The following is a 113065-nucleotide window of genomic DNA, read 5'->3' as shown; positions in this document are numbered from 1 at the left end:
CAGTGGGGGGTCGTCGATGTCGACGATGTCGTGGCAGCGGCCTCGGGCTTGGCCGCCCAGGGTGGCGCCGACCCCGGCCGGTTGGCCATCGAGGGCGGTTCCGCAGGCGGATGGACGGTGCTTGCTGCCCTCGTCAGCAGCGATGTCTTCGCGGCGGGTGTATCGAGGTACGGCGTCGGCGATGCGCGTGCGCTGGCCGCCGACACGCACGACTTCGAAGCCCGCTACCTCGACGGCCTGATCGGCCCGCTGCCCGAGGCTGAGCAGCTCTACGTGGAGCGCTCACCCCTCAGCCGCCCCGACGGATTCCGCGTGCCGCTGCTCATCCTGCAGGGTGCCGAGGATGCCGTCGTGCCACCGGCGCAGTCCAAGGCCATCCGCGACACCCTCGCCGCGCGCGGCATACCTCACGCCTACGTGCTGTACGACGGTGAGGGCCACGGCTTCCGGCGCCAGGAGACGATCGTCCACGCCCTGGAGACCGAACTGGCCTTCCTGGGGGTGGTCTTCGGGTTCCCCACGCCGGACGTGCCGCCGATCGACCTCCGTCCCGGAACTCGGGATGCCGGCGTTCAGACGACCGAGCCTCCGACCACAGCGGGTCAGACGAGGTAGGGAGAGAGCTCCGCGGCCAGCCGCGCATCCACGTGGGCGTGCACCGCGGTGCCACCCTCCTCGTGCGCCGTCGAGACGATGTGCCCCGACTCGTGCACCGCGTTGACGAGGTCGCCGCGGTCGTAGGGCACGAGGGCGCGCACCTCGACGGCAGGCAGCGGGAGTGCGGCTTCGACGGCCGCGCGGAGTTCGGCGATTCCCTCGCCCGTCCGTGACGACACAAAGAGCGAATCCGGTTCGAGGCCCCGCAAGACCAGCCGGGTGTCGGGGTCGATGAGGTCGGCCTTGTTGAACACCACCAGTTCGCGCACCGAACGCGCACCGACGTCGGCCATCACGTCGCGAACCGTCGCGAGCTGGGCCGCGGGGTCCGGGTGCGAGCCGTCGACGACGTGGACGATGACGTCGGCGTCGGCTACCTCCTCCAGCGTCGACCGGAAGGCCTCGACGAGCTGATGCGGGAGGTTGCGGACGAAGCCGACGGTGTCGGTGAGCGTGTAGATGCGGCCGTCGCTCGCCTGGGCGCGGCGCACCGTGGCATCCAGGGTCGCGAACAGCGCGTTCTCCACGAGGACTCCGGCGCTGGTGAGCCGGTTCAGGAGACTCGACTTTCCGGCGTTCGTGTATCCCGCGATGGCGACGGAGGGGATGGTGTGGCGCTTGCGCTCCGCACGCTTCGCCTCGCGCGCCGGCGCGAAGTCACGGATCTGACGACGAAGCTGGGCCATCCGGGTACGGATGCGGCGCCGGTCGAGCTCGATCTTCGTCTCACCCGGTCCGCGCGAGCCCATTCCCGCACCTCCCGCGCCGACCTGTCCACCGGCTTGACGCGACATCGACTCACCCCAGCCGCGCAGGCGCGGGAGAAGGTACTCGAGTTGGGCGAGTTCGACCTGCGCCTTGCCCTCACGGCTCTTGGCGTGCTGGCTGAAGATGTCGAGGATGACGGTGGTGCGATCGATGACCTTGACCTTCACGACGTCCTCGAGGGCGCGCCGCTGGCTGGATGCCAGTTCGGTGTCGGCCACGACCGTGTCGGCGCCGACGGCGGCGACGAGGTCGCGCAGCTCGGCCGCCTTGCCGCGGCCGATGTAGGTCGCAGGGTCGGGGTGGGGACGACGCTGCAGCACACCGTCGAGGACGACGGCGCCGGCCGTCTCCGCGAGGGCGGCGAGCTCGCGGAGCGAGTTCTCGGCGTCGTCCTGCGAGCCTTGGGCGTACACGCCGACCAGCACGACGTTCTCGAGTCGGAGCTGCCGATACTCGACCTCGGTGACGTCCTCGAGTTCGGTGGACAGGCCGGCGACACGGCGCAGCGCGGCACGCTCTTCGCGATCCCACTGTTCACCGTCGACATCGCCGTAGGCGACCGTCGACGCATCCTGGAGCGCCTGCGCGGCACCGAAGACGCGCACCCCGGATCGCCCGTCGGCGTGTGCGAGCACACGGTCCACCGGGTCGACCGGCGTCTCGTCGGTGCTCTGCGGGGTGGTCGTGTCGGTCATGTGGTCCTTTCGCTGTGGTCCGCCCGGACGTGCGGCCATCGTGCACTCTAGCCTCCCGCACTGGGAGGTCCTCCGCTACGCTCGGAGTCGATGTCGAGCGATCACTACTTCAGTGCGTCCCCGGCCAGTGCGGAGAATCTCCGTCGCATCCGCGTCTCGCTCGCCGGACGTGACGTCGAAGTCACCACGGCCGGCGGCGTCTTCAGTCCTGACCATGTCGACTCCGGCACGGCCGTTCTGCTGGCGAACATGCCACCCGCACCGCCGGGAGGCCACATCCTCGACCTCGGCTCCGGGTGGGGGCCGATCGCCCTCACTCTCGCGCTGGAAGCACCGCACGCGACGGTGTGGGCGGTCGATGTCAACGAACGCGCACTCGACCTCGTGCGGAGAAATGCCACCGCCCTCGGCCTCACCAATGTCAACGCTGTGCTGCCCGACGATGTTCCCGACGACGTCACCTTCCGCACGATACGGTCCAATCCGCCCATCCGTGTCGGGAAGCACGAGCTCCACGGCCTGCTGGAGCGCTGGATTCCCCGGCTGGATGAACGCAGTGACGCGTGGCTCGTCGTGCAGCGCAACCTCGGCTCCGACTCCTTGCAGCGCTGGCTGGCCGCCACGCTGGATCACGGCTACACGGTGTCTCGAGCGGCGACCGGGCGCGGCTTCCGGGTTCTCAAGGTGCGGCGGCACGGATCGCCGCCGACGGCGGCCATCCCTCTTCCGGATGGCATCGAGACCGCGTGACGGTGCTCGCCGTCAGGCCAGGGTGACCTGTCCCGAGTAGACAAGGACAGCGGGGCCGGACAGGAGGACGTGCTCGCCGTCTTCGTGGTGGGTGATCCGCACCCCCAGTCGGCCGCCGGGAACGTCGACGCGCCAGCGTTCCGGGGAACGCTCGCCCGCCCACAGCCGCACAGCGAGCGCCGTCGCGGCGACACCCGTGCCGCAGGACAGCGTCTCCCCCACGCCGCGTTCGAAGACACGCATGGTCACGGCACCGACGCCGTCGTCCACGAGGGGATCTGCGGGGACGACGAACTCGATGTTCGCCCCCGCGGGCGGCTCCGGCGTGAGCCGCGGCTGCACGGTGAGGTCGAGCCCGTCGAGCTCGTCCGCGCTCGAGAGGGCCACCACGACGTGGGGGTTGCCGACATCGATCCCTTGGCCAGGCCGCGGGATGTCGAGGCCCCGAGCCCGCACGGTGACCTCATCCGTCTCTGCGCGCCACAGGCCGAGGTCGACTTCGAAGCCGTCTTCACTCCGCGTCAGCGACTTCGTCCCGGCGCGCGTGCCCACGAGGAGCGTCGCGTCGTCGGGAAGGTCGACGAGCCCGCTGTCGACGAGGTAGCGCGCGAACACGCGGATGCCGTTGCCGCACATCTCGGCGGCGGACCCGTCGGCGTTCCGGTAGTCCATGAACCATTCCGCGTCGGGTGTCGCGGCACCTTCCGGAAGCTCTCGGGAGCGCACAACGCGCAGGATGCCATCGCCGCCGATGCCGAATCGGCGGTCGCACAGGGCCGCGACCTGCTCGTCGCTCAGCGACAGCGAGCCGTCGACATCCGGGACGATCACGAAGTCGTTGCCGGTGCCGTGGCCCTTGGTGAACGGGACGGTGAGCGCAGTGGACACCCGTCAAGTCTAGGCGCGCCGAGTGCGGGGCATCAGTCCGCGATGAGTCGCTTGCCGGTGGTCCACACCTCGAACGGCTCGAATCCGAGCGATGAGTAGAAGTCGTGCACCTCGACGTTCTCGGTGCGCACCATCAACTGCACCTTCGGGCATCCCAGGTCGATCAGGAACTCTTCCGCGCGCTCCACGAGACGGCGTCCGATGCCTTCACCGCGACGCTCGGGACTGCTGGCCAGGTAGTAGAGCCATCCGCGGTGTCCGTCGTAGCCCGCCATCACCGAGCCGACGATCTCGGACCCGTCGACCGCGACGAGGAAGAGCTCCGGCTGGACGCGGAGTTTTCGCGCGATGTCCTGGTGCGGATTGTTCCACGGGCGGGTGAGCCCTGTCTCCTGCCACAGCGAGATGACGGGCTCCGTGTCGGCGAGTTCGAATGCGCGGATGTCGAGGGTCATGCCGTCGAGTCTGCCAGCGCGCCGGGATCCGTGTCGGGGGGATACCAGGCGATCTCCGGATACCGACGAAACCAGGACACCTGGCGACGTGCATAGCGGCGGGTGAGCGACTGCGTAGCGGCGATCGCTTCCGCCTCCGTCAGCCGGCCGTCGAGCTGGTCGGCGGCTTGGGCGTATCCGATGGCACGGGAGGCGGTGGGTCCGTCGGCGAGCCCGAGCCCCTGCAGGTGGCGAACTTCGTCGAGGAGCCCGCTCGCCCACATCTGCTCCACGCGGCGGTCGAGACGGGCGACGAGCTCTGCGCGGTCGAGATGGACGCCGAGCAGCGTCGTTCGCGGATGCCACAGCACCGGCGCTTCGGGGAGGGTCGCGCCGTGCGTGCGTTCCCCCTGGGCGAGGACTTCCAGTGCCCGCACGATCCGCCGCCCGTTGCGCGGATCGACGCGCTCGGCCGTATCGGGGTCGAGCGCGCGCAGTCGGGCATGCAGGGCATCTGCCCCCTCGCGGGCGAGGTCTTCCTCCAGGCGCGAGCGGAGCGCGTCGTCGTGCGGGGGGAAGCGGAAGTCGTAGACGACGCTGGACACGTACAGGCCCGACCCGCCGACAAGAATGGCATCGGCGCCGCGGGAGAAGACCGCCTCGATGGCGTCTCGAGCCTGACTCTGGTACCACGCGACCGCTGCTTCGTCGGTGACGTCGAGGACATCGAAGAGGTGGTGCGGGATGCCGCGGCGCTGCTCGGGCGGGAGCTTGGCGGTACCGATGTCCATACCGCGGTAGAGCTGCATGGCATCCGCGTTGATGATCTCGGCCGGCCGGCCGCGTGAAGCGAGCTCCTCGCCGAGCCGTAGAGAGAGCTCTGTCTTACCGGTTCCGGTAGCGCCCACGACCCCCCACAGGCGGGGCGGGGGGATCGATTCGCCGGCGGCCCGAGCGGAAGACCCAGCCGTGGTCACGCCCCCGCGGGACGCAACACCGGCAGCCCCAACGACACGGCGCGCGGTGCCCCGTCGCTGGCGGAGGCGGGGACACCACACGACTCGGCCTGCGCCCGGTCCCAGGCGTCGCCGGCCCGCGTGCGTCGGATGCGCAGGGATCCGTCGTCGGCGCTGTCGGCGAGGAGATGGAACGGTGCGGCGTGCGTCACGGTCACGGTGACGACATCGCCCGGGCGAGGCACGGCCGATCCGGCCGGCAGCTCGAAGTGGACGAGGCGGTTGTCCTCGGCGCGTCCGGTGAGCCGGTGGGTTTCGGCATCCTTCTTGCCTTCGCCCGTGGAGACGAGCACCTGCAGTTCGCGCCCGAGCTGACGCTGGTTCTCCTCGAGCGAGATGCGCTCCTGCAGGGCGATGAGGCGCTCGTACCGGTCCTGGACGACAGCCTTCGGCACCTGATCGGGCATGGTGGCCGCAGGGGTGCCTTCGCGGATCGAGTACTGGAAGGTGAACGCGCTCGCGAAGCGTGACTCCTCGACGACCCGGAGAGTCTCCTGGAAGTCCTCCTCCGTCTCACCCGGGAATCCGACGATGATGTCGGTGGTGATCGCCGCGTGCGGCATGCGGGCCCGCACCCGATCGAGGATGCCGAGGAACCGCTCGCTGCGGTAGGAGCGGCGCATCGCCTTGAGGACGCGGTCGGACCCCGACTGGAGCGGCATGTGCAGCTGGGGCATCACCGCCGCAGTGTCGGCCATCGCGTCGATGACGTCATCGGTGAAGGCGGCGGGGTGCGGGCTGGTGAACCGGATGCGCTCGAGCCCGGGGATCTCGCCCGCTGCGCGGAGGAGCTTGCTGAAGGCCTGGCGATCGCCGAACTCCACGCCGTAGCTGTTGACGTTCTGTCCGAGCAGCGTGACTTCGATGGCGCCGTCGTCCACGAGCAGCTTGATCTCGCTGAGGATGTCACCGGGACGGCGGTCCTTCTCCTTACCGCGGAGGCTCGGGACGATGCAGAAGGTGCAGGTGTTGTTGCAGCCGACGGAGATCGACACCCAGCCGCTGTGAACGGCATCGCGCTTGGTCGGCAAGGTAGAGGGGAAGACCTCCAGCGCCTCGAGAATCTCCAGTTCGGCATCACCGTTGTGCCGCGCTCGCTCCAGCATCCCCGGGAGGGACCCCATGTTGTGGGTACCGAAGACGACATCGACCCACGGCGCCTTCTCGAGCACGGCGTCTTTGTCCATCTGGGCGAGGCACCCGCCGACGGCGATCTGCATGCCTTCGTGCCGGTCCTTGCGGCTCTTGAGGTGCCCGAGTGTGCCGTACAACTTGCCGGCGGCGTTGTCGCGGACCGCGCAGGTGTTGATCACGACGACGTCGGCCTCGGTGCCCGCCTCCGCACGGACGTAGCCCGCGCTTTCGAGGGAGCCGGAGAGCCGCTCCGAGTCGTGCACGTTCATCTGACAGCCGAACGTGCGCACCTCATAGGTGCGCGTGGTGCCGTCGGCGGCGAGAGACGCCGGCGAGTTCTCGATGATCGTCGGGGCGGAGGACGGGGAAGTCATGATGGGCTCCATTGTACGAGCCACCCTCCCCTCACCTCTCCGGTCGACCGAGGGGCACGCTCATCGTTGCGAGTCAGCGGAATCGGACACCAGACGAAGGGCCGGCCGCCTCGTCGAGCGCCTGTCGCGCCGCCGACATCGCGAGACTCCCCGCGAACCCGCGGCGCGCCAACTGGCCGTGCAGACGCCGCAGAGCCGTGTCGCGATCGAGCGAGACGAGATTGCGGGCCTTCTGCCGCGCAAACGCCAACGCGCGCTCGGCGTCGTCGTCGGGAAGCTCCGCCAGAACGGCATCGATCACCTCTCGACCGAGACCCCGGGCCGCGAGCGTCTGCGCGACCGAGTGCCGGCCCTGCGCCTTCCGATCAGTCGCGACGTGCACCAGCTGCTCTGCCAGACGAATGTCATCGAGGTAGCCGTGCCCGAGAAACGCCGCCACGATCGCATCGATCTCCTGCGGGTCGAGTTCGTGCTGCGCCAGCGCACCTCTCGCCTCGCGCTCGGACAACGAGCGTCCTCGCAGCTTCTTCAGCAAGGCGGTCTCGGCTTGCCGCCTGACCTCGGCGCGATTGCTCTCCGGCGAGACGGCATCCCCCTCCGCGGAATCGGTCTCCGCGTGATCGACGATCCAACTGCGATGCCAGTCGTCTCCCCTTGCTTGCGAAGCCGAGGCCTCGGCCGCATCCGCGCGCTCCCCCGCCCCGAAGAGCGGGATGACGGGGGCGAGCCGATCCCCCCGGTCCGGCCCACCCCCGCGCGAGTCCCCCGTCACCATGCGTGAACCCGAGTACTCGTCCGGCTCACGCGGGTCGGCGCGCGGCCAGTTCGTCGGCTGCCGGCGCCGCCGTCTTGGGCTGACCGATGCCGAGCTTCTGCTTGATCTTCGTCTCGATCTCGGCCGCCACATCGACGTTCTTGATCAAGAAGTTGCGAGCGTTCTCCTTGCCCTGCCCGAGCTGCTCACCGTCGTACGTGTACCACGCACCCGACTTCTTCACGATCGCGTGCTCGACGCCGAAGTCGATGAGACTTCCCTCGCGAGAGATGCCGACCCCGTAGAGGATGTCGAACTCTGCCTGCTTGAAGGGCGGAGCCATCTTGTTCTTGACGACCTTGACGCGCGTACGGTTGCCGACTGCGTCGGTGCCGTCCTTCAGCGTCTCGATGCGACGGATGTCGAGACGAACCGACGCGTAGAACTTCAGCGCCTTTCCTCCCGCGGTCGTCTCGGGTGATCCGAAGAACACACCGATCTTCTCGCGCAGCTGGTTGATGAAGATCATCGTGGTGTTGGTCTGGTTGAGACCACCGGTGAGCTTGCGGAGTGCCTGCGACATCAGGCGGGCCTGCAGACCGACGTGCGAGTCTCCCATCTCGCCCTCGATCTCGGCCTTCGGCACGAGCGCGGCCACCGAGTCGATGACGACGAGGTCGATCGCCCCCGACCGTACGAGCATGTCGGCGATCTCGAGAGCCTGCTCACCCGTATCGGGCTGGGAGACCAGCAGCTGATCGATGTCGACACCGAGCTTCTGCGCGTAGTCGGGGTCGAGCGCGTGCTCTGCGTCGATGAACGCGGCGATGCCGCCCGCGCGCTGGACATTGGCGATCGCGTGCAACGTCAGAGTGGTCTTACCGGAAGATTCCGGTCCATAGATCTCGATGATTCGACCACGCGGCAATCCGCCGACGCCGAGAGCGACGTCGAGCGCGATGGAACCGGTGGGGATGACCTCGACCGGGGCGCGCTCGTCGCTGCCCAGCCGCATGACCGAGCCCTTCCCGAACTGGCGGTCGATCTGGGCGAGGGCCGACTCCAGGGCCTTCTCGCGGTCTGCGGGTGATGGCATGACGTGCTCCTTCGTGCTCGCGTTCCGTCGCCTGTAGGCTGTCGCGCTCCCGCCGGTGGAGGGACGCTGCGACAAGGCGGAGGTGTCTCGATGACGCCGTCGACGCTACGCCGGGGTTCCGACATCCGTCGGGCGTCTCCGGCTCACGGGGGACGACTTCTCTGCGATACCTCTTGTGGAGGACACTACGCTCTATCGAACACCTGTTCGATGCGACACGCGGAAAGTCACTGACGAGATTCGAGGCGTCCGACGCCGTGACGACGCGCCATCGGCACATCGGCCTCGGCACACAGCGCCAGCCATACCTCCCGGGTATCCACCCCGTCGGCCAGGGCCTGCGACGCGGTGCGATACGACAGCGCGCTCAGCGCCAGATCCGAGACGAGCGCATCGCCTTGCGTACCGAACTCCGCCGTCACGGCGCGCGTGAACTCACTCAGACGCATGAACGGAACGAAACCGCGTTCAGCGCAGCGACAGCTCGGGCTGGGCGAAGTCCTCGTCGAGCGACGCGAGGTCGTCGGGCACGACATCGGGGAAGGTCTGCAAACCCTCGAGGACGGAGATGCGGTCGCCCACCTCGCGCATGATGGTCGAGATGGGCACATCGAGCGCGTCGGCCACGGCGGCCAGGATCTCGCTGGAGGCTTCCTTCTGACCGCGCTCGACCTCGCTGAGGTAGCCCAGCGCCACACTCGCGCGTCCGGCGACCTGGCGCAGCGTCTTGCCCTTCTGCAGGCGCATGTCACGAAGGACGTCACCGATCTCTTGACGAACCAGGATCATGTCAGGCCCCCTTCTGTGACGATGATTCCGCGGTCGCGGATGGACCACGGTACAGCACTTGGCTGTCACCCTAGCCCCGTAGTGCTGGAGAAAGGGTGGGAATCGCTCAGATGTAACGGAGGAGAAACACCGGCTATTCCCGGTGTCAGAGCGCGTCGAACGCGAGGCGCAGTGCGAGTGCCGCCGCCTCCGCGCGAATCTCCTGCCGATCGCCGGTCAGCACCAGCGATTCCACGCGCGAACCGAGCGGGGTCGACACGGCCAGGTGCACGGTGCCCACGGGCTGTCCGTCGGGCGACACCGGCCCCGCGATGCCCGTCGTCGCGATGCCCACGTCGGCCGCGTCGTCGCCACGCCCGAGGACGCGACGGACACCCTCGGCCATCTGGCGCGCGACACGCGGATGCACGGGGCCGTGGGCGGCGAGGAGGGTCGCATCGACTCCCAGGACCGTCTGCTTGATGTCGGTCGCGTAGGCGACGATGCCGCCGCGAAGCACGGCGGACGCGCCCGGAACCGAGACGACGGATGCCGCGACGGCACCGCCCGTCAGCGACTCCGCGACCCCGAGGGTCCAGCCAAGTTCCTTGAGGCGGTTGACGAGGCGCTCGGCATCCGAGGGGCGTCCATGCGACACGAGCGTCGCCTCGACGTCGTCCACCTCCCCCGCCTGTCGCGCGGCCCGGGCTTCACGACGCGTCGTCATGCGCTCTTCCTCCGTGTCGAGCGCGCGCCGCGGACTTCGGTGAGCACGTAGTCGAGACCGCTCGCCACCGTGAGGATCACCGCGATGGTCATGGCGACCGCGTTGACGAGGTGGATCCACTCGCCGACCACCGTCCACAACGGCAGCAGCGCGAGCGAGAGGGCGACCGCCTGAGCAACCGTCTTCAGCTTTCCCATCCACGCCGCAGCCACCACGTGGTCGCTCGCGACGACGAGTCGGTGCACCGTGATCCCTACCTCCCGAACCAGGACGAGGACCGTGATCCACCAGTCCAGTTCGCCGAGGAGGGACAGTCCCACGAACGCCGCGCCGGTCAACACCTTGTCGGCGATCGGATCGAGCAGTTTGCCGAGATCGGTGACGATGTCGTGCCTGCGCGCGAGGTAGCCGTCGATGCCGTCTGTGGCGATCGCGACGATGAACAGCGCCGCCGCGCCCCATCGAAGAGGGCCGTCCGCGCCGTCGTCGGCCAGGAGCATCCAGACGAAGACAGGGGCGCAGAGGATCCGAACGATCGTGATCGCGTTGGGGAGCTGCCGAGGGATCGTCACGTCGCCGAGCCTATCCGAGCCGATTGCCGCGCGAACCGCTCAGTCGCGTCCGGTGAGGCCCCAGGCATCCTCATCTCCCGCGTCGCCGTCGACGACCTCGTATCCGTCGAACTGGGCATCCACGGCATCCGACGATCCACCGGACGCAACCCCGACGGGCGGCTCCTCGCCGCGGAGCCGGGCGAGCACGGTCGGAAGCTGCTCGGGCGTCACCAGCACGTCGCGAGCCTTCGAACCCTCCGACGGGCCGACGATCTCGCGGGACTCGAGGAGATCCATCAGGCGGCCCGCCTTCGCGAACCCGACCCGGAGCTTGCGCTGCAGCATCGAGGTCGATCCGAACTGGGTCGAGATGATCTGCTCCGCCGCGGCCAGCAGCAGCTCGAGATCGTCGCCGATGTCGGCATCGATCTCCTTCTTCTCCGCGACGGCCTGAACGTCGGAGCGGTACTCCGGCTGCGCCTGCTTCTTGACGTGCGCGACGACCTTCTCGATCTCGCTCTCGGCGACCCACGCCCCCTGCACGCGGACCGCCTTCGATGCGCCCATCGGGAGGAAGAGTCCGTCACCCTGCCCGATCAGCCGGTCGGCGCCCGGCTGATCGAGGATGACGCGCGAGTCGGTGACGCTCGTGACGGCGAAGGCGAGGCGCGAGGGCACGTTCGCCTTGATGAGCCCCGTCACGACGTCGACCGACGGTCGCTGCGTCGCCAGGACGAGATGGATGCCGCTGGCCCGCGCGAGCTGGGTGATGCGCACGATCGAGTCTTCGACGTCGCGGGGCGCCACCATCATGAGGTCGGCGAGCTCGTCGACCACCACGAGAAGATACGGGTAGGGCTTGAGCACGCGCTCGCTGCCGGCGGGAAGGGTGATCTCCCCCGCGACGACCGCGCGATTGAAGTCGTCGATGTGACGGAAGCCGAACGACGCGAGGTCGTCGTAGCGCATGTCCATCTCCTTCACCACCCACTGCAGCGCCTCGGCCGCCTTCTTGGGGTTGGTGATGATGGGGGTGATGAGGTGCGGGACGCCCGCGTAGGAGGTCAGCTCGACCCGCTTGGGGTCGATGAGCACCATGCGGACGTCGCTCGGCTTCGCGCGCATGAGCAGGCTCGTGATCATCGAGTTCACGAAGCTGGACTTGCCCGAACCGGTCGAGCCGGCGACCAGGAGGTGCGGCATCTTCGCGAGATTCGCGACGACGTACCCGCCGCCGACGTCCTTGCCGACGCCGATGGTCATGGGGTGGGTCTGCGCGGCGGCGGCCTGAGAGCGCAGCACGTCGCCCAGGGTCACGATCTCGCGGTCGGCGTTGGGGATCTCGACGCCGATCGCGCTCTTGCCGGGGATGGGCGCGAGGATGCGGACCTCGTTGGAGGCCACCGCGTAGGCGATGTTGTTGGTGAGCGCGGTGATGCGCTCCACCTTGACGCCCGGTCCGAGCTCGATCTCGTACTGCGTGACCGTCGGCCCGCGGGAGAAGCCCGTGACACGTGCATCCACGGAGAACTGCTCGAACACGCCCATGATGGCCCGCACGACCTGGTCGTTGGCCTCCGAGCGCGCCTTGTGCGGCGTGCCGGCGGCGAGCGCCTCGACCGAGGGCAGCCGGTAGGGAAGAGCGGGCGGACGACCGTCGTGGTCGCCGCCGAGACCCGACAGCCCCGGAAGCAGACCATCGTCGTGGACCTCTTCCGCATCTTCTCGGATGCCGAGGTCCGCTCCCCGCGCGGCGCGCTGCGCACCGGCGACGACGCGCGGATCGATGATCTCCGTCGGAGCCTCCGACGGCGGCGCAGGAGGCGCGACGGCCGGAACGGCCTGGTCGAAGCCGCCCGTGGCCGACGACTCCAGCAGCGCCGTGAGGTCGTCCGAACCCAGGTGCCCGTCGGCATCCTCTTCTCGGCCCGACTTGTTGCGGCGCCACCACGGCAGTGCGTCGTCGTCCTTCTCGTCTTTGTCGGCCTTGCCGAAGGCGACGGTCGCGGCATCCGAGCCGGGCTCGCTGCGCTCTGCCCCGAACATCCAGGCGTACAGATCGCCCAGCCGCGATCCGATGCGGTTCGGCGGGGTCTTGGTGAGGATCAGGACGCTCAGCACGGCCAGCAGCGCGAGGACGATGTAGGCCGGGATGAGCGTGAGGTAGCTCAGCGGCTGCGCGATCATCCAGCCGAACAAGCCGCCCGCTGCGCTCAGCTTCAGCACACCCTGTGCGGGCTGCGGGGCGCCTCCGGCGAGGTGACAGAAGCCGGCGAGAGTCAGGACGAACAACCCGAAGCCGATCCCGATGCGTCCGTTGTCGTACACGGAGGAGGGATGCCGGAACAGCCATCCCGCCAGGAGCACGAGGAGAATCGGGAGCAGGAACGCCGCACGCCCGATGATGAGCCCGAAGGTGTAGGCGCTGACGTTCGTACCGATGTCGGTGCCGATGAAGAACCACTCGTTGACGCCGCCGGCGATGGCAAGCAGCACGAGGAAGAACGGGAAGCCGTCGCGACGCTGCTCCTTCTCGAGCGTCTCGGGGCCGAAGGCGCGGAACATACCCCCGACACCGTGGGCCAGGCCGAGCCACGCGCGCACGAGCGCGGGCGGCCGGTCGACGTCGTCGACGTACCGCTTCGGAGCCGGCTCGGGCTTCTTGGCGCGCGACGACGTCGAGCTCTTCGCGGACGTGCGCGGGCTCGTGGTCGGGTTCGTGCTCCTGGCCATTCCTCCACGGTACGACCGACACCTGACGTTCCCGCGTAGCGACGCGACCCTCCGGCGGCACGGACCCCACGGTCAGCGCAGGCGCTTGACCATCGTGTCTCGCCCGATCCCGGCGGTCGTCACCGCGAAACCCTCGCTCCGATACAGCGTGCGGGCGAAGTTCCCGCGCTCCACCGAGAGGCTCAGTCGCGCGTAGCCCTCCGCGCGCGCCTGGTCGCACAGCCGCTGCAGCAGGGCGCGCCCGACACCGTGGGCGCGCCAGATGGGCCGGACGCCGATGATCAGCTCCGGCACCCCGGTTCCCACGTACCCGAAGCCGGGTTCGGTGCGCGGCAGCATCCGGTACCACGCCGCCCCGATGGGCGTGTCCTGGGCGTCGATCGCGATGACCCCCGAGTCGCCCGGCCTCATCCAGCCGGAGAGGTAACGGGCATGGTCGGGCTGGGACAGCACCTCGTGTCGGGGTCGCGCCCCCTCCGAACGCCAGTTCGCCGCCTCGACGACCATGTCCGCGAGGAACGCACCATCGCCCTGGACGGCGGAGCGCACACGGAAGACAGCGGGCATGTGGCGATTGTAGAAGCCGCCGCACCCGGAGCCGACGCCGGAGGAGCCTGCGGTGCTTACGCTTCGATAACGAGCGGGACGATCATCGGGCGACGGCGGAGCGACTGGTTGACCCAGCGTCCGATCGTGCGGCGCACCACCTGCGACAGCGCGTGCGTGTCGCGCACCCCCGACTGGGCGGCCTCGGTGAGCGCGGCAGCGATCTTCGGCTTGACCGATTCGAACACCGCGTCGTCCTCGGCGAAGCCGCGGGCGTGGATCTCCGGCCCCGTGATGATGCGACCCGTCGACGCGTCGACGACCACGATCACGGAGATGAACCCCTCCTCGCCGAGGATGCGGCGGTCCTTGAGGTCGGCGTCGGTGATCTCTCCGACGGTCGACCCGTCGACGTAGACGAACCCGAGGTCCAACTGGCCGGCGACGCGAGCGACGCCGCCCTTCAGGTCGATGACCGTGCCGTTCTCGCCGAGGATCGTGTTCTCCGCGGGCACACCCGAGTCCTGCGCCAGCTTCGCGTTGGCCATGAGATGCCGGTACTCGCCGTGGATGGGCAGCACGTTACGCGGGGTCAGGATGTTGTAGCAGTAGAGCAGTTCCCCGGCAGCGGCGTGTCCGGAGACGTGCACCTTCGCGTTGCCCTTGTGGACGACGTTCGCACCCAGCTTGGTGAGACCGTCGATGACGCGGTAGACCGCGTTCTCGTTGCCCGGGATGAGGCTCGAGGCGAGGATGACCGTGTCTCCCGGACCGGGCTCGATGGCGTGATCGAGGTTCGCCATGCGCGAGAGCACGGCCATGGGCTCGCCCTGCGAGCCGGTCGACATGTAGACGATGCGATCGTCGGGGAGGTCCTTCGCCTTCTTGTAGTCGATCAGCACCCCCTCGGGCACCTGCAGGTAGCCCAACTCCTCGGCGATCGTCATGTTACGCACCATGCTGCGACCGAGGAAGGCCAGTCGACGTCCGTGCGCGTGCGCGGCGTCGATCACCTGCTGCACGCGATGGACATGACTGGAGAAGCTCGCGACGATGACGCGGCGCGGCGCCTTCGCGATGACCTGGTCGAGCACCGGTCCGATCGATCGCTCGAGCGGTGTGAACCCCGGCACGTCGGCGTTCGTGGAGTCGACGAGGAAGAGATCGACCCCCTCCTCGCCGAGGCGCGCGAACGCGCGCAGATCGGTGATGCGGCCGTCCAGCGGCAGCTGATCCATCTTGAAGTCGCCGGTGGCCAGCACCAGGCCGGCGGGCGTGCGGACCGCGACAGCCAGAGCGTCGGGGATCGAGTGGTTGACCGCGACGAACTCGAGGTCGAAGGGGCCGACCTGCTCTCGCTGGCCCTCCTTCACGGTCAGCGTGTACGGCTTGATCCGGTGCTCCTTGAGCTTCGCCTCGATCAGCGCCAGCGTCAGGCCCGACCCCAGCAGCGGAATGTCGTTCTTCAGCCGGAGCAGGTACGGCACGGCGCCGATGTGGTCCTCGTGACCGTGGGTGAGCACGACGCCGACGACGTCGTCGAGGCGGCCCTTGATGGGCTCGAAGTCGGGCAGGATCAGGTCGACGCCGGGCTGGTGCTCCTCGGGGAAGAGCACGCCGCAGTCGACGATCAGGAGCTTGCCGTCGTACTCGAAAACGGTCATGTTGCGGCCGACCTCGCCCAGCCCGCCGAGCGGGGTGACGCGGAGGGTGCCGGATTCGAGGGGGGCCGGTTCGGACAGGATGGTGGGCATGACACGCCTTCCCGGTGCCGTCACGGCATCCGCTGTCGGTGGTGGATGCCGTCACGGCATCCGATGTTCGGTTGTGCTGCTCTCAGCGCGTGGTGCCGTGCACCTTGGGCAGCGCGCCGCCGGCGGCGGCATTGCGATCGGGGCGGAAGTTCGAGAAGTCGGCACCCTCGACCTCCGTGACGAGGGCGAGTTCGTCCTCGATGACGGCGGCCTCCCACTCCTCCGGGCCGACGAGGGGAAGGCGCACGCGAGGGCTGGAGATGCGGCCGAGGCCGTGGAGGATGTACTTCGCGCTCACCGTGCCGGGCACGTGGGTCATCACGGCGCGGACGAGGGGCTCGAGCTTGCGGTGTGCGGCGGTCGCCGTGGCCAGATCGCCGCGGTTCACCGCGTCGACGATCGTGCGGTACGGAGCCGGGGCGATGTTGGCCGTGACGCCGATGAGCCCGGCAGCGCCGATGGCGAGATGCGGGAGGACGTTCGCGTCGTCGCCGGAGAAGTAGAGCAGATCGGTCTGGTTGAGCACGCGGCTGACCTCGCTGAAGTCGCCCTTGGCATCCTTGATCGCGAGGATGTTCGGGTGCTTGGCGAGACGGAGGATGGTCTCGTACTTGATCGGGACGCCCGTGCGGCCCGGGATGTCGTACAGGATGACCGGCAGATCGGTGGCATCGGCGACGAGACGGAAGTGCGTGAGGATGCCGGCCTGGGTCGGCTTGTTGTAGTACGGCGTGACGATCATGATGCCGTCGGCGCCGGCCTTCTCGCTCGCGCGGTACAGCTCGATCGCGTGTGCGGTCTCGTTCGACCCGCCGCCCGTGATGATCTTCGCCCTCCCGGCGGAGACGGACTTGCCGACCTCGACGAGTCGGAGCTTTTCGGGATCGGTGAGCGTGCTCGTCTCCCCCGTCGTCCCGGTGACCACGATGCCGTCGGCACCGGCGGTGATGACGTCGTCGATGTGCTTCTCCACGGCGGGCCAGTCGACTTCACCGTCGGCGGTCATCGGGGTGACCAGCGCGACGAGGACCTGTCCGAAGGGATTGCCCGAATGCGTCATGCCCCCAGGGTATCGGTTCGGCCACGGGGGACGCTTTCGTCCTCCCCAGCGGGACGACGAGTCGGCTCAGCGACCGGTGCGCGCCGGTCGGGCCGCGAGCGCGGCCGGCACGAGGCGTGTTGCCGCCACGAGGACCTTGTACCGCAGCGACGGAATCGACACGGCCTTGCCGCGGGCCGCGTCGCGCAGCCCTTCCCGGACGACGTCGTCGGCCGAGAGCCACATCCACCCCGGAACGCCCTCCTGCCCGGGCGGCAGACCCAGCCGCTCGTGGAAGTGGGTGTGGGTGAAGCCGGGACAGACCGCCGTCACCGTCACCGGCGCGTAGGCCGCGTTCGCCCAGCGACTGAACGAGACGATCCATGCCTTGACCGCCCCGTACGTGCCACGGGGAAGGAAGGCCGCGACCGAGGCGACGTTGATGATGCGCCCGCTCCCCCGCGCCGTCATCGCCCCGAGCGCCGCGTGCGACAGGCGCATCGTCGCGCGGACGTGCAGGTCGAGATGGCGCTCCTCGTCGACGATGTCGTTGGAGGCGAAGTCGAGGTCGAGCCCGAAGCCCGCGTTGTTGACGAGGATGCCGACGGGTCGGTCGGGGTCGATCAGTCGCGCGGCCACGGCATCCCGTCCGACCTCGGACGTCAGGTCAGCGGGCAGCACCTCGGCGCCCACCCCGTAGCGGTCGCGCACCTCTCGGGCCACCTCGTCGAGCGCCGCGCGGTCACGCGCGACCAGCACGACGTCGGCGCCCGAGGCCGCCAACTGCCGCGCGAACTCCGCGCCGAGGCCCGAGCTCGCGCCCGTGATCAGTGCCGTCTTCGCCATGCGCGCCAGCCTACGCGGCGACCGACGACGTCAGCGTTCGTGCGTGACGAAGCGGTAGCGGATGCCGGTGCGCGAGATCTGCCAGTCGCCGACGGCGGTGACCGGCCACCCGTCGCGAGACGGCGCACGGGTGTCGCCGTCGACGTCGAGGTCGAGCTCCGTCACCTCCAGCACGTCGATGACGTCCATCGCCTCGGCATAGAGCTGCCCGCCGCCGATGATCCACGCGTCCGCCGCGCCGTCGACGAGGGCGAGGGCCTCGGCGAGACTCCCCGCGCGATCGGCGCCCTCGGCCGCCCACTCCGGCGAGCGCGTGACGACGATGTTGCGTCGGCCCGGCAGCGGGCGGAAGCGATCCGGGAACGACTCCCACGTGCGTCGGCCCATGATCACGGGAGCCCCCATCGTGACGTCCCGGAAGTGCGCGAGGTCTTCGGGAACGTGCCAGGGCATTCCGCCGTCCGCGCCGATCACACCGCCGTGCGCCTCCGCCCAGATCGCGCCGACGCGACTCACGGTCATACCGCGACGGCTCCGCGGATCGCGGGGTGGTGCTGGTAGTCCTCCACGACGAAGTCGTCGAAGCGGTAGTCGAGGATCGAGTCGGGCGTGCGGGCGATGCGCACCGTGGGGTACGGGTACGGCGTGCGGCTGAGCTGCTCGCGCACCTGGTCGAGGTGGTTGTCGTAGATGTGGCAGTCGCCGCCGGTCCAGACGAAGTCACCGGGCTCCAGCCCGGTCTGCTGGGCGATCATGAGCGTGAGCAGGGCGTAGGAGGCGATGTTGAACGGCACGCCGAGGAACATGTCGGCGCTGCGCTGATACAGCTGGCACGAGAGCCGGCCGTCGGCGACGTAGAACTGGAAGAGCGCGTGGCACGGTGCCAACGCCATGTCGGGGATGTCGGCGGGGTTCCAGGCCGAGACGATCAGGCGGCGCGAGTCGGGGTTCGTGCGGATCTGCTCGATGACCTGCGCGATCTGGTCGATCGATGCACCGTCGGGCGTGGGCCAGGAGCGCCACTGCACCCCGTAGACGGGCCCGAGCTCACCGTCGGCGTCGGCCCACTCGTCCCAGATCGAGACGCCGTTGTCCTGCAGCCACCGGACGTTCGACTCGCCGCGCAGGAACCACAGCAGCTCGTAGGCGACCGACTTGAAGTGCACCCGCTTGGTCGTGATGAGCGGGAAGCCCTTCGAGAGATCGAAGCGGATCTGCCGGCCGAACACGCTCGTGGTGCCCGTGCCGGTGCGGTCATCCTTGTGCACACCCTCGGCCAGCACGACGCGCAGGAGGTCTTCGTACGGGGTGGGAACGGATGCCACGTCTGTCACGCCTGCCAGACTACCGGCGCCCGGCGACACCGGCTCTGTTACACGCCCGCCGTCATACCCGGCCCGACGGCGCCCACAGCATCCCGGTCCCGTTACGATGGTGGGTCGTGACCCTCGTCGGAGCTCTCATCGTCCTCGCCGCCCTGCTCGTGGCGACGGTCGCGCTGGGCATCTACCTCCGCTGGCAGCAGAACCGCCCGCGTCGACTCAACCCCGACGAGGTGGTCGACCCCGCCCGCTTCGGAGCACCCGCCCTCGGCGAACGCGCGACCCTGCTGCAGTTCAGCACCGAGCTGTGCTCCCGCTGTCCCGGAGTGCACCGCACGCTCGACGCGATCGCGTCCGCTCAGCCCGGCGTGGTCCATCTCGACGTCGATCTCACGCACCGCCCCGACATCGCCCAGCACTTCCACGTGATGCAGACGCCGACCACCTTCATCCTCGACCGGGACGGCGTCATCCGCTCCCGCTTCGGTGGCGCGCCCCACCGTGACGTCGTCGAGCTCGAGCTCGCGCGCGTGAGCGGCGACGTCCGAGTCTGACAGGTTCCCTCCGCCCGGCCCCCGGTCTACGCTCGGAACGGGCGCATCCGGCGCCGACCGACGGGAGGACACCGATGAGCGTCACGAGCGAAGCGAGCACCAGCTGGAAGGGGAGCCTCTTCGAAGGTTCCGGCGAGATCGCCCTGGAGAGCTCCAACCAGGGCCCCTTCCGCGTCGACTGGAAGGCTCGCAGCGAGGGCTCCACGTCGGTGACGACGCCCGAGGAGCTCATCGCCGCCGCCCACTCCTCGTGCTTCAGCATGGCGCTGTCCCACGCCCTGACCGAGAACGGAACACCGCCCGAGACGGTCGAGACGACGGCGTCGGTCACGTTCATCCCGGGTACCGGCATCACCGGCTCCCACCTCAACGTGAACGCCGTCGTGCCGGGCCTGTCCGCCGAGGACTTCGCGCGCATCGCGAACGAGGCGAAGGCGGGCTGCCCCGTCTCCGCCGCACTGGCGGGCATCGAGATCACGCTCGAGGCGACGCTTGGCTGATGACGCCGGGCGAGTCGTCGTCGCGGGAGCGTCGGGTCTCATCGGGAAGGCGCTGACCGCTTCCCTCGCGGCCGACGGCATCCCGGTGACGCGCCTCGTGCGGCGAGAGGCCGAGTCCCCCGACGAGGTCATGTGGGATCCGGCATCCCGCCCCCTCGACCCCGAGGTCCTGCGGGGCGCGCGCGCGGTCGTGTGCCTCAACGGCGCGAGCATCGGGCGTTTCCCGTGGACGAAGCGGTACAAGCACGAGCTGCTGTGGTCGCGTATCCAACCGACGCAGGCGATCGCGGCCGCTCTCCGAACTCTCGGCGACGATGCGCCGCATTTCGTCAGCGCGTCGGCGGTCGGGTACTACCCGTCTCTCCCCGGGATGCAGCTGACAGAGTCCTCCCCGCGCGGCGACACCTTCCTGGCGGATCTGTGCGGCGAGTGGGAGGCAGCGGCGCGCGCCGCCGGCCCTGGGGCGCGGGTGTCGATGCTCCGGACGGCTCCGCTCATCCACCCCGAGGGTGTCCTCAAGCCGCTCCTCCTCCTCACCCGGCTCGGGCTTGCGGGCCCGATCGGCTCAGGCCGCCAGGTGTGGCCGTGGATCTCGCTCGATGACGAGGTCGGCGCGATCCGCCACATCATCGACACCGGTCTCGACGGCCCCGTGAACCTCGTCGGTCCGCAACGGGCCACGGCCAACGATCTGGGATTCGCGCTCGCACGCCGCATGAACCGGCCCTATCTGTTCCGCGCCCCGGTGTGGGGCGTGAAGCTCTTGCTCGGCACCGACGCGACCGAGGCGCTGCTGACGAGCGACATGGACGTCGTGCCCGAGCGGCTCACGGCATCCGGGTACACCTTCGTGCACGCCACCGTGGAGGATGCCGTCGCGGCTGTCGTGCCGGCCGCCTGACGACGGGCGTCAGCGGTCGGAACGCTCCAACGCGATGGCGGTGCGGACCGCGTGGCGCGCTCGGCGGCGGTCGCCCGCGCCGTCGTAGGCGAGCCCCAAGCGGAACCAGGCTCGCCAATCGTCGGGGTGCGCCTCGACGTCGGCGCGGTACGCGGGGAACAGCGCGTCGGCCTGCGCCCGGTCGGGACGGCCGCTCTCGCGCACGTCGATCTCCTCGGCGGGAAGTCCGCCCTCGGCCTCGAGACGGCGCGCGAGAGTCTGCGCGCGCGAACCGAACCGCAGCTCACGCCACAGCCCCCACGCACCCAGCACGGGCAGCAGGAGCAGCGAGGCGCCCATCGCGATGGCGATCGGCTCACCACTGGCGAGCAGGAGCCAGGCCCGCTGCGCGACGAGGACGATGTACAGCGCGAGGGCGGCCGCCATCAGGACGACGCCGAGTCGCGCGGTCATGCGCCGGTGGTGCGCGCGACCTGCCCCGGCACGCCACCCTCGTCCAGCGGCGTCGGCGCATGCGTGCGCGGCGACCGGAAGCCGATGTCGAGGAAGCTGTCGAGACCCACGACCACGCCACGCTGCGCACGCGCGGCGGCGAGGGCCACGCGGATGCCGGGGCCGTAGGCGGCTGCCGGGTCGATCGTGTCGTGGGTGACGGTGAGCGATTCACCCGCTCCGGACAGGATCGTCTCCTGCCGTGCGACGACACCCGGGCGACGCAGGGAGTGGATCGGAACGCTCGCGACCTGCTGGCCGCGCGCCCGCTGATCGACGTGAGGAGACTCGACCGGACCGGCCTCTGCGCGCGCGGCCGCGATCAGTTCCGCGGTCCGCACGGCTGTGCCGCTGGGCGAATCGATCTTCGTCTCGCGGTGCGCCTCGATGATCTCGATGGAGGGGAAGAAGGGCGCGGCGGCAGCGGCGATCGCCGATCCGATCACCGATCCGAGCGAGAAGTTGGGGATGAAGACGGCACCGGTTCCGGCCGCCTCGACGAGTGGACGGACGAGCGCGATGCGTTCGGACGACCATCCGGAGGTGCCGACCAGGACGTTCAGACCACGGTCGATCGCCGCACGCACGACGTCGATCGACACCGCGGGGACGGACGCATCGACCACGAGGTCGGCGCCGTCCATCTCCCCCAGATCGCTCGAGGATCCCAGAACGGCCACGACCTCGAAGTCCTCGCTCGCGTCGATCACGTCACGGATGATCCCGCCGAGTTTGCCGGTCCCGCCCACGAGGGCGACGCGCGTCGTCGTCATGCCTCCAGCCTAGACGCGCGCCCGGCGACCGGCCGGGAGGGCGCGGCGCGCGGAGTAGCCTCGAAGGCATGGTGTCCTTGGAGCCGCTCCCCGCCGACGACCCCCGATCGCGCGCGCTGCTGACGGAGTATTTCGCCATGCGCGGTGAGTCGTTCCCGCAGGGTCAGACCTACCGGCCGGTCTTCCCCGACGCCGCGGTCTTCACCCCGCCCGCGGGCATCTTCCTGGTCGTCGTGGACGACGACGGCGTCGATGCCGGCTGCGGGGGCATCCGGCGTATCCCCGACGGGCCCGACGGCATCCGATACGAAGTGAAGCACCTCTACCTGCAGCCTCGAACGCGGGGGCGAGGGTGGGGCCGCGTGCTGCTCACCGCGCTCGAGGACCAGGCCAGGGCATGGGATGCCGCGGAGGTCGTGCTCGACACGCACCACACCCTCGAAGCCGCCGGCGCGCTCTACACCCGCGGCGGGTACACGACGATCGAGCCGTACAACGACAACCCGAACGCGACGCGCTGGTACGGCAAACCGCTCCGGTAGCGGGCGCTGTCCGGACGCTCTCTGAGCTCCCGGCGCTCCTGCGTCACTCGGCGCGGAGCTGGTCGATCGCGTGCGCGGACATGTCACGAAGCCACGCGTCGTCGGCGTCGGCGAGGAGGGTGGCGAAGGACACCGCCCAGGCACGAGCGCGCACCCACGTCGCGTCGTCGTAGCGGTCGCCCAGAGCGGCACGCAGCGCGCGCCGACCTCGAGGGCCGAACGCCGTCCAGGCGACTGCCATGTCGCACGCCGGGTCGCCCGCGCAGACGTCACCGAAGTCGATGACGGCGGCCAGGCGACCGTCACGGGAGATCAGGTTTCCCGCGTGCACATCGCCGTGCACCCAGACGTCGGGTCCCGCCCACTCGGGCGCGTGCAGCCCAGCATCCCACAGCCGCTCCAGCGCTGAGTCGCGCAGTCTCGGTCGCACGACGGCGTCGCGATTGCGCAGGGGCACTCCCCTCACCGGATTCCGCGGCGCATCGGGCGGTGCGTTCCGGTGGAGCGCCCTGAGAAGCGTGGCGACATCGCCGGCGAGGCCGTCTCGGTCGGCCACGGCGAGGTCGGCGACGCGGTCCCCCGCGAACCAGGGGACGACACTCCAGTGCCAGGGGTACGCCGCGTCGGGGATGCCGACGGCCACCGGCACCGGCACGGGCACCGGCAGCAACGGCGCGAGGTGCGGCAGCCAACGTTGCTCGTGCCGGACGAGGCGGGCGGCGGCCTCGCGACGCGGAAGGCGCACGGCGAGATCGTCACCCAGGCGGAAGACGTCGTTGTCCCAGCCGTGCGCGACGCGGCGGAGCGCACCGCCGAGCGCAGGATGCTGTGCGGCGAGGAGCCGCGCGACGTCAGCCGTCGTCAGCGAGATCTCGGCGGGCGGTTGCGGCATCCGCTCAGATGCGCGGGGTCTCGGGGAGCCCTGTGCGCAGCTCCATGGGAAGGTGCGCCAGGTCGTTGTGCGACACGAGCGTCCACGGTCGGCCGGGGCGCTGGGCCAGCACGGTGAGCCCGCAGTGAGCCTGGCTGAGCGTCAGCCATCTCCAGGCGGGCGCTTCGAGCACTTCACGCACGAACCAGGCGATCACGAAGTTGTGGGTGATGAGCAGCTCGTGAGCGTCGGGCTTGCGCGCCAGGAACTCGCCGATCGCGTCGGACATCTGCGCCGCCCCCGCTTCGATCTCGGCCTCGGTGATGCCCCCGAAGAAGGCTTCGTAGGCGGCGGGAGTGTCGGGAGTCATCCCCGTCGGCACGCAGTCGAACAGGAGCGCCGACGGCTCCGGAGCGACCGACGGCAGCCGCTGTGCGACAGCGCGCGCGGTCTCCGCGGCGCGCTCCAACGGCGAGTGCCAGACGGCCGACAGCGGCACCCCCGACAGACGATCCGCGAGGAGCTCGGCCTGTCGGCGCCCACGGGGCGACAGCGGGCCGTCTTCGAGTCCGTGCTCCGCGTCGAGGTGCTCGCCGTGGCGCACGAGGTAGAGATAGTGCGTCACAGGCGTCTCGATTCGCAGCGATGGGGGGTCATTCCCACCCTACGTCAGGGAGTCGGGGATCACTCCGATGCGCGCGCGATCTCGGCCAGTTGGGTGCGGCTGAGGCGCACTCCCACGCCCTGGAGGATCTCCTCGACGTGAGCTGCGGCGTAGACGTTGACGATCGGCGCGGCGACGATGCGCTGGGCGAGCAGCCACGCGATCGCGACCGCGGCCGCGGGCACCGAGAGCTCCGCGCCGATGCGGTCGAGCGCGCGCAGCGTGCGCGTGCCACGCCGGTTCATCGACGCGGCGAGCTGGACTCCCCGCACCGTCGAGGCGACGCGTTCGCGCGACCGGTGCGCACCCGCGAGGAAGCCGTGCTCCAGCGCCTGCGACGACGTGACGGCGATGTTCTGCGCCCCGGCGACGAGCCGCAGGTCTCCGTCGAGGTCACCCCGCCGCAGGATGTTGTACGGCACGTCGAGCACGGTCAGCCGGGGATAGCCCGCGGATGCCAGGATGCGCGCTTCGACCAGCTGCGCGGCGGTGTGACCGTACGCACCGAGGGCACGCACCTTGCCTGCCTCGACGAGCCACTCCGCGGTCGCCAAGGTGTCCTCCAGCGCCGTCTTCCCGTCGGCGGTCGCATCGAGATAGAGCAGATCGATGCGGTCGGTCTGCAAGCGCGTAAGTGACGCTTCGACGGCACGGATGAGGTTCACCGGCCCGAGGCCCGGGTGGTCGGCGTTGGTACCGACGCGCACGCTCACGACGAGATCGTCGCGGCTGCCCCGCGAGCGCATCCACTGCCCGATGATGTGCTCGCTGCGCCCCGCGCTGTACCCGTCGGACGTGTGGAGCGCGTTGCCGCCCCGCGCCACATAGGTGTCGAGGATCGTCTGCGCGGCGCCGGAGTCGACATGCCAGCCGAACTCGCCGCCGCCGAGGATCAACGGAAAGGCGTGAAGCCCGCTCTCCCCCAGCGGCACGCGGAGCGCCTCGCCCACACCGTGGCCCTGCACGGGAATGGGAGCCGAAGGATGCTGTGCGGCGACGGTCGCGACGCGACCCGGTCCCTCAGAGACGGGAGGCGAGGCGTGAGGAGTCGCGGCGGCGGATCCGACTCCGAAGAACCCCATCTGCACGCACCCCCTCACGTTGTCGTGGAGATCCGTGGCGTGCACGCATACCCCGATGCGTTACCTCCGAGGGTAGGCCCTGCTCGTGTGCAGGTGCGGTATTGCGGCCAACACGGGGTAAACATTGCATAACGCTTTGCGCCGGACGGAGTCGCGCTTCGGCGGCGATCCTCTTTCCGCGGACGACCGGCCCTTTCGTGCGGGATCCGAACGAAAACGACGGATGCCCGCCGCTCCGCGTCGTGAGACGCGAGGCGACGGGCATCCGTGCGGACTCGAAGGGATCAGCCCTCGGCGGGCGCGTCTCCCGGACCCTCGCTGGCAGCAGCGGAGCCTTCCTGGTCAGCGGCTTCCTCGAGCACCGGCTCGAGCGACAGCTTGCCGCGGTCGTCGATCTTCGTGATGCGCACGAGCAGCTTCTGCCCGACGCCCAGCACGTCCTCGACGTTCTCGACGCGCTTTCCGCCGGCGAGCTTGCGGACCTCGCTGACGTGCAGCAGACCGTCCTTGCCGGGCAGGAGTGAGATGAACGCACCGAAGGTCGCGATCTTCACGACCGTGCCGAGGAACTGCTCGCCGACCTCAGGGTTGGTGGGGTTGGCGATCGCGTTCACCTGCGCACGGGCCGCCTCGGCCGACGGGCCGTCGGTTGCGCCGATGTAGACGGTGCCGTCCTCCTCGATGGAGATCTGTGCGCCGGTCTCGTCCTGGATCGCGTTGATCGTCTTGCCCTTGGGGCCGATCAGCTCGCCGATCTTGTCGACCGGGATCTGCACGCTGATGACGCGCGGAGCCGTCGGAGCCATCTCGTCCGGACCGTCGATCGCGGCGTTGAGAACGTTGAGGATCGTGAGACGCGCTTCCTTGGCCTGCGTCAGCGCGGCCGACAGCACCGACGACGGGATGCCGTCGAGCTTCGTGTCGAGCTGGATCGCCGTGACGAACTCGCTCGTGCCGGCGACCTTGAAGTCCATGTCGCCCAGCGCGTCTTCGGCACCGAGGATGTCGGTGAGCGCCGCGTAGCGGGTCTGACCGTCGACCTGGTCGGAGACGAGACCCATCGCGATACCGGCGACGGGGGCGCGCAGCGGCACACCCGCGTTCAGCAGCGACAGCGTCGACGCGCAGACCGAGCCCATCGACGTGGAGCCGTTGGAGCCGAGGGCCTCGGACACCTGACGGATCGCGTAGGGGAACTCCTCGCGGCTGGGCAGCACCGGCACGAGGGCGCGCTCGGCGAGGAAGCCGTGCCCGATCTCGCGACGCTTCGGGCTGCCGACACGGCCGGTCTCACCGGTCGAGTAGGGCGGGAAGTTGTAGTGGTGCATGTAGCGCTTGCTCGTGACGGGCGACAGCGAGTCGATCTGCTGCTCCATCTTGAGCATGTTCAGCGTCGTGACACCCAGGATCTGGGTCTCGCCGCGCTGGAAGATCGCCGAACCGTGCACGCGCGGGATCACCTGGACCTCGGCGTCGAGCGCGCGGATGTCGGCGAGGCCGCGACCGTCGATGCGGACGCCCTCGCTGAGGATCCGGCCGCGCACGATCGTCTTGGTGACCGACTTGTACGCCGCGGAGAACTCGAGCGTCGCGACGGCGGGCAGCTGCCCGGCCTCGACGGCGGCGAGCAGTTCGGCCTTCACGGCATCCTTGATCGCGTCGTCGGCGCTCTGGCGCTCCTGCTTGTCGGCGATCTGGTACACCGGCACGAGCTGGTCGTACGCGCGACCGGCGACGAAGTCGTAGACCTCCTGGCTGTACGCGGGGAAGACCGGGTACGGCTGGATCTCCTTGGCGGCGGTGTTGGCGACCGCGTTCTGCGCGGCGACGAGCTCCTTGATGAAGGGCTTGGACGCCTCGAGGCCCTGAGCGACGATCTCCTCGCTGGGCTTGACGGCCCCGGCCTTGATGAGGTTCCAGCTGTGCTCGGTGGCCTCGGCCTCGACCATCATGATCGCGACGTCGCCGTCGGGCAGCACGCGACCGGCGACGATGAGGTCGAAGACGGCCTCCTCGAGCTGCGTCACGGTCGGGAAGGCGACCCACTGGTCGGCGTGCTCGCCGTGGCCCGGGATGAGCGCGAGGCGGACACCGGCGATGGGGCCCGAGAACGGCAGACCCGAGATCTGGGTCGACAGCGATGCGGCGTTGATCGCGAGCGCGTCGTAGAACTCGCCGGGAGCGATGGACAGCACGGTGACGACGATCTGCACCTCGTTGCGGAGACCGTCGACGAACGACGGGCGCAGCGGGCGGTCGATGAGACGGCAGACGAGGATCGCCTCGGTGGAGGGGCGGCCCTCGCGGCGGAAGAACGAGCCGGGGATCTTGCCGGCGGCGTAGGAGCGCTCCTCGACGTCGACGGTGAGCGGGAAGAAGTCGAACCCTTCGCGCGGGTTCTTGCCGGCGCTCGTCGCCGACAGGAGCATCGTCTCCTCGTCGAGGTAGGCGGCGACAGCGCCCTGGGCCTGCTGCGCGAGGCGGCCGGTCTCGAAGCGGATGGTGCGGGTGCCGAAACGTCCGTTGTCCAGGACGGCCTCGGCGGCGGTGATTTCAGGACCTTCCAAGAGGTCTCTCCTTCTTTGTTTAGACTCGCACGCGCGTTTCGCGCACGAGGTCGTTCGAAGGAGCAGGAACAGGCAGATCTCGACGCGCCACGCGGTCGCGGGACTCGTCAGCACTGGCCACCAGTAGAAAGTCACCGTGCGAGACGGGAACCCACCACAGGGGACCAGCTTCCTGCCGGCCTGCTCCAGGTTCTCAATGTGTCATTGAGAGCTCAGTGTGTAGTTGAGCGGATGCCAGACGGCAACCTGACCAAGCCTACCAGTCGGCTCCTCGCCTGCGTATCGTGGGGGTATGAGTAGTAGTGACGAGACCGCCCCCGGGGCGTCCGAGGACATGAAGCGCAAGTTCAAGGAGGCGCTCGACAAGAAGAACGCGCAGCACCGCGAAGGCGAGTCGCACCTGGACGGCGACTCCGCCGTGCACGGCACGCACAACGCGATGACCAGGCGCGAGTTCCGCCGCAAGAGCGGCTGACCCGCACACGCACGACGACGGCCCGGCGCTCGAAGGAGCGACCGGGCCGTCGTCGTGTGCTCACACCGTCAGCGCACCTCGACGACCTCGCGCTCGGGCAGCGCCGCGGGCTGGCCGCCGTGGTCGTGGTCGCCGGAGAGGGTCGACTCGTCGAACGGGAGACGACCGGCGAGCACCTCCTGGGCCCGCGTGCGGTCGAACTGCTTGGTCCAGGTCCCGATGAGGAGCGTCGCGACCGCGTTGCCGGTGAAGTTCGTCAGCGCACGCCCCTCGGACATGAACCGGTCGATCCCGACGATCACGCCGACGCCGTTGACGAGGTCGGGGCGGTAGGCCTGCAGGCCGCCGGCGAGGGTGGCGAGGCCTGCGCCGGTCACGCCGGCCGCCCCCTTGCTGGCGATGATCATGAACACCAGCAGACCGATCTGCTCCGGAATGGACATCGGGGCCCCCATACCCGCCGCGATGAACAGCGACGCCATCGTCAGGTAGATCGCCGTGCCGTCGAGGTTGAAGGAGTACCCGGTGGGGACGGTGATGCCGACGACGGGCTTCGAGACGCCGACGTGCTCCATCTTGGCGATGAGGCGCGGCAGGGCGGACTCGCTCGACGACGTGCCGACGATGAGCAGGTACTCGCGCCCGAGGTACTTCATCAGCCGGAAGATGTTGATCCGCGACACCGCCCACAGGAGGGTGCCGAGGACCCCGACGATGAAAAGGATGCAGGTGATGTAGAAGGCGATCATCAGGATGCCGAGGCTCACGATCGCGGCGGCACCGGTCTTTCCCACGACGGCGGCGATCGCACCGAAGGCGCCGACGGGAGCGAGCCAGAGGATCATGCCGAGGATGCGGAAGACGAGCGTCTGGAGCTGCTTCACGGCGAACATGATCGGCTCGCCCTTCTGACCGAGGCCCTGCAGCGCGAATCCGACGAGCAACGCGATGAACAGCACCTGCAGCACGCTCTCCCCCGTGAAGGCGGAGAAGAACGTCGTGGGGATGATGCCGAGGAGGAACTCGGTCGTCGTCTTGGCCTCGGGGAGGTCGCTCGTGTCGTAGACGGCGGACTGCATGTTCAGCCCCTCGCCCGGGTGGATGAGGTTGCCCACGACCAGTCCGATGCCGAGCGCGAACGTCGACATCAGCATGAAGTAGCCGAGGGCGAGGCCGCCGATCTTGCCGACCGTCGCGGCCTTGGCGATGGAGCCGACCCCGACGACGATCGTGCAGAAGATGATCGGCGCGATCATCATCTTGATGAGGCCGACGAACGCCTTGCCGAGCGGCTCGAGGGAGATGCCGACCTCCGGCCAGACCAGACCGATCGTCGCCCCCAGGACGACCGCGGCGATCACGGAGACATAGAGCCAGGTGTGCTTGTCCCAGGACTTTCCGGGGCGCCGGATGAAGTCCGGGATGCGGATGGATGTCGTCGAGAGGGCCATGTCTTCCTCCAGGGTGAACGGTCGTTGTTCGAAGACGCCGACGGTGGCGATGTCTTCAGATTCGGCGGCATTCCCGTCCCCGTCGATTTGTGGTCGTATTGGTCGCGAGGTTTCGGAAAGGACCGCGATGAGACGGAGCGAAGGACGCAGCGCCGCGTCGCGCGTGTTCCTCGCCCTCTCGGCGGCGGTCGTCGTCACCGCGCTCCTCACCTCCGGACTCCTGCTCCTGGAGAGCCAGCGCAGCGCCCGCGCGGAGGCCGAGCGCGTCACGCACGCCGTCGCCCAGACGCTCGCCGACTCCCCCGACGTCCGCGAAGCGCTGACGGACGCCGGCGACGGGGTGGATGCGACAGCCCTGCTCCAGCCGGTGGCGACCGCGGTCGTCGCCGACGCGCCGGTCGACTTCGTCACGATCATGGATGCCGACGGCATCCGGGTCACCCACCCCGATCCCGACGAGATCGGACGCCCGTATCTCGGGACCGTCCCCGACTCCCCGCGCCTGCTCACGGAGGAATTCACCGGGACACTCGGCCCGTCGCTGCGGACGATCGTGCCGGTGGAGTCCGCGGGCCGTCTCGTGGGCTGGGTCGCTGTCGGCGTCACCGTCGAGACGGTGTCGGCCGCGCTGGTTCCCCGGCTCCTGGCCACGCTCGGTATCGGCGCCGCGCTCGTCGTCGCCGGTGTCGCCGGGGCGCTGTTCGCGCGCCGCTTCACGCGTCGGGTCGCCGGGGACCTGCCCGCCGGTCAGATCCGCGACACGCTTGCCGCGGCCGAGTCGATGCGCACGCTCGGCGAGGCCCTGCGCGCGCAGACGCACGAGCACGGCAATCGCCTGCACGCGGCCGTCGCCCTGCTGGAGCTCGGACGTACCGACGAGGCGATCGAACTGCTGTCGGAGTCGGCACAGCGCAGTCAGACGCTCGTGGACCAGGTGACGGCGCGCACCGACGGCGACCCGACGGTGGCGGCGCTGCTGCTGGGCAAGACCTCGCAAGCGGCCGAGCGCGGCGTCGAGCTGATCGTCGACCTCGATCCGGGCGCCCCCTCGTCCCTCCTGTCCCCCATCGACCAGGTCGCCCTCGTCGGCAACCTCCTCGACAACGCCCTCGATGCCGCCGCCGGGGGCGAGGAGCCGCGGTGGGTGCGGGTGCGGGTGTCGCGCACGTCGGAGTCCGAACTGCTGCTGGAAGTCGCCGACAGCGGCCCCGGCATCCCCTCCCCGCTGCGCGAGCGCGTCTTCGAGCGGGGCTTCTCGACCAAGCCCGCCGGCGCGGAAGGCCGTGGCGTGGGTCTGTCCCTGGCGCGATCGGTCGTGGACGACATCGGCGGGTCGTTGACGCTCTCGGACGGCTCGCCCACCACCTTCCGCATCGTGCTCCCGACGGAGGCGTCATGATCTCGGTGCTGCTCGTGGACGACGAGGCTCTGACCCTCGAACTGCATCGCGACTACATCGCCCGGCTCGACGGCTTCACGGTCGTCGCGGAGTGCACGGGCGCCCACGCGGCCATCGAGGCCGTGCTGTCGCGTCCCGACATCGACCTCGTGCTCCTGGACATGACGATGCCCGACGGCAGCGGCGTCGATGTGCTCCGCCACGTGCGGGCGCGAGGCAGCGCCGTCGACGTCATCGCCGTGACGGGGGTGCGGGATGCCGAGGCCGTGCGTCAGACCGTGGGGCTCGGCGTCGTGCAGTATCTGGTCAAACCGGTGACGTTCGCCGTGTTCGCCGACCGCATGGCGCAGTATCGCGACTTCCACCGGCGCACGCAGGAGTCGTCCGGTCCGTCGACACAGGAGGAGATCGACGCGTTGCTCTCATCGTCACGAGCGACCGGAGCCGTTCGGGTCCCGTCGCTGCCCAAGGGGCTCGCCGCGCACACGCTCGAGCGGGTGACGGCCGCCGTCCGCGAGGCGCGCGCCGTCTCTGCCAAGGAGCTCGCGGAGCGCCTCGGGATGTCGCGCGTCGCTGCGCGTCGGTATCTGGAGCATTTGGTGACGGTCGAGCGCCTCGACCGGGTCGCGCGGTACGGCGGCCAGGGCCGGCCGGAGACCGAGTACCGCTGGCGGTCCTGAGCCTTCGAAACGGCGGGCCTCATGCGTCGGGCCAGTCCGCGGGACCGTGCGAACCCGCGGCATACTCCTCCAGCGGGACGGCCCCCGTGCGCCACGCCTCCTGCACGGGTGCGATGATGCGCCAGCACTCGACGGCGGCGTCTCCGCGCACGGACAGCGTCGCATCGCCGTCGAGGATCGCGCCGAGCACTTCCGTGTAGCTACGCTCCGCACCCGACCCGAGCTCGGCGGCCAGCGTCGCCCGATGGAGGCGGAAGGGGTCGCCCTCACCGTTCACATTGAGGACGCACTCCATGCGGTCGGGGCCCAGCCAGAAGCGCAGCAGGCCGCCCGCCTCGTCACCGGTGAATCCTCGCGGGAGGTGCCGCACCGGCCGGAAGTGAAGATCGATCCGCATCTGCGCGTCGCCCAGCGCCTTGCCCGATCGCAGCGTGAAAGGCACTCCGCTCCACCGTGCGGTGTCGACGGCGCACACGATCTCCGCGAGAGTCTCGGTCTCACGGTGAGGGTCCACGCCCTTCTCGTCCGCGTAGTCCGGCACCTGGCGCCCGGATATCGTCCCCGCGGTGTAGCGGGCGCGGCGGGAAGATGTGACAGGGTCGTCGCCCCACACCCTCGTCGCACGGAGCGCCGCCGCCGTCGCGGACCGGAAGTCGGCTTCATCGAGGGTTGCGGGAGGCTCCATAGCAACGACGGCGAGCACCTGGAGCAGGTGGCTCTGGATCATGTCCTCCAGCGCGCCGGCGCGGTCGTAGTAGCCGGCGCGGCCCTCCAGCGCCAGGGTCTCGTCGAAGACGATCGAGACCGCGGCGACGTTGTCGGCCGACCACAGCGGCTCGATGATCCGGTTGGCGAAGCGCACCCCGAGGACGTTCAGAACAGTCGACCTGCCGAGGAAGTGGTCCACGCGGAAGATCTGCTCCTCCGGCACCAGACCGCGCAGCACCGCGTTCAGCTCGCCGGCGCTGTGAGCATCCGAGCCGAAGGGCTTCTCGAGGGCGAGGATGCAGCCGGCCGGCAGGTCCTCGGGGTGGAGGGCGCGGCATGCGGCCGCGGTCACCGCTGGCGGAACCGCGAAGTAGAGCACCACAGGTCCGGCACCGGCGGCCGCGATGATCGCCTGCATGCCGTCACGGTCGGTCGCGTCGGCCGTGACGAAAGGACCCACCTGGAACCGGTCCGCGGGCAGCTCCCGCCCGACCGCCGCATGCACCGCCGTGGCCCACCGCGTGTCGTCCCAGGGCGACTGCCCCGCCCCCACGACGCGAACCCGACGGTCCTCCTGCGCGGCGATGAGGTCGCCCAGTGCGGGAAGGAGCAGGCGCGAGGCGAGATCGCCGCCGCCTCCGATGATGACGAGAGTGGTGTCCGAGGCCATGTTCGCCACCCTAGACGCGCGATCCGACGCCGACGCTGGGAGACTCGTATGATGAGCTCCCCCATCGAGGACTACGCCCTGCTGAGCAACTGCCGCACCGCCGCCCTGGTCGCGCGCGACGGCTCGATCGATTGGCTGTGCCTGCCGCGGTTCGATGCGGCGTCGGTGTTCGGGGCGCTTCTGGGTGACGACGACCACGGGAGCTGGCGGTTACGACCCAGCGATCCCGCCGCGGTCGCGGAACGCCGCTACGAAGGCGACACCTTCACGCTCGTCACTCGGTGGACGACCGCCTCGGGGGTCGCGGAGGTCCGCGACATCCTCCCGGTGGACACCCGCCGCCTCGACACGGTCCATCGGATGGACCTCGTGCGCCGCGTTGTGGGCGTCGAGGGGTCCGTGGAGTTCTCCCAGCAGTTGCGACTGAGGTTGGACTACGCCCGCGCGCTACCGTGGGTCCGCCGGGTCGGAGCCGGCGATGAGATCCGCGCCATCGCTGGGCCTGACGCGCTGCGCTTCACCGGCGCACCGGTCACCGCGACCGACCACGCCCACACCGGCGAGTTCACCGTCGACGCCGGCGACCGCCGGGACCTCGTGCTCACGTGGCATCCGTCGCACCACGAGCCGCCCGCGGTGCTCGACGTCGATGAAGCGATCTCCCACACCGAGGACTGGTGGCAGCGCTGGTCCGACCGTATCGAGGCCGACGGCGTCCATCGCGACGCCGTCGTGCGCTCGCTGCTGCTGCTGCGCGCCCTGACCCACCGCGACACCGGCGGCATCGTGGCGGCCGCCACGACCTCGCTGCCGGAGGACTTCGGCGGGGAGCGGAACTGGGACTACCGCTACGTGTGGCTGCGCGACGCCGCCCTCACCCTCGAGGCCCTCATCGCTCACGGCTTCCTCGGGGTCGTGGAGCATTGGCGGGCGTGGCTGCTGCGCGCGATCGCGGGCGATCCCGAGCAGATGCAGATCATGTACGGGATCGCCGGCGAGCGCGATCTCGCCGAGCGCACCCTCACGAGCCTGCCCGGCTACGCGGACTCCCGACCCGTCAGGATCGGCAATGAGGCAGCCGGGCAATATCAGGCGGACGTCATCGGCGAGGTCATGGTCGCCCTCCACGCCGGCCGCGAGGCGGGGCTCGAAGAGTCCGCCTTCTCGTGGTCGCTCGAGCGCGCGCTGCTACGCAATGTCGAAGCGCACCTGCCCGAGCCCGACCACGGCATCTGGGAGATCCGCGGTGAACCGCGGATGTTCACCCACTCCCGCGTCATGATCTGGGCGGCCTTCGACCGAGGCGTCCGCGCCGTCCGCTCGTTCGGCCTGGATGGGCCCGTGGAGCACTGGGAACGCCTTCGAGATCGCATCCGGGAGGAGATCGAGTCGCAGGGCATCGGCACCCACGGCGGCTTCACGCAGTCGTACGGAACCGACGACGTCGACGCCGCGCTGCTGCAGCTTCCTATGGTCGGCTTCTGTGCGGCGGACGATCCGCGGATGCTCGCCACGGTCGCCGTCATCGAGGAGACCCTGGTCCACGAGGGACTCGTGCACCGCTACCGCACGGCGACCGGGGTGGACGGGCTGAGCGGCGACGAGCATCCGTTCCTCGCCTGCAGCTTCTGGCTCGCCGAACAATACGCCGCGTCGGGACGACTCGCCGATGCGGAGCGTCTGCTCGACAGGCTGTGCGCGCTGCGCAACGACGTCGGCATGCTCAGCGAGGAGTACGACCCGGTGGGAGAGCGTCACGTCGGCAACACCCCGCAGGCGCTGTCTCATCTGGCGCTGGTGCGCACCGTCGATGCGATCACCCGTGCACGCGAGGAGGCCTCGATCCGCCCCTCCGCAGACGAGTGATCCGCCGCGTGCCCGACAATGGAGGCATGACCCTTCCGCGCATCGCGATGCCCGCCCGCCTGTCCGACGCCGAGGGCGCCGATGCGCGCGTCGGCCTGGCCAACGCGATCTTCGACGACGTCGCTGAGCTCGTGCGCGCGGAAGACCTCGACGTGGTCGTCGTGCGGACGGCCGACCTCACCGGGTTCGACGGCCTCGTGCTCCCCGGTGGGGGCGATGTCGACCCGACGCGCTACGGCGGCGACTCGGCGGCGCCGGTCTACGACGTCAACCCCGCTCAGGACGCCCTCGACCTCGATATCCTGGCGGCGGCGGTGGAGCGCGGCATCCCCGTGCTCGGCGTCTGCCGAGGGCTCCAGGTCGTGAACGTAGCGTTCGGCGGCACCCTGATCGAAGACCTTCCCGCCTCCGACGTGGGCCACGCCGCCGCTTCCGACGGGTGCGGCGGACTCGAGTGGGCATGGCACGACGTCGACGTCGCGGCGGACAGCCGGTTGCGCGACGTCGTCGGCGCGACGCGGATCCGCGTCGCGTCGGGCCACCACCAGGCGATCGACCGACTCGGGACCGGGCTCGTCGCCACCGCGGTGGCCGACGACGGCATCGTGGAAGCCGTCGAGCACAGCGATGCCCCCGTCCTCGCGGTGCAGTGGCATCCCGAGGCCGAGGGCACGCCGGCGGCTCTGGCGGCCGCGCCGTTCGCGGCGTTCGCCGATCTCGTGCACGCGCGCCTGGCGGCACCCGCGATCGGCTGAGCCGGCGTCCGGCTACTCGCCCGCGAGGCCGCCGAGCAGGTGGCCGAACGAGCGGCCCTCACCGAGGTAGCTGTCCGGATCGAAGGGATCGGATGCCGTCGCCGGCTCGCGGCGCGCGACCGCGTCGGCGAGTTCGCGCGCGCCGCGTTCGACGCGCGCGCTCAAGGGTGCGACCTCGTCGGCTGCCGCTCCCCAGTCGCTCGACGCTGCGAAGACCCCGGTGGAGACGGGCTCGGCGTGCAGGTAGGTGAACAGGGGGCGGATGGCGTAGTCGATGGCGAGCGAGTGCCGCGCGGTCCCCGCGTTGGCCCCGATGAGCACGGGCGTACCGGTCAGCGCGTCGGGGTCGAGCACGTCGATGAACGACTTGAACAATCCGGAGTAGCTCGTCGAGAAGATCGGCGTGACGGCGATCACGGCGTCTGCCGAGACCACCGCGTTGATGGCCGACTCCAGCGCCGCCGGCGCGAACCCCGTCAGCAGGTTGTTCGCGATGTCGTGTGCGTAGTCTCTCAGCTCGATCGTGTCGACCGTCGCATCGATGCCCCGCGCGGCGAGTTCGGCGACGGTCGCGGCGGCGAGCCGGTCGGCGAGCATGCGGGTCGAGGAGGGATTCGACAGCCCTGCCGAGATGACGGAGATCCTGCGGGCGCTCATCGTCCCACCCCCAGGCCGAAGGCGGCACCGGCCGGAGCCGGGGTGTCCTGGTAGGGCGAGGGGCCGCTGAGGTTGTCGCCGCGGTTGGCGCGCGGGCGTGCCTCGCGCACGGGGCCGTCACCGTACTCGGCGAGCACGCGCGCGGCGTGGGTCGGAGCGTCGGGCACGGTGGCCGGGCGGTTCTCCGCGAACTCGCGGCGAAGGACGGGGACGACCTCGCCGCCGAGGAAGTCGAGCTGCTCGAGCACGGTCTTCAGCGGCAGGCCTGCGTGGTCGACCAGGAACAGCTGACGCTGGTAGTCGCCGAACAGCTCACGCATGCCCGCGTAGCGGTCGATGACCTGCTGCGGCGAACCCACGGTAAGCGGGGTCATCTCGGAGAAGTCCTCCAGCGAGGGCCCGTGGCCGTAGACCGGTGCGTTGTCGAAGTAGGGACGGAACTGCGACACGGCATCCTGCGAGTTCTTCGCCATGAACGCCTGGCCGCCGAGGCCGACGATGGCCGTCTCGGGACCGCCGTGGCCGTAGTGCTCCCAACGCTGCCGGTAGAGGGCGATGAGGCGCTGGTAGTGCTCCGCCGGCCAGAAGATGTTGTTGGCGAAGAAGCCGTCGCCGTAGTAGGCCGCCTGCTCGGCGATCTCGGGCGTGCGGATCGATCCGTGCCAGACGAAGGGCGCGATGCCGTCGAGGGGCCGCGGGGTGGACGTGAAGCCCTGCAGCGAGGAGCGGAACTTGCCTTCCCAGTCGACGACGTCCTCGCGCCAGAGCTTGTGCAGCAGCGCGTAGTTCTCGATCGACAGCGGGAGTCCTTGGCGGATGTCCTTGCCGAACCACGGGTAGACCGGGCCGGTGTTGCCGCGCCCGAGCATGAGGTCCATACGACCGCCCGAGAGGTGCTGCAGCATGGCGTAGTCTTCAGCGATCTTGACCGGGTCGTTCGTCGTGATGAGCGTCGTCGCGGTCGACAGCACGAGACGCTCGGTCTGTGCGGCGATGTAGGCGAGCGTCGTGGTGGGAGAACTCGACCAGAACGGCGGGTTGTGGTGCTCGCCGAGCGCGAAGACGTCCAGTCCCACCTCTTCGGCGTGCTTCGCGATCTCCACCGTCGCGGCGATCCGCTCGCCCTCGCTCGGTGTGTGGCCCGTCGTGGGGTCCTGGGTGATGTCGCTGACGGTGAAGATGCCGAACTGCATCCCCGGCCAGGTGGTGGTGGTCTCGCTCACGGTTTCTTCCGCTTCCTGGATGCTCGCGGCATCCGATCCATGCAAGTGAATGTATCTCGTACAACGTGGCCACGTCCAGGTTATTCCCGGTCGTGTGGTGCGGTAACGAACGGCAACAACCGCGTCGCCCGAATACTCGACTGCCTATCCTCGGGGGATGCCGGAGCTGAACCTGCCTGTCCTCGACCTGTCCCTCCTGACGCAGGGGCCGGAGGCCGCCGCCCGCTTCCGCGACGAACTGCGTCGCGCCACCCACGACGTCGGGTTCTTCTACCTCGTCGGCACCGACATTCCCGCCGGGCTCGAAAGCCGGCTGCACGAGACCGCGCGCGCCTTCTTCGCGCTGCCCGAGGCGGACAAGCTCGCCATCGAGAACGTCGGCAGCCCTCACTTCCGCGGCTACACCCGCATCGGCGGCGAGCGCACGCACGGGGCGATCGACTGGCGCGAGCAGATCGACATCGGACCCGAACGGGATGCCGTGGCCGACCTCGCCGCGCCCGACTTCGCCCGACTCATCGGGCCCAACCTGTGGCCGTCGGCCCTTCCCGAGCTGCGCGACGTCACCGACCGGTGGCAGACCCACCTCACCGGCGTCGCACGCCGGCTGCTACGTGCGTGGGCGCTCGCGCTCGGCGCCGAGGAGAGCTACTTCGACGAGCACTTCGGAGAGCCGTCGACACTGCTCAAGATCGTCCGATACCCCGGCACCGACGCTCCCAAACCACAGCAGGGAGTGGGTGCGCATAAGGACTCGGGGGTCCTCACTCTGCTGTGGGTGGAGCCGGGCAAGGGCGGCCTTCAGGTCGAGCGCGACGGGGCGTGGGTCGACGCGCCGCCTGTTCCGGGGGCCTTCGTCGTCAATATCGGGGAGATGCTCGAATACGCCACACAGGGCTACCTGCTGGCCACGAACCACCGCGTCGTCTCGCCGCGGCTTCCCGACGACCGGATCTCGGTGCCGTTCTTCTTCAACCCGGCCCTCGACAGCCGCCTCCCTCTCCTCGACCTGCCCGCCGAGCTCGCGGCTCAGGCGCGCGGGATCACTCAAGACCCGACCAACCCGATCCACGCGCTCTACGGCGAGAACGCGCTCAAGTCGCGCCTGCGCGCCCACCCCGACGTCGCGGAGCGGTGGCACGCCGATCTCCTCGCCGCGCGGGCCTGACCGGCATCCGCTCGGTGCGGCAATGACGAAGGCCGCCCCACACCTGGGGCGGCCTTCTCAAGAATGTTCTGCGCGATTGAACGCTGCTCGCAATGCTTAGCGGCGGAGTCCGAGACGCTCGATCAGCGAACGGTATCGCGTGATGTCGATGTCCTGGAGGTAGCCGAGCAGACGACGGCGCTGACCGACGAGCAGGAACAGCCCACGACGCGAGTGGTGGTCGTGCTTGTGCTCCTTGAGGTGCTCGGTGAGGTCCTTGATGCGCTGCGTCAGCATCGCGACCTGCACCTCGGGGGATCCGGTGTCACCGGGGTGCGTCGCGTACTCTTCGATGATCGCCTTCTTGACGTCTGCTTCCAGTGCCATAGGTGATCCCCTCTCTCTTCGTTGCGCGGCGCCCGACGCCTGATGCGTGGGCTCTCTTTATCCGCGGCCGATCGAACGGCAACCTGACGAGTCTACCAGCGATTAGGCTCGATCCGTGCCGTCCCTCCGCCCTTCTGCGACCGACCGCTCCCCCGTCGACGCGCGGCGATGATGGCCCGATTGACCCGGGACTCCTTCCTCGACCTGCGACCGTTCCGCCACAGTCCCGCGTTCGCTCGGATGTGGATCGGCTCGACCCTCGCGGGACTCGGCGGACAGCTCACCGTGGTCGCCGTCATGCTGCACATGTTCGCCCTCACGGGCTCGACCTTCGCGGTCGCGATGATCGCGGTCGCCGGACTGCTCCCGATGGTCGTGGCGGGACTGTACGGCGGCATGCTCGCCGACGCGTTCGACCGGCGCCGCGTCGCGCTGATCGCCGCGTCGGTGACGTTCGCCTCCACGCTCGTGCTCGCCGTCCTCGCCTGGACCGCGCAGGAGACCGTCTGGTGGCTCTACGCGCTCAGCATCATCAACTCGGCGGCGAACTCCATCGTGATGGCGGCGCGGCAGTCGATCGTGCCGCGGCTGCTCCCCCGCGAGCTGCTTCCGGCAGCATCGGCGCTGGGCGGCATCACCATGGGGATCATGGTCATGGGCGGGCCGGCCCTGGCGGGGGTGCTCGTCGCCTTCACCGGCTACGCCTGGACCTATTCGATCGACGTCGTGCTCATGCTGGCCAACTTCCTCGGCCTGTGGACGCTGCCGGCGATCCTCCCCGAGGGCACGGTCGTGCGCCCGGGGTGGGCGTCACTCAAGGACGGCTGGCGGTTCCTGCGTCGAGCCTCGAACATCCGGCTGCAGTTCCTGCTCGATGTCATCGCGATGACGTTCGGGCAGCCGATCGCGCTCTTTCCCGCACTGGGCACGGTCGTGCTCGGCGGCGGGGCGATCACGACGGGGATGCTCACCGCGTCGATCGCCGCGGGCGCATTCCTCTCCAGCGTGTTCTCCGGGCCGGTGGGACGCGTGCGGCATCAAGGCCTCGGCATCCAGCGAGCGATCACCGCTTACGGGGTATCGATCGCCCTGTTCGGAATCGCCGTCCTCGCCGGGTCGCTGGGGCTGTTCGCGCCGGCACCCGTCGACGCCTCGCACGCCAACATCGCGGTGATCGCCGTCGCGATGGTCGCTCTGGCGGGCGCGGGCGCGGCGGACAACGTGAGCTCGATCTTCCGGAACACGATGGTGCAGGCGGCCGTTCCGGATGCCATCCGCGGCCGGCTCCAGGGGATCTTCATCGTCGTCGTCGCCGGCGGACCTCGACTCGGATCGCTGTACGCGGGATCGCTCGCGACGATCGCGGCACTGTGGTTCCCGCCACTGCTGGGCGGCATCCTCATCGTCGTGCTCGTGGGCGTGCTCGTGCGACTCAGCCCTCGGTTCCGCGCCTACGACGCGCTGGAACCGGCACCCTGACGCGGACCGCGCCAGCCGTCAGTACTTCGACGGGACGCCCAGGTACTCGTCGAGCGTGAGCGCGTTCTTGTAGAGGTGCGTCGCGACCTCGAGTCCGACGTGGCGCAGATGCCACGGTTCGTACGAGTATCCCGTGACGGACGTCTTGCCCTTCGGGTAGCGCACGATGAAGCCGTAGCGATGCGCGTTCTTGGCGACCCACCGACCTGCGCGCGAGTCGCCCCACGCCTGCGAGATGGAGTTGACATCGATGGCGAGCCCGGTCTGGTGCTCGCTGTGACCCGGACGCGCCGAGCGCTTCTCCGCCATCTCGAATCCGTACTGACGGATCTTCGAGGCGTAGACCGACTTCTGCGACGCGTAGGAACGGAACCCGGAGATGATCCAGAGGGAGACGCCGTCTCGAGCCGCCGCCGCGCGCATCTTCGAGAACGCGGAGGTGAGTTCGGGTCGCAGCCCGTTGCCGAAGGTCGACGGCAACGGGAGCGACTTGTTCACGATCAGGATGTCGCGGATGTACATCGGTTTGTTCGGGGAGACGGTGCGCACGGTCGGAGAGCCGGCCGCCTTCCACTGCGTGCGAGTGACCGGCGTGAGGTAGCCCTTCGAGCGGTGGTAGATCGTAGTCCCGATGGAGAGACGCACGAAGGAGTCACCCGGGACACGGGGGCGCACCTCCGCCTTCGGCTTGCCGATCTTGGCGTACTGGGCGGACGTCAGACGCACGACCTGATCGACGGAGCGGTCGCCCTTCTTGTGCGGCCAGGTGATGAGCGCGTGCACCGGACTGTACGACGTCTTGACGTAGACGGTGGGTGCGATCGCGACGCGCGGCCGACCGGCCGCAGCGTACTGCGTCGACGACACCGCGCGCTTGGTCCCGCTCGACGAGACGAAGTAGATGTTCGACGACCACTTCGCGCGGTAGTACCCGCCGTAGACGATCTTCAGCGCGGGAGACCCTGCGGCACGGTACTGCGAGGCAGTGAGTTTGTGTCGAATCCCGTCGGGAGTGCGAACGTAGCGGTCGGTGGAACTCGATGCGTATCGCGAGTACGTCGAGGTCGGTACGTGCGGGACCGTCGACACACGCGGCGTGCCGGCCGCGCGATACTGCGTCGCGGTGAGCGTGCGCACGCGATCGACCGCCGTGTCGCCGGCGCGCTGCGGAAACACGATGAGCGCGTACCGCGAGTCGGACCACGAGGTCTTGACGAACCGCACCGGGGCGGCCTTCTTGGCGGCACCGGTGGCTTTCCACGCGGCCTGCGAGATCTCCTTGACCGTGCCGTTGGTCCACGACTGGTAGACGGTCGTCGTCCACGGGAGCGAGTAGTAGCCGTACACGGTCGGCGCGGGAGCGGGCGTCGGGCTCGGGCTCGCCGTGGGACTGGGCGTGGGCGTCGGCGAGCCCGTCGGGGCCGGGCTCTCGTCGGGGGCAATGGTCTCCGTGACGCTCGGCGACGGAACGGGCTCGCCGTCGTCGGCGGCGGCGGGCGGGACGAGCGAGAGCGCGACGATCAACGCCGTGCCGACGGCGAGAAGGCGCCCGCGAACGGTCATCGTCATGATCGTGCTCCCCAGACTGTGGCGCCAGACTACACGATGCCCTGGTCGGCGAAGGAAAACGGGGTGGATGCCGGTCGGCATCCACCCCGTCTCAGGTCTGATGTCAGGCCTGGAGCGACCCCTGCAGGTCGAGCGTGATGGTGACGTCCTTGCCCACGAGGACGCCGCCGGTCTCGAGCGCTGCGTTCCAGGTCAGGCCGAAGTCCTCGCGGTCGATGACCGTCTTCGCGGTCGCGCCCGCCTTGTAGTTGCCCCACGGGTCGGTGCCGAAGCCGCCGAACTCGAGCTCGAACGTCGCGGGCTTCGTGGTGCCGCGGATCGTGAGGTCGCCGTCGACGAGGAAGTCGCCGCCCTCGTAGCGCACACCGGTGGAGACGAAGTCGAGCGTCGGGTAGTTCTCCGTGTCGAAGAAGTCGCCGGAGCGGAGGTGGTTGTCACGCCCCTCGTCCTTCGTGTCGATGGACGCGACGTCCACCGAAGCCTCGACGCGAGCCTCGAGCGGGTTCTCGGGAGCGACGATCGTGGCGTTCTTCAGGCCGAAGGAGCCGCGCACCTTCGAGATCATCATGTGGCGAACGCTGAACGAGACCTCGCTGTGGGCGGGGTCGAGCACCCAGGTGCCCGTCTTGTATCCGGGAATCTCGATCGTGGCGGTGGAGTCGGTCATGTCATTCCTTCGTGTCGGTCGCCGCTCTGTGCGGCAGGCATGACTGGTCCAACAGCAGGCGTGAGCGAATCTATTCCCGCGCATGCAAAACTTTGTGGCGCGTTCCCCGCGGGGGCGCCTGAGCGGCACGCGTTCGCGGTCCCGCGTGCACGAATCGCGGAGATGTACCCGATCGCGGATGCCGCAAGTCCGAGGCATCCGCGATTGTGCACATCTCCGCGATTCTGCGCGCCCACGATCCGCGCGGGCGGGAAAAGCAGGAGGGGCGGATGCCGTGGCATCCACCCCTCCGCGGGTACGCGTGACTCAGCCGACCGCGAGGAGGTCGATGATGAAGACGAGCGTCTTGCCGCCGAGGAAGTGGCCGCCCGCGGGACCGTAGGCCAGGTGCGGCGGGATGACGAGCTCGCGGCGTCCGCCGACCTTCATGCCCGGGATGCCGTCCTGCCAGCCCTGGATGAGTCCACGCAGCGGGAACTGGATGCTCTCGCCGCGACCCCACGAAGAGTCGAACTCCTCGCCGGAGTCGTACTCGACACCGGCGTAGTGGACGGTCACGGTGTCGCCGGGCTTCGCCTCGGCACCCTCGCCCACGATGAGGTCGCGGATGACGAGGTCAGAGGGAGCGGGCCCTTCGGGCGCGTCGAACTCGGGCTTGGTGCGGTCGTCAGTCATGCGTCCATCCAAGCACGTCGTCGTGCGTCGCGGTGCCCCACCGGCCTCGCCAGCGGGTCCCTTGACAGCGCCGCGAGGGCATGGGGACAATGGGAGAAGACCAACTCAGCGCTCGGTAGACACGCAGGCATCGCCGCGGCACCGGGCGCTGAGTCTGTGCGGGGCACCCCGCGGTGGCTCGTCGAAGCGACGCAGCCGAGGGTCCGCTCAGGGCGTGAGGAGCCGGGACCGCGCGGCGATCGTGCGAGCCAGGTACACCCGCTCGTCGTCGGCAGCGGCAGCATCCCTTCCCGTGAGCGCCCGCTGGCGCGCGGCGGCGAGCGCTGTCGCCTCGGTGATGAAGTCCGACATGAGCGCACGGCGGTCTCCCGCAAGGGTCCTCGCCCAGGCCAGCGCGTGACGACGCCCCCGACGCGTCGCGAGCATCTCCACCTCTCCCGAGCTGAACCACCCCGCGGCCGCGTACTCGCCCAGGCGCGCGCGGGTGAGGCGCGCCTCTTCTCGCCGCAGCAGGAGCACGCCCGCGACGAAGGCGAGGAAGAGCGGGATCTGAAGCGTCACGTACAGCGCGAAGAAGTCGGCGAAGACGGCCGAGCCGTTCCAGATCGCGTGGAGGACGATCGCTCCGATGAGCCCCAATGCCCACGGACCGAGGGCTGCGGCCGTCGTCGCGCCGTCACGTGCGGCCCGTCCGAGGGCGTAACCGGTGACGGCGGTGAACATGACGTGCGCGAAGGGCGAGAGGATGCCGCGGAGCACGAACGTGAAGGTGACCTCCGTCACGCCGCCCTCGATGAGGCTGGTGGCGAAGTAGAGGATGTTCTCGGTGAAGGCGAACCCTGCCCCGACGAGCGCGCCGTAGACGACGCCGTCGACGGGACCGTCGAAGGCACGTCGGCCGAAGATGAAGATGAGGAGCACGCCGATGCCCTTGGCGACCTCCTCGACGACGGGCGCCTGCACGACCGACGAGAACGCATCGCCCACGTCGGGATCGACGATCACCATCGCCGGTGCCAGCGCGAGGTCGACGAGAAGCGAGAGCGCAACGGCCGCGACAGCTCCCCACGCGACGGCGGCGATCACGAGACCCCGCGGTTCGGGTTCCCACCGGTCGACGATGCGGACGGCCAGGAGTACGCCCGCCAGCGGGATCAGCGCGAGCACGCCGCCGATCGCCGGCGCGGCGACCCCGAGGAAGGAGACCACGTAGGCGACGAGGCCGAGAGCGAGCACGACCAGCAGCGCGAAGAGCCACACCGGCGCCGTGCGTCCCCGGCGAACCGGCACCGGAAGGGCCGCGGCGGATGCCGTCGAGGCGACGACTGCGGGCGTTCCGTGCGGAGGCTGGGCGAACGGCGACGGGTAGGCCATGCCCTCAGCCTAGAGTCGGCTGCCGGTGCGCGAACGAACCGGATCGGACGACGGGCCGGAGCGCCCCTCCCCCCGGTCGGAAGAACCGCCGGGTAGCCTGGGGGGATGCGCTTCGCCCACGTGACCTCGGCCGCGTCCGACGATCCGCGGCTGGCCGTCGTCGATGACGGTCGTGCCCTGCCCGTCGCGGCACTCTTCGACGGTGCACCCGACGACCTCCAGACCCTCATCGAGGGCGGCTCCGACCTGCTCCAGCGCGTGCGCGACGCCGCCGCCGGAGCGACGGAATGGATGCCGCTGGACGGCCTCGGGTTCGCCACGGCGGTCAATCGGCCGCCCGTCGTCCTCGCGGTGGGACTGAACTACGCGGCGCACTCCAGCGAGCTGGGTCTGAAGGCCGACAAGGCCCCCACGGTGTTCGTCCTGTGGCCGGGCTCGCTCACCGGCCACGACGCGACCACCAGCTGGCCTCGATCCCTCAGCGAATCGGTCGACTACGAGGCGGAGCTGGGCGTCGTCATCGGCTCCCCCGCGAAAGACGTCGCCGAAGCCGACGCGCTCTCGTACGTGTGGGGCTACACGGTGGTCAACGACATCACCGCGCGTGACATCCAGTTCTCGGAGGCGCAGTGGTCGCGCTGCAAGTCGTTCGACGGCTTCACGCCCACGGGTCCTGTCGTCGTGACCGCCGACGAGATCGACGATCCGCAGGACCTCCACATCTGGGCGGTGGTCGACGGACAGACGGTGCAGGATGCCACGACGGGTCAGATGATCCGGTCTGTGGCGACGCTGGTCTCGCATCTGTCGCAGTCCGCGACGCTCCTGCCGGGCACCCTCATCTCGACGGGGAGTCCCGGCGGAGCGGGATACTCGCGGGACCCTCAGATCTTCCTCCGCGACCGCTCGACGGTCACGGTCGGCATCGACGGCATCGGTTCCCTGACCACCCACTGTCGAATTCTCGGCTGAACGGCGGACGAACGACGACGGGGGCGGTGCCACACGGCACCGCCCCCGTCGCATAGCGGCTCAGTAGTCGGTCGTGACCTGGCTGCAGGGCACCTCGACGCCCCAGAGCGTGACGACCGCCGACGGATCGGCCGCGCACGTCGCCGCCGCCGAGAACGTAGGCAGCAGGAAGGCGAAGAACAGGATCGCGCCGACGATCATCAGCACGACGCTGATGATGATGGCGGCCAGGGCGAAGCCGTTGCTGCGGCCCGCCTTGCGGCTCTGGACGAGCGCGACGATGCCGAGGATCAGTGCGAGCAGCTGGAAGAAGAACGACAGCACGAAGGCGATGATGCCCATCGTCTTGCCGGGAACGGGTCCTGCCGGTGCGACTGCCGGTCCGCCGGCGTTGTACGCGGGCGCTGCCGGCGGCGCGGCCGGGTAGGCAGGGGTCTCGTAGGCCGGCGGCTGCTGCGGGTTCTGCGGGTCGGTCATGCGGATCTCCTCACGTGGCCGGACGTCCCGGCATGGTGACGTTATCGGCATCCGCCCGTCGGAGCAAAGGGCCGCGCCGTCAGCCGCCCACCACGTTCTCTGCCGGCTGGATGACCGGGATGGCCTGCGTGATCGCCTCGAGACCCGACAGACGCGCCGGGGAGAGCTGCTTGTCGACCTCTTCCCGAGACATCAGTCCGGCCTCCACCACGAGGTCGCCCACGTTGCGGTGCGTCAGCAGCGCCGTCTTGGCCAGGGCTGCGGAGGCCGCGTATCCGATGAACGGCGTCAGCGCGGTGACGACACCCACCGACGCCCCCACCATGGCTCCGAGGCGGTCACGATTGGCGGTGATGCCGTCGACGCAGTTGATGCGCAGCGTGCGCATGGCGCGACGCATCCAGGTGATCGACTGGAAGATCGAGTGCGCGATGACCGGCTCGAACGCATTGAGCTGCAGCTGCCCGCCCTCGACGGCCATCGTGACCGTGAGGTCGGCACCGGCTACGGCGAAGGCCACCTGGTTGACGACCTCCGGGACGACCGGATTCACCTTTCCGGGCATGATGCTCGACCCTGCCTGGCGTGCGGGGAGGTTGATCTCCCCGAGACCGGCCTGCGGGCCGGACGAGAGCAGCCGCAGGTCGTTGCAGATCTTCGAGAGCTTGATCGCGTTGCGCTTGAGCGACGAGGAGAACGACATGAACGAGCCGGTGTCGCTCGTGGCCTCCACGAGATCGTCCGCGGTGGCCAGGTCGAGACCCGTGATCTCGCGCAGGTGCCGCAGGACGGCGGATGCATAGCCCGGGTGGGTCGTGATCCCCGTCCCGATGGCCGTGGCGCCCATGTTGATCTCGTACAGCAGATAGGCGTTCTCGGTGAGTCGCTGGTGGTCGTAGCCGAGCGTCGTCGCGAACCCGTGGAACTCCTGCCCCAGCGTCATCGGCACGGCATCCTGCAGCTGGGTGCGGCCGATCTTGAGGATGTCGTGGAACTCGACCGCCTTCGCGAGGAAGGACTCCCGGAGGAGGTCCAGTTCCTCGAGGAGGGTGAGGAGATCGAGGCTCAGGCCGATCTTCACCGCGGTGGGGTACACGTCGTTGGTGGACTGGCTGCGGTTGGTGTGGTCGATCGGCGACAGGTAGGCGTAATCACCCTTCTCGCGTCCCGCCATCTCGAGGGCAACGTTGGTGATGACCTCGTTCGCGTTCATGTTTGTCGACGTGCCGGCGCCGCCCTGGATGACGCCCACGACGAACTGATCGTGGAACTCGCCGTCGATGACGCGTTGCGCCGCACGGTCGATGAGGTCGGCGCGCTCCGGATCGAGCACCCCGATCTCGAGGTTGGCCCGTGCGGATGCCTGCTTGACCATCGCGAGGGCCTTCACCAGGTCTTTGTAGACCGAGATGGGGCGCTGGGAGATCGGGAAGTTCTCGAGGGCCCTCGCGGTGTGGATGCCCCAGTAGGCATCTGCGGGGATCTCGAGAGATCCGAGGGAATCGGATTCGGTGCGCGTCGTTGCGTCCAGAGCCATGTGTGGAGTCCTTGTGGGTCTCGGTGGGGGTTGGCGGATCGCCATCGAGCCTAGCCCGACGAGCGGAAGGCGACGATGTACGTGGTGTACATCGTCGCCTCCCACATGTACGACGCGGCGCTCAGCGGTTGAGCGGCGACATGTCGGCGTAGCGGTCGCCCACCGGCTCTTCCAAGGCTCCGAGCCGCTCAAGCTGCTCCGGCGACAGCACGAGCGCGTCCGCTCCGACGTTCTCCTCGAGTCTCTCCACACGGCGGGTGCCGGGAATCGGAGCAATGTCGTCGCCCTGCGCGAGCAGCCACGCCAGGGCTACCTGCGCGGGCGTCGCATCCACCTCCGCCGCGACGGCCTCCACGTCGGCGACGAGTCGGAGATTCTGCGCGAGAGCGTCGGCGGCGAACCTCGGGTTCGAGCGGCGGAAGTCGCCTTCGGCGAGCTGGTCGGCGGAGCGGATCGTCCCCGTGAGGAACCCGCGCCCGAGCGGCGAGTAAGGGACGAAGGTGATGCCGAGCTCACGCAGGGCCGGCAGGAGCTCCGTCTCGGGGTCGCGACTCCACAGGGAGTACTCGGTCTGCACGGCCGTCACGGGGTGCACGGCGTGCGCGCGACGAATCGTCGATACTGCCGCCTCCGACAACCCGTAGCCGCGGATCTTCCCCTCCTGCACGAGCTCGGCGAGCGCACCCACCGTGTCTTCGATGGGAGTCGCGGGGTCCATCCGGTGCTGGTAGTACAGGTCGATGTGGTCCGTGCCGAGACGGCGCAGCGAACCCTCGACGGAGAGCCGGACATTGGCGGGCGAACCGTCGAGCCCGTTCACGTCACCGGCCGTGTGACGGATCGTTCCGAACTTCGTCGCGATGACCGCGTCGTCCCGCCGCCCGGCGAGCGCACGCCCCAGCAGTTCCTCGTTCGCGTACGGGCCGTAGATCTCCGCCGTGTCGAGGAAGTTGACGCCGAGTTCCAGCGCGCGGTGGATGGTCCGCACGCCACCCTCGTCGTCTTCGCCGGCTCCCGCGTAGAAGGCGCTGATGCCCATCAGTCCGAGGCCCAACCGACCGATGTGGGGACCGTCCTGTCCCAACCGGATCTTCTTCATGCGTTCTTCTCCTTCTGCCGATACACGGCGATCTTGTAGTCGATGGCGGCGAGGCTCGCCGTGATCTCTTCGAGCTGCGCGAGCACCCCGATGCGGTGGCGCAGCAGGAGCTCCAGCCGTTCGTCGACGGTGTCCTCCCCCGCACGCACGAGCTCGGTGTAAGCCCGCACGGTGGCGATCGGCATCCCGGTCGAGCGCAGTCGCGTGAGGAACTGCACCCACGCGATGTCCGCGTCGCTGTAGCGGCGGTGGGTCGAGGATGCGCGGTCGACGGGTGAGAGCATGAGTCCGGCCCGCTCGTAGTAGCGCAGGGTGTGCGTCGACAGTCCCGTTGCGGCGGCGGCATCCGAGATCGAGAGTCCTTCGCGGAGCATGGTCATGACGCCACGGTAGAACTTCGAGCGCACTCGAAGTCAACCCCACCCCCTTGCGACCCGGCTAGCGTGGAAGGATGCCGCTCGCCTCGCGTACCGCCGCCCGCCCGCCCCGCCCCGTCCTCACGCTCGAGGTCGTGGCCGCGCACCGGCTGACGCCTCACCTCGCGCGAGTGACCCTCGGTGGAGACGGCTTCTCGCAGTTCGAGGACCGCACCGAGACCGACAAGTACGTCAAGCTCCGCTTCACCTCCCCCGACGGGATGCCGGTGACGCGCACGTACACGGTGCGACGCGTGGATCACGCCACCCGCACGCTCGACATCGACTTCGTCCTCCACGGTGACGAGGGACTCGCCGGACCGTGGGCCGCGCGGGCCGTTCCCGGCCAGACGATCGATCTGATCGGCCCCGGTGGCGGCTACGCGCCGCGAGCGGATGCCGATGCCCACCTGTTGCTCGGCGACCTGGCCGCCGTCCCGGCGATCGCCGCGGCGCTGGAGGCCCTCCCCGCGGACGCCATCGGGCATGTCCTCATCGAGATCGACGCGGCAGACGCCGAGTTCCCGCTGTCGGCGCCCGCCGGTGTGACGGTCACGTGGGTCGTCGACCCCACGCACGACGTCGAACTGCTGGCATCCCGCCTGCGCGCCCTGGACTGGCCGGAAGGCGACGTGCAGGTCTTCGCGCACGGCGAGCGGGAGTCGATGAAGGCGCTGCGCCGCGTGCTGTTCGACGAGCGCGGCCTCGACCGCGCGCAGGTGTCGCTGTCGGGCTATTGGGCGCGGGGGCGCACGGAGGACCGCTTCCAGGCGGAGAAGCGCGAGCCGATCGGTCGGATTCTCTGAAGCACCTCTCGCCCCAGCCCTTCACGCGCTGGGGAACTCACGCCGCGGGAACGCCGACCATCTCGGCGCTGCGATCCCACAGGGTGGACGCGAGGTGCGCGTCGGCGGCTCGCGGGTGGGGCTTCGCCGGGCGGTTCCGCTCGTAGTAGGCACCCGGCGTCCAGTCCCGACCGGGCACGCCGAGAGCCAGCCACGTCAGGCGCGCCCCTCCGACATCGACCGATGTGAGCAGGCGACGTGAGAGGGGGTTCGTGTACAGCCAGCGCCACGGCCCTCGGGAGTCCGCGGCGAAACCGCTCGCGATCACCCCCGGATGGAACGCGACGGCCGATACCCCCGGACGGGTCGCCGATGCGCCATGCCGACGCTGCAGCTCCACCGTGAAGAGGATGTTCGCGAGCTTCGCGTTGCCGTATGCCGTCGTCCGCGAGAACCGACGGGCGCCGTCGAAGTCGTCGACGTCGAACCGCGAGAAGCGCTGCGCGGCCGCACTGGAGGTCTGGATGACCGACGCTCCGCTCTCGGTCAGGAGATCCTGCAGCAGCGCGGTCAGGAGGAAGGGGGCGAGGTGGTTCACCTGGAACGTGCGCTCATGCCCGTCGATCGTGAGCGTGCGTTCGCCGAAGATCCCGCCCGCGTTGTTCGCGAGCACGTCGATCCGCGGGTGGTGGGTCCGCACGTCGGCGGCGAGAGCGCGCACCTGGTCGAGGTCGGCGAAGTCCGCGACGTATCGCGGCGCTTCGAGCGCATCGGCGACGCGCGCGGTCTTGACGGGATCGCGCCCGACGATGATGACCTGCTCCCCCGCGTCGTGCAGCTGACGCGCGGCGGCGGCACCGATACCGTCACTCGCACCGGTGAGGAGGATCGTGCGACTCACGGGCCCACCGTCCGCCGCGCGCGGAGCGTTCTCACCGCAGCCGCAAGGAGGCGCCAGCCCACCACGAAGAGCAGCAGCGTCAGGGTGGCGACGACGATGAACGCGAACGCCGTGCCCTGACCACTCGCGGCGCGCAGGAGCATGCCGCCGGTCACCGTCACCAGCCAGACGACGGTGCCCGTCCGCCACGGCGCGAGGGGGTCACGCCACGCGCGCGCCAGCAGCCAGCCGAGGCCGAGCGCCACCAGGAACGGCCATGCCGTCTGCGCGAGACCCGGGAGCACTGCCGACTCGTGGCTCGCACGGCCGACGGCGGCGAACGTCGTCACGAGCACGGCATCCGCCACGAGCGCGACCGCCGCGCGGCCCTTCACGCGCCCGCCTTCCGTGAGAACGCGTCGAGGCGCTCCTCCGGGGTGAGCGCGGCCATCGCCGCCACCCATTCCGGCGAGAAGTACTCTCCCGTGGGCGCCTCGACGACCGGCACCACCGTGTGGGTCACGGCGTCGTCGTACACGTGGACGAGGTGGAACGACTGACCGGCATCCATCCCGTTCACCGACGCGGGAGGCCGCTGCAGGTTCATCGTGTAGCAGGTGGCAGCCGCGACACTCACCGGGATACCTCCGAAGGTGCCGCTCATCGAATAGTGCAGGTGGCCCGCGAGGATCGTGCGGACGTCGGAGCCGGCGAGCACCTCGGCGAACTCGGCCTGATGACGCAACTCGAGGATGTCGAAGAACGGGATGTGACTGGGAAGCGGAGGGTGATGCATCGCGAGGATCGTCCCGAGCGGTGCAGGCTCGGCCAGCACGTCGCGCAGCCACGCCAGCTGGGCCTCGTCGAGGTCGCCGTGGTGCCATCCCGGCACCGTGGAGTCGAGCACGACGAGGCGGAGCCCGTCGAGATCGAGGACCTGGGTGATGGGCTCCTCGGTCGCCGGCGATCCGAACAGGCCCGCCCGCATCGCGGGACGCTCGTCGTGGTTTCCGGCCACCCATACGACGGGCGCGTCGAGACGGGCGGCGAACGGCTCGACGGCGTCTCGCAGTGCGCGGTACGCGTCGGGCTCACCCAGGTCGGTGAGATCGCCCGTGAAGACGATCGCGTCGGGACGGACGCCACTGCGCTCCACGGCGGCGAGGGTCGCGTCGAGGTTCGCCGCGGTGTCGTAGCTGCCGCCGAGCGGACGGTTGCCCGCCAACAGGTGGGTGTCGCTCAGGTGCACGACGGTGCGACGGGCGGGCGGGTGCAGACCGAACTGCACGGGGGCGACATCCATGTCCGTCAGCCTACGCGGCGGCGCCGACGGTCCCGGCCGAGCTCACCGAGCCATCGGTTACCGCGAGCGGCGACGCGAAGTCAGTGGAGGACGAGCAGGAGGAGTCCGCCGAGGACGGCGAGCGCCGACACCGCGAAGGAGGCGTAGGCCGCGACCAGCGCGAGCGTCTTCTGCCCCTCCGTCAGCGGACTCTTCTTCGCGGCCTTCGCGGCAGCCTTGGCCGCACGGTGGGCTTCCTTCTCCGTGATGATCGTGATCGCGTCGGTGAACTCTGCGGGGGCGACGACCGGCGCGCGACCGGCGCGCACGAGCAGTCGCAGGCCGAGCGCATAGAAGCCGACGACGAGTGCCGCGCCGGCCAGCGCGGCCGCGAACACCTCGAGGAAGGCGAACCAGTCGATCGCGACGCTCACTTGTTCTTCCCCTTGGACTTCGTTCCGGCCTGACGTGCACGATCGGCCGCGCGCCGTTCATCGGCGGCCTTCTTGGCATCCGCCTTCGCCTTGGCCTTGCGGGCCGCCTTGTCCCGCGCCTCCTGCTCGGCCCTCAGCCGCGCCTGCTCACGCAGGATCGCGCGCTGACGACGCGTGGGCGGCGGGTTGCGCTTGACCTTGACGGCGTGCCCGGAGTCGGCGACCTCGCTCATCGCGTTGCCCGCGTGAACGGCGTCGAGGCGGGAACGCCAGAAGATCGCGAAGATGATGACCACGGCGATCACCGCCCCCACCAGCACGCCCCAGATCGGGCCCAGCCACACGACGATGAGGGCTGCGAGCGCCCCGACGGCGCCCGCGGCCGGCAGCGTGAGGAGCCAGCCGATGGCGATGCGGCCCACCGTGCGCCAGCGCACCGTGGACCCGCGGCGACCGAGACCCGAGCCGATGACGGACCCGGACGCGACCTGCGTGGTCGAGAGCGCGAAGCCGAAGAAGCTCGACGCCAGGATCGTCGAGGCGGTCGACGACTCGGCGGAGAAGCCCTGAGCGGGCTTGACGTCGGTGAGGCCCTTGCCGAGCGTGCGGATGATGCGCCACCCGCCCATGTACGTGCCGAGGGCGATCGTGAACGCACACGCGAAGATCACCCAGAACTGCGGGTCGGCGTGCTCGCGGTCCTGCAGGCCGGCCGTGATGAGGGCGAGGGTAATGACGCCCATCGTCTTCTGCGCGTCGTTGGTGCCGTGCGCGAGGGCCACGAGGGACGACGTGAAGATCTGCCCCCAGCGGAAGCCGTCGCGACCGTCGGGCTTGTTGTCGTAGCGACGCGTCGCGGCGTAGGCGACCTTCGTCACGACGAAGGCGATCACGCCCGCCGTGAAGGGCGCGATGACGGCGGGGAGGACGACCTTGCTCAGCACGACACCGAAGTCGATCGCGGCGGCGCTGGCACCGACGAGGGTCGCGCCGATGAGACCGCCGAACAGCGCGTGCGACGAGCTCGACGGCAGGCCGAGGAGCCACGTGAGCATGTTCCACGTGATGGCGCCGATGAGGCCCGCGAAGATGATGGGCAGGAACGTGCCGGGATCGATGCCCGACTCGTTGATCATGCCGTGCGAGATCGTCTTGGACACCTCGGTCGACAGGAACGCACCCACCAGGTTCAGCACGGCAGCAAGAAGCACCGCGACCTTGGGCTTGAGAGCCCCCGTCGCGATCGGCGTCGCCATGGCGTTGGCCGTGTCGTGGAATCCGTTGGTGAAGTCGAAGAACAGGGCCAGTGCGATCACCAGCACCACGATGAATACTGCGGCTTCCACAGTTCGCTTTCCGTAGGAGATTGTGTGGGGATGCCGACAGAGCGTCGGCAGTGCGAACGAAGAGTTCACCGTGTGTTCGTGATCCGGCAACCGGACGACAGAAATCTTCGCACATCCGGAAGGGAACGGAGAACCCGGGGCGCCCGTTCATATCGGGTCCATTAGCGTGGAACCGTGAGCACGTCGCAGCCTCCTGTCGCCCCGGCCCGCCCCACGACCCGCAGCCATCATGGCGACGACGTCGTCGATCCCTACGAATGGCTTCGCGCGAAGGATGATGCGGAGGTGATCGCTCATCTCGAAGCGGAGAACGCCTACACCGACGAGCGCACCGCCCACCTCGAAGGCCTTCGCGGGAGGATCTTCGACGAGATCAAGGGCCGCACACTCGAAACCGACCTGTCCGTGCCGTCGCGCAGGGGGCAGTGGTGGTACTACGGGCGCACCGTCGAGGGGAAGCAGTACGGCATCCACTGCCGCGCCCCGCTCGCCTCGCCGGACGACTGGACGCCGCCCGAGCTCTCCCCCGACGCGCCCGTCCCGGGCGAGGAGATCCTGCTCGACGGCAACGTGGAAGCCGCGGGGCACGAGTTCTTCTCGCTCGGCAGCCTCGAGGTGTCCGCCGACGGCACCCGCCTGCTCTACGGCGTCGACGTCGAGGGCGATGAACGCTACACGCTGCGCATCCGCGACCTCGCGTCGGGGACCGATCTCGGCGACGTCGTCGAGAACACCTCCGCGGGCGCGTCCTTCTCCCCCGACGGTCGATTCGTCGTCTACACGACCGTCGACGACGCGTGGCGGCCCGACACCGTCTGGCTCCACGAGGTCGGCACCGCGGCCGATGCCGACGCCCGGCTGTTCCACGAGCCCGACGAGCGCTACTGGGTGGGTGCGGGCTTCACCCGCAGCGACCGCTTCCTCGTCATCGACGTGGGATCGTCCATCACCTCTGAGGAGTACCTCGTCCCCGCCGACGACCTGCGCGCGGAGCCTCGCGTCGTCTGGCCACGCGTGGAAGGCGTCGAGTACTCGTCCACCCACGCCGTCGTCGACGGGCAGGACGTGCTGTACGTGCTGCACAACCGGGACGCGCTCGACTTCGAGCTCGTACGGGTGCCGGCATCCGACCCCCACGCGGCCCCCGAGGTCGTCGTCCCTCACCTGCCGGGCCGGCGACTGCTCGACGTGTCGGCCTTCCGCGACTGGGGCGTCGTCGCGTACCGCCGGGAGGGCCTTCCTCGTCTCGGCGTGCTGGACTACGCGGCATCCACCGTCGCCGAGATCCCTTTCGACGAGCCGCTGTATGCGGTCGGGACCGCCGGCAACCCCGAGTGGGCGCCTCCGGTGCTGCGGCTGGGCTACGGGTCGTTCACGACCCCCGGCACCGTCTACGACTACGTCGTGGCGACCGGCGAACTCCTGCTGCGCAAGCGGCAGCCCGTGCTCGGCGGGTACGACCCGGGCGACTACGGCCAGCAGCGTGTCTGGGCGACGGCCAACGACGGCACGCAGGTTCCGATCTCGCTCGTGTGGAAGCGGTCGTTCGGCGAGCCGGGATCGAGCCCGCGCCCCGTGCACCTCTACGGGTACGGCTCGTATGAGCACTCGATCGAGCCCGGGTTCTCGGTCGCCCGTTTGTCGCTGCTCGACCGCGGCGTCGTGTTCGCTGTCGCCCACGTGCGCGGCGGCGGAGAGCTCGGTCGGCAGTGGTACGAAGACGGCAAGCTCCTCGCGAAGCGCAACACCTTCACCGACTTCGTCGCGTGCGCCCGCCATCTCGTCGATGAGGGATGGACGACGCCCGATCGGCTGGTCGCCGAGGGCGGCTCGGCCGGCGGACTGTTGATGGGCGCCGTCGCGAACCTCGCGCCCGAGCTCTTCGCCGGCATCCTCGCCGATGTGCCGTTCGTCGACGCGCTGACGACGATCCTCGACCCCTCGCTTCCGCTGACGGTGATCGAGTGGGATGAATGGGGCGATCCGCTCCACGACGCCGATGTGTACGCGTACATGAAGTCGTATACGCCGTACGAGAACGTCCGGGACGGCGTCACGTATCCGCGCATCCTGGCGACCACGTCGCTCAATGACACGCGCGTGCTGTACGTCGAGCCGGCCAAGTGGGTCGCGCGACTGCGCGAGGTCGGCGCCGACGCCCTGCTGCGCTGCGAGATGGTCGCCGGCCACGGCGGCGTCAGCGGACGCTACAACGCGTGGCGCCAGCGCGCCTTCGAGCTCGCGTGGCTGCTCGACGTCCTGGATCTCGCAGACTGACACCCGAGCATGTCCCACTTCGGGTGACCATGTCCCACTTCGGGTGGAGCATGTCCCACTTCGGGTGGACCATGTCCCACTTTCGGTCGTTCCCGACGCTCTCAATCGACCGAAAGTGGGACATGACCGGCCTGGGCTAGGTCAGTGGAGCGGTCGAGCGCCGGCGCGGGCCAGCGCAGCGCGAACCTTCTCCACCGCGGCGACCCCATCGCCATCGAGATGGTGCGACAGGATACGGACGAGGTCCACCCCCAGCGCCCGGACGGCATCCCACCGGTCCGCGTCGCGCGCGAACTGTCGGGCGTCCTGCGCGTGGACGCGGCCGTCGTACTCGATCCCCACCCCGAACTCGGGGTACCCGAGGTCGAGCTCCGCGATGAACGTGCCGCGCTCGTCATAGAGATTCCATGCCGTCTGCGGCTCGGGCAGCCCGGCATCCCGCAGAAGGAGACGCAACCGGGTCTCCCGCGCCGAGCGCACTCCGGCCCGCACGTCGTCGAGTGCACGAGACAGGATGCCGTTGCGCACATCGCCCATCCGCTCCACCTCGCCGCGCAGCTCTGCGACGGTCACCGGCGGCCGGGAGCCGGTGAGGAGGAAGTCGGCGGCCGCTACGAGGTCTCCGACTTGCCACAGCGACCCGCACTGCCGCCACGCCCGCACCGGGTCCTCGACGGGGAGTCCCGCCAGGTTTTGCATGGCGGAGCCGCGTCCTTGCAGCCGGTGGCCGGCGACGCCACGCGTACGGGGCTCGCGCAGCGGGCGATGCGCCGACACATGGAGGGCAGGCATGTAGGGCCACTCGGGCATCGGCGCCCCGTGCAGCAGGAGGGCGGTCTCGTGGCTGAAGAACTGGCCGTCGCGGAGGCGAGGGGCGTACGCGTGACACAGCGCCACGAGGCCCGCGGACTCACCGATCCGCCGCGACCGGACGCCGTGGAACGGCCGATCGAGCGTCCGTGTGCGAAGACGCCCGCGGGGAACGCCGGCAGCTGTCGCCTGGGCCACACTGAACGAGGTCGGCAGGGAGGAAGTCAGCGGCGTGCGGGGCGTCATGTCGCCCACCCTGCCCGGTCATCAACAGCCAGCGGGACTGAACTGCGGGGTCGGGGAGATGAGGCGACATCGGCGCGCTGTGGAGGAGCACGTGACGCAGCCGTGTCCCACTATCGGCTGTTCTGGACCTGCGAGAACGACCGAAAATGGGACATGCCCCACCCGAACTGGGACATGACCAACCGAAAGTGGGACATGCACCGCCCGAACCGGGACATGACCAACCGAAGTGGGACACGCAGCCGATGTGAGCCCGCGCCCCGCGGGGCGGCTCAGCCGAAGAGGGCGGCGGCCTCTTCGTAGCGGTAGTGGGGCACGGTGTTCAGCTCGCCGAGCGCCTCCTCGAACGGAACCCGCACGATGTCGGTGCCCTTCATGGAGACCATCTGACCCCACGCGGCTTCGACGACCGCGTCCGCGGCGTGCAGGCCGAGGCGCGTGGCCAGCACGCGGTCGAAGGCCGACGGCGATCCGCCGCGCTGGATGTGGCCGAGCACGGTCGCCCGTGTCTCGATGCCCGTGATGCGCTCGATCTCGGGGGCGAGCACCTCGCTGATTCCGCCGAGACGCGGGCGGTTGAAGGCGTCGAGCCCCTTGTCGGAGTAGGCCTCGTCCTGCCCGAGGAGCTTGAAGCCCTCGGAGACGACCACGAGCGGCGCGCGACCGCGGTCGTGCGCCTTCTGCACCTGGGCGGCGATGTCGTCGAGCGACATGGGCACCTCGGGGATGCAGATCACGTGAGCACCCGCGGCGATGCCCGAATGCAGGGCGATCCACCCGACGTGACGACCCATGACCTCCGCCACCATGCAGCGCTGGTGGGAGTCGCCGGTGGTGCGCAGCCGGTCCATCGCCTCGGTGGCGATGTTGACGGCCGTGTCGAAACCGAACGAGTAGTCGGTGGCCCGGAGATCGTTGTCGATTGTCTTCGGGACGCCGAGGACATTGATGCCGTCGCCGTAGAGACGGTTGGCGGCGGCGAGCGTGCCCTCACCGCCGATCGCGACGATGCCGTCGATGCGGTGGCCGTAGAGGGTCTTGGCGATGTTCTCGGCTCCGCCCCGCGGTCCCTCGTAGGGGTTCGTGCGGCTCGTGCCGAGGATCGTGCCGCCGACCTTGGAGAGGCCCTTGACCTCGTGTCGCGTGAGCGGGAAGAAGTCGCCGTCGACGACACCTCGCCAGCCGTCGCGGATGCCGACGAACTCGATGTTGTAGGTGGTCGTGCCCTTGAGCACGAGACCGCGGATGACGGCGTTCAGCCCGGGGCAGTCGCCGCCGCTGGTCAGGATGCCGATCTTCATGAGAGATCCTTCAGGTGTTCGGGATGGAGCTGGTGGCGACGCTGCCTCCCTGACACTATCGTCGCTGGACTGCCCGTGCCACCACGCCCGCCGTCGATAACCCGCGGGACGGCAGACGCGGATGCCACGCGGTCAGAACGCGCCGAGTGCCTCGCGGAGGAGGTGCATGAGCGCCGACAGCTGCACCGAGTCGCTCGAGCTCGGGTCGACCTGGTCGCCGTCGAGCGCGCGCTGGGCGAGGCCCTGCTTCGAATCGATGAGCTCGGCGATCTTCGTGTCGATCGTGTGGGCGGCGATGATGCGCCACGCCGTGACGGGCTCGTCCTGCCCGATGCGGTGGACGCGGTCGATCGCCTGCGTCTGCTCGGCAGCCGTCCACGACAGCTCCGCGAGCACGACGTTCGAGGCCGCCTGCATGTTGAGGCCGACGCCGGCGGCGGTCAGCGAACAGACCGCGATCGCGACGTCGTCGTCGCCGTTGAAGGCGTCGATGGCCTGCTGGCGTGCGGGCGTCGTCTGGTCGCCTCGGATCGACACGGTGCGCAGCCCTGCGGCGGCGAAGTGCGCCTCCGCGGCATCCATCACGTCGATGTGCTTCGCGAAGAAGACGACCTTGCCCACCGAACGCTGCAGCTGCACGGCGTAGTCCGCCGCCAGCAGCGCCTTGGCCTGACCGATCTTGCGGACCATCGTGAAGACGTTGTCGGCGCCGGTACCGGCGGCCTTGGACTCTTCGAGCTCGCCGTGGGCGACGAGGCGCACGATGTCCTCGTCGATGTCGTCGAGGACGACCCGATCGCCGCGCGCTTCGACGATGCGCCGGTACTTGGCGGCCAGGCGCTGTCCGAGCTCCTGCTCGGCGGCGCGGATCGACCGTCCGAACTCGTCGTCCAGCTCCACGGGCAGGTCGGCGACGAGCTTGTCGGGAAGGTCGGCGGCCACGTCCTTCTTCTTGCGTCGCACGATCCCGAGCGAGATCACCGCGTCGCGGGCTTCCGGATAGAACGCCTTGTCGGCCGGCGTCAGCCCCGTCGCGTCGAGACGCTGCATGAGGATCGGGCCGGGCTTCTCGCCGTTGGTCCAGCCGAGGAAACGCCAGATGGCGTCGAAGTCCTCGACATCGTTGATGAGGGGCGTGCCCGTGAGGGCGAGCATGAGCGGATCGCGCACCTGGCCGCGGATGCGTCCCGCCAGGGCGAGGACGTTCTGCGAGCGCTGCGACGTGAGGTTCTTGATGAAGTGCGCCTCGTCGACGACCATTCCGCGCAGCCCGATCTCGCCGAGCCAGGACAGATGCCGATCGAGCACCTCGTAGTTCACGATGAACACGTCGGCGAAGGCGTCGACCGTGTCGCCGTCGCCGTGGATGACGGTGGCGCGACGCTGCGGCGTCCACCGCTCGACCTCGCGGGCCCAGTTCATCTTGACGACGTTGGGGACCACCGCCAGCAGCGGGTAGGCGTCGGCGACGGATGCCGCGAGCACTGACTGCGCGGTCTTGCCGAGGCCCGGCTCGTCGGCGAGCAGGAAGCTGCGGTGGCCGAGGCGCACCGCCTCGAGGAATCGCGACTGGTGCGCCATGATCTCGAGGCCGCGCGGCGAGAGCCGGTCGAACTCGGGGACCGGCGGGAGCTCCATCGATGCGGCACCGCCTCCGGCGCCCATCTCGAACGCCTTGTAGAGCGGGCCCATGAGCTCCCAGCCGTCCAGCCGGCGGCGCACGTTCTCGACCGGCGCTCGCAGCGCGAGATCGGGGGCGAGGAACGGGTTCGCCTCGCGACGCGCCTCGATCTGCGGCGGCACGACCTGCCGCTCAGCGAGAGCGGCGGGCACGACGGGCGCCTGGACCGGCGCGGCGTCGGTGATGATGAGTTCGTCCTCGGCGAGCTCGGCACCCGACTCGAGGAGCCAGTCCCGACGCATGCGTCGAGCGACGGGCGACGCCGCCTGATCGACCTCGAGGAGCTGGATGAGCGAGGTGTCGCGCGCGGCGGTCTTGGCGAGGATCGTCGCGACGCCGTCGAGCCGCTTGAGCAGCTCGGCGCGTGTCGCAGCGGGGATCTCCGCCTCCGCTTTCACCCGCGCGCGCTCCTCGCGCACGAGGAAGGCGATGACCTGGAACTTGACGCGGTTGGTCGGGCCGAGCTTGCCGCGCTGGGCTTTGGCCTCGACCTCGCGCACCTTCCGGGCGAGGATCGGAATCAGGGGCGCGTCGTCTTCGCGACGCGCCGAAGAGCCGCGGCGACGACGGTTCGACGACGTGGGTGCGGCGGGTGCCGTAGTCGGCATGCTCCTCCTGAGCGTGTGGACCGGCGGAGGCCGGTGCTGCCCGCTCGTACCGTGAACGGGCGGTCGTGTCGCGGCGCGATGCCGCGGTGTGAGTTGCGGGTCTTCATACGCCGGCTGCGGGTACTCGCTTCTGCGAGCTGCGGCGACGACGGACCAAGGTCCCAGCGCTCATTGTAGCGCGATCGGTCATCCCGCCGTGCGAAGTCGCAGACTGTTGAGCACGACGAAGACGCTCGAGAAGGCCATCGCGGCGCCCGCGATCATCGGGTTGAGCAGCCCCAGCGCCGCGAGAGGCAGCGCGGCGACGTTGTAGGCGAAAGCCCAGAACAGGTTGCCGCGGATGACGCGCATCGTGCGACGGCTGAGTCGGATCGCCGTGACGACCGGAGCAAGACCGCTCCCGGCCAGGGAGATGTCGCTCGCGTGGAGGGCCGCGTCGGTTCCCCCGCCCATGGCGATGCCGAGGTCGGCGGTCGCGAGCGCGGCTGCGTCGTTGACGCCGTCGCCGACCATCGCGACACGGCGGCCCTCGGCCTGGAGGCGACGCACCTCGGCGACCTTCTGCTCGGGAAGCACCCCGGCGATCACGGTGTCGATGCCTGTCGCGCTCGCGACCGCGCGCGCTGCCCCGGGGTTGTCGCCCGTGAGCAGGACGACCTGAAGCCCGTGTTCGCGGAGGCGCGCAACAGTGGCGGCGCTGTCGGACCGGACGGTGTCGGAGACGGCGATGACGGCGCGCACGCGGCCGTCCCACCCCGCCACGACCGCCGTGGCACCCGAATCCTCCGCGTCGGCCACGGCCGCTTCCACCTCGTCGGTGAGGGCGTTTCCGAGCAGCTCTGCCGCGAACGACGCGCGACCGGCGAACACGGCGCGCCCGTCCACGGTCCCCGTCACGCCGCGTCCGGCGAGTCCCGCGAACCCGTCGACGGGCGCGGGAACCTCTGCGAGAGCGCCGAGCGCCCGGGCGACCGGGTGCTCTGAGGCGGACTCGAGCGAGCCGACCAGGTGGGCGACGGTGGCGGCATCCGCGTCTTCGACGGTGACGACCGAGGCGACGGTCATGCGCCCCTCCGTGACGGTGCCGGTCTTGTCGAGCACGACCGTGTCGATCTTCTCGGCACCTTCGAGCGCCTCGGGGCCGGTGATGAGGATGCCGAGCTGCGCGCCGCGTCCCGTACCGACGAGGATCGCGATCGGTGTCGCAAGACCCAGCGCGCAGGGGCACGCGATGATGAGCACCGCAACGGCGGCCGTGAACCCGAGGGAGACCGGCTGGCCCGTCACGATCCACACGAGGAGCGTGAGGACGGCGAGTCCGATGACGATCGGGACGAAGACGGCGGAGATGCGGTCGGCGAGGCGCTGCACGCGGCTCTTGCCCGCCTGCGCCTCCTCGACGAGCCGCGCCATGTGCGCCAGCCGGGTGTCTTCGCCGACAGACGTCGCCGCCACGACCAGGCGACCGTCGACGGAGATGGTACCGCCGGTGACGTCGTCGCCCGCGGCCACCTCGACGGGGACCGACTCCCCCGTGATCATGCTCTGATCGACCGACGCGCCTCCGCTGCGGACGCGACCGTCGGTGGCGATCTTCTCCCCCGGGCGTACGACGAAGACGTCACCCGGCCGGAGCGCGTCGACGGGCACGCGGCGCCCGTCCTCGAGCTCGACGTCCTTCGCGCCCAGTTCCATGAGGGCGCGCAGCGCCGCGCCCGCACGACGCTTCGAGCGCTGCTCGACGAAGCGGCCGAGGAGGAGGAACACGGTGACGGCGGCTGCCACCTCGAAGTAGATGAGGGAGGTCGCGTCGTGCGGAACGCCGAAGAGCGTCACCTCGTGCATCATCCCGATGCGTCCCGCCGAGCCGAAGAGCAGTGCCCACACGCTCCAGAGGTAGGCAGCGGCGGTGCCGAGCGTGATCAGCGTGTCCATCGTCATCGCGCCGTGCCGGGCGTTGGCGAAAGTCGCCCGATGGAAGGGCCACCCGCCCCATACGACGATGGGGGTGGTCAGCACCAGGGAGACCCACTGCCAGGCGGGGAACTGCCAGGCGGGCACCATCCCGAGGGCCACGACCGGCACCGCGAGCGCGGCGCTCACGAGCAGCCGGGTGCGCAGCGTCACGGCCCCGGGCCGGTCCTCGACGTCATGGTCGTGACCCCCGCCCGCGTTGTGGCCGTGATGGTCGTCGCCGTGGCGATCGTCGTCGTGCTCCGGACCACCCGCCGCCCGACGCGGCGAGCGCACGCGGCCGTCGTAGCCCGCCTCACGGACGGCCTCGACGAGGCGCTGCGGGTCGAGGTCAGCGGGATAAGTGACACGCGCCGACTCCGTGGCGAGATTGACGGATGCCGTGACGCCCGCCACGGTGGACAGCCGCTTCTCGACGCGGGCGACGCAGCTCGCGCACGTCATGCCCTCGATGTCGAGGACGGCGTCTCGCTGGTCGGGACCGGTGGTCTGCGACATCCGTGGCCTCCTAGATGGTGCGTGTCGTTAATGGGGTGACGGTCAGGCGCGACCGACGAGCGTGTAGCCCGCTTCGGTCACGGCCGCCGAGACGGCCTCGTCGCTGGGCACCGACGCAGCGGTCACGGTGAGGGTGCCGGCGGCGACGTCGACGGCGGTGTCGGTGACGCCCTCGAGGGCCGACACCTCACGGCTCACGGCGGCGGCGCAGTGTCCGCAGGTCATGCCTTCGACGCTGTAGGTCTGAACGTTCATGCGTGCTCCTCACGTTTCTCGAACGACAACCATAATACCCCCCTGGGGTATTCCCAGGCGTACGCTGGCGGTATGCCCCACATCTCTGAGCGCGCGCTGGCAGCCACCCTCGACCACGCGATCCTCAAGCCCGAACTCACGCGCGCCGACGTCGACGCCGAACTCGACATCGCCGCCGAGTGGGGCGTCTTCAGCGTCTGCGTGCGTCCGAGCGATATCCCGCACGCGGTCTCCCGGCTCGCCGAGACGGACGTCGCGGTCGGCACCGTCATCGGCTTCCCGCACGGCACCACCTCCACCGCCGCGAAGGTCGCCGAAGTGCAGCAGGCTCTCGCCGATGGCGCTGTCGAGTTCGACATGGTGATCAACATCGGGGCGCTCCGATCCGGGTTCGACCACGCCGTGATCGCCGACATCCGCGCCGTCGTGGCCGCGGCCGAGGGCCACGTGACGAAGGTGATCCTCGAGACCGCGCTGCTCGACGACGAGCAGATCGCCCGCGGCAGCCGCCTCACGGAGGCCGGAGGCGCCCACTTCGTGAAGACGTCGACCGGCTTCGCCGGCGGCGGCGCCACCGTCGCCCACGTCGCCCTCATGCGAGAGAACGTCGGCCCCGACGTGCAGGTCAAGGCATCCGGCGGTGTCCGCAGCTACGCCGACGCGCTGGCGATGCTCGAAGCGGGCGCGACGCGGCTGGGTACCAGCGGGAGCGCCGTGATCCTCGGTGAGGCACGTCGCATCGACGAGGGCGGCGAAGCCACGGGCGCCGTCGACGCGTCGTCGTACTGACCTTCCGTCAGCCCGCGAGGGCCTTCCGCACGCGGTCGACATCGTCGGCCATCTGCACGCGGAGGGGCTCGATCCCCTCGAAGGCGACCATGCCGCGGACGCGGTGCGTGAACTGCACCTCGACGCGGTGGCCGTAGAGATCGAGGCTCGTCTCGTCGAGCACGTACGCCTCGACCTGACGGACGGGCACGTCGTCGAAGGTCGGGTTGGTCCCCACCGAGATCGCTGCGGGGTACTTCGTCACGGCGCGCGACGGCGCATCGACGGGGCCCTGGTCGACCAGCCAGCCCGCGTAGACGCCGTCGGCGGGTATGAACCCCTCGGCATCCGTGGAGAGATTCGCCGTCGGGAACCCGAGTTCCCTGCCGCGCTTGAGCCCGTGGACGACCTCGCCGCGCATCGTGTGGGGTCGACCGAGCAGTCGGCCCGCACCCTCGACGTCGCCGGCCTCCAGAAGCGACCGCACCCAGGTGGAGGACACGCGACGCCCGGCACCCTGCACGTCGCCCACGACGTCGACCGAGAATCCCCGCTCGCGCCCCAGTTCGCGCAGCAGGTCGGGATCGCCCTCGCCGCCGCGTCCGAAGCGGAAATCATCGCCGACCATGACCGTGGTCGCTCCGAGCGCCTCGACGAGGAAGCGCTCCACGAAGGCACGAGCCGGTACCGCCGCCAGGTCGGCGTCGAAAGCGAGGACGAGGACGGCATCCACGCCTTCCCCCGCCAGCAGATCGATCTTCTGGTCCAGGCTCGACAGCGGCTGCGGGCACAGCTCGGGCCGGAGGAAGCTCAACGGATTGCGATCGAAGGTCACCGCCACGACACGCGCCCCCGTGCCCTCGGCCTCGATCCGGGCGCGCGCCACGACGGCTCGGTGCCCGGAGTGGACCCCGTCGAACTTGCCGATGGCGACGACGCTCGGCCCGAAGCCGGTCGGCACCTCGGACGGGTCGTGAAACACGATCACCACGACGATCCCTCCTCGACCAGCGCGGGCGGCGCTTCGGCGCTCTCCCGACCTCCCTTGACCAGCCACCACAGACCGAGCATCGGGAGCACCAGGGGCACCCAGAAGTACCCGTAGCCGTATCCCGACCACACGGTCGCGTCGTGCGCGAAGAGCTCCGGCGCCGCGAAGCTGAGCGTGCCCACGATCAGCACGCCCGCGAGCTCGAAGCAGATCGCGATCCACGCGACGAGGTACCAGCCGGGCGAGCCTGCCTTCACGAGCGCGACGGTGGCGACGATGTAGACGACGGCGGCAGCCGCCGAGAGGCTATAGGCGACGGGCGCCGCCTCGAAGTCCTCGACGATCTGCACGAACGAGCGGCCGGTGGCGGCGAGCGCCATGATCGCGTAGACGATGACGAGCACACGACCGATTCCGGTCATCCGGGGACGAGGCGAAGACATGACTCGTCAATGATAGGCGGGGCCGGAGGGAGGTCGATTCGGATCAACCGACCTGGACCGTCCAGATCACGTACATGCGCCACACCATGACGGCGACGGACAGCGCCGCGATCCCCATGATGACCGTGCTCCACCGGCTGCGTTCCACGAGCGCCCAGCCCACCGCGAGCGGCGGGAGCAGCACGGCGGAGACCAGGTAGACCCAGAACTCCAGGGGGCTTCCGCTCGGGGAGTTCCCGGCGAACGGCGCCGCGACGGCCACGACGACCTGTGCGATGAGCGCGAGCAGCAGCAGCGCGAGACTCCCGACGGTCACATCCCCCGGTCGCCGTCCCGCAAGTCCGGCGACGATGCACAGCACGCCGGCGCCCACGGCCACCGCAATCTGCGCGATCGTGAACCACAGGATCATTCGCCGGCCTCCTCGGGCATGTTCATGATGCTCTTGACGTCGTCACCGCGAACGCCGACGATCCCCACGAGGCGGCCGTCAGGATCGAGCGCGGCGGGCGTTCCGGCGGCGATGCGTGCCGCCGCGCCGACGAGACGCTTGCCGTGACGGAGGTCGCGCGCCTCGTCCGCCGAGACCGCCAGGATGCCGAGCACAGAACCGGCGACCTCCGCCCCTGCCCGGAGCGGCATCTCCGGCACGATCTCGGCCGCGGCATCGGAGACCTCGAACGGACCGATGCGCGTGCGCCGCAGGGCTGTGAGGTGTCCGCCGACACCGAGACCGGCGCCGAGGTCGCGGGCGAGCGCGCGAATGTAGGTGCCGCTGGAGCAGTCGACGACGACGTCCAGGTCGAGGATGCCGGTGCTCCGGCGCACGGCGAGCACCTCGAAGCGCGAAACGGTGACCTCGCGGGCCCGCAGCTCGACCTGCTCCCCCGCGCGTGCCAGGTCGTAGGCCCGGCGTCCGCCGACCTTGATGGCCGACACGGTGCTCGGCACCTGCGAGATGCGTCCGGTGAGCGCACGGATGCCGTCGGCCACCTGCGCGTCGGTCACGGCATCCACCCGTGCGGGGTCGGCGCGTGCCGTCTCCACACCGTCGGCGTCGTCGGAGTCGGTGGTCACGCCCAGGCGGATCGTCGCGACGTAGGTCTTGTCGAGCCCGACCAGGTAGGTGAGGAGGCGGGTCGCGCCGCCCACTCCGAGCACGAGGAGACCCGTGGCCATCGGGTCCAGCGTGCCCGCATGGCCGATCTTGCGTGTCGCGAGAGCACGACGGGCGCGAGCGACGACGTCGTGACTGGTCATGCCCCCGGGCTTGTCGACGAGGAGAATGCCCTGCGGGGCGGGTACAGCCGCCATCAGCAGAAGTCCTGGAAGGTGCGCCGGGGTGCGGCCGGGTCGGTGTTGTCGACGATCGCCGAGGCAGCGGCGCGCGGATTCGCCTCCCGCAGGTACAGCTCCTGCCCGACGCGGTAGCGCCGGTTGCGCTCGGATGCCGGGTCGGGATCGCAACCGTCGCGGGCCGCCATGCGTTCGTATCGCACGTCGAGCGGCGCATCGAGCCACACGGACCAGTGCCAGATTCCCCGCAGTTCCGGCCGGTGGAGGAAGATGCCGTCCACGATGAGGACGGCATCGCGCGGGGCGGTGACCCACTCGGAGGCGACCGCTTCGTCGCGCGTCACGTCGAAGGCGGCGAGCTGGAAGCCCGTGTCGGCCACGGCTCCCGATCGGAACGGGTCGATGAGCACGCGGCGGAAGGTGGCGTAGTCGTAGGAGTCGGCGTAAAACCCCTCGGGCGAGGTGCGCCCGCGTGCGTAGCGCTCCTGCCGCGGACGGTGGAAGCCGTCGATCGACGCGCGGAAGACCGCACCGCCGTCTTCGGCGAACACGGTGGCGAGGTTGTCGGCGAAACGGGTCTTGCCCGCGCCGTCTTCCCCGTCGACGGCGACCATCACCCGCCCTCGCGGGTAGTCGCGACGCACCTCGTCACGCAACGAACGCCAGAGCGTGGAGGCGGGGCTGACCGGCAGACGCATGCATCCAGCCTACGGCGCGGAGCCGGACGCCCTGAGCGACGTAGGCTGAGCGGGTGCCCGACCTCGCGACCCCGCTGCTGGCGTGGTATCGCGCCCACGCGAGGGAGCTGCCGTGGCGCCAGCCCGACTTCGGAGCGTGGGGCATTCTGGTCAGCGAGTTCATGCTTCAGCAGACGCCCGTCGCCCGGGTGATCCCGCACCTGGAGGCCTGGCTCGCGCGCTGGCCCACGGCCGCGCATCTCGCCGCCGCCGCACCGGCCGACGCGGTGCAGCAATGGGCGAACCTCGGTTACCCCCGACGGGCGTTGTGGCTTCACCGCGCCGCCGTGGAGATCCGCGATCGTCACGACGGCGAGGTCCCGCGCGACGTCGACGCGCTTCTGGCGCTCACGGGGATCGGCGACTACACGGCACGGGCGGTGGCGGTGTTCGCCTTCGGCGACCGGCATCCTGTCGTCGACACGAACACGAGACGCGTGCTCGCGCGCGCCGTCGACGGCCGCTCCCAGCCTGGACCGCCCGCGAAGAGCGATCTCTTCGCCATGGATGCCATCCTCCCCGACGACGATGTCGCCGCCGCCGGGGTGAATGCGGCCGCGATGGAGCTCGGCGCGACCGTGTGTACCGCGCGGTCGCCGCGGTGCGAGCGCTGTCCGCTCGCCGACCGGTGCGCATGGCGGGCCGCCGGCTACCCGGACACGGGTGATACCCGGCGTCGCCAGGCGCGTTACGAAGGCAGCGATCGGCAGGCGCGCGGGGCGCTGCTGCGCGTGCTCCGCGAGGCCGCGCCGGAGTCGGTGGATCTCCAGAGTGTGCTCGCCGACTGGCCCGATGCCGCACAGCGCGACCGCGCGATCGACTCACTCGTGGCGGACGGCCTGGCCGAGGCGGTTCACGGCCGCCTCCGCCTCCCCCTCGGCGCCCGCTGAGCCCGGGCTTTTCACGGGCCGGCGGCCGGCGAGCGCACCACGCCCGCGCCTAGAGTGCGCACCATGAACAGCCTCATCGTGTTCGAGTCGCAGTATGGCAACACCGAGCGAGTGGCGCGCGCCATCGCGAGCGGTCTGGGCGAGAGCGGACCGGTCGGACTGGTGGCCGTGGACGACGCGCCCGACACCCTGCCCGACGACGTGGATCTCCTGGTCATCGGCGGGCCGACGCATGCGTTCTCGCTGTCGCGCCCCGAGACGAGGGCGTCGGCTGCGAACGACGGCGCTCCCGGAACGGGTCGCGGTGTGCGCGAATGGCTTCATGGGCTGCCAACACCTCTGCCCGTGCCGCGCGTGGTGACCTTCTCCACGCGGCAGGGACACTCGTTCGTGTCGGGGTCGGCGGCGAAGTCAGCCGCGAAAGCGCTCCGAGCTCACGACACCGTGGCGCGTGACGTCGAAGACTTCTTCGTGATAACGAAGGCCGGCCCTCTGGAGGACGGCGAGCTGGAACGCGCTCAGGAGTGGGGTCGTCGGCTGGGCCGATGACTCTCCTCAGTCTTCGTCGTCGTCGTCCTCGTCGTCTTCCTCGCGGGGCTTGACGTACGGGTCGGCGTCACCGGCGTAGTGCGCGTCGCTCGCGAGACCCGCAACGGCGGCGTCGCGCTCGCGCGCCTCACGGAGCAGGTCCTCGATGTGACCAGCGTTCTCCGGCAGGGCGTCGTGGATGAACTCCAGCGTCGGGGTGAGCCGGATGCCGAGGCGGCGCCCGACCTCGCTGCGGAGCATGCCCGTCGCCGAAGTGAGGGCTGCCGCAGAGTCGGCGCGCTCCTGGTCGCTCCCGTAAACCGTGTAGAACACGGACGCGTGCTGCAGGTCACCCGTGACGCGCACGTCGGTGATCGTCACGAACCCGAGCCGCGGGTCGCGCAGCCCCTTATCGAGACGTTCCGCGATGAGCACCCGGATGCGGTCGGCCAGTCGCGCCTGTCGTTCCGAACTCATGTCCTTCTCCTCTGCTTCCCCACCCCAGCCCGCGAGCTGGGCCGCCGCGCAGGCGGCGGAGGCTGGAGGATTCGGATGCCCGACTGAGGCAATTGGGGAAGGGGCCCCACTCTTGCCGAAGGCGGGCATCCGAATCCGGAGGCCGTAGCGAGAGCTACGACCGAGACGATCAGCCGCGCGGCTTCTCGACCATTTCGGTGGTCTCGATCTCGTCGCCGATCTGGATGTCGTTGTACTTGCCGAGCCCGATACCGGCCTCGAAGTCCGTACGCACCTCGGTGACGTCGTCCTTGAAGCGTCGCAGCGACTCGATGGCGAGGCCATCGGCGAGCACGACGCCGTCACGGATGACGCGCGCCTTGGCGTTACGCGTGATCGTGCCCGAGCGGACGATGACACCGGCGATGTTGCCGAACTTCGAGGAGCGGAACACCTCGCGGATCTCGGCCACACCCGACTGGACCTCTTCGTACTCCGGCTTGAGCATGCCGGTGAGCGACTGCTCCACGTCGTCGATCGCGTTGTAGATGACGGAGTAGAAGCGGATGTCGACACCCTCGCGAGCAGCGCGCTCACGCGCCTTCGCGTCGGGACGCACGTTGAAGCCGATGACGATCGCGTTGTCGATCGTCGCCAGGTTCACATCGGACTCGGTGATCGCACCGACGCCGCGGTGGATGATGCGCAGCTGCACCGAGTCGTCGACCTCGATCTTGAGGAGCGACTCCTCCAGCGCCTCGACGGCACCGGAGACGTCACCCTTGATGATGAGGTTGAGCGACTCGACCTTGCCCTCTTCGAGAGCACGCGTGAAGTCCTCGAGCGAGATGCGCTTGCGGGCCTTCGCCAGCTGAGCGTTGCGCTCGGCAGCTTCGCGCTTCTCGGCGATCTGTCGCGCCGTGCGGTCTTCCTCGGTGACGATGAAGGTGTCGCCGGCTCGCGGCACGGAGTTCAGACCCTGCACCTGCACGGGACGCGACGGGTAGGCCTCCTCGACCGGGTCGCCGTTCTCGTCGATCATGGCGCGCACGCGGCCGTAGGCGGTGCCCGCGACGATCGCATCGCCGACCCGGAGGGTTCCGGACTGGATGAGGACGGTCGCCACCGAACCGCGGCCCTTGTCGAGCTTCGCTTCGATCGCGACGCCTCGTGCCGCCTTGTTCGGGTTGGCCGTGAGGTCGAGACCGGCGTCGGCGGTGAGCAGCACGGCGTCCAGAAGGTCCTGGATGCCGATGCCCTGACGGGCCGAGACGTCGACGAACATGACGTCGCCGCCGTACTCCTCGGCCACCAGGCCGTACTCGGTCAGCTGCTGACGCACCTTGGCGGGGTTCGCTTCGGGCTTGTCGATCTTGTTGACCGCGACGACGATCGGCACACCTGCGGCCTGCGCGTGGTTGAGCGCCTCGACCGTCTGCGGCATGATGCCGTCGTCGGCGGCCACGACGAGGATGGCGAGGTCGGTCACCTGCGCACCGCGGGCACGCATGGCGGTGAACGCCTCGTGGCCCGGGGTGTCGATGAAGGTGATGGCGCGCTCGATGCCCTCGTGCTCGGTCCATACCTGGTACGCACCGATGTGCTGCGTGATGCCGCCCGCTTCGCCCGCCACGACGTTGGTCTGACGGATCGCATCGAGAAGGCGCGTCTTACCGTGATCGACGTGACCCATCACGGTCACGACGGGAGGCCGGATCTCGAGGTCGTCCTCGCTCTCCGCCTCCAGCTCGGCCTCGAGGTCGAGACCGAAGCCCTCGAGGAGCTCCTTGTCCTCGTCCTCGGGCGAGACCATCTGGATCTTGTAGCCGAGCTCGGCACCGAGGACCTCGAAGGTCGCCTCGTCGAGCGACTCGGTCGCCGTCGCCATCTCACCCAGGTTGAAGAGGATCGTGACGAGCGTGCCGGGCTGAACGGTGTAGCCGTTCAGGGCCTCGAGCTTGTCGGCGAAGTCGGCGATCGACGCGCCGCGGCGCAGCCGGATGATCTCGCCGTTGCCGCGGGAGACGTTGACGCCGCCGACGACAGGCGCCGACCGCATCTCGAACTCCTGCCGCTTCGCCCGACGCGACTTACGCTGCTTGGACTTGCCGCCACCCTTGCCGAAGGCACCAGCCGTGCCGCCGCCGGGTCCACGGCCGCGACCACCGCCGCCACCGGGACGACCGGCGAAACCGCCGCCGGGCGCGCCGGCACCGGGAGCACCCGGACGCTGGAAGCCGCCGCCACCACCGGGGCGACCGGGACCACCGGGACGCTGCTGGAAGGGAGCACCCGGACGACCGCCGCCGCCGGGGCGACCGGCACCGCCGGGACGCGGGGCACCGGGACGCGGGGCTCCGGGACGCGGAGCCTGCGGACGCGGGATGTTGCCGGGCGTCGGGCGCTGCCCCATACCCTGCGCCGAGGCGAACGGGTTGTTACCGGGACGCGGGCCGGCGGGACGCTGTCCCATGCCCTGCGACGACGCGAACGGGTTGTTGCCGGGGCGTGCGCCGCCGGGACGCGGTGCCGCCGGGCCGGGCGTGGCCGGGCCGGGCGTCGCCTCCGCCGGAGCGGACGGAGCCGCCGGAGCAGGCGTCGGAGCGGAGGCGGCGGGCGTCTCCGCAGCCGGAGCAGCGGGCGCGGCGGGAGCCGGAGCGGACGGGGCGGGCTTCGCCGACGGTGCCGCGGGACGCGCGGGACCGGGCTTGGCGCCGGTGGATGCCGGGCTCGCCGACGGACGCGCGGGCGCAGCGGCGGGCTTGGCCGCGCCCTCTGCTTCGAGCGCCGCGCGGAGCTTGCGAGCCACGGGGGGCTCGATGGTGGACGAGGGGCTCTTGACGAACTCGCCGAGCTCCTTCAGCTTCGCGAGGGCGACTTTACTGTCGACGCCGAGTTCGGAAGCGATCTCGTGTACGCGTGGTTTTGCCACAATTCTCCTGTCTGGGGCCTACCCCGGACAGGGCAGACCGTTACGTGCGGACGGGTCTCATTTCGAGCCGTTCACTTTGAGTCCATAGCCGTTCAGCCGTTTCGCTGGTGGGTGGTTTGAAAGGTCTGCGTGTCAAGCGGGCCTGACACACGCAATGCTCGTCCGAAGGCGCGGCGCCGGATGGCGGTGTCCACGCACGCATCCGTGTCATGCACCCACGCGCCCCGACCCGGTTGAACGGCCTTCTCGTCTGCGACGAGCTCGCCGTTCCGGGCGACGACCCTCAGGAGCGAGGATCGGGGGGCACGCGCGCGGCATCCCACGCACGTTCGAACAGGTTCCATCCTACCCCCGTTGCCGGTCGTCGCCGTCACGACTCCAGGATGCTGTCAGGCTGGATGTCGATCTTCGCGCCGGTGAGCTTGGCCGCCAGGCGGGCGTTCTGCCCCTCCTTGCCGATGGCCAGCGACAGCTGGTAGTCGGGAACGAGAGCGCGTACGGCCTTGGTGTTCGCGTCGAGGATGAAGCTCGACGTGACCTTCGCGGGCGAGAGCGCGTTGGCGACGAACTTCGCCAGCTCCGCGTCGTAGTCGACGATGTCGATCTTTTCCCCGCCGAGCTCCTCGGTGACGGCCCGGACGCGGCGCCCGAGTTCACCGATGCACGCGCCCTTGGCGTTGATGGCAGGGTCGTTGGCCTTGACCGCGATCTTGGTGCGGTGACCGGCTTCGCGAGCGAGCGACACGATCTCGACGAGTCCCGACGCGATCTCGGGCACCTCGAGGGCGAACAGCTTGCGCACCAGGCCCGGGTGGGTGCGGGAGACCGTGATGGCCGGCCCCTTCATGCCCTTGGCGACCGAGGTCACATAGACGCGCACGCGCGAACCGTGGGAGTAGTCCTCGCCGGGAACCTGCTCCTCGGGCGGAAGGATCGCCTCGATCGTGCCGAGGTCGACGTGCACCATGCGGGGATTGGGTCCCTGCTGGATCACACCGGCGACGATGTCGCCCTCCTTGCCGCGGAACTCCCCGAGGATCGCGTCGTCGGCGATGTCGCGCAGCCGCTGGCTGATGACCTGCTTGGCGGCGAACGCGGCGATGCGGCCGAAGTCCTCCGGAGTCGACTCCTCCTCGCCGATGACGACTCCCTCGTCGTCGACCAGCGGGACGAACACGGCCACGTGGCCGGACTTGCGGTCGAGCACCGCGCGAGCGCCCTCAGGCAGCTCACCGGTCGGGGAGGTGTGCTTGGCGTAGGCCGTGAGGATGGCCTGCTCGATGATCCGCACGAGTTCCTCGAAGGGGATCTCCTTCTCGCGTTCGACCGTGCGCAGCAGTCCCAGATCGATGTCCACAGGTGCCTCCCTTTTCAGCTGTCCAGCCCCGGCGTCGCCGCCGCGGCATCCACACAACGTTACCCGATGCCCCGGGGAGCCGCGCGGGCTACCGTGAACGCATGACTTCGCCATCCGGCGCCGAAGGCGCTGCCAAACAGGCGGCCCGTGAAGCCCGCTCCTCCCCCGCACTGCGCCTGCTCGCCCGCGGCGGTTACGCCGCCAACGGCGTCGTGCACCTCCTCGTCGGGGGCATCGTGATCGCCGTGGCCGCCGGCGCCGGGGCCGACGGCGATCAGGCGGGGGCGTTCAAGGCGGTGGGTGCGGCGCCGGCGGGGTTCCTCGCTCTGTGGGCTCTCGCGCTCCTGCTCGCGGCGCTCGGCGTCTGGCACCTCGCCAACGCCGTCGTCATCACGCGGGGTTCCGACATCAAGAAGTGGGGGGTGCGGATCGGGGAGGGCGGACAGGCCCTCGTCTTCATCGCCCTCGGCGTCATCGCCGTCAGCGTCGCCCTGGGCGCCCGCCCCGACGCGGACGAGACCGCGCAGGACGCGAGCCGTGGAGTGCTGGCGATCGCGGGTGGACCGTTCCTGCTCGGCCTCGTCGGACTGGGGCTCGGCATCGGCGGGGTCGCCTTCGTCGTGATGGGGGTGCGACGCTCGTTCCGCACGAAAGTCGAGATCCCGCCCGGTGCGGCGGGGAAGGCGGTCACGATCCTCGGCGTCGTCGGGTTCCTCGCGAAGGGCGCGGCCCTGGTGGCGATCGGCATCCTGCTCATCGTCGCGGCCATCCGCGTCGAGCCGGAGGCGGCGGGAGGCCTCGACGGGGCGGTGCGTGCACTCCGGGAGATGACGGGCGGCCCGTTCCTCGTTGCGTCGATCGGCGGCGGGCTCATCGCCTACGGCCTCTTCTGCTTCCTCCGGGCCCGCTACGCCCGCCTCTGAACGGGAGGCGACGCCGGCGGCGCGCTGTCGAATGCGTTGACGGCCCGGATGAGGTGGAAGAGCTCGCCGACGCGGAACTGGTCGAAGTGCATGATGAGCCGCGGGAGGTCGACCCGATCGTCCTCCGCCACCTCGCGGCGCCGCGGCCCCGTGCGCTCGATGCGACCGTGCGTGAGCAGATGCGAGAACCTCTCGTTCAGATCGTCGATCTCGGCGTCGCTCGGGCGCGCCCGCAGCCGCAGCACGAGGCGATCCCCCATCCACCGCAGCGAGTCGTAGTTGCGCCAGAAGCCGGTGATCTCCTCGGCGGCGGCCTCGGCGGAGTCGGTGATGAGCACGCGGTCGAGGTCGTCGGGCGAGATGACCCCCGACGGAATGAGGTGGTCGTCGGCGAACCGCTGCAGGCCCTGCCAGAAGTCTCCTCCCGTCGCGTCGAGCAGCACGATCGGCGTCGGCTCGGCCTTGCCCGTCTGCTGCAAGGTCAGCAGTTCGAACATCTCGTCGAGCGTGCCGAACCCTCCGGGCATGCAGACGAACCCGCTCGATTCCTTGACGAGCATGAGCTTGCGGGTGAAGAAGTACTTCATCGCGACGTTGCGCGCGCTCGCGGCGACGATCGCGTTGGGCTTCTCTTCGAAAGGAAGCCGGATCGACACCCCCAGGGAGTTGTCGGGGCCCGCACCCTCGGCGGCGGCCTGCATGATCCCCGGTCCGGCGCCGGTCACCACCATCCAGCCGCGGCTGGCGAGTTCCCGCGCCAGCTCCACCGTCCGCACGTAGAGCGGATCGTCCGGGCGCGTGCGCGCGGAGCCGAAGACGGTCACCTTGGGGACGTCGCGGTAGGGAGCGAAGAGGCGGAAGGCGAGACGCATCTCCGAGAGCGCCGCAGAGGTGATCTTGAGGTCGAGTCGGCTGGTGGTGTCGAGCCCGAGGCCGACGCCCGTCGCCAGTATGCGGGAGATGAGCTCGACGTCCTCGGTGATGCCCGCGTCGGCCAGCAGCGAGCGGATGTCATCGGTGACCTCGGGCGGAATGGTGCTGTCCGTCATGGGCCCAGCCTGTCACGCCCGGCTACGCGACGACCAACATCCGGTGAACAGGGTCCCGAGGTGGCGTGGTTCCGGTGCCGGGACGGGCGCATCCGCGCTGTCAACCCCCTCGGCCGCCCACGGGGATCGTGCGACTCTCCCCCCATGAGTGACACCGACAACGAGCTGACCGGCCCCGATGCAATGGCGCGCGCGAAGGAGCTCGTGGAGGACATCGACTTCACGATGCTGACCACACGGGACGATCATGGGCACCTCGTGAGCCGTCCCATGAGCACGCGCGAGATGGATGCCGCGGGCGACATCTGGTTCTTCACCTCAGACGACACGAGGAAGGTCGACGAGGTCGAGGCCGACCACGACGTGGGGCTCTCCTACCTCGACGCCAAGGGCATGCGCTTCGTCTCGGTCGCCGGCACCGCCCGCATCGTCCACGACCGCGCGCGCATGGAGGAGCTCTACACGCCGTCGCTCGACGTGTGGTTCGAAGACGGGCTCGACACTCCCGGCATCGCGCTTCTGCGCGTGACACCGCGGGAGACCGAGTTCTGGGAGCCGGCCCACGGCAAGGTGGTCATGGCCGCCGGGATGCTGAAGGCCCTCGTCACCCGGGAGACGCCGGACGGGACGATGCGTCACGGCCGCATCTCCTGCTGAACACGGACTGTCGCCGGTTCCGGTGACGCGACCGCCTCGGCGGCGACTTCCGGCGCCGAGCCCCGTGCCGCTAGCGTGAAGACGTGACCGACACTCCCCCGCCGAGCATCGCGACGTCGGCGATGCGCCGCGCCGACCCCGGACTCATCGGACTCCTCGGCTTCGTCATCGCGACGCTCACGGCGCAGCTCGAGCACCTGGGCGTGCAGACCGAGAGCTCGGTCTTCTGGGTGGGTGCGGTCTTCGGCGGCGTCGTCCAGGTCATCGCGGGGATGCTGTCGTACTTCGTCGGCGACGACTTCCACTTCATCGTATACAACGCGTTCGGCTGGTACTGGATCTGCATGCCGGGGTTCCTCCTCGGCGGCGAACTCGGCTTCTTCGAAGTGACGGGCACCCCGCGCGGCGTCTTCTCGCTCATGTTCGCGATCCTCGCCGTGGGCTTCGCCGTGGCGGCAGCGACCCACAACACCGTCCTCCCGGTCACCCTCCTGTGCGTCGCGGTCGGACTGGCACTGGAGTCCGTCGGCGCGTTCGCCGGGATCGACGCGCTGGGCACAGCGGGCGCGATCGTCCTTCTCCTCGCGTCTGCGCTGGCGACATACCTGCTGATCGAGAAGTTCTATTGGCGCACCATGGGCCGCCGCGTCGTGCCGCTCGGCCCGCCGTGGCTCGCCGGGTCGACCGACCGCGAGTCCTGATCCGGACCGCGGCGCCGCCCCGCCACCGCAGGGCGGATGTGCGTCAGGCGCTCAGCCGGCGGACCGCGTCGGCGAACGGCACGACCTCGCGGTCACCGGTGCGCCGGTTCCAGAGTTCGACCTGACCGTCGGCGGCGCCCCGCCCGACGATCACGATGCGCGGCACGCCCACGAGCTCGGCGTCGGCGAACTTCACCCCCGGCGACACCTTCGGCCGATCGTCGTAGAGCACGGACTTGCCGGCGCTTTCGACCTCGGCGGCGAGCTTCTCGGCGAGGTCGAACGCGACGGCATCCTTCCCCGTCGCCACCACCTGGACGTCGAAAGGAGCCACCGATTCGGGCCACACAAGGCCCTTCTCGTCGTTGTTGAGCTCGGCGATGATCGCGAGGATGCGCGTTACGCCGATGCCGTACGAGCCCATCGTCACGGTGACCCGCTTGCCGTTCTCGTCGAGCACCTGAAGCCCGAGCGTCTCGGCGAAGAAGCGGCCGAGCTGGAACACATGGCCGATCTCCATGCCGCGTGCGAGCTCGACGGGACCCGAACCGTCGGGAGCGGGGTCGCCCGCCCGGACGGTCGCGACCTCCACGGTGCCGTCGGCGGCGAAGTCGCGCCCCGCGACGAGCGAGTGCACGTGCTTCTGGTCGATGTTCGCGCCGGTGATCCACGACGTCCCGTCGACCACGCGCGGGTCGAGCAGGTAGCGGATGCCGGTGGCCGACTCCTCGCCGAGGATCGAGCCCTGCGGCGACCACGGTCCGATGTAGCCCTTGACCAGGAGCGGGTGGCGTTCGAAGTCGTCGGGGGTGGCCGGCTCGACCGCCGCCGGGGCGAAGGCGACCTCGGCGCGCTTGTCGTCGATGTCACGGTCGCCGGGGAGCCCTACGACGACCAGCTCGCGCGTGCCGTCGAGATGCGTGAGAGCGAGGACGACGTTCTTGAGCGTGTCGGCGGCCGAGTACTCGCCGGCCAGCGTCGCGTTCGCGTGCGCGACGAGCGTGTCGATCGTCGGAGTGTCGGGCGAATCGAAGATCACCGGCTCGGCGAGCCCGTCGAACGGGATCGGGTCGGGAACGACCGTGGTGAACGCCTCGACGTTGGCGGCATAGCCGCCCGCCGACCGCACGAACGTGTCCTCCCCGACGGGCGTCGGGTGCAGGAACTCCTCCGAACGCGCACCGCCCATGAGCCCGTTGTCGGCGGCCACGATGACGTACTCGAGTCCGAGCTTCTGGAAGATGCGCTCGTACGCGTCGCGCTGCGACTGGTACGAGACGTCCTGCCCTTCGTCGGTGTAGTCGAAAGAATACGCGTCCTTCATGGTGAACTCGCGGCCGCGCAGGAGTCCGGCACGGGGACGCGCCTCGTCGCGGTACTTGTCCTGGATCTGGTAGATCGTCAGCGGCAGGTCCTTGTACGAGGAGTACAGGTCCTTCACGAGCAGCGTGAACATCTCCTCGTGCGTGGGCGCGAGCAGATAGTCGGCACCGCGACGGTCCTGCAGTCGGAAGATGCCGTCGCCGTACGACGTCCAGCGACCCGACGCCTCGTACGGGTCGCGCGGCAGCAGCGCCGGGAAGTGGACTTCGAAGGCACCGGCGTTGGCCATCTCCTCCCGGATGACGGCCTCGATCTTGGCCTTCACCCGAAGTCCGAGCGGCAGCCACGTGAAGACGCCGGGCGCGGCGCGACGGATGTAGCCGGCGCGCACGAGCAGCCGATGGCTCGTGACCTCGGCATCCGCGGGATCTTCACGGAGCGTGCGGAGGAAGAAGTTCGACAGACGTGTGACCACGAGGGTCAAGCTTACGGGGGCGCACCCGCGCCCGCTGATCGGCGCGATCTGCGCGCGGGAGCGTCTACGGCGTCGAGACGGCAGCGAGTACACGCTCCGTCGCCGCGATGAGGTCGTCGGTCTCGATCCCGTGACCGATCACCTCGACGAGGTTGGTCCCGTCCGAGACGAGCACCACGGTCCGGTACTCATTGCCCGAGACCTGCGCGTCGAATCCGGAGACAGCGAGCGCCTCCGGCGCCTCGAGACTCTCGGAGAGCTCCGGCTCCGACCACGCCCACGCCGCATCCGGGTAGACGACCAGGCCCACTTCGCGGAAGTCCTCGAGTTCTGCCCAGTCACAGCGACCCGACACGGCAACCGCTTCGGCCAGGATGCGATCGAGCGGACCGCCGCCCTCCTCGATGCGAGTGGGGAAGATCTTGCCGTCGCCGAGAAGCGACGGGACATCGATCTCGTCGGCGAGGTCGGCGCAGTCCAGCGGCAAGGCGACTGTGGTCGCGGACGGCGTCACCGGTGTGGCTGTTTCATCGCTGACGGCGACGGCGACGGCATCCGCGAGCTCGGTGAGCACCTCCGGAACCGGTGCGCCCTCCATCGACGGGGCGGACGGATTGTCCCCGTACACCCCGAGGGCGAGCACCCAGAAGTCGCCGCCGGTGCGCGTGTCCGAACACCAGACCTCGTCGTACGCACGACGGCAGCCCGGCTCCGATTCGTCGATCGACAGCGAGCCCGTCAAGGCAGAGGGGAGGACGACGACCGACCCGCCGACGGCATCCGCGGAGAAGCCGCAGGAAAGGCCGCCGGCCGTCTGCAGACCCACCCACCAGCGCTCCGTGGGGGTGCGCTGCTCGGCGGGGCCGATCGCGGCGAGTACGCCGTCTTCCTGGAAGAGAACGTCACAATCGCCACCGAACGGGGCCACCGGGATCGTCACGGCGGGATCGGCGGTCGGCGACGCGGAAGTCGTGGGCGTGACGGGCGGCACCGTCGATTCCGCCTCCGGCGATGCCGCAGGCGCGCAGCCGCTGACGCTGAGGCCCAGCAGCAGCGCGACGCACGCGGCGGCAAGGCGATGACGGTAAGCAGCAGCTCTGTCCATGACCCGAGCCTAGGGCGTGGCCCCGCCTACACTGGGGCCGTGCCCGCCCGTCGTTCCCGCCTCGTCCCCACCGAGGTGCGCGCCGAGCTCGCCGCCTCGCTCGCCGAGCTGCGTCGGAGTCTCGACGTGCCGGAGTCCTTTCCTGCCGCCGTCGCCGCCGAGGCGGAAGAGGCCGCCCGACGGGTGCCGACGACGCCGAGCGGCGACCTCGCCGACCTTCGCGAGATCCCGTTCCTGACGATCGACCCCGCCGGCTCCACCGATCTCGACCAGGCGCTGCATCTCGTGCGCACGGATGACGGCGGCGCGATCCTCCACTATGCGATCGCCGATGTGCCGGCGTTCGTCGCTCCGGGGGGCGAGGTCGACGCCGAGGCCCGCCGCCGCGGACAGACGATGTACGCACCCGACGGACGCGTGCCGCTGCATCCGGAGATCCTGAGCGAGGATGCCGCCTCGCTCCTCCCCGACCGTGATCGACGGGCCTTCGTGTGGCGGTTCGTGCTCGACAGCGAGGCCCGGCCGGTCGAGACCAGCCTCACGCGCGCCGTGGTGCGTTCGCGCCGGCAGTGGAGCTACGAGGAGGGTCAGCGCGCCATCGACGACGGGTCTGCTCCCGAGTCGCTCGCGCTGATGCCGTGGTTCGGCCAGCAGCGCGCCGAGCGCGAGCGCGAGCGCGGCGGCGCGAGCCTGAACCTCCCCGAGACGCGCATCGTCGCCGAGGGCGACGGCTATCGCCTCGAGCGGAGCGAGGGCGTCCCGCTGGAGGACCACAACGCGCACGTCTCGCTGCTGACGGGCATGGCGGCCGCCGACATCATGGTGCGCGGACGGATCGGCATCCTTCGCACCATGCCACCCGCCGACGCCGACGACATCGCCGACTTCCGCCGACAGACGGTGGCGCTCGGCATCCCCTGGCGAACCGATACGCCCTACGGCGACTATCTGCGTGGGCTGGACCGCTCCCCCGCCGCGCGAGCGGTGAAGGAGTACGCCGCGGGACTCTTCCGAGGAGCGGGCTACGCGGCGTTCGATGGCGAACTCCCCGAAGAGACCACGCAGGCGGCGATCGGGGCGCCCTACGCGCACGCGACAGCGCCGCTCCGCCGGCTCGTCGACCGCTGGGTGCTCGTGGTGTGCGAAGCGCTCGTACAGGGGCGCGAGGTACCGGACTGGGCCCGGGAGAGCCTCCCCGACCTGCCGTCGCTCATGAACGCGAGCGGGCAGCGCGTATCGCAGCTGACGGCGGGAGCACTCGATCGCGTCGAAGCCGCGGTGCTCCACGGGCACGAGGGCACGGAGTTCGAGGCGGTCGTGCTGAGCGTGCGCGCCGACGTGGCGCGCGTGCAGCTGCAGAGTCCACCCGTCGACGCGAAGGTGCACGGGCTGGATGCCACGCCCGGCAGCACCGTCCGGCTCCGCCTCGTTCAGGCCGACGTCTCCGCGGGGACGGTGGTCTTCGAGCCGGTCGACCGCACTGTAGGCAGGGGGGCGAGATGACGACCGTGCTGCTCACCGGCTTCGAGCCCTTCGGCGGTGACCGCGCCAATCCCAGCGGCGATGCCATCCGAGAGGTGGCGGCGACGTGGAGCGGACCGGAGGAGCTTGTCGTCGAGGTGCTGCCGGTGACTTTCGCCGGCGCCGCCGGCCGGCTCCGCGAGCTCATCGGCATCCATCGTCCGGACGTCGTCCTCGCGACCGGGCTCGCCGGGGGCCGCGCGGCCGTCGGCGTGGAACGGATCGCGGTCAACCTCGTCGACGCCCGCATCCCCGACAACGAGGGCGACCAGCCGATCGACGAGCCGAGCATCGTGGGGGCGCCGCCAGCCGCGTTCGCGACCGTCCCGGTCAAGGCGATCGCGGCGCGCATCCGCGACGCCGGCATTCCGGCGGAGGTCTCGCACACGGCGGGCACCTTCGTGTGCAACCACGTCTTCTTCACCGCGTTGGATGCCGTTCCCGAGGGCGCCGTCGCAGGATTCGTCCACGTGCCGTGGGCGACGGGGCAGGCGCCTGCTGCCGAGCCTGATCGTCCCGGCTCCCCCGAACTGCCGCTCGCCGACATCGTCGAGGCGTTGCGCATCGCCGTCCGCACGACGCTCGACGGCGCCGCGAACCCCGCGAGCGAGACGGTGACGGGCGATCTCCCGGGCGGCACCCTCCACTGAACGCTGCTGACGGCCTCCGCAGCGCTCGCTCCGTGCGATATATTGCATATCGTGCCGATCCCCTCACAGCAGCTACCGCCACGTCCGCTGTTGCGCGACGATGTGCTGAGCCGCCTGCGCGAGGCGATCGTCGACGGCACGCTCGCGCCCGACGAACAGCTGCGCGACTCCGAGATCGCCGCGTGGCTGGGCGTGAGCCGCACGCCGGTCCGGGAGGCGCTCCTCGAACTGGCCCGCGCCGGGCTCGTGCGCGCGACTCCGGGGCGGTCGACGGTGGTCGCTCCGCTCGATTCGTCGAGCGTCCGCGACGCACAGGCGGTCGTCGCGGCGATGCACGCGCTCGTCGTCCGGGATGCCGTCGCGCGGCTCACCGCGGAAGACCTCGCGGCGATGCGCTCCGCCAACGCCGCGTTCGCCGACGCGCAACGCCGCGGCGATGTCGACGCGGCGCTGGAGGCCGATGAGCGCTTCCACGCGATCGCCGTCGACGCCGGGGGCAACGCCGCCGCCCGCGCGGTGCTCGCGCAGTACGAGCCGGTGCTGCGGCGCGCGGAACGGCTCCGTTTCGCCTCGGTCGAGGGCGCCGAGTCGATCGCACGCCACGACCGACTGATCGAACTGTGCGAAGCGGGCGACGCCGACGGCGCAGCGCGCCTCGCCGAACAGACCTGGCAGACCCTCACCCTCGAGACCACCCCACGCCCCACCGACGAAGGGATCACCCCATGAAGCTCGCCGAGTTCCCCCGCTACCCGCTCACCTTCGGCCCGAGCCCGCTGCAGCATCTGAAGCGACTGACGCAGCACCTGGGCGGGGCGCAGGTGTGGGCCAAGCGCGAGGACGTCTCCAGCGGACTGGCCTACGGCGGGAACAAGGTGCGGAAGCTGGAGTACATCGTGCCGGACGTCCTCGCCTCCGGCGCCGACACGCTCGTCTCCATCGGCGGCTATCAGTCCAACCACACCCGCCAAGTCGCCGCCGTCGCGGCCCACCTGGGCTTGAAGGCACGCCTCGTCCAGGAAAAGTGGGTGCCGTGGGATGACCCCACCAACGACAAGGTCGGCAACATCCTGCTGTCGCGCATGATGGGTGCCGACTCGCGGCTCGACGACGCGGGGTTCGACATCGGCATCCGCGACTCGTGGAAGGACGCTCTGGCAGAGGTGGAAGCCGCCGGTGGCACCCCCTACCCGATCCCCGCGGGCGCCTCGGAGCACCGACTGGGCGGGCTCGGATTCGCGAACTGGGCGTTCGAAGTGGCGGAGCAGGAGAAGGCGCTCGGCGTTTTCTTCGACACGATCGTCGTGTGCACGGTGACCGGCTCCACCCACGCCGGCATGATTGCGGGGTTCGCGGCTCTCGAGGACCTCACCGGCGTGAAGCGTCGCGTCATCGGCATCGACGCGTCGGCGACCCTGGAGAAGACCCGCGCCCAGGTCGCCCGCATCGCGCGGAACACGGCGGAGCTGATCGAGCTCGGCCGCGACCTGCGCGACGACGAGATCCAGGTGCTCGAGGGCTGGGCGGGCGAGCTCTACGGTCTCCCCGTCGAATCGACGATGGATGCCATGGCCCTCGGAGCCCAGCTGGAGGCGATGATCACCGACCCCGTCTACGAGGGGAAGTCGCTCGCGGGTCTCATCGATCTCGTGGGCTCAGGCGACATCCCGAAGGACTCGACCGTGCTCTACGCGCATCTCGGCGGACAGCCGGCGATCAACGCGTATCACTCGCTCTGGAGCTGACCTTCTGCACCGCGCACGCGCCGGCAGCGGCGTGTGCGCGCTCGTGCTCCCGGGCTCACCCCATCTCGGCAAGCACGCGCTCCGCGATGCGGACGTCGACGTGCCCTCCCTCGACACCGACCTGCAGGACGTTGATGCCGTCGGTGGCCCACGTTGTGCCGCTCGCGATGCGATCCGTCTCTGCCGTGCTGAATCGGATCGCGTCCTTCGCGCCGCGCACGTCGGCGGGAAGACGATTGTCGGCTGCGAGGTCCGTCCACCGCCAGTGGCCGCCCGGCTCGAGGGTGAGCGACACGATGTAGTGCTCTTCACCTTCCGGGATCGCGGAGGAATCGCTCGACCACTGACAGAACTGGCCGACGCCGGCGGCCTCGAGGAGGAAGTTCTCGTGCTGCGGCGATCCCTCCCAATAGCCGCTGCGATAATCCGGACCGAGGAAGTCGGCGAGATCGATGGCTTCGCCGAGTTCGTCGCAATCCCGGATAGCCCACCACGATGCCTCGCGCGTCGCGGCGACAGGAGCGGGGTACTCCGCGAGGTTCGCCTCGGCCGCGTCCAGCGCGGCGACGAGCAGTTCGTCCGGCGGTGTCTCGATGTAGGCTCCGACCCTGGCCATGACCCATGTGGCGCCGCTGGTCCGGCCCAGACGACAGTTGGTGGCGTCGTACTGCGGGTCGCATCGTGCGTCTGCCAGGAGTGCGACCTCCTCTCCCCCCGCTGCGTCGGTCGGCATCGCGAGGATGCCGATCTGCGTCACTCCCTCCGGCAGCCCTTCGGCGTCGTCGGCCGCCATCCACCGGCAGTCGATGCCGCCGGCTCGCTCGAGCGGGCTGCTCGCCGGTGCGCGGTAGTCGGGATCGTAGTTCGCCATCCATTCCGAGAAGGGCAAGGCGCCGGCCCCGAGGATCTCCTCCACCTGCTCCTCCGTGAGGACATTCGCACAGTCGCCTCCGAACGCGACGACACCCGCCGCGGGAGCGGGCGGCGTGGGTGTCGGCGTCGTCGTCGCAGACGGGGTGGCCGTAGGTGTGGCGACGGGATCGGCCGCGGGAGCCGACGTGCAACCGCTGAGCAGGAGGACGGCGGCGATCACCAGACCGGCGGGGCGTCTCATAGAAAGGGCGGGGGGTCTCATGGAGAGATTGTGTCATTCGGCGAGACGCGGGCGAGCGGACCGACGCCGTCCCGGCGTTCGAAGACGAGGTTGGTCTCCGTCGTCCGGACGATCGGATGCACGGTGATGTGCTGGAGTACGACGTCGCGGAGGGCCGCGGCATCCTCCACTGCGACATGTACGAGGAAGTCGTCCTCGCCGGCGACATGGAACACCTCGATCGCTCCGGGCGTGCCCACGAGCGCATCGAAGAGGCTCTCCACACCTTCCCGCGTGTGACGTCCGAGTCGCACCCGGATGACAGCCTGCAGCGGCAGTCCGACGCTCGGAGCGTCGACCTCGACGCGCAGACCGCCCAGCACGCCGCGCGAGCGCAGCATGCGCAGACGGTACGCCGCGGTGGATTCCGGGATGCCGAGGTCGTCGGCCAGCGCGCGATTGGACCGCGCCGGATGGGCGACGACAGCCGCAAGCAGACGCAGATCGAGGGCGTCGAGGGCGGATGCGCGCTGTTGCGATTCGGCCAAGGGAGGACCCTCCTGATCACGGACTCTTGTCGACATCGTAATCTGACGAGCCAGGATGCCGCTTCTCAACAGGCTCTCTCGCGATCCTCGGTGATATCAGCAACACTTCGTCGCATGGCCCGCGCTCCCCACACCGACACCGTCGCCGTCCACGCCGGTCGAGACGACCTCACCGAGATCGGGGTCCACGCTCCCCCGATCGATCTGTCCACGACGTACCCGCTGCCCGACGTCGAACTCGGCGGCGACTCGTACGAGGCGCTGGCCACGGGCGGCACGCCGCTCCCCGGCGGCAGCAACGTCTACGCACGTCTGTGGAACCCGACCGTCGCGCGGTTCGAAGAGGCGCTCGCGCGCCTCGAGGGAGCGGAAGCGGCCGTGGCGTTCTCCTCGGGGATGGCCGCGATGACCGCCGCACTGCTGGCGCACACGACCTCGCGCGCCCGGCCCCACGTGCTGGCCGTCCGGCCGCTCTACGGCGGTACGGACCACCTGCTCGCGAGCGGACTCCTCGGCACCGAGGTGAGCTACTGCGAAGCCTCCGAGATCTCGTCCTCGCTCCGCCCCGACACCGGCCTGGTCGTCGTGGAGACCCCGGCCAACCCCACCCTGGACCTCGTCGACATCGCCGACGTCGTCGCGCAAGCAGGCAGCGTGCCGGTCCTCGTCGACAACACGTTCGCCACGCCCGTGCTCCAGAACCCGCTCGCACACGGAGCGGCGATGTCGCTCCACAGCGCGACCAAGTACCTGGGTGGGCATGGAGATGTCATCGGCGGGGTCATCGCCTGCGACGAGAAGACGGCGGAGTCGCTGCGACCCGTCCGCGCGATCACGGGGGCGATCCTCCATCCGCTCGCCGCCTACCTCCTGCACCGGGGCATGCCGACCCTGCCGCTGCGTGTCCGCGCGCAGCAGGCGACCGCCGCGACGATCGCCTCGTGGCTGCAGACCCATCCGGCCGTCGCCGACGTGTTCTATCCGGGGCTGTCGGGGAGCCCGCTGATCGGGTCGCAGATGCGCGGCGGTGGCGCGATGCTCGCCCTGCGGCTGCGCGGCGGGTACGACGCAGCCACGCGCGTCGCGTCGGGGCTGCGCGTGTTCTCGCACGCGGTCTCCTTGGGCGGCGTGGACTCGCTCGTCCAGCACCCCGCTGCGCTGACGCACCGCCCGGTCGCATCCGAAGCCAAGCCGGATGCCGGCATCCTGCGGTTCTCGATCGGGCTGGAGCACGTCGACGATCTCATCGACGATCTCGCCCAGGCGCTCGATGGCATCCTGTCCGGCGCTGTGCCCGAGCGGGTCGGGGCGATGCGCGTCTGATCAGGTGGTGACGACCTGCGCCGTGCCGAGCGGGGCGTCGGGGCCCATCTCGTCGGCGATGCGGTTGGCCTCCTCGATGAGGGTCGCGACGATGTCGGCCTCGGGAACGGTCTTGATGACTTCGCCCTTGACGAAGATCTGACCCTTGCCGTTGCCGCTCGCCACACCCAGGTCGGCCTCGCGCGCCTCCCCCGGACCGTTGACGACGCAGCCCATGACGGCGACGCGAAGCGGCACGGTCATGTCCTTGAGGCCTTCGGTGACATCGTTGGCCAGCGTGTAGACGTCGACCTGCGCGCGCCCGCAGGACGGGCACGAGACGATCTCGAGCTTGCGTTCGCGCAGGTTCAGCGACTGCAGGATCTGGTGACCGACCTTCACTTCTTCCGCCGGGGGTGCCGACAGGGACACCCGGATCGTGTCGCCGATGCCCTCGGACAGCAGGATGCCGAAAGCCGTCGCCGACTTGATGGTGCCCTGGAAGGCAGGACCGGCCTCGGTCACGCCGAGGTGCAGGGGCCAGTCGCCCCGCTCCGCCAGCAGACGGTAGGCCTTCACCATGACGACGGGATCGTTGTGCTTGACCGAGATCTTGAAGTCGTGGAAGTCGTGCTCCTCGAACAGCGACGCCTCCCAGACGGCGCTCTCCATGAGCGCCTCCGGTGTCGCCTTGCCGTACTTCTCGAGCAGCCGCCGGTCGAGTGAACCGGCATTCACGCCGATGCGGAGGGACACACCGGCAGCCTTCGCGGCCTTCGCGATGGCCCCCACCTGGTCGTCGAACTTGCGGATGTTGCCCGGGTTCACGCGCACCGCGGCACAGCCCGCATCGATCGCCTGGAAGACGTACTTCGGCTGGAAGTGGATGTCGGCGATCACGGGGATCTGACTCTTCTTCGCGATGATGTGGAGCACGTCGGCGTCGTCCTGCGACGGCACGGCGACCCGCACGATCTCGCAGCCGGATGCCGTGAGCTCCGCGATCTGCTGCAGCGTCGCGTTGATGTCGGTCGTCGGCGTGGTCGTCATCGACTGCACGCTGACGGGGGCATCACCGCCGACGAGAACCTTGCCGACCTTGATCTGGCGACTCTTGCGACGGGGGGCGAGGACGTCCGGCACGCGCGGCATCCCGAGGTTCACAGCTGGCACATCCACAGCCTACGCCGCCGACCGATAAGGAGGCTGTGAGCGGTGTACCTTTCCTGCATGACGACGACCCCCGCCGCCGAGAACCACGGCTCCCTGACACGCGGGTTCGCCCGCCTCACCGGCCGCGACCCGCGGGAACCGCACCGCACCGCGACGCCGCTGGAGTTGCTGTTCGACCTCACCTTCGTCGTCGCCTTCAGTCAGGCCGGTTCGCAGGCAGCGCACCTGTTCGAGCTGGGTCACACCGTTCCGGCCGCCGGGGGCTTCTTCATCGCGGTGTTCGCCGTCACGTGGGCGTGGATCAACGCGACGTGGCTGTGGTCGGCGTTCGACGCCGACGACGTGTTCGTACGGATCGCGACATTCGTCCAGATGATCGGCGTCGCCGTCCTCGCCCTCGGACTGCCCCCCTTCTTCCATTCGCTCGACGAGGGTCGACACGTCGACAACGCCCTCATGATCGCCGGCTACGTCATCATGCGGGTCGCGCTGATCGCGGTGTGGATCCGCGTCGCCGCGCACAACCCGCAGCACCGTCGCACGGCGCTCACGTATGCGACGGGTCTCGGCATCGTGCAAGTGGGCTGGGTCGTGGCGATCGTGATCGATCCGCCGCTGGGGATCGGCGTGACGCTGATGGTCGCGCTGGGGCTGCTCGAGATGATCGTGCCTCTCGTCGCCGAGCGGCGCGGCGGCGCCACCCCGTGGCATCCCCACCACATCGCCGAGCGCTACGGGCTGCTGGTGATCATCACCCTCGGCGAAGTGATCCTCGGAACCGTCCTGGCGATCTCCGCGGCCGTCGAGAACACCGTCTGGAGCGTCGAGGCCGGGCTGGTCGCCTTCGGCGGCATGCTGCTCGCCTTCACCGTCTGGTGGTCGTACTTCACGGTCCCCGCCGCGCGCATCCTGAGTCGGCGCCCGTCGGTGTCGTTCGTATGGGGCTACCTGCACATCGCACTGTTCGCCGCCGTCGCGGCGATCGGAGCCGGTCTGCACGTCGCGGCGTACGTGATCGAGGGCGAAGCCCACGTGGATGCCACCTACGCGCTCTTGACGATCGCCGTGCCCGCCTTCGTGTTCATCGTGATCCTCGGGGTGCTGTACGCCACGCTCGTCGGTCGCTTCGACGCCTTCCACCTGTGGCTGCTGGCGGGCTCGTCCGCGATCCTGGCGGCGGCGGTGGCCGCATCGTTGGCCGGTGCGTCGCTCGGCACGACGATCGTGATCGCGGGACTCGCGCCGCTGGTCATCGTGATCGGCTACGAAGTGGTCGGCCATCGCCACCTCGACGAGGATCTGGCCCGTCTCGGGGCCTGACGCACAGCGGGTCGGGGGCGGCGCCTGACGGACAGGCGCGGGCGGGGCACCGTGATAATGTGACCGCATGTTCGCGAACACCACGTGGTGGCCCACCCGCTGAGGCGGTGTGTTCGCAACCCTGATCACAGACCGCCCGCCGAGGCGGTCTTTTCGTTCCCGCGACGACCGCCCGACCAGACGAAAGGCCCGGCGATGACCGCGAGCCCCACCTCACTCCCCGCGAGCCTCGAAGCCGCGGTCGCCAGCGGTGCGCCGTTCGCCCTCATCGCGCGCGACGACGCGCGCGTCGAGGTGCTGACCGGCAGCATCGTCGACGTCCCGCTGCTGGCCGACATCCCCCTCCACGACGCCGATGGTGCACCGCAGGAGGTGCTCGCCCTCGTCCCCTTCCGTCAGGTCGTCGAGCGCGGGTTCGAATGCCACGATGACGCCGCACCGCTGCGCTGCCTGGTGGTCGGATCGCACGAGTCCGCCCCGCGCGACGAGGTGCTCGCGTCGCTCCCCGACGCAGACGTCGCCCTCGCGGACGCCGGTTTCGACATTCCCGACGAGGAATACGCCACGATCGTCCGCCGCGTGATCGCCGACGAGATCGGCCGCGGCGAAGGCGCCAACTTCGTCATCCGCCGCGACTTCACCGCGACGGTCGACGTCGACCCCGTGACGGCCGGACTCACCTGGTTCCGCGCCCTGCTGGAACACGAACGCGGCGCCTACTGGACGTTCCTCGTGGTCACCCCCGGACACGTCGCGGTGGGCGCGAGCCCGGAGGCGCACGTCAGCGCTCAGGCGGGCGTCGTGACGATGAACCCGATCTCGGGCACCTTCCGCCACCCCGACGGCGGCGCCACCGTCGACACGCTCACCGAGTTCCTCTCCTCCACGAAGGAGACCGAGGAGCTGTTCATGGTCGTCGACGAGGAACTCAAGATGATGTCCGCCGTGTGCAGCGACGGCGGACGCATCACCGGCCCTCATCTCAAGGAGATGTCGCGCCTCACCCACACCGAGTACATGCTGCGCGGCCGGAGCACCCTCGACCCGCGTGACATCCTCCGCGAGACGATGTTCGCCCCGACCGTGACGGGTTCGCCCATGCAGAACGCGTGCACCGTCATCCGTCGTCACGAACGCTCCCCCCGCGGCTACTACTCGGGCGTCGCGGCGCTTTTCACCCCGGCCGGCGACGGACACGACCTCGACGCCCCCATCCTCATCCGCACGGCATATCTCGTCGACGGCCGCCTGCGTGTGCCGGTCGGCGCGACGCTCGTGCGCCACTCCGACCCGTACGGCGAGGTCAGCGAGACGCACGGGAAGGCCGCAGGGGTCCTCGGAGCGCTCGGCGCTGTCGCACGCGACGTTCGGCGTGCCGATGTCGACGAAGACGCGCCCTCCGCCGAGCCGCGCCGCCTCGCCGACGACGACGGAGTGGCGGCCCTCCTCGCCGCACGGAACGAGCGGCTCGCCTCGTTCTGGCTCAACCCGCAGGACGCCCCGAGCGCAGCGCCCCGCTCGGCATGGGGCGGCGGGCGTACGGCGGTCGTCGTCGACGCCGAGGACCGCTTCACGACGATGCTGGCGCACCAACTGCGCCACCTCGGATTCGACGTGACGATCGTCCCGTGGGCCGACGCCGACCCCGCAGCGCTCGACGCTGCCGATCTCGTGGTCTGCGGCCCCGGCCCCGGCGATCCCCGCGACCCCGACAGCGCGCGCCTCGAGCGCATGCGCACGGTCGTCGCGGCGCGGCGTGCATCGGCTCGGCCGCTGCTGGCGGTGTGCCTCAGCCATCAGATCGTCGCCGACGGCCTCGGACTGGAACTCGCCCCGCTCGCCGCGCCCCATCAGGGCCTCCAGAAGGAGGTCGATATCTTCGGACGTCCGGCATCCATCGGGTTCTACAACACGTTCACGGCGCGCGTCAGCCCGGGGACGACCCGCGTCGGCGACACGGAGGTGGCCGCGGATGCCGTGTCCGGCGACGTGTATGCGCTCCGCGGGCCGGGCTTTGCCACCGTGCAGGGCCATCTGGAGTCGATCCTGTCGCGCGACGGACTCGACACCCTCGAGCGGCTCGTGCGGCACGCGCTGGAGACGGCGCCCGCCTGACGCGACCGGCGAGCCCAGGGAGCCCACCACGGTCAGTGCGTGCGTCGGGCGGCCAGCAGGCGCTGCTCGGCGACGTTGGAGGTGAGCTCCGCCGCGCGCCGGTCGGCCTCGTCGGCTTCGGCCTCCCTCCCGAGATCCCGGAGAAGGCGGGCGCGTACGGCGTGCCACAGGTGATACCGGGACAGCGGGCCGGCGAGGGCATCGACATCGGCGAGCGCAGCCTGCGCACCGGCGACACGCGACAGCACGACGGCACGGTTGAGCGCGACGATGGGCGAACCGTCGTACCCGCGCAGCATGTCGTAGAGCACGAGCATCTGCACCCAGTCGGTGTCGGCGATCGTCGGGGCGTCGACATGGCAGGCGGCTATGGCGGCGTGCAGCTGCCACCGTCCCGGGGACCGCAGGGCTGCCGCGCGGTTCAGTTCGGCGCGCCCGCGCGCGATCAGGGCCGCGTCCCACAGGCTCCGATCCTGCGCGTCGAGGAGGACGAGATCGCCTCCCCTCGACCGGGCAGGCTCGCGCGCACGGTGGAGCAGAAGCAGCGCGTGGAGACCTGCCGCCTCCGCCTCGCGCGGCAACGCTTCGGCGACCACACGAGCAAGCCACAGCGCATCGTCGGCGAGGTCGCGATCGGCGACGGCATCCGCGCCCGCGCGCAGGTGCGCGGCGTCGTAGAGCACCGAGACGACGGTGAGCACGATGTCGAGCCGGTCGACCCGCTCGGCTCCCTCGGGGATGCCGAGGGGGATGCCGACCGCCGCCATCTTCCGCTTGGCGCGCGAGATGCGCTGGCCGACGGTGCTCTCCGGCTCCAGCGTCGCGCGTGCGATCTGTGCGGTGGTCACGCCCAGCACGGCGCGCAGCGTGAGGGCGAGCTGCGCCTCGGGGGCCAGCGCCGGATGGCAGCACCCGAACAGCAGGGGCACGCGTTCGTCGGGTTCGTCGTCGCCACCGGTCGGGTGCCGGTCCTCGGCGGTCAGCGCGCGGACGGCCTCCAGCTTCTCGCGGTATCGCGTCTCCCGGCGTAGCCGGTCCAGAGCGTTGTGCCGTGCCGCCTGGAGGAGCCAGCCCCCCGGCCGAGTGGGAACACCGTGCTGCCGCCAGGCGCGCAGAGCTTCCTCGATCGCCTCGGCGGTCGCCTCCTCGGCGACGTCGAGGTTGCCGGTCGCGGCCGTCAGGATGCCGACGATGCGTGCGGACTCGTCACGCACGAGGCGCGCCAGCTGGTGATCGGATGCCGCGACCCCTTCGCCGTCCGGCGCTGCGGAGCGGGGCGGCGTCGCGGCATCCGTCGGGTTCACTGCTCGAACTGGCTGTAGTCCGTGACCATCGGGCGGATCTCGACCGATGTCCCGGGGAGATCGAGCATCGGCCAGGTCCGCGCGACCGCGATGGCGGCGTCGATGTCGTCGACGTCGAGCACCGAGAAGCCCCCGATGACCTCCTTGGCTTCCGAGAACGGTCCGTCGACGACGACCCCGCCGCCGCGGACGGTCGTCGCCGTCTCGGCGGGCTGCAGCTCGGCGCCGCCGTCCGCGAGGACCGCGTCGTGCTGCTGGAACCACTCGTAGACCTTCGCGTAGAGGGCCTGACCCTCCTCCGCGGACAGTTGCGCGTCGACTTCAGGGGTGGAGGTGAACATGATGACGTACTTCACGGTGGCGTCCTTTCGTCATGGGAACCGTGTCATCCCCACAGCGAACGGACAAGAGCGATTTCGACACGTCACGAAGAAATCGTCGCGGCGACGCCCGCGGCCTCAGCCGAACAGCTGCACCGGATTGACGATGTCGGCCAGGATGAGCACGCCTCCCATGACGATGAGGGCGATCACGACGACGAAGGTCACCGGCACGAGCTTCGTGGCATCCACCGGCTTCGGCGGCGGACGGCGGAACATCCGCGCCCAGGCGCGCTTGATGCCGTCCCACAGCGCGACGACGACGTGGCCGCCGTCGAGCGGCAGGAGCGGGATGAGGTTGAAGACGAAGAGGGCGATGTTGAGGCCCGCGAGCAGCTCCAGGATCGCCGCGGCGCGATTGAGGATCGGGGCGTCGACGGCCGCCACTTCACCGGCGAGGCGACCCGCGCCGACGACCGACAGCGGACCGTTGGGGTCTCGCTCGGCGCCCGTGAACATGTCGACGGCCGTCTGATAGACCTTGGCCGGGAGCTGCCACAGGATGCCGGCGATCTGACCCGTGCGCTCGACCGCGGTCTGCGGGCCCTCCCAGATCGGCTGCGGCACGTAGGCGACCGTGGCCGTCATGCCCACGAAGCCGACCTCCGCCGTCATCACCTCGCCGTCGGGCCCCATGACCTCCCGCTCGGCGGGCATCGGCGTCACCGACAGAGTGACCTGCTCGCCGCCCCGGTCGACGACGACGGGGATCGTCTCGTCGGCTGCGGCCTGGATGATGATCGACGCCTCGGCGAACGTCGAGACGGGTGTGCCGGCGACAGAGACGAGCACGTCGCCCGGAAGGATGCCGGCTTCGGCGGCGGGCGAGGCCGGGTCGTCGGCGGTGCACGCGGTCTGCGTCGATCCGGCCGGGAGCACGCACTCGTTCACCGACGCGATCGTCGTGGTCGCCGTCTGCAGGCCGATGCCGGACAGCACGATGGTGAGCAGGACGATCGCCAGCAGGAAGTTCATCACCGGACCGCCGAGCATGATGACGACGCGTCGCCACACCGACAGCTCGTAGAACGCGCGACGCTCGCCGGCACCGTCGAGGGTCTCGTCGTTGGCAGCCCGGGCATCCTGCACCATCGTCGCGAAGAAGCCGCCCGTGGCCCGGCCCTCGCGGCGTGAGGGCGGGTACATGCCGGCCATCGAGATGTAGCCCCCGAGGGGGAGCGCCTTCACGCCGTACTCGGTCTCGCCGATGCGCCGCGACCACAGCGTCGGGCCGAATCCGATCATGTACTGGCCGACGCGCACGCCGAACTTCTTCGCGGGCAGGAGATGACCGATCTCGTGGAGAGCGATCGAGACGGCGAGGCCCACGACGAGCAGCAGCACGCCGATGACGAATGCGAGGACGGTCACGATCGCACACAGTACCCCGACCGGCTAGGAATTGGCCGCGCGCCGCCCAGGTAGGCTCGTGGTGTGGAGCGGGAGCGGCGGGGCGTGCGACGTGTGACGCGTACGCAGCGCGCGCTGCGGGGCACTGCGTCCAGTGCCGTCGCCGTCACGGTGGCTGCCACCGCGCACACGCTCGCCGGCGGCGGTGCACCGGCCTGGTGGCTCCTCCTGGCCGTGACGCTGCTGGCATCCCCGATCGCCGTGGTCCTCGTCGGTCGGCGCCCATCGCTGCGGGGAACCGTCGCCGCGGCGCTCGTCTCGCAGGCTGCGCTGCACGCCGCGTTCGCCGCGGTGGGAACGGGAGTCGCGTCGATCACGACCGCACCCCACCATGCCCTCCCTGCGCTCTCTCCCGTGTCGGTGTCGCACCTGCACCTCGACGCGCCCATGATCGTCGCCCACGTCGTCGCGGCGGCCGCGACCGTGCTCCTCCTCCAATACGGCGAGCGGGCGCTCCGCCGCATCGCCCGCGGCATCCGTCGGCTGCTCACTCGCGCGCTCCCGACGCTCGACTTGCCCGTCGCACGCGCGGCGCGGAGCACTCCCGCCGTCGCACTCCCGCGCCCGGTCTTCCTGTCCGCGTTGTCTCGACGAGGTCCGCCCGCGCTCGCGCGGTGACCTCAGCCTGCCCTCAGCCCGACGGCAGAACCTCCGTGGCGCTCTCCGCGCCGCGGCCCTCGTCGAACGACCACAGAAAGCACACCATGACCACCTTCGTCCCTACCCGCCGCTCCCGTCTGCTCACGGGCGGACTCGTCCTCGGCGGCGCGCTCGTCCTGGCCGCACCCCTGGCCGCCTCCGCGCATGTCCACGTCACCCCCGAAGCGGCCAGCGCCTCGGCATCCACCCGCCTGTCCTTCAGCTTCAGCCACGGCTGCGAGGAGTCGCCGACGACGAGCCTCGTCGTGACGATCCCCGAGGGCGTCGACGCCGTGACCCCGGTGATCGACGGAGCGTGGACGATCGAGCGCGAGCTCGGCTCGAACGGCGTCGCGACCCAGGTCACCTACACGGCCGTGACCCCTGTCGAGAACGGCCTGAGCGCCGCGGTCGCGATGGACGTCGTGTTCGCCTCGTCCGTCGCCAACTCCGAGGTGGCCTTCCCGATCGTCCAGCAGTGCGAGGCGGGTCAGACCGACTGGATCGAGGTCGCCGACGAAGGCCAGAGCGTCGATGACCTCGAGGCGCCCGCGCCCGTCGTCTCCGTCGGTGCCGTCGCCGAGACGGACGACCACGGTCACGCGTCAGAGGAAGGCGACCACGCTGAAGGCGACCACGCCGAGACGGATGCCGCGGCCACCGAGTCGTCGGCCGCCGATCCCGTGGCCCGGTGGCTCTCGGGTGGCGCGCTCGCGGCGGCTCTCGCCGCCCTGGCGGTCACGATCGTCCGCCGGCGCCGCGCCTGATCGTCGCGGACGCGTCCGCGACCCCGCACGGTGACGGGCGGGGTCGGGTGAGAGGATGGAGGCGCTATGGCCGACATCGCCCCGACCCCGCCCGTCCTGCGTCCGGAGAACCCGCCGGGTCACCTCCTCGTCGAGCTCGCGGCCCGATTCGCGGAGCGCACCGTCGGCGAGCTCGCCGACGCGGCCGTCACCGGCATCACGCTCGCGACGGCCGATCTGCGCCCGGGTGAGGTCTTCGTCGCCCTGCAGGGGGTGAATCGGCACGGAGCGGAGTTCTCCGCCGACGCCGCCGCGAAGGGCGCGATCGCCGTGCTCACCGACGAGGCGGGCGTGCGGGAGGCGCGGGCCGCCGGGCTCCCCGTGCTCGTCGTCGAGGAGCCTCGGTCGCGCCTCGGTGGGATCTCATCGTGGGTGTACGGGACCGATCGCGACATGCCGCTGCTCCTGGCCATCACCGGCACCAACGGCAAGACGAGTGTGTCCCACCTCGTCGAAGGCATGCTGCGCGCCCTGGGAATGACGACGGGACTGTCCTCCACCGCCGAGCGCCACATCGCCGGCCAGGTGATCCCCTCCCGTCTCACGACTCCGGAGTCCTCCGAGATGCACGCTCTCCTCGCCCTCATGCGCGAGCGCGGCGTGGAGGCGGCGATGGTGGAGGTGAGCGCACAGGCGCTGTCGCGGCACCGGGTGGACGGGATCGTCTTCGACGTGGCCGGCTTCACCAATCTCACCCACGATCACCTCGACGACTACGGCGACATGGCGACCTACCTGGAGGCCAAGCTCGACCTGTTCCGTCCCGAACGTTCACGACGCGCCGTCGTGTGCGTCGACTCGCCCGAGGGCCGCGAGGTCGCACGTCGCAGCGGCGTGCCGGTCACGACGGTGCTCACCCCCGCGCTCGCCGACGGCCCCGTCGAGGCCGACTGGACGGTCGACATCCTCGAGGAACGGCAGGACGGCACCCGGTTCCGCCTGCACCACCGCGACGGTCACAACGTGGTGACGACCGTGCCGGTCATCGGCGGGCACATGGCATCCAACGCCGGTCTCGCGATCGTCATGCTCCTGGAGGCGGGCGTCGACGCCGACGACCTCTTCGGGCTGGTGCGCGACGCGCGGATCCCGGCGGAGCTGCCGGGGCGCATCCAGCGAGTGTCCGGGCCCGAAGGTCCCGCGGTGTACATCGACTTCGCCCACTCCCCCGACGCCTTCGTGAAGACCCTCGAAGCGGTCCGCCACGTCACCCCCGGTCGCGTCATCATGGTCACCGCCGCGAACGGCGACCGCGATGTCACCAAGCGCGCCGAGATGGGCGCGACGGCAGCGCAGGGCAGCGACATCCTGGTGATCACCGACCAGCACCCTCGCTCCGAGGACCCCGCCGGCATCCGCGCCGCTCTCGTCGCGGGCGCCCGCGCGGTACGTCCGGATGCCGACATCCACGAGGTCGTCCCGCCGGAACGGGCAATCGAGGTCGCCGTGCAGCTCGCCGCCGCGGGCGATGCGATCGTGTGGGCGGGGCCCGGCCACCAGCACTACCGGGAGATCTCGGGGGTGCGGGTTCCGTTCGACGCGGCCGAGGCGGCCCGAGCCGCTCTGACGGCATCCGGCTGGCCGACCGACGCCGCCCGCGGCGAGAGCGCGATTGTCGACTGACGACAACGCACGATTTTTCCCGGCGGGTTCTCCGCCAGACTTCGCACACCCTCCTGTTGTGGTCTGACCACACGCGGTACCCTGGGGTCATCCGGCACGCCGGGCGGGTATCGCACCCCTCGTCGTGACCGATCCCACGAGGAAGCAAGGAAGCGAAATGACCATCGTCAGCCCCACCGCACAGGACCAACTGCCCGTCGCCTGGAACGGGTTCACACCCGGCCCCTGGCAGGACGACGTCGACGTGCGCGACTTCATCCAGCGCAACTACACGCCGTACGACGGCGACGACGCGTTCCTGGCGGGCCCCACCGCTCGCACCACGCGCGTATGGGACACGCTCGCCGCGATGTTCCCCGAAGAGCGCGCCAAAGGCATCTACGACGTCGACGCGCACACCCCCGCCGGCATCACCGCGCACGCGCCGGGATACATCTCCCGCGAAGACGAGATCATCGTGGGCCTGCAGACCGACGCTCCCCTCCGCCGCGCCATCATGCCCAACGGCGGATGGCGGATGGTCGAAGGCGCCCTCGACACGTACGGCTACGAGGTCGACCAGACGCTCAAGACCGTGTACACGGAGTACCGCAAGACCCACAACCAGGGCGTCTTCGACGCATACTCCCCCAACGTGCGCGCCGCTCGCAGCAGCCACATCATCACCGGCCTTCCCGACGCCTACGGCCGCGGCCGCATCATCGGCGACTACCGCCGAGTGGCCCTCTACGGCGTCGACGCTCTGATCGCCGCCAAGAAGGTCGACAAGCTGGGTCTGGACACCACCCCCTTCACGGAGGAGGTCGTGCGCCAGCGCGAGGAGCACGCCGAGCAGATCCGCGCCCTGCAGGAACTGAAGACGATGGCCGCTTCGTACGGCTTCGACATCTCCGGGCCGGCCACCAATGCGCGAGAGGCCGTGCAGTGGCTGTACTTCGCCTATCTCGGCGCGGTCAAGGAGCAGAACGGCGCCGCCATGTCGCTCGGCCGCACCTCCACCTTCCTGGACGTCTTCATCGAGCGCGATCTCGCCGCGGGGACGCTCACGGAGGAGCAGGCGCAGGAGATCATCGACGACTTCGTCATCAAGCTGCGCATCGTGCGGTTCCTGCGCACCCCCGAGTACGACGCCCTGTTCTCCGGCGACCCGACCTGGGTCACCGAGACGATCGGCGGCGTGGGCGAAGACGGCCGTCCCCTGGTGACGAAGAACTCCTTCCGCTATCTCCAGACGCTCTACAACCTCGGCCCCGCCCCGGAACCCAACATGACCGTGTTCTGGAGCCCCGCGCTCCCCCAGGGCTTCAAGGACTTCTGCGCGCGGGTCTCGATCGACACGTCGGCGGTCCAGTACGAGTCGGATGACATCATCCGGCCCGCCTGGGGCGACGACGCGGCCATCGCCTGCTGCGTGAGCCCCATGCGCGTCGGCAAGCAGATGCAGTTCTTCGGCGCTCGGGTGAACCTCGCCAAGACGCTGCTGTATGCCATCAACGGCGGACGCGACGAGGTCACGGGCGCCCAGGTGTCGCCTGTCGCCGCCCCCGTCGGCGACGGACCGCTCGACTTCGACGACGTCATGGCGAAGTTCGACCTCACGATGGACTGGCTCGCCGAGACCTACGTCGAGGCGCTCAACTGCATCCACTGGTCGCACGACAAGTACGCGTACGAGCGTCTCGAGATGGCCCTCCACGACAAGGACGTGCTGCGCACCATGGCCTGCGGCATCGCCGGCCTCTCGGTCGCGACCGACTCGCTGACGGCCATCAAGTACGCCACGGTGACGCCGGTGCGCGATGAGCGCGGGATCGTCGTGGACTACGTGACGGAGGGCGACTTCCCCACCTACGGCAACGACGACGACCGGGCCGATGACATCGCCGTCGACCTCGTCGAGCGCTTCATGGCCAAGATCCGCCGCCACCCGATGTACCGCAACGCCCTCCCGACGCAGTCGGTGCTCACCATCACGTCCAACGTCGTGTACGGCAAGGCGACGGGCAACACCCCCGACGGTCGCCGGGCGGGTGAGCCGTTCGCGCCGGGAGCGAACCCGATGAACGGACGGGACACGCACGGGATGCTGGCCTCGGCCCTCTCGGTGGCCAAGCTCCCCTACGACCAGGCGCAGGACGGCATCTCGCTGACCAACACGGTCGTCCCGGCGGGCTTGGGTCGCACGAAGGACGAGCAGATCCGCAACCTGGCCGGCCTGCTCGACGCGTACGTCGGCTCCGAGGGCTATCACATGAACGTCAACGTGCTGAACCGCGAGACGCTCGAGGATGCCATGGAGCACCCGGAGAACTACCCGCAGCTCACCATCCGCGTCTCGGGCTACGCCGTCAACTTCGTGCGGCTGACCCGCGAGCAGCAGCTGGACGTGCTGTCGCGGACGTTCCACGGGTCGCTCTGAGCCGGCTCCCCTCGACCCGAGAAGAGCTGACGACATGGCCGCGACGATGCTCCGTCGCTCCGCGAGCGACGACCCCGGTCGCCCGCACCCCGAACCGGAGGTCCCTGCCCTCCCCGACGACGCGGTGCGCCTGGAGGTTCCCCTCCAGGCGCCCGCGGCCGGCGGTCGGCGCACCGGTGCCGGTGTCGACGGCCTGCACGTCGAGGACGTGGACCACCACGACCGCCTCGCGGCGATGCGCGACGGACGGCTCGGTTCGGTTCACTCCTGGGAGCTGGTGACGGCCGTCGACGGACCGGGCACCCGCCTCACCACGTTCCTCAGCGGCTGCCCGCTGCGCTGCCTCTACTGCCACAACCCCGACACCCTCGCGATGAAGGACGGCGCCCCGGTGACAGCGGAGGAGCTGCTCGCGCGGATCGCGCGATACCGGGCGGTCTTCCAGGCCACCGGCGGCGGGATCACGCTGTCGGGCGGCGAAGTGCTCATGCAGCCGGCGTTCGCGGCCCGCATCCTCCGCGGCGCGAAAGCCCTCGGCATCCACACCGCGATCGACACGTCCGGCTACTTGGGACGCAATGCCGGCGACGCGATGCTCGCCGACACCGACCTCGTGCTCCTGGACGTCAAGAGCGGCGACCCCGATGTCTACCGCCGCGTGACCGGACGCGAGCTCGAGCCGACGCTCCAGTTCGGGCGGCGCCTGGCCGCCATGGCCGACGGTCCTGAGGTCTGGATCCGCTACGTCCTCGTGCCGGGTCTCACCGACGACGCGGCGGGGATCGAGCGGGTCGCGGCCTACGCCGCCTCGCTCAATGAGATCCGGCCCGGCGCGGTGTCCCGCGTCGAGGTGCTCCCCTTCCACCAGATGGGACGGGACAAGTGGGAGTCGCTCGGCCGCACCTACGAGCTCGACGACACGCCCGCCCCGACCGTCGAACTGGTCGACCGCGTGCGCGAGGTGTTCCGCGCGCACGGGCTCACGACCTACTGAACGCCCCTCCGACCGCCCGCCCCCTGCGCGGGCCCGTCGCTCGACCCGCCCCTCCGCTTCCGGGGCGGGGCGAGCGGCATACGTCAGCGTGAGCGTCCCGCGGCGATGAGCCGGTCGGCTTCGGCGCGCGCCCACCGCTCGGTGTCGGCGAGGCTCTCCCGCGTCAGCTCGGACGGCGCATCGTGCGCGTCCACGACGCGCTCGATCGTGTCGACGATGTCGAGGAACGCGATGCGGCCCTCGTGGAAGGCGTCGACCGCCTGCTCGTTCGCGGCGTTGAACACGGCGGGGTAGGTGCCGCCGGCGCGACCTACGCGCTTGGCGAGCGCGACGGCGGGGAATGCGTGCTCGTCGAGCGGCTCGAACGTCCAGGCGGTCGCCTGCGTCCAGTCCAGGGGCACCCCGACACCCGCCACCCGGTGGGGCCAGTCGAGGCCGAGCGAAATCGGAAGACGCATGTCGGGGGGCGAGGCCTGCGCGATCGTCGAGCCGTCGACGAACTCGACCATGGAGTGCACGATCGACTGCGGATGCACGACAACATCGATGGCGTCGTACGGAACACCGAAGAGCAGGTGCGCTTCGATCACTTCGAGCCCCTTGTTCACGAGGGTCGCCGAGTTGGTGGTGACGACCCGCCCCATGTCCCACGTCGGGTGGGCGAGAGCCTCGGCGGGCGTCACGCCCGCGAGGTCGCTGCGCGCGCGCCCGCGGAATGGCCCCCCGGATGCCGTGAGCACCAGTCTCCGCACCTCCGCGTCGGTGCCCGCACGCAGCGCCTGCGCGATCGCGGAGTGCTCGGAGTCCACGGGCACGATCTGGCCGGGCGCGGCGATCGCGGTCACGAGGTCGCCGCCGACGATGAGCGACTCCTTGTTCGCCAGCGCGAGGGTGCGCCCCGTCTCGAGGGCGGCGAGGGTCGGACCCAGCCCGACCGAACCCGTGATGCCGTTCAGCACCACATCGGCCTCGACGTCGCGGACGAGGCGTTCGGCCTCCGCCGCTCCCAGCGCGGCATCGGCGACGCCGAACTCCGCCGCCTGCGCCGCGAGTCCTGCGCGGTCCGATCCGGCGGCGAGACCGACGACTTCGAAGCGGTCGCGCCGCGAACGGATGACGTCCAGCGCCTGTGTGCCGATGGAGCCGGTGGAACCCAGGATCAGGACGCGACGCATAGACGTCAGCCTAGGGCGTCACTCCGATTCGACGTGCTGGGCGCCGAGGATGTCGACGACGAAGACGAGCGTCTCACCCTTGAGGTCGGTCTCGTTGATCTCGCCCTCGCCGTAGCCTTCGGCGGGCGGGATGACGACGAGCACCTGCGAGCCCACGGGGAAGCCGGTGAGGGCCTTCTGGAAGCCTTCGACGAAGCCGGTGGTCTGCGCGGCGTAGGGCGTGCCGTCCCACGTCTGGTCGAACACCTCGCCGTTGGACCAGCGGGCGCCGTAGTACTGGATGAGGACGTAGTCGCCGTCCTGCACCTTGTAGCCGTCGCCCTTCTTGAGGGTCGCGACCTCGGTCTCGGTGGGCGGGTCGGCATCCGGGATCTCCACGCTCGGCGTGCCGTCCTCGGCGAGGGTCACCACCGGCATCCCGTCGACCGGGTCCTGGGGCGCGCCCCACGCCGCGGTCGGCACGATGTCGAGCACGTCGATCACGTAGACCTCGGCGGCGATCGCCGCTGCCGTCTCGGTGGCGGGGGTCGCGGGGAAGGTGGCGACGACGCGGGTGCCGGGGCCGTTGCAGCCCAGGATCTGACCGAGCGGGCTCTCCGCCGAGATCTGGGACGGCATGAGCTCGCCGGGCTTGTAGCCGAGCGTGACCAACTCGTCGCCTTCGTCGGCGCCGTAGGCCGTCAGCGCGTAGGAGATGTAGTCACCGGCGGACGTCTGCTCGCCGTCGCCCTCGGTGAGGACGGTGGCCTGGAGCTCGTCGACCTTCAGAGGGGAGTCGAACTCGATCGTGGGGGCGGAGCCGAAGTCGCCGCCGACCGTGACCGACTCGGATGCCGCGCCCGACGGCGCCATCGCGTCGCACAGGTCCACGGCTGCCGTGGACGTGGACGTGGGCGTCGGGGAGGCAGCATTGCCTCCGAGACCGGAGCACCCGGCCAGCAGAACGGCCGACGCGGCGGCGATGGACACGGTGACGAGCGGGCGCAGACGCACGGAGGTACCTCACGATGGGAAGACGGGGACGCTCCCATCCTTGCTCACTTTCTTCTGTCCCGGCTGTGAGCCCCGCCATGCCGAGGTGAGCATGGAATCGGGAGTACCCTCGTCTGGTGACCGAAGAGCAGACGCCGGAGGCGCAGACACCTCCCCCGAACGCAGAGGACGTCTCGCGGGTCGGTTTCACCTACTTCGTCGGCCGCTGGATCGTGGCACCGCTCGCGAGGTTCCTGTACCGCCCGCGGATCGAAGGCGTGAAGCACATGCCGCGCAAGGGACCCATCATCCTGGCGAGCAACCATCTGTCGTTCATCGACTCCTTCGTCATCCCGATGTTCGCGCCGCGTCCCGTCTACTTCCTCGCCAAGTCGTCGTACTTCGACGGCAAGGGCTTCAGCGGCTGGATCAGCCGTCACTTCTTCACGGCCATCGGCGCCACCCCGGTGGAGCGCGGTGCGGGCCAGGCGGCCCTCGACGCCCTCGACCAGCAGCGGCGCATCCTGCAGTCGGGCCGAGCGATCGCGCTCTATCCCGAGGGCACCCGATCGCTCGACGGCCGACTGTACAAGGGCCGCACGGGCGTCGCGTTCCTCGCGCTCGAGACGGGCGCCCCCGTGGTGCCGGTCGGGCTCATCGGCACGAACGAGGCGATGCCCGTCGGCGCCAAGTGGCCGAGGTTCTCCCCTCGCATGACGATCCGCTACGGCGAGCCGATCGACCTCTCCCACCACGGACCGGCCTCGTCGGGTCGCGCGCGCCGACTCGCGACCGACGAGATCATGGCCGCGATCCACGCGCTGTCGGGTCAGGAGCTGGCGGGCGCCTACAATGAGGCCCCCGCCCAGAACCCCGTCGAGCGGCTGAAGCAGGTCCTGCCGCACGAGCGCCGCTGACGGCATCCGTTCTTCGGCTCCTCGGAGAGCGAACCGCCGGGATCGCTAGTCGGCGACGACGATCGTCGGCTCGTGCCGCACGGGGAAATTGACGCTGTTCGCGATGAAGCACCACTCGTGCGCCTGCGCGTGGGCGGCGAGCGCGGCGTCGCGCATGCTCTCGTCGGCGATCGTGACCACCGGGCGGAGCATGACCTCGGTGAAGCCACCCCCGCCGCGACCGTCCTCGACCATGGTGCCCGTGGCGTCGTCGGTGTAGGCGACGACGACGACCCCCGCCTGCACGCACGCATGCAGGTACGACAGCAGGTGGCATTCGGAGAGGGCCGCCAGGAGCAGGTCTTCGGGATTCCAACGGGTGGGGTCGCCACGGAACGGCTTGTCGCTGGATGCCGCGATGTCGGGCTTGCCGGCGACCGAGAGCGTGACCGAACGGTCGTAGTCGCGGTAGCCGCTGGTGCCGGTTCCCCGGTCGCCGGTCCAGGTGGCGCGGAGTGCGTAGCGGTGTTCGCCGATCATGTCGCCAGTCTGCCATCGGAACGCGCCTCCGGCTCCGTGGCGAACGGGGGCCGCGGCGATAGGCTGGCGGACGTGACGCAGACTTTCGCCGTGCCCGCCGCCGTTCAACTCGCGGTCGTGGAGCGTAGCGGTTTCGTCGAGTCGCGTCACAGCGGATCGGCGATCGTCCTCGACAAGGACGGGGTCGCCGTGGAAACCCTCGGAGACGTCGAGGCGCCCATCCTCCCCCGCTCGAGCCTCAAGCCGCTGCAGGCCCTCGGATGCGTCACGGCGGGCGCTGCGCTCGAGGGCGAGCGACTGGCTCTGGCCACGGCCAGCCACTCGGGCACCGACCGCCACGTCGCCGTCGTGCGCGACGTCCTCGACGCCGCCGGCCTCGATGAGTCCGATCTCGGGTGCCCCCCGGCGTGGCCCGGCGACACCGAGACGCGCGACGAGCTGGTGCGTCACGACGGGTCCCCCGCACGGGTGCGGATGAACTGTTCGGGGAAGCACGCCGCGATGCTGCTCGCGTGCACCGTGAACGGCTGGGACACCTCGTCGTATCTCGACCCCGCGCATCCCCTTCAGGCGCACATCCGGGAGGTCATCGAGCGCCTCACCGGTGCCCGCGTCTCGGCGACGGCCGTCGACGGCTGCGGCGCTCCCGTGTACGGGATGAGTCTCACGGCGCTCGTGCGCGCCATTCACCGGATCGGCACCTCGTCGGAGCGGTCGCCGTTCGCGCTGCACCGGTCGGCGGGGGCTCTCGTGCGCGCTGTCCGCGAGAACCCGTGGACCATCGACGGCCCCGGCCGCCCCGACACGATCGCGATCGGGCGCCTCGGGGTGTTCTCGAAGGGCGGCGCCGAGGGCGTCATGGTGATGGTCGCGCCCGACGGCACCTCTGTGGCGCTCAAGATGCTCGACGGGAGCGGACGGGCGGCGACGGCTGTCGCGGTGGCGCTCCTGGAGAAGCACGGCGCCCTGGGATCCGCCGACGTGGCGGCGACCATGACTCAGCTTCCGTTGTCCATTTCGGGCGGCGGTCAGGACGTCGGCGCGATCCGCCCGACGGTCTAGGAGCCCGCATCCGGGCGCGGAGAGGAAACCCCATGAGGATCAGCGTTCCCACCGAGATCAAGAACAACGAGTATCGCGTCGCCCTCACCCCTGCGGGCGTCCACGATCTCGTCGCTGCGGGCCACGAGGTGCTCGTCCAGCGGGGAGCGGGTCTCGGCTCGTCCATGTCCGACGCGGAGTACACGGATGCCGGGGCGGTCCTGCTCGACGACGCCGCCGAGGTCTGGGCGCGGGCGGAGCTGCTTCTCAAGGTGAAGGAGCCGATCGCCGCCGAGTACGACTACTTCCGCGACGACCTGGTGCTCTTCACGTACCTCCATCTGGCGGCGGACCGCCCGCTCACCGACCGCCTCGTCGCCGATCGTGTCACCGCGATCGCGTACGAGACGGTTCAGCAGGCAGGGGGCGGGTTGCCCCTGCTCGCGCCGATGAGCGAGGTCGCGGGACGACTCGCGCCGACGGTGGGTGCCGCCACGCTCCTCCGTTCCGCCGGCGGGCTCGGCCTGCTGATGTCGGGCGTCCCGGGCACGCGCCCGGCGACGGTGACGGTGATCGGCGGCGGCGTCGCCGGTGCCAACGCGGCGGTGATCGCCGCCGGTCTGGGTGCCGACGTCACGATCTTCGACACGAACATCCAGCGTCTGCGCTTCCTCGACGATCACTTCCAGGGCCGCGTCAAGACGGCCTCCTCCAACCCCCTCGACCTCGATCGCGCCGTCGTGGCCAGCGACCTCGTGGTCGGCTCGGTGCTCATCCCCGGTGCCAAAGCGCCGAAGCTCGTCACGAACGACATGGTCAGCCGTATGCGGCCGGGATCGGTGCTGGTGGACATCGCCGTGGACCAGGGGGGCTGCTTCGAAGACACCCGCCCCACGACCCACGCCGACCCGACGTTCGCGGTGCACGGCAGCATGTTCTACTGCGTGGCCAACATGCCCGGTGCGGTGCCGAACACGTCGACGTCCGCGCTGACCAATGCAACCCTCCCCTATGTCCGGCGAATCGCCTCGCTCGGGTGGGAGCAGGCGCTGACGGCGGATGCATCGCTGGCGGCAGGTCTGAACACGACGGGCGGAGCTGTCGTGAACCCCGGCGTGGCGGCGGCGCACGGTCTCGAGCTGACGCCCCTGGCCGACGTCCTGAGCTGAGCCCGGTCATACCGGCAGCACGATCCGTCGTGTGGACCCGTCGGGTGAGCGCAGCCACGCTCTGCGCGCCCTCGGGTGCGCGAAGGGCGGCACCTCCGACGATCCGGTGATGGTGCGGTATTCGCTCGCGCACGCCGTGTCGACCACGAGCTGCGCCTCTGCCCGCGCGCTCGCCAGCAGGCGCCACTGCGCCAGCCACGCGTCGGGCGTGCCCCACAGCACGCCGCCGCGGCGCAGCTCGACGCCCGTCGCGTCGACGCGGCCGACGGCGACACCGCCGGAACGCCAGTGGTCGAGCGTCGCCCTCGTCGCAGACGTGTCGGGAGCGATGAATGCGACCGGCTGACGCGCCGGCATCCACGTCTCTCCGGCGACAGCCGGCTCCGAGGCGGGCGCGTGCTGCGGCTCGATCCAGAGGCTCTGCACCAGGATGCCGTCGCACCGGCCACGGCCGGGGCGCCACCGCGCGTAGTCGGCGCCCTCTCCCCCGGCCGCAACCCAATCGCTGCGAGATGCATGATCGAGCAGGAACCGCCGCGGGATCGCGTCCGCCACACGCGCGACGGCACCGCCCGGACGCTGTGCGGAGACGATGAGCCGGATGCCCCGAGATCTCGACTCGCGAGCCAGCTGTTCGAGCCGGTCCCGCACGACGAGCGCATGATCGGTGCCGAGGCGGGCCAGCAGCAGGTCGAGGTCGTCGGCGAGGACGACGGAACCGGGAGCGGCCTGCTCGGCGCGGCGGACGGCATCCCACCCCTCCTCCGGCTCCGCGGAGATCTCGATCGCCTGGTGCGTCTGCGACGCGATCGCGCGAAGGACCGAGGTGCGTCCGCTGCCGGATGCGCCGAGCACCAGAAGACCTGGCTCGTCAGGGGTGAGGAGAAGAGGACGTTGCCGCTGGAGGTCCGGTTCGTCCGCGACCCCGAGGACGAGCGCTCCGGGCGGCGACCCCGTGACGAGATCACCCGCTTCGATTCGCTCGGGCAACGCGGGAAGCCAAGGCTTCCGGGCAGGAGAGTGACCCACGGCCAGGATCGACGGGAGCACGTCGGCGTCGCACCGGGAGACGCGCACGGTGCGGGGAGCGGCGTCGGCCGGCCCCCGCACGAGGCAGACACCGCGCTCTTCGAGTCGACCGGAGAGCGCGGCTGCATCATCGACGCCCAGGACGGCGCGGGAATCGGCGGGATCGGAGACGCGCAGCGCGACCCGCAGCGGCGCGTTCGCGAGCACCGCGTCGCGGAACACCCCTGCGGATCGCTGCGAGGCGAGGATGAGGTGCATCCCGAGAGCGCGGCCTCGCGCGGCGATGTCGGCGAACAGCTCGTGGAGCGGCGGGTACGCGGCCACCAGGGCGGCGTACTCGTCGACCACCACGACGAGACGGCCGAGCGCGTCTCCCGCCTCCTCGACGTCACGCGCACCCGCGTCGGCCAGTACACGTTCGCGGTGACGCAGTTCCGCGCGAAGACTCCCGATCGCGCGGACGGCGGCCGCTTCATCGAGGTCGGTCAGCACACCCGTCACGTGGGGCAGCCCCGCGAGCGCATCGAACGTGCGACCGCCCTTGAAGTCGACCAGCAGGAAGGACACCTGCTGGGGCGTGCGGACGGCAGCCAGGGCCGCGACCCAGCTGGTGAGGAGTTCGCTTTTGCCCGCGCCGGTCACGCCGACGACGACCGCGTGCGGTCCGTCGGCAACGAGGTCGACCACGGCAGGACCGGTTGCGTCGACACCGACGATCGCGGGCAGCGTATCGCCGGCCGGTGCTTCCCGGCCCGAAGCAGATGCCGATGCCGATGCCGATGCCGATGCCGATGCGAGGAGCGTGGAGAGCATCGGAGCTGACTCCTCCGAGCGACCGCGCATCTGCCCAGCCCGGTCGATGAGCCACGTCACCACGTCTCGAGCGCGGTCTCGGGAGACGAGCTCCACCTCCACCTCGATACGTGTGCTGCCGTGCTCAACTCGGGCGCGCCCGGCAGCGACGAGCGTCACGACGACCGCGCACCGCGGCGGGGGTGGCCCCTCGCCGATGCAGACGATCGGTATGTCCACGGCATCCACGGCAGCACCCACTGCGGTGAACACGCCCAGCGACGTCGCCCCGGCGCTCGCGTGGTGCGGCAACGCGGCGAGGTCCGGCTCCCCCGCGGCGTCGAGCCGCAACGTCGCCGGCGGTTCGATCAGACACGTCTGGAGGGCGAGACCTCGTGCGACCGCGCTCGCCCAGACCGGCGGACCGACGATGGCGATGCCCGCTCTCGCCGGCACGACGACGGGAGCGCCCTCCAGCGACCTCGCGGAGCGACGAAGCTCGCGTCCGTCGTCATCGTCTGCGCCGCCGTCGAGCCGCACCGCGCTGGGCACCTCGCCCCGGCCGATCACCAGGAGCGCGCCCCGTCCGTCGACGCGGCGCCAGACGTCGTCGGGCCGACTGGTGAACTCGGCGACATCGGGATGCCGCGCCCACAGCGCGCGCCGCTCCTGCTCATGGCGCTCCCGCACACCGTCGCGAACCTCGGCCAGGCGCCGGCCGTACTCCTCGCGCGACCGTCGCTCTGCCCGTCGGCTGCCCCGCCTGCCGTCGAGCAGTCCCGCAACGGCGACGACCGGACCGAGGGCGGCGAACCAGAGCGCGTAGGGCGATCCCGTCACCGCCCACAACACGACGGCACCGCCCACCGGGACGATCGCCGACCACAGCGCGAACGGAGGATGCGCGGGCGGGGCCGGAGCCGACGGCATCCGCAGCGGCTCATCGAGGAGTGAGGTCACCCCCACAGTTCAGCGTCCACCGCACCGCGTCCAATCGTCGGAACGCCGATCTGTGGACGAGTTGACTCAGTCCTCTGTCGGGGAGGAGCCCGCGCGCGTGACGTTGAGCACGATGATCGTGATGTTGTCGCGCCCGCCGTTCTCCAGCGCGGCCTCGAGCATCGCGTCGACCGCCTCGGTCGGGTCTTCGTGCTGGAGCAGGAAGTGCAGGATGCCGTAGTCCGTCAGTTCCTTGGTGAGGCCGTCACTGCACACCACGAACCGGTCGCCGTCGACGACCTCCAGCTTCACGTAATCGGGAGCAACGCCGTCGGAAGGACCCACGGCTCGCGTGATCACATTTCCGTACGGGTGGTTCTCCGCCTCCTCCGGGCTCAGCCGCCCGGCGGCGATGAGCTCCTGCACGACCGAGTGATCGGTGGTGATCTGCGCGAGGCTCTCGTCGCGGAAGAGGTAGACGCGGGAGTCGCCGATGTTCAGCGTCACCCACGTCGGTTCGTCACCGCTGACGTCGAGGTAGACGCCCGTCACGGTCGTGCCGGTGCCCTCGTCGGTCGCCTCCGGGTGGGAGTCGATGTCGGCGACCGCGCGTCCGAGAGCCTTCTCGACCGCCTTGGTCGTGACGGTGCCCTTCTCGGCGACCGTTCGCAGACGGGTGATCGTACTGGTGGAGGCGATCTCGCCCCCGATGTGACCGCCCATGCCGTCGGCGACCACGAAAAGGGGGTAGAGCGCCAGCACGGCATCCTGATTCACATCGCGCCGACGACCCCGATGGGTCACTTCCGCCCAGGCGAGCTCGATATCGCCATCCGGCAACGAGACCGTATGCCTCTGCGTCGCGGAATCGGCCACGCTCCCACCCTTCCTGATCGTCGGTGGACGTGGTCACACTCTAGTGGACGGGCCTGTGGCGCCCGGACAGCGCCACAGGCCCGTGCCGTCGGGAGTCCTAGGCGCGGGGCGGCTCCGGCGCCGTCGGCGGCTCCGTCGTAGGCGGCTCCGGCGCAGCGGGCGGCTCGGGCGCGGCGGGCGGCTCGGGCGTGCCGGGAGCTGCCGGGGGCGTCGCGCTGGCCGCCGGCGGGGCGGGCGGTGCGGCGGGCGGCGGCGTGACGTAGCCGGGGGCGGTCACGGGGTTCGCCGGGTAGCCCCCTGCCGGGGACTGGCTAGGGATGCCGGCCCACGTCGTGGTGTCGGAGAGGAACGCGTTGCCGGCCCACGGCGCAGCCGGAACATTGAGGTTCCAGCGCGACTTGTCGAAGGCGTTGATTCCGAGCCAGACCGGGGAGAGGAAGAAGTACAGGATGACCCACACCGCTTCCTTCTGCAGCTTGAGTCCCACACGCCACGCCGCGAGGAGCGCGATGATGTGCATCGCGAGGCCGAGGATCGTGCCGAGCCCGGGGACCCAGAAGAGCACCACCGCGGCACCGCCGGCAATGAGCACGAGCCACGGGCTGAGGTCACCGAGCTTGCTGAACACCATGAAGTTGTAGATCGGCACCCAAGCGCGCCATCTGCCCTGCACGCCGGCCTTGTCGAAGATCTTCATGAGGAAGTAGGCCGTCACCACATACACGGCGACGCCGAGCAAGAAGGTCAAGAAACCCACGACCGCCAACGCAGCGAGTGCGGTTCCGTCCGAATAGTCCATATCGATCCCTTTCCGAGGGCGATGACGACGGCGAGCCGTCGGCCGAGGGTCCCGGCTGGTGCCATGCTAGCGAGCAGCCGCAGCGGTGCACAGGATCTCGACACCGGGAGTTCTTCACGCGTCGCGACCGCCGTTGCGCGCCCTGAAGCCGACGGAAGGAACCACCATGACCGACAGCACACCCACCCCTCCTCCGCTTCCCGACCGTCCGGCGGCGGAGGCCGCCGCGGCATCCGCCCCGGAAGCGGTCGACGACACGGGCGTGCCCCGTCTGGTGGGCGAGGTCGACGACATCGGACGCGGATTCCTCGCCGCCCTGTTCGACATCTCCTTCACGACGTTCATCACCCGTCGTCTTGCGAGCGCGTTCTACCTCGTCGGCCTCATCGCCGTCGGGATCGGCTTCATCGCGGCGTTCTTCGGGGGCATCATCGGGGGCATCAGGGCCCTCTGGTGGAACCTCGGCGGAGGGATCTCCCTCATCGTGTCGACCGTGATCGTCGTGCCGATCCTCGCGTTCATCGCCGTCGTCGTGCTGAGGTTCGTGATCGAGTCCGTCGTCGCGCTCATCGCGATCGCGGAGAACACCGAACGCACGGCGCAGAACACGCGCGAGAGCTGAGCCAGCTCAGACCATCAGCTCGATCTCACCGGGCTTGCCGTCTCGCAGCTCCCACCCGTGCGACGACGCCCAGGACGCGAAGCCGCCGAGCGACCGCACCCGCGGACGGCTGAGCGCCAGCGCGCGCACGAGTTCACCCTTGGCGTGCTTGTTGAAGTGGTTGAGTGCCCGCACCGCGCCGTCTGCACCGGCCGTCACGACACGCACGTACGCGTGGGGGATGTCGGCGGGCACGGGCCCGAGCACCGCGTACGCCTCCGAGCGCAGGTCGAGCACGAAAGGCGGCGCCAGCTCCCCGAGGGCGGCGGTCACGGCATCCGCCCAGTGACGGCGCAACGGAGGGATGCCGGGAAGCGACGCGCCGGCGGCGAGGCGGTAGGCGGGAAGCCCGTCCAGAGCGGCGACCGGCCCTAACGGCGCAGAGTGGACGAGCACGTGGGCGTGCAGCCAGCGTCGCGCCGCAGCGGGCAACGTCGCCGCCTCGAGCGCATCGAACAGGACGCCCGTGTAGCGATCCACGGCGGGCATCGTCGGGCTCTCACGGAGCGTCGCATTGGCGATGAGCTCACCGCGCTGGCGCTCGCTCAGTTTGAGGACCCGCATCGCCGCTTCCTCGTCCGCGCTCAGACCCACGAGCGCGGTGATCGCGGCATCCCGGGCCTCACGCAACGACGGCAACGC

At 70.1% G+C, this 113065-nt stretch carries 110 protein-coding genes (2 of these 110 running past the window's edge); 38 read left to right on the top strand and 72 right to left on the bottom strand.

Features of this window, described 5'->3' with window-relative positions; all coding sequences use genetic code 11:
* On the top strand, positions 1-615 hold the 3' end of the coding sequence (locus tag ACSQ18_RS04655) for a S9 family peptidase (protein ID WP_436035990.1). 1332 nt of this gene lie to the left of the window's left edge; 615 of the gene's 1947 nt are visible here — the last part of the coding sequence; its start codon lies off the left edge, out of view; the stop codon is at positions 613-615.
* On the opposite strand, the gene hflX is transcribed toward ACSQ18_RS04655, so the two are convergent.
* Positions 603-2120: a GTPase HflX gene (gene hflX, locus ACSQ18_RS04650; RefSeq protein ID WP_436035989.1), complete on the bottom strand. Its 1518-nt coding sequence runs from the start codon at positions 2118-2120 to the stop codon at positions 603-605. The genes ACSQ18_RS04655 and hflX overlap by 13 nt on opposite strands.
* A gap of 90 nt (positions 2121-2210) precedes the next feature.
* On the opposite strand from hflX, the gene ACSQ18_RS04645 reads away from it, so the two are divergent.
* Positions 2211-2870: a class I SAM-dependent methyltransferase gene (locus tag ACSQ18_RS04645; protein WP_436035988.1), complete on the top strand. Its 660-nt coding sequence runs from the start codon at positions 2211-2213 to the stop codon at positions 2868-2870.
* Positions 2871-2882: 12 nt separating this feature from the next.
* Here ACSQ18_RS04645 and dapF read toward each other — a convergent pair whose 3' ends face one another.
* The 17 genes from dapF to ACSQ18_RS04560 form a co-directional block, all read right to left on the bottom strand.
* Positions 2883-3758, bottom strand: coding sequence for a diaminopimelate epimerase (gene dapF, locus ACSQ18_RS04640; protein ID WP_436035987.1), 876 nt, complete (start codon positions 3756-3758; stop codon positions 2883-2885).
* A gap of 32 nt (positions 3759-3790) precedes the next feature.
* Positions 3791-4213: a GNAT family acetyltransferase gene (locus tag ACSQ18_RS04635; RefSeq protein ID WP_436035986.1), complete on the bottom strand. Its 423-nt coding sequence runs from the start codon at positions 4211-4213 to the stop codon at positions 3791-3793.
* Positions 4210-5127 (bottom strand): tRNA (adenosine(37)-N6)-dimethylallyltransferase MiaA, encoded by a 918-nt coding sequence (miaA, locus tag ACSQ18_RS04630; RefSeq protein WP_436038388.1) that lies wholly within the window; start codon positions 5125-5127, stop codon positions 4210-4212. Before miaA ends, ACSQ18_RS04635 begins: the two co-directional genes overlap by 4 nt.
* A gap of 38 nt (positions 5128-5165) precedes the next feature.
* Complete coding sequence (gene miaB / locus ACSQ18_RS04625; RefSeq protein WP_436035985.1) at positions 5166-6716, bottom strand: tRNA (N6-isopentenyl adenosine(37)-C2)-methylthiotransferase MiaB; 1551 nt, start codon at positions 6714-6716, stop codon at positions 5166-5168.
* 73 nt (positions 6717-6789) lie between these two features.
* Positions 6790-7491 (bottom strand): regulatory protein RecX, encoded by a 702-nt coding sequence (locus ACSQ18_RS04620; protein ID WP_436035984.1) that lies wholly within the window; start codon positions 7489-7491, stop codon positions 6790-6792.
* Positions 7492-7516: 25 nt separating this feature from the next.
* Positions 7517-8566, bottom strand: a complete 1050-nt coding sequence (gene recA / locus ACSQ18_RS04615; protein ID WP_144807522.1) for a recombinase RecA — start codon at positions 8564-8566, stop codon at positions 7517-7519.
* 227 nt (positions 8567-8793) lie between these two features.
* Positions 8794-9015: a DUF3046 domain-containing protein gene (locus ACSQ18_RS04610; protein ID WP_436035983.1), complete on the bottom strand. Its 222-nt coding sequence runs from the start codon at positions 9013-9015 to the stop codon at positions 8794-8796.
* A gap of 19 nt (positions 9016-9034) precedes the next feature.
* Complete coding sequence (locus tag ACSQ18_RS04605; protein WP_144807520.1) at positions 9035-9355, bottom strand: helix-turn-helix domain-containing protein; 321 nt, start codon at positions 9353-9355, stop codon at positions 9035-9037.
* Between the two features lie 145 nt (positions 9356-9500).
* Complete coding sequence (locus ACSQ18_RS04600) at positions 9501-10061, bottom strand: CinA family protein (protein ID WP_436035982.1); 561 nt, start codon at positions 10059-10061, stop codon at positions 9501-9503.
* Complete coding sequence (gene pgsA, locus ACSQ18_RS04595) at positions 10058-10633, bottom strand: CDP-diacylglycerol--glycerol-3-phosphate 3-phosphatidyltransferase (RefSeq protein WP_436035981.1); 576 nt, start codon at positions 10631-10633, stop codon at positions 10058-10060. The genes ACSQ18_RS04600 and pgsA overlap by 4 nt, the downstream gene beginning before the upstream one ends.
* A 39-nt stretch (positions 10634-10672) precedes the next feature.
* Positions 10673-13348: a DNA translocase FtsK gene (locus tag ACSQ18_RS04590; protein ID WP_436035980.1), complete on the bottom strand. Its 2676-nt coding sequence runs from the start codon at positions 13346-13348 to the stop codon at positions 10673-10675.
* A 72-nt stretch (positions 13349-13420) separates the two neighbouring features.
* Positions 13421-13915, bottom strand: coding sequence for an N-acetyltransferase family protein (locus tag ACSQ18_RS04585; RefSeq protein WP_436035979.1), 495 nt, complete (start codon positions 13913-13915; stop codon positions 13421-13423).
* Positions 13916-13971: 56 nt separating this feature from the next.
* The gene (locus ACSQ18_RS04580) at positions 13972-15648 is read right to left on the bottom strand and encodes a ribonuclease J (RefSeq protein ID WP_436035978.1); all 1677 of its coding nucleotides are present in this window, start codon (positions 15646-15648) and stop codon (positions 13972-13974) included.
* 82 nt (positions 15649-15730) lie between these two features.
* Positions 15731-16708: a 4-hydroxy-tetrahydrodipicolinate synthase gene (dapA, locus tag ACSQ18_RS04575; protein ID WP_144807514.1), complete on the bottom strand. Its 978-nt coding sequence runs from the start codon at positions 16706-16708 to the stop codon at positions 15731-15733.
* A 66-nt stretch (positions 16709-16774) separates the two neighbouring features.
* Positions 16775-17533 (bottom strand): SDR family NAD(P)-dependent oxidoreductase, encoded by a 759-nt coding sequence (locus tag ACSQ18_RS04570; protein ID WP_436035977.1) that lies wholly within the window; start codon positions 17531-17533, stop codon positions 16775-16777.
* Between the two features lie 30 nt (positions 17534-17563).
* Positions 17564-18049 carry a dihydrofolate reductase gene (locus ACSQ18_RS04565; protein ID WP_436038387.1) on the bottom strand — a complete coding sequence of 162 codons (486 nt, stop codon included), beginning with the start codon at positions 18047-18049 and terminating at the stop codon, positions 17564-17566.
* A gap of 2 nt (positions 18050-18051) precedes the next feature.
* Positions 18052-18876, bottom strand: coding sequence for a thymidylate synthase (locus ACSQ18_RS04560; RefSeq protein ID WP_436038386.1), 825 nt, complete (start codon positions 18874-18876; stop codon positions 18052-18054).
* 98 nt (positions 18877-18974) lie between these two features.
* Between ACSQ18_RS04560 and ACSQ18_RS04555 the strand changes: the two genes are divergently transcribed.
* The 3 genes from ACSQ18_RS04555 to ACSQ18_RS04545 all read left to right on the top strand — a co-directional run bounded on the left by ACSQ18_RS04555 (position 18975) and on the right by ACSQ18_RS04545 (position 20810).
* Positions 18975-19409: a TlpA family protein disulfide reductase gene (locus tag ACSQ18_RS04555; RefSeq protein ID WP_436035976.1), complete on the top strand. Its 435-nt coding sequence runs from the start codon at positions 18975-18977 to the stop codon at positions 19407-19409.
* Positions 19410-19483: 74 nt separating this feature from the next.
* Positions 19484-19909, top strand: a complete 426-nt coding sequence (locus ACSQ18_RS04550; protein WP_144807511.1) for an OsmC family peroxiredoxin — start codon at positions 19484-19486, stop codon at positions 19907-19909.
* Entirely contained in the window at positions 19902-20810 is a 909-nt protein-coding gene (locus tag ACSQ18_RS04545; protein ID WP_436035975.1) for a TIGR01777 family oxidoreductase, read from the top strand. Before ACSQ18_RS04550 ends, ACSQ18_RS04545 begins: the two co-directional genes overlap by 8 nt.
* 9 nt (positions 20811-20819) lie before the next feature.
* On the opposite strand, the gene ACSQ18_RS04540 is transcribed toward ACSQ18_RS04545, so the two are convergent.
* Positions 20820-21263: a hypothetical protein gene (locus ACSQ18_RS04540; RefSeq protein ID WP_436035973.1), complete on the bottom strand. Its 444-nt coding sequence runs from the start codon at positions 21261-21263 to the stop codon at positions 20820-20822.
* Positions 21260-22075 (bottom strand): 4-hydroxy-tetrahydrodipicolinate reductase, encoded by an 816-nt coding sequence (locus tag ACSQ18_RS04535; RefSeq protein ID WP_436035972.1) that lies wholly within the window; start codon positions 22073-22075, stop codon positions 21260-21262. The genes ACSQ18_RS04540 and ACSQ18_RS04535 overlap by 4 nt, the downstream gene beginning before the upstream one ends.
* Positions 22076-22143: 68 nt before the next feature.
* Between ACSQ18_RS04535 and ACSQ18_RS04530 the strand changes: the two genes are divergently transcribed.
* Positions 22144-22617 (top strand): GNAT family N-acetyltransferase, encoded by a 474-nt coding sequence (locus ACSQ18_RS04530; protein ID WP_436035971.1) that lies wholly within the window; start codon positions 22144-22146, stop codon positions 22615-22617.
* A 43-nt stretch (positions 22618-22660) separates the two neighbouring features.
* Here ACSQ18_RS04530 and ACSQ18_RS04525 read toward each other — a convergent pair whose 3' ends face one another.
* The 4 genes from ACSQ18_RS04525 to ACSQ18_RS04510 form a co-directional block, all read right to left on the bottom strand.
* Positions 22661-23509, bottom strand: coding sequence for an aminoglycoside phosphotransferase family protein (locus tag ACSQ18_RS04525; protein WP_436035970.1), 849 nt, complete (start codon positions 23507-23509; stop codon positions 22661-22663).
* A gap of 4 nt (positions 23510-23513) precedes the next feature.
* Positions 23514-24113: a histidine phosphatase family protein gene (locus tag ACSQ18_RS04520; RefSeq protein ID WP_436035969.1), complete on the bottom strand. Its 600-nt coding sequence runs from the start codon at positions 24111-24113 to the stop codon at positions 23514-23516.
* Between the two features lie 59 nt (positions 24114-24172).
* Complete coding sequence (locus ACSQ18_RS04515) at positions 24173-25234, bottom strand: aldo/keto reductase (protein WP_436038385.1); 1062 nt, start codon at positions 25232-25234, stop codon at positions 24173-24175.
* 284 nt (positions 25235-25518) lie between these two features.
* Complete coding sequence (locus tag ACSQ18_RS04510) at positions 25519-27801, bottom strand: polyribonucleotide nucleotidyltransferase (RefSeq protein WP_436035968.1); 2283 nt, start codon at positions 27799-27801, stop codon at positions 25519-25521.
* Positions 27802-28093: 292 nt separating this feature from the next.
* Between ACSQ18_RS04510 and ACSQ18_RS04505 the strand changes: the two genes are divergently transcribed.
* Positions 28094-28276, top strand: coding sequence for a DUF5302 domain-containing protein (locus tag ACSQ18_RS04505; protein ID WP_301039658.1), 183 nt, complete (start codon positions 28094-28096; stop codon positions 28274-28276).
* A gap of 68 nt (positions 28277-28344) precedes the next feature.
* Here the strand turns inward: ACSQ18_RS04505 and ACSQ18_RS04500 are convergent, their stop codons facing one another.
* A complete protein-coding gene (locus tag ACSQ18_RS04500; RefSeq protein WP_436035967.1) occupies positions 28345-29727 on the bottom strand; it encodes a cation:dicarboxylate symporter family transporter in 1383 nt (460 codons plus the stop codon).
* A gap of 127 nt (positions 29728-29854) precedes the next feature.
* On the opposite strand from ACSQ18_RS04500, the gene ACSQ18_RS04495 reads away from it, so the two are divergent.
* A complete protein-coding gene (locus tag ACSQ18_RS04495) occupies positions 29855-31126 on the top strand; it encodes a sensor histidine kinase (protein ID WP_436035966.1) in 1272 nt (423 codons plus the stop codon).
* Positions 31123-31806 carry a response regulator gene (locus ACSQ18_RS04490; protein WP_436035965.1) on the top strand — a complete coding sequence of 228 codons (684 nt, stop codon included), beginning with the start codon at positions 31123-31125 and terminating at the stop codon, positions 31804-31806. The genes ACSQ18_RS04495 and ACSQ18_RS04490 overlap by 4 nt, the downstream gene beginning before the upstream one ends.
* A gap of 19 nt (positions 31807-31825) precedes the next feature.
* Here ACSQ18_RS04490 and ACSQ18_RS04485 read toward each other — a convergent pair whose 3' ends face one another.
* Entirely contained in the window at positions 31826-33184 is a 1359-nt protein-coding gene (locus tag ACSQ18_RS04485; protein ID WP_436035964.1) for a glucose-6-phosphate dehydrogenase, read from the bottom strand.
* Positions 33185-33235: 51 nt separating this feature from the next.
* On the opposite strand from ACSQ18_RS04485, the gene ACSQ18_RS04480 reads away from it, so the two are divergent.
* Both ACSQ18_RS04480 and ACSQ18_RS04475 read left to right on the top strand, forming a co-directional pair.
* Positions 33236-35050 carry a glycoside hydrolase family 15 protein gene (locus ACSQ18_RS04480; protein WP_436035963.1) on the top strand — a complete coding sequence of 605 codons (1815 nt, stop codon included), beginning with the start codon at positions 33236-33238 and terminating at the stop codon, positions 35048-35050.
* A gap of 26 nt (positions 35051-35076) precedes the next feature.
* Positions 35077-35805 (top strand): gamma-glutamyl-gamma-aminobutyrate hydrolase family protein, encoded by a 729-nt coding sequence (locus tag ACSQ18_RS04475; RefSeq protein ID WP_436035962.1) that lies wholly within the window; start codon positions 35077-35079, stop codon positions 35803-35805.
* Between the two features lie 12 nt (positions 35806-35817).
* Here the strand turns inward: ACSQ18_RS04475 and ACSQ18_RS04470 are convergent, their stop codons facing one another.
* Both ACSQ18_RS04470 and ACSQ18_RS04465 read right to left on the bottom strand, forming a co-directional pair.
* A complete protein-coding gene (locus ACSQ18_RS04470) occupies positions 35818-36462 on the bottom strand; it encodes a CE1759 family FMN reductase (protein WP_144807497.1) in 645 nt (214 codons plus the stop codon).
* Complete coding sequence (locus tag ACSQ18_RS04465; protein ID WP_144809186.1) at positions 36459-37655, bottom strand: LLM class flavin-dependent oxidoreductase; 1197 nt, start codon at positions 37653-37655, stop codon at positions 36459-36461. The genes ACSQ18_RS04470 and ACSQ18_RS04465 overlap by 4 nt, the downstream gene beginning before the upstream one ends.
* Before the next feature lie 187 nt (positions 37656-37842).
* Here ACSQ18_RS04465 and ACSQ18_RS04460 point away from each other — a divergent pair, with 187 nt between their 5' ends.
* Complete coding sequence (locus tag ACSQ18_RS04460) at positions 37843-38853, top strand: isopenicillin N synthase family dioxygenase (protein ID WP_436035961.1); 1011 nt, start codon at positions 37843-37845, stop codon at positions 38851-38853.
* 96 nt (positions 38854-38949) lie between these two features.
* Here ACSQ18_RS04460 and rpsO read toward each other — a convergent pair whose 3' ends face one another.
* Positions 38950-39219 (bottom strand): 30S ribosomal protein S15, encoded by a 270-nt coding sequence (gene rpsO / locus ACSQ18_RS04455; protein WP_144807495.1) that lies wholly within the window; start codon positions 39217-39219, stop codon positions 38950-38952.
* A gap of 171 nt (positions 39220-39390) precedes the next feature.
* Between rpsO and ACSQ18_RS04450 the strand changes: the two genes are divergently transcribed.
* The gene (locus ACSQ18_RS04450) at positions 39391-40698 is read left to right on the top strand and encodes an MFS transporter (protein WP_436035960.1); all 1308 of its coding nucleotides are present in this window, start codon (positions 39391-39393) and stop codon (positions 40696-40698) included.
* An 18-nt stretch (positions 40699-40716) separates the two neighbouring features.
* Here the strand turns inward: ACSQ18_RS04450 and ACSQ18_RS04445 are convergent, their stop codons facing one another.
* From ACSQ18_RS04445 to ACSQ18_RS04430, 4 genes are all read right to left on the bottom strand, one after another.
* Complete coding sequence (locus tag ACSQ18_RS04445) at positions 40717-42267, bottom strand: M15 family metallopeptidase (protein WP_436035959.1); 1551 nt, start codon at positions 42265-42267, stop codon at positions 40717-40719.
* Positions 42268-42370: 103 nt separating this feature from the next.
* Positions 42371-42934 (bottom strand): YceI family protein, encoded by a 564-nt coding sequence (locus ACSQ18_RS04440; RefSeq protein ID WP_144807492.1) that lies wholly within the window; start codon positions 42932-42934, stop codon positions 42371-42373.
* 306 nt (positions 42935-43240) lie between these two features.
* Positions 43241-43609, bottom strand: coding sequence for an FKBP-type peptidyl-prolyl cis-trans isomerase (locus tag ACSQ18_RS04435; protein WP_144807491.1), 369 nt, complete (start codon positions 43607-43609; stop codon positions 43241-43243).
* Positions 43610-43816: 207 nt separating this feature from the next.
* Positions 43817-44983, bottom strand: coding sequence for a PrsW family intramembrane metalloprotease (locus ACSQ18_RS04430; RefSeq protein ID WP_436035958.1), 1167 nt, complete (start codon positions 44981-44983; stop codon positions 43817-43819).
* Between the two features lie 105 nt (positions 44984-45088).
* Between ACSQ18_RS04430 and ACSQ18_RS04425 the strand changes: the two genes are divergently transcribed.
* On the top strand, positions 45089-45955 hold the full coding sequence (locus ACSQ18_RS04425; RefSeq protein ID WP_436035957.1) for a fumarylacetoacetate hydrolase family protein: 867 nt from the start codon (positions 45089-45091) through the stop codon (positions 45953-45955).
* A 60-nt stretch (positions 45956-46015) separates the two neighbouring features.
* Here ACSQ18_RS04425 and ACSQ18_RS04420 read toward each other — a convergent pair whose 3' ends face one another.
* From ACSQ18_RS04420 to ACSQ18_RS04405, 4 genes are all read right to left on the bottom strand, one after another.
* Positions 46016-46432 (bottom strand): DUF4190 domain-containing protein, encoded by a 417-nt coding sequence (locus ACSQ18_RS04420; protein WP_436035956.1) that lies wholly within the window; start codon positions 46430-46432, stop codon positions 46016-46018.
* Positions 46433-46511: 79 nt separating this feature from the next.
* A complete protein-coding gene (locus ACSQ18_RS04415) occupies positions 46512-47969 on the bottom strand; it encodes an aspartate ammonia-lyase (protein ID WP_436035955.1) in 1458 nt (485 codons plus the stop codon).
* A gap of 121 nt (positions 47970-48090) precedes the next feature.
* Positions 48091-49068 (bottom strand): aldo/keto reductase, encoded by a 978-nt coding sequence (locus ACSQ18_RS04410; RefSeq protein ID WP_436035954.1) that lies wholly within the window; start codon positions 49066-49068, stop codon positions 48091-48093.
* Positions 49065-49448, bottom strand: a complete 384-nt coding sequence (locus tag ACSQ18_RS04405) for a MerR family transcriptional regulator (RefSeq protein WP_436035953.1) — start codon at positions 49446-49448, stop codon at positions 49065-49067. The genes ACSQ18_RS04410 and ACSQ18_RS04405 overlap by 4 nt, the downstream gene beginning before the upstream one ends.
* Before the next feature lie 71 nt (positions 49449-49519).
* Here ACSQ18_RS04405 and ACSQ18_RS04400 point away from each other — a divergent pair, with 71 nt between their 5' ends.
* Positions 49520-50290 carry a siderophore-interacting protein gene (locus ACSQ18_RS04400; RefSeq protein WP_436035952.1) on the top strand — a complete coding sequence of 257 codons (771 nt, stop codon included), beginning with the start codon at positions 49520-49522 and terminating at the stop codon, positions 50288-50290.
* A gap of 37 nt (positions 50291-50327) precedes the next feature.
* Here the strand turns inward: ACSQ18_RS04400 and ACSQ18_RS04395 are convergent, their stop codons facing one another.
* The 5 genes from ACSQ18_RS04395 to ACSQ18_RS04375 form a co-directional block, all read right to left on the bottom strand.
* Entirely contained in the window at positions 50328-51170 is an 843-nt protein-coding gene (locus tag ACSQ18_RS04395) for an SDR family NAD(P)-dependent oxidoreductase (protein WP_436035950.1), read from the bottom strand.
* Positions 51167-51544 carry a DUF3054 domain-containing protein gene (locus ACSQ18_RS04390; protein WP_436035949.1) on the bottom strand — a complete coding sequence of 126 codons (378 nt, stop codon included), beginning with the start codon at positions 51542-51544 and terminating at the stop codon, positions 51167-51169. Before ACSQ18_RS04390 ends, ACSQ18_RS04395 begins: the two co-directional genes overlap by 4 nt.
* The gene (locus tag ACSQ18_RS04385) at positions 51541-52452 is read right to left on the bottom strand and encodes a phosphodiesterase (RefSeq protein ID WP_436035948.1); all 912 of its coding nucleotides are present in this window, start codon (positions 52450-52452) and stop codon (positions 51541-51543) included. Before ACSQ18_RS04385 ends, ACSQ18_RS04390 begins: the two co-directional genes overlap by 4 nt.
* Before the next feature lie 80 nt (positions 52453-52532).
* Complete coding sequence (locus ACSQ18_RS04380) at positions 52533-52865, bottom strand: peptidase (RefSeq protein ID WP_436035947.1); 333 nt, start codon at positions 52863-52865, stop codon at positions 52533-52535.
* Positions 52862-54211: an anion permease gene (locus tag ACSQ18_RS04375; RefSeq protein ID WP_436035946.1), complete on the bottom strand. Its 1350-nt coding sequence runs from the start codon at positions 54209-54211 to the stop codon at positions 52862-52864. Before ACSQ18_RS04375 ends, ACSQ18_RS04380 begins: the two co-directional genes overlap by 4 nt.
* A 174-nt stretch (positions 54212-54385) precedes the next feature.
* Here ACSQ18_RS04375 and ACSQ18_RS04370 point away from each other — a divergent pair, with 174 nt between their 5' ends.
* Positions 54386-56488 carry a S9 family peptidase gene (locus ACSQ18_RS04370; protein WP_436035945.1) on the top strand — a complete coding sequence of 701 codons (2103 nt, stop codon included), beginning with the start codon at positions 54386-54388 and terminating at the stop codon, positions 56486-56488.
* 141 nt (positions 56489-56629) lie between these two features.
* On the opposite strand, the gene ACSQ18_RS04365 is transcribed toward ACSQ18_RS04370, so the two are convergent.
* The 5 genes from ACSQ18_RS04365 to ACSQ18_RS04345 all read right to left on the bottom strand — a co-directional run bounded on the left by ACSQ18_RS04365 (position 56630) and on the right by ACSQ18_RS04345 (position 63861).
* Entirely contained in the window at positions 56630-57544 is a 915-nt protein-coding gene (locus ACSQ18_RS04365) for a hypothetical protein (RefSeq protein WP_436035944.1), read from the bottom strand.
* 272 nt (positions 57545-57816) lie between these two features.
* Positions 57817-58845, bottom strand: a complete 1029-nt coding sequence (locus ACSQ18_RS04360; RefSeq protein WP_301039634.1) for an ATP-dependent 6-phosphofructokinase — start codon at positions 58843-58845, stop codon at positions 57817-57819.
* A gap of 132 nt (positions 58846-58977) precedes the next feature.
* Positions 58978-61134: a DEAD/DEAH box helicase gene (locus ACSQ18_RS04355; RefSeq protein WP_436035943.1), complete on the bottom strand. Its 2157-nt coding sequence runs from the start codon at positions 61132-61134 to the stop codon at positions 58978-58980.
* A gap of 186 nt (positions 61135-61320) precedes the next feature.
* Positions 61321-63606 carry a heavy metal translocating P-type ATPase gene (locus tag ACSQ18_RS04350; RefSeq protein WP_436035942.1) on the bottom strand — a complete coding sequence of 762 codons (2286 nt, stop codon included), beginning with the start codon at positions 63604-63606 and terminating at the stop codon, positions 61321-61323.
* Positions 63607-63648: 42 nt separating this feature from the next.
* Positions 63649-63861 carry a heavy-metal-associated domain-containing protein gene (locus tag ACSQ18_RS04345; RefSeq protein ID WP_436035941.1) on the bottom strand — a complete coding sequence of 71 codons (213 nt, stop codon included), beginning with the start codon at positions 63859-63861 and terminating at the stop codon, positions 63649-63651.
* 72 nt (positions 63862-63933) lie between these two features.
* Here ACSQ18_RS04345 and deoC point away from each other — a divergent pair, with 72 nt between their 5' ends.
* Positions 63934-64650, top strand: a complete 717-nt coding sequence (gene deoC / locus ACSQ18_RS04340) for a deoxyribose-phosphate aldolase (RefSeq protein ID WP_436035940.1) — start codon at positions 63934-63936, stop codon at positions 64648-64650.
* Between the two features lie 7 nt (positions 64651-64657).
* Here deoC and ACSQ18_RS04335 read toward each other — a convergent pair whose 3' ends face one another.
* From ACSQ18_RS04335 to ACSQ18_RS04315, 5 genes are read right to left on the bottom strand one after another with little or no spacing between them, the layout of a single operon-like run.
* On the bottom strand, positions 64658-65617 hold the full coding sequence (locus tag ACSQ18_RS04335; RefSeq protein WP_436038384.1) for a bifunctional riboflavin kinase/FAD synthetase: 960 nt from the start codon (positions 65615-65617) through the stop codon (positions 64658-64660).
* The gene (locus ACSQ18_RS04330) at positions 65614-66063 is read right to left on the bottom strand and encodes a hypothetical protein (RefSeq protein ID WP_436035939.1); all 450 of its coding nucleotides are present in this window, start codon (positions 66061-66063) and stop codon (positions 65614-65616) included. Before ACSQ18_RS04330 ends, ACSQ18_RS04335 begins: the two co-directional genes overlap by 4 nt.
* Positions 66064-66106: 43 nt before the next feature.
* Positions 66107-66475, bottom strand: coding sequence for a hypothetical protein (locus ACSQ18_RS04325; RefSeq protein ID WP_436035938.1), 369 nt, complete (start codon positions 66473-66475; stop codon positions 66107-66109).
* Positions 66472-67323, bottom strand: a complete 852-nt coding sequence (gene truB, locus ACSQ18_RS04320) for a tRNA pseudouridine(55) synthase TruB (protein WP_436035937.1) — start codon at positions 67321-67323, stop codon at positions 66472-66474. Before truB ends, ACSQ18_RS04325 begins: the two co-directional genes overlap by 4 nt.
* 53 nt (positions 67324-67376) lie before the next feature.
* Positions 67377-68057, bottom strand: coding sequence for a uridine kinase (locus tag ACSQ18_RS04315; RefSeq protein ID WP_436035936.1), 681 nt, complete (start codon positions 68055-68057; stop codon positions 67377-67379).
* A 53-nt stretch (positions 68058-68110) separates the two neighbouring features.
* On the opposite strand from ACSQ18_RS04315, the gene ACSQ18_RS04310 reads away from it, so the two are divergent.
* Both ACSQ18_RS04310 and ACSQ18_RS04305 read left to right on the top strand, forming a co-directional pair.
* Positions 68111-68986: an A/G-specific adenine glycosylase gene (locus ACSQ18_RS04310; protein WP_436035935.1), complete on the top strand. Its 876-nt coding sequence runs from the start codon at positions 68111-68113 to the stop codon at positions 68984-68986.
* 63 nt (positions 68987-69049) lie between these two features.
* On the top strand, positions 69050-69535 hold the full coding sequence (locus tag ACSQ18_RS04305) for a flavodoxin family protein (RefSeq protein WP_436035934.1): 486 nt from the start codon (positions 69050-69052) through the stop codon (positions 69533-69535).
* Positions 69536-69541: 6 nt separating this feature from the next.
* Here ACSQ18_RS04305 and rbfA read toward each other — a convergent pair whose 3' ends face one another.
* From rbfA to nusA, 4 genes are all read right to left on the bottom strand, one after another.
* Complete coding sequence (gene rbfA / locus ACSQ18_RS04300) at positions 69542-69991, bottom strand: 30S ribosome-binding factor RbfA (RefSeq protein WP_436035933.1); 450 nt, start codon at positions 69989-69991, stop codon at positions 69542-69544.
* A gap of 169 nt (positions 69992-70160) precedes the next feature.
* Complete coding sequence (infB, locus tag ACSQ18_RS04295; RefSeq protein WP_436035932.1) at positions 70161-72902, bottom strand: translation initiation factor IF-2; 2742 nt, start codon at positions 72900-72902, stop codon at positions 70161-70163.
* 92 nt (positions 72903-72994) lie between these two features.
* Positions 72995-73246 carry a YlxR family protein gene (locus ACSQ18_RS04290; protein ID WP_144809178.1) on the bottom strand — a complete coding sequence of 84 codons (252 nt, stop codon included), beginning with the start codon at positions 73244-73246 and terminating at the stop codon, positions 72995-72997.
* 26 nt (positions 73247-73272) lie between these two features.
* Positions 73273-74259 (bottom strand): transcription termination factor NusA, encoded by a 987-nt coding sequence (gene nusA, locus ACSQ18_RS04285; protein ID WP_436035931.1) that lies wholly within the window; start codon positions 74257-74259, stop codon positions 73273-73275.
* 101 nt (positions 74260-74360) lie between these two features.
* Here nusA and ACSQ18_RS04280 point away from each other — a divergent pair, with 101 nt between their 5' ends.
* Entirely contained in the window at positions 74361-75182 is an 822-nt protein-coding gene (locus tag ACSQ18_RS04280; protein WP_436035930.1) for a DUF1206 domain-containing protein, read from the top strand.
* Here the strand turns inward: ACSQ18_RS04280 and ACSQ18_RS04275 are convergent.
* Positions 75167-76231, bottom strand: coding sequence for a TIGR00730 family Rossman fold protein (locus ACSQ18_RS04275; RefSeq protein WP_436035929.1), 1065 nt, complete (start codon positions 76229-76231; stop codon positions 75167-75169). The two genes, ACSQ18_RS04280 and ACSQ18_RS04275, sit on opposite strands and share 16 nt — an antisense overlap.
* Positions 76232-76375: 144 nt before the next feature.
* Here ACSQ18_RS04275 and ACSQ18_RS04270 point away from each other — a divergent pair, with 144 nt between their 5' ends.
* Together ACSQ18_RS04270 and ACSQ18_RS04265 are read left to right on the top strand one after the other, a co-directional pair.
* The gene (locus tag ACSQ18_RS04270) at positions 76376-76888 is read left to right on the top strand and encodes a pyridoxamine 5'-phosphate oxidase family protein (protein ID WP_436035927.1); all 513 of its coding nucleotides are present in this window, start codon (positions 76376-76378) and stop codon (positions 76886-76888) included.
* An 83-nt stretch (positions 76889-76971) separates the two neighbouring features.
* The gene (locus ACSQ18_RS04265; protein WP_436035926.1) at positions 76972-77589 is read left to right on the top strand and encodes an acetate uptake transporter; all 618 of its coding nucleotides are present in this window, start codon (positions 76972-76974) and stop codon (positions 77587-77589) included.
* Between the two features lie 43 nt (positions 77590-77632).
* On the opposite strand, the gene ACSQ18_RS04260 is transcribed toward ACSQ18_RS04265, so the two are convergent.
* Together ACSQ18_RS04260 and ACSQ18_RS04255 are read right to left on the bottom strand one after the other, a co-directional pair.
* Positions 77633-79387: a proline--tRNA ligase gene (locus ACSQ18_RS04260; RefSeq protein WP_436035925.1), complete on the bottom strand. Its 1755-nt coding sequence runs from the start codon at positions 79385-79387 to the stop codon at positions 77633-77635.
* 64 nt (positions 79388-79451) lie between these two features.
* Positions 79452-80492, bottom strand: a complete 1041-nt coding sequence (locus tag ACSQ18_RS04255) for a hypothetical protein (protein ID WP_436035924.1) — start codon at positions 80490-80492, stop codon at positions 79452-79454.
* 39 nt (positions 80493-80531) lie between these two features.
* Between ACSQ18_RS04255 and ACSQ18_RS04250 the strand changes: the two genes are divergently transcribed.
* From ACSQ18_RS04250 to ACSQ18_RS04235, 4 genes are read left to right on the top strand one after another with little or no spacing between them, the layout of a single operon-like run.
* Positions 80532-81995 carry an RNB domain-containing ribonuclease gene (locus ACSQ18_RS04250; RefSeq protein ID WP_436035923.1) on the top strand — a complete coding sequence of 488 codons (1464 nt, stop codon included), beginning with the start codon at positions 80532-80534 and terminating at the stop codon, positions 81993-81995.
* Positions 81992-82663, top strand: coding sequence for a pyroglutamyl-peptidase I (gene pcp, locus ACSQ18_RS04245; protein ID WP_436035922.1), 672 nt, complete (start codon positions 81992-81994; stop codon positions 82661-82663). The genes ACSQ18_RS04250 and pcp overlap by 4 nt, the downstream gene beginning before the upstream one ends.
* Before the next feature lie 51 nt (positions 82664-82714).
* Positions 82715-83392 carry a GntR family transcriptional regulator gene (locus tag ACSQ18_RS04240; RefSeq protein WP_436035921.1) on the top strand — a complete coding sequence of 226 codons (678 nt, stop codon included), beginning with the start codon at positions 82715-82717 and terminating at the stop codon, positions 83390-83392.
* Entirely contained in the window at positions 83389-84408 is a 1020-nt protein-coding gene (locus ACSQ18_RS04235; protein ID WP_436035920.1) for a 1-aminocyclopropane-1-carboxylate deaminase, read from the top strand. Before ACSQ18_RS04240 ends, ACSQ18_RS04235 begins: the two co-directional genes overlap by 4 nt.
* 55 nt (positions 84409-84463) lie before the next feature.
* Here ACSQ18_RS04235 and ACSQ18_RS04230 read toward each other — a convergent pair whose 3' ends face one another.
* Positions 84464-85543, bottom strand: a complete 1080-nt coding sequence (locus tag ACSQ18_RS04230) for a hypothetical protein (RefSeq protein WP_436035919.1) — start codon at positions 85541-85543, stop codon at positions 84464-84466.
* On the bottom strand, positions 85540-86049 hold the full coding sequence (locus ACSQ18_RS04225; RefSeq protein ID WP_436035918.1) for an Lrp/AsnC family transcriptional regulator: 510 nt from the start codon (positions 86047-86049) through the stop codon (positions 85540-85542). The genes ACSQ18_RS04230 and ACSQ18_RS04225 overlap by 4 nt, the downstream gene beginning before the upstream one ends.
* Before the next feature lie 114 nt (positions 86050-86163).
* Between ACSQ18_RS04225 and ACSQ18_RS04220 the strand changes: the two genes are divergently transcribed.
* A complete protein-coding gene (locus ACSQ18_RS04220; RefSeq protein ID WP_436035917.1) occupies positions 86164-87372 on the top strand; it encodes a trans-sulfuration enzyme family protein in 1209 nt (402 codons plus the stop codon).
* On the opposite strand, the gene ispG is transcribed toward ACSQ18_RS04220, so the two are convergent.
* Positions 87373-88503, bottom strand: a complete 1131-nt coding sequence (ispG, locus tag ACSQ18_RS04215) for a flavodoxin-dependent (E)-4-hydroxy-3-methylbut-2-enyl-diphosphate synthase (RefSeq protein WP_436038383.1) — start codon at positions 88501-88503, stop codon at positions 87373-87375. It abuts the gene before it with no gap.
* 78 nt (positions 88504-88581) lie between these two features.
* On the opposite strand from ispG, the gene ACSQ18_RS04210 reads away from it, so the two are divergent.
* Complete coding sequence (locus ACSQ18_RS04210; RefSeq protein WP_436035916.1) at positions 88582-89844, top strand: low temperature requirement protein A; 1263 nt, start codon at positions 88582-88584, stop codon at positions 89842-89844.
* A gap of 195 nt (positions 89845-90039) precedes the next feature.
* Positions 90040-91959, top strand: a complete 1920-nt coding sequence (locus tag ACSQ18_RS04205) for a chorismate-binding protein (protein ID WP_436035915.1) — start codon at positions 90040-90042, stop codon at positions 91957-91959.
* Between the two features lie 32 nt (positions 91960-91991).
* On the opposite strand, the gene ACSQ18_RS04200 is transcribed toward ACSQ18_RS04205, so the two are convergent.
* From ACSQ18_RS04200 to ACSQ18_RS04190, 3 genes are all read right to left on the bottom strand, one after another.
* Positions 91992-93263, bottom strand: a complete 1272-nt coding sequence (locus ACSQ18_RS04200; protein WP_436035914.1) for an RNA polymerase sigma factor — start codon at positions 93261-93263, stop codon at positions 91992-91994.
* A complete protein-coding gene (locus ACSQ18_RS04195) occupies positions 93260-93619 on the bottom strand; it encodes a YciI family protein (protein ID WP_436035912.1) in 360 nt (119 codons plus the stop codon). Before ACSQ18_RS04195 ends, ACSQ18_RS04200 begins: the two co-directional genes overlap by 4 nt.
* Positions 93620-93721: 102 nt before the next feature.
* Positions 93722-95014, bottom strand: a complete 1293-nt coding sequence (locus ACSQ18_RS04190; protein ID WP_436035911.1) for a M50 family metallopeptidase — start codon at positions 95012-95014, stop codon at positions 93722-93724.
* 63 nt (positions 95015-95077) lie between these two features.
* On the opposite strand from ACSQ18_RS04190, the gene ACSQ18_RS04185 reads away from it, so the two are divergent.
* From ACSQ18_RS04185 to pflA, 5 genes are all read left to right on the top strand, one after another.
* Positions 95078-95671, top strand: a complete 594-nt coding sequence (locus ACSQ18_RS04185; RefSeq protein ID WP_436035910.1) for a hypothetical protein — start codon at positions 95078-95080, stop codon at positions 95669-95671.
* Between the two features lie 86 nt (positions 95672-95757).
* Entirely contained in the window at positions 95758-96459 is a 702-nt protein-coding gene (locus ACSQ18_RS04180) for a DUF1775 domain-containing protein (protein ID WP_436035909.1), read from the top strand.
* 66 nt (positions 96460-96525) lie between these two features.
* Entirely contained in the window at positions 96526-98121 is a 1596-nt protein-coding gene (locus ACSQ18_RS04175; protein WP_436035908.1) for a Mur ligase family protein, read from the top strand.
* A 157-nt stretch (positions 98122-98278) separates the two neighbouring features.
* Complete coding sequence (gene pflB / locus ACSQ18_RS04170) at positions 98279-100540, top strand: formate C-acetyltransferase (RefSeq protein ID WP_436035907.1); 2262 nt, start codon at positions 98279-98281, stop codon at positions 100538-100540.
* Positions 100541-100574: 34 nt separating this feature from the next.
* Positions 100575-101534, top strand: coding sequence for a pyruvate formate-lyase-activating protein (gene pflA, locus ACSQ18_RS04165; protein WP_436035906.1), 960 nt, complete (start codon positions 100575-100577; stop codon positions 101532-101534).
* Positions 101535-101617: 83 nt separating this feature from the next.
* Here pflA and dxr read toward each other — a convergent pair whose 3' ends face one another.
* Positions 101618-102709: a 1-deoxy-D-xylulose-5-phosphate reductoisomerase gene (gene dxr / locus ACSQ18_RS04160; protein ID WP_436035904.1), complete on the bottom strand. Its 1092-nt coding sequence runs from the start codon at positions 102707-102709 to the stop codon at positions 101618-101620.
* Between the two features lie 18 nt (positions 102710-102727).
* A complete protein-coding gene (locus tag ACSQ18_RS04155) occupies positions 102728-103702 on the bottom strand; it encodes an FKBP-type peptidyl-prolyl cis-trans isomerase (RefSeq protein WP_436035903.1) in 975 nt (324 codons plus the stop codon).
* A gap of 116 nt (positions 103703-103818) precedes the next feature.
* Between ACSQ18_RS04155 and ACSQ18_RS04150 the strand changes: the two genes are divergently transcribed.
* The gene (locus ACSQ18_RS04150) at positions 103819-104598 is read left to right on the top strand and encodes a lysophospholipid acyltransferase family protein (protein ID WP_301039596.1); all 780 of its coding nucleotides are present in this window, start codon (positions 103819-103821) and stop codon (positions 104596-104598) included.
* A gap of 45 nt (positions 104599-104643) precedes the next feature.
* Here the strand turns inward: ACSQ18_RS04150 and ACSQ18_RS04145 are convergent, their stop codons facing one another.
* Positions 104644-105117: an OsmC family protein gene (locus ACSQ18_RS04145; protein ID WP_436035902.1), complete on the bottom strand. Its 474-nt coding sequence runs from the start codon at positions 105115-105117 to the stop codon at positions 104644-104646.
* A gap of 72 nt (positions 105118-105189) precedes the next feature.
* Between ACSQ18_RS04145 and ACSQ18_RS04140 the strand changes: the two genes are divergently transcribed.
* Together ACSQ18_RS04140 and ald are read left to right on the top strand one after the other, a co-directional pair.
* On the top strand, positions 105190-106179 hold the full coding sequence (locus ACSQ18_RS04140) for an asparaginase (protein ID WP_436035901.1): 990 nt from the start codon (positions 105190-105192) through the stop codon (positions 106177-106179).
* Between the two features lie 32 nt (positions 106180-106211).
* Positions 106212-107327: an alanine dehydrogenase gene (ald, locus tag ACSQ18_RS04135; RefSeq protein WP_436035900.1), complete on the top strand. Its 1116-nt coding sequence runs from the start codon at positions 106212-106214 to the stop codon at positions 107325-107327.
* A gap of 6 nt (positions 107328-107333) precedes the next feature.
* Here ald and ACSQ18_RS04130 read toward each other — a convergent pair whose 3' ends face one another.
* The 3 genes from ACSQ18_RS04130 to ACSQ18_RS04120 form a co-directional block, all read right to left on the bottom strand.
* The gene (locus ACSQ18_RS04130; protein ID WP_436035899.1) at positions 107334-110108 is read right to left on the bottom strand and encodes an FtsK/SpoIIIE domain-containing protein; all 2775 of its coding nucleotides are present in this window, start codon (positions 110106-110108) and stop codon (positions 107334-107336) included.
* 66 nt (positions 110109-110174) lie between these two features.
* The gene (locus ACSQ18_RS04125; protein ID WP_436035898.1) at positions 110175-110963 is read right to left on the bottom strand and encodes a PP2C family protein-serine/threonine phosphatase; all 789 of its coding nucleotides are present in this window, start codon (positions 110961-110963) and stop codon (positions 110175-110177) included.
* A gap of 97 nt (positions 110964-111060) precedes the next feature.
* Complete coding sequence (locus ACSQ18_RS04120) at positions 111061-111762, bottom strand: large exoprotein (protein ID WP_436035897.1); 702 nt, start codon at positions 111760-111762, stop codon at positions 111061-111063.
* 166 nt (positions 111763-111928) lie between these two features.
* On the opposite strand from ACSQ18_RS04120, the gene ACSQ18_RS04115 reads away from it, so the two are divergent.
* Complete coding sequence (locus ACSQ18_RS04115; RefSeq protein WP_436035896.1) at positions 111929-112384, top strand: DUF4282 domain-containing protein; 456 nt, start codon at positions 111929-111931, stop codon at positions 112382-112384.
* 6 nt (positions 112385-112390) lie between these two features.
* Here the strand turns inward: ACSQ18_RS04115 and ACSQ18_RS04110 are convergent, their stop codons facing one another.
* On the bottom strand, positions 112391-113065 hold the 3' portion of the coding sequence (locus ACSQ18_RS04110) for a YaaA family protein (RefSeq protein WP_436035895.1). Its footprint extends 75 nt past the window's final position; the window shows 675 of its 750 coding nt (coding positions 76-750); its start codon lies off the right edge, out of view; its stop codon occupies positions 112391-112393.

Source organism: Microbacterium sp. LjRoot45 (assembly GCF_964253325.1).
GTDB lineage: Bacteria > Actinomycetota > Actinomycetes > Actinomycetales > Microbacteriaceae > Microbacterium.
This window is presented reverse-complemented; position numbering and strand designations above follow the sequence as displayed.

Bases quoted from the DNA above. Each gene is read 5' to 3' on its own strand.
- hflX (WP_436035989.1), bottom strand. From the start codon at position 2,120: ATGACCGACACGACCACCCCGCAGAGCACCGACGAGACGCCGGTCGAC.
- ACSQ18_RS04645 (WP_436035988.1), top strand. From the start codon at position 2,211: ATGTCGAGCGATCACTACTTCAGTGCGTCCCCGGCCAGTGCGGAGAAT.
- ACSQ18_RS04635 (WP_436035986.1), bottom strand. From the start codon at position 4,213: ATGACCCTCGACATCCGCGCATTCGAACTCGCCGACACGGAGCCCGTC.
- miaB (WP_436035985.1), bottom strand. From the start codon at position 6,716: ATGACTTCCCCGTCCTCCGCCCCGACGATCATCGAGAACTCGCCGGCG.
- ACSQ18_RS04620 (WP_436035984.1), bottom strand. From the start codon at position 7,491: ATGGTGACGGGGGACTCGCGCGGGGGTGGGCCGGACCGGGGGGATCGG.
- recA (WP_144807522.1), bottom strand. From the start codon at position 8,566: ATGCCATCACCCGCAGACCGCGAGAAGGCCCTGGAGTCGGCCCTCGCC.
- ACSQ18_RS04610 (WP_436035983.1), bottom strand. From the start codon at position 9,015: ATGCGTCTGAGTGAGTTCACGCGCGCCGTGACGGCGGAGTTCGGTACG.
- ACSQ18_RS04605 (WP_144807520.1), bottom strand. From the start codon at position 9,355: ATGATCCTGGTTCGTCAAGAGATCGGTGACGTCCTTCGTGACATGCGC.
- ACSQ18_RS04600 (WP_436035982.1), bottom strand. From the start codon at position 10,061: ATGACGACGCGTCGTGAAGCCCGGGCCGCGCGACAGGCGGGGGAGGTG.
- ACSQ18_RS04590 (WP_436035980.1), bottom strand. From the start codon at position 13,348: ATGGCCAGGAGCACGAACCCGACCACGAGCCCGCGCACGTCCGCGAAG.
- ACSQ18_RS04585 (WP_436035979.1), bottom strand. From the start codon at position 13,915: ATGCCCGCTGTCTTCCGTGTGCGCTCCGCCGTCCAGGGCGATGGTGCG.
- ACSQ18_RS04580 (WP_436035978.1), bottom strand. From the start codon at position 15,648: ATGCCCACCATCCTGTCCGAACCGGCCCCCCTCGAATCCGGCACCCTC.
- dapA (WP_144807514.1), bottom strand. From the start codon at position 16,708: ATGACGCATTCGGGCAATCCCTTCGGACAGGTCCTCGTCGCGCTGGTC.
- ACSQ18_RS04570 (WP_436035977.1), bottom strand. From the start codon at position 17,533: ATGGCGAAGACGGCACTGATCACGGGCGCGAGCTCGGGCCTCGGCGCG.
- ACSQ18_RS04550 (WP_144807511.1), top strand. From the start codon at position 19,484: ATGAGCGTCACGAGCGAAGCGAGCACCAGCTGGAAGGGGAGCCTCTTC.
- ACSQ18_RS04540 (WP_436035973.1), bottom strand. From the start codon at position 21,263: ATGACCGCGCGACTCGGCGTCGTCCTGATGGCGGCCGCCCTCGCGCTG.
- ACSQ18_RS04535 (WP_436035972.1), bottom strand. From the start codon at position 22,075: ATGACGACGACGCGCGTCGCCCTCGTGGGCGGGACCGGCAAACTCGGC.
- ACSQ18_RS04530 (WP_436035971.1), top strand. From the start codon at position 22,144: ATGGTGTCCTTGGAGCCGCTCCCCGCCGACGACCCCCGATCGCGCGCG.
- ACSQ18_RS04525 (WP_436035970.1), bottom strand. From the start codon at position 23,509: ATGCCGCAACCGCCCGCCGAGATCTCGCTGACGACGGCTGACGTCGCG.
- ACSQ18_RS04515 (WP_436038385.1), bottom strand. From the start codon at position 25,234: ATGGGGTTCTTCGGAGTCGGATCCGCCGCCGCGACTCCTCACGCCTCG.
- ACSQ18_RS04505 (WP_301039658.1), top strand. From the start codon at position 28,094: ATGAGTAGTAGTGACGAGACCGCCCCCGGGGCGTCCGAGGACATGAAG.
- ACSQ18_RS04500 (WP_436035967.1), bottom strand. From the start codon at position 29,727: ATGGCCCTCTCGACGACATCCATCCGCATCCCGGACTTCATCCGGCGC.
- ACSQ18_RS04495 (WP_436035966.1), top strand. From the start codon at position 29,855: ATGAGACGGAGCGAAGGACGCAGCGCCGCGTCGCGCGTGTTCCTCGCC.
- ACSQ18_RS04490 (WP_436035965.1), top strand. From the start codon at position 31,123: ATGATCTCGGTGCTGCTCGTGGACGACGAGGCTCTGACCCTCGAACTG.
- ACSQ18_RS04485 (WP_436035964.1), bottom strand. From the start codon at position 33,184: ATGGCCTCGGACACCACTCTCGTCATCATCGGAGGCGGCGGCGATCTC.
- ACSQ18_RS04480 (WP_436035963.1), top strand. From the start codon at position 33,236: ATGAGCTCCCCCATCGAGGACTACGCCCTGCTGAGCAACTGCCGCACC.
- ACSQ18_RS04475 (WP_436035962.1), top strand. From the start codon at position 35,077: ATGACCCTTCCGCGCATCGCGATGCCCGCCCGCCTGTCCGACGCCGAG.
- ACSQ18_RS04470 (WP_144807497.1), bottom strand. From the start codon at position 36,462: ATGAGCGCCCGCAGGATCTCCGTCATCTCGGCAGGGCTGTCGAATCCC.
- ACSQ18_RS04465 (WP_144809186.1), bottom strand. From the start codon at position 37,655: ATGCAGTTCGGCATCTTCACCGTCAGCGACATCACCCAGGACCCCACG.
- ACSQ18_RS04460 (WP_436035961.1), top strand. From the start codon at position 37,843: ATGCCGGAGCTGAACCTGCCTGTCCTCGACCTGTCCCTCCTGACGCAG.
- rpsO (WP_144807495.1), bottom strand. From the start codon at position 39,219: ATGGCACTGGAAGCAGACGTCAAGAAGGCGATCATCGAAGAGTACGCG.
- ACSQ18_RS04450 (WP_436035960.1), top strand. From the start codon at position 39,391: ATGGCCCGATTGACCCGGGACTCCTTCCTCGACCTGCGACCGTTCCGC.
- ACSQ18_RS04445 (WP_436035959.1), bottom strand. From the start codon at position 42,267: ATGACGATGACCGTTCGCGGGCGCCTTCTCGCCGTCGGCACGGCGTTG.
- ACSQ18_RS04440 (WP_144807492.1), bottom strand. From the start codon at position 42,934: ATGACCGACTCCACCGCCACGATCGAGATTCCCGGATACAAGACGGGC.
- ACSQ18_RS04435 (WP_144807491.1), bottom strand. From the start codon at position 43,609: ATGACTGACGACCGCACCAAGCCCGAGTTCGACGCGCCCGAAGGGCCC.
- ACSQ18_RS04430 (WP_436035958.1), bottom strand. From the start codon at position 44,983: ATGGCCTACCCGTCGCCGTTCGCCCAGCCTCCGCACGGAACGCCCGCA.
- ACSQ18_RS04425 (WP_436035957.1), top strand. From the start codon at position 45,089: ATGCGCTTCGCCCACGTGACCTCGGCCGCGTCCGACGATCCGCGGCTG.
- ACSQ18_RS04420 (WP_436035956.1), bottom strand. From the start codon at position 46,432: ATGACCGACCCGCAGAACCCGCAGCAGCCGCCGGCCTACGAGACCCCT.
- ACSQ18_RS04415 (WP_436035955.1), bottom strand. From the start codon at position 47,969: ATGGCTCTGGACGCAACGACGCGCACCGAATCCGATTCCCTCGGATCT.
- ACSQ18_RS04410 (WP_436035954.1), bottom strand. From the start codon at position 49,068: ATGAAGAAGATCCGGTTGGGACAGGACGGTCCCCACATCGGTCGGTTG.
- ACSQ18_RS04405 (WP_436035953.1), bottom strand. From the start codon at position 49,448: ATGACCATGCTCCGCGAAGGACTCTCGATCTCGGATGCCGCCGCCGCA.
- ACSQ18_RS04400 (WP_436035952.1), top strand. From the start codon at position 49,520: ATGCCGCTCGCCTCGCGTACCGCCGCCCGCCCGCCCCGCCCCGTCCTC.
- ACSQ18_RS04385 (WP_436035948.1), bottom strand. From the start codon at position 52,452: ATGGATGTCGCCCCCGTGCAGTTCGGTCTGCACCCGCCCGCCCGTCGC.
- ACSQ18_RS04365 (WP_436035944.1), bottom strand. From the start codon at position 57,544: ATGACGCCCCGCACGCCGCTGACTTCCTCCCTGCCGACCTCGTTCAGT.
- ACSQ18_RS04360 (WP_301039634.1), bottom strand. From the start codon at position 58,845: ATGAAGATCGGCATCCTGACCAGCGGCGGCGACTGCCCCGGGCTGAAC.
- ACSQ18_RS04355 (WP_436035943.1), bottom strand. From the start codon at position 61,134: ATGCCGACTACGGCACCCGCCGCACCCACGTCGTCGAACCGTCGTCGC.
- ACSQ18_RS04350 (WP_436035942.1), bottom strand. From the start codon at position 63,606: ATGTCGCAGACCACCGGTCCCGACCAGCGAGACGCCGTCCTCGACATC.
- ACSQ18_RS04345 (WP_436035941.1), bottom strand. From the start codon at position 63,861: ATGAACGTTCAGACCTACAGCGTCGAAGGCATGACCTGCGGACACTGC.
- deoC (WP_436035940.1), top strand. From the start codon at position 63,934: ATGCCCCACATCTCTGAGCGCGCGCTGGCAGCCACCCTCGACCACGCG.
- ACSQ18_RS04330 (WP_436035939.1), bottom strand. From the start codon at position 66,063: ATGTCTTCGCCTCGTCCCCGGATGACCGGAATCGGTCGTGTGCTCGTC.
- ACSQ18_RS04325 (WP_436035938.1), bottom strand. From the start codon at position 66,475: ATGATCCTGTGGTTCACGATCGCGCAGATTGCGGTGGCCGTGGGCGCC.
- truB (WP_436035937.1), bottom strand. From the start codon at position 67,323: ATGACCAGTCACGACGTCGTCGCTCGCGCCCGTCGTGCTCTCGCGACA.
- ACSQ18_RS04315 (WP_436035936.1), bottom strand. From the start codon at position 68,057: ATGCGTCTGCCGGTCAGCCCCGCCTCCACGCTCTGGCGTTCGTTGCGT.
- ACSQ18_RS04305 (WP_436035934.1), top strand. From the start codon at position 69,050: ATGAACAGCCTCATCGTGTTCGAGTCGCAGTATGGCAACACCGAGCGA.
- rbfA (WP_436035933.1), bottom strand. From the start codon at position 69,991: ATGAGTTCGGAACGACAGGCGCGACTGGCCGACCGCATCCGGGTGCTC.
- ACSQ18_RS04290 (WP_144809178.1), bottom strand. From the start codon at position 73,246: ATGGAACCTGTTCGAACGTGCGTGGGATGCCGCGCGCGTGCCCCCCGA.
- ACSQ18_RS04280 (WP_436035930.1), top strand. From the start codon at position 74,361: ATGACTTCGCCATCCGGCGCCGAAGGCGCTGCCAAACAGGCGGCCCGT.
- ACSQ18_RS04275 (WP_436035929.1), bottom strand. From the start codon at position 76,231: ATGACGGACAGCACCATTCCGCCCGAGGTCACCGATGACATCCGCTCG.
- ACSQ18_RS04270 (WP_436035927.1), top strand. From the start codon at position 76,376: ATGAGTGACACCGACAACGAGCTGACCGGCCCCGATGCAATGGCGCGC.
- ACSQ18_RS04255 (WP_436035924.1), bottom strand. From the start codon at position 80,492: ATGGACAGAGCTGCTGCTTACCGTCATCGCCTTGCCGCCGCGTGCGTC.
- pcp (WP_436035922.1), top strand. From the start codon at position 81,992: ATGACGACCGTGCTGCTCACCGGCTTCGAGCCCTTCGGCGGTGACCGC.
- ACSQ18_RS04235 (WP_436035920.1), top strand. From the start codon at position 83,389: ATGAAGCTCGCCGAGTTCCCCCGCTACCCGCTCACCTTCGGCCCGAGC.
- ACSQ18_RS04230 (WP_436035919.1), bottom strand. From the start codon at position 85,543: ATGAGACCCCCCGCCCTTTCTATGAGACGCCCCGCCGGTCTGGTGATC.
- ACSQ18_RS04220 (WP_436035917.1), top strand. From the start codon at position 86,164: ATGGCCCGCGCTCCCCACACCGACACCGTCGCCGTCCACGCCGGTCGA.
- ispG (WP_436038383.1), bottom strand. From the start codon at position 88,503: ATGCCGCGCGTGCCGGACGTCCTCGCCCCCCGTCGCAAGAGTCGCCAG.
- ACSQ18_RS04210 (WP_436035916.1), top strand. From the start codon at position 88,582: ATGACGACGACCCCCGCCGCCGAGAACCACGGCTCCCTGACACGCGGG.
- ACSQ18_RS04205 (WP_436035915.1), top strand. From the start codon at position 90,040: ATGACCGCGAGCCCCACCTCACTCCCCGCGAGCCTCGAAGCCGCGGTC.
- ACSQ18_RS04180 (WP_436035909.1), top strand. From the start codon at position 95,758: ATGACCACCTTCGTCCCTACCCGCCGCTCCCGTCTGCTCACGGGCGGA.
- ACSQ18_RS04175 (WP_436035908.1), top strand. From the start codon at position 96,526: ATGGCCGACATCGCCCCGACCCCGCCCGTCCTGCGTCCGGAGAACCCG.
- pflB (WP_436035907.1), top strand. From the start codon at position 98,279: ATGACCATCGTCAGCCCCACCGCACAGGACCAACTGCCCGTCGCCTGG.
- pflA (WP_436035906.1), top strand. From the start codon at position 100,575: ATGGCCGCGACGATGCTCCGTCGCTCCGCGAGCGACGACCCCGGTCGC.
- dxr (WP_436035904.1), bottom strand. From the start codon at position 102,709: ATGCGTCGCGTCCTGATCCTGGGTTCCACCGGCTCCATCGGCACACAG.
- ACSQ18_RS04145 (WP_436035902.1), bottom strand. From the start codon at position 105,117: ATGATCGGCGAACACCGCTACGCACTCCGCGCCACCTGGACCGGCGAC.
- ald (WP_436035900.1), top strand. From the start codon at position 106,212: ATGAGGATCAGCGTTCCCACCGAGATCAAGAACAACGAGTATCGCGTC.
- ACSQ18_RS04120 (WP_436035897.1), bottom strand. From the start codon at position 111,762: ATGGACTATTCGGACGGAACCGCACTCGCTGCGTTGGCGGTCGTGGGT.
- ACSQ18_RS04115 (WP_436035896.1), top strand. From the start codon at position 111,929: ATGACCGACAGCACACCCACCCCTCCTCCGCTTCCCGACCGTCCGGCG.